The sequence below is a fragment of the Gracilibacillus sp. Marseille-QA3620 genome (assembly GCF_054950035.1).
On sequence record NZ_CM143102.1, the window covers coordinates 2,226,372 to 2,341,714 of the forward strand.

Annotated in this window: 102 protein-coding genes, 1 tRNA gene, 6 pseudogenes and 1 riboswitch (2 of these 110 cut by a window edge); of the genes and pseudogenes, 21 read left to right on the forward strand and 88 right to left on the reverse strand. The window is 42.6% G+C overall.

The window, feature by feature from the left end; genetic code table 11:
• The 15 genes from ACY8DX_RS11285 to ACY8DX_RS11355 all read right to left on the reverse strand — a co-directional run.
• A protein-coding gene (locus ACY8DX_RS11285; protein ID WP_462405154.1) for an aldehyde dehydrogenase family protein crosses the window boundary here: on the reverse strand, window positions 1–1,303 show its 5' portion. Its footprint begins 143 nt before the window's first position; the window shows 1,303 of its 1,446 coding nt (coding positions 1–1,303); it begins with the start codon at window positions 1,301–1,303; the stop codon falls past the left edge of the window.
• A 12-nt stretch (window positions 1,304–1,315) separates the two neighbouring features.
• A complete protein-coding gene (locus tag ACY8DX_RS11290) occupies window positions 1,316–2,599 on the reverse strand; it encodes an aspartate aminotransferase family protein (RefSeq protein ID WP_462405155.1) in 1,284 nt (427 codons plus the stop codon).
• A 1-nt stretch (window position 2,600) separates the two neighbouring features.
• Window positions 2,601–3,941 carry an aminotransferase family protein gene (locus ACY8DX_RS11295; protein WP_462405156.1) on the reverse strand — a complete coding sequence of 447 codons (1,341 nt, stop codon included), beginning with the start codon at window positions 3,939–3,941 and terminating at the stop codon, window positions 2,601–2,603.
• Window positions 3,942–4,183: 242 nt separating this feature from the next.
• Complete coding sequence (locus tag ACY8DX_RS11300) at window positions 4,184–5,584, reverse strand: sigma-54 interaction domain-containing protein (protein WP_462405157.1); 1,401 nt, start codon at window positions 5,582–5,584, stop codon at window positions 4,184–4,186.
• A gap of 192 nt (window positions 5,585–5,776) precedes the next feature.
• Window positions 5,777–6,739 (reverse strand): DUF561 domain-containing protein, encoded by a 963-nt coding sequence (locus ACY8DX_RS11305; protein WP_462405158.1) that lies wholly within the window; start codon window positions 6,737–6,739, stop codon window positions 5,777–5,779.
• A gap of 24 nt (window positions 6,740–6,763) precedes the next feature.
• Window positions 6,764–8,002: an L-lactate MFS transporter gene (locus ACY8DX_RS11310; protein WP_049670832.1), complete on the reverse strand. Its 1,239-nt coding sequence runs from the start codon at window positions 8,000–8,002 to the stop codon at window positions 6,764–6,766.
• Between the two features lie 92 nt (window positions 8,003–8,094).
• A complete protein-coding gene (locus tag ACY8DX_RS11315) occupies window positions 8,095–9,684 on the reverse strand; it encodes an acyl CoA:acetate/3-ketoacid CoA transferase (protein ID WP_462405159.1) in 1,590 nt (529 codons plus the stop codon).
• A gap of 669 nt (window positions 9,685–10,353) precedes the next feature.
• Window positions 10,354–11,175 (reverse strand): Cof-type HAD-IIB family hydrolase, encoded by an 822-nt coding sequence (locus ACY8DX_RS11320; protein ID WP_462405160.1) that lies wholly within the window; start codon window positions 11,173–11,175, stop codon window positions 10,354–10,356.
• Between the two features lie 232 nt (window positions 11,176–11,407).
• On the reverse strand, window positions 11,408–11,683 hold the full coding sequence (locus ACY8DX_RS11325; RefSeq protein ID WP_462405161.1) for a hypothetical protein: 276 nt from the start codon (window positions 11,681–11,683) through the stop codon (window positions 11,408–11,410).
• A gap of 198 nt (window positions 11,684–11,881) precedes the next feature.
• Window positions 11,882–12,163: a YokU family protein gene (locus tag ACY8DX_RS11330; protein ID WP_462405162.1), complete on the reverse strand. Its 282-nt coding sequence runs from the start codon at window positions 12,161–12,163 to the stop codon at window positions 11,882–11,884.
• A 2-nt stretch (window positions 12,164–12,165) separates the two neighbouring features.
• The gene (gene kamA / locus ACY8DX_RS11335) at window positions 12,166–13,572 is read right to left on the reverse strand and encodes a lysine 2,3-aminomutase (protein WP_462405163.1); all 1,407 of its coding nucleotides are present in this window, start codon (window positions 13,570–13,572) and stop codon (window positions 12,166–12,168) included.
• Window positions 13,573–13,821: 249 nt separating this feature from the next.
• A complete protein-coding gene (locus ACY8DX_RS11340) occupies window positions 13,822–14,466 on the reverse strand; it encodes an SDR family oxidoreductase (RefSeq protein ID WP_462405164.1) in 645 nt (214 codons plus the stop codon).
• 28 nt (window positions 14,467–14,494) lie between these two features.
• The gene (locus ACY8DX_RS11345; protein ID WP_462405165.1) at window positions 14,495–15,073 is read right to left on the reverse strand and encodes an RBBP9/YdeN family alpha/beta hydrolase; all 579 of its coding nucleotides are present in this window, start codon (window positions 15,071–15,073) and stop codon (window positions 14,495–14,497) included.
• 139 nt (window positions 15,074–15,212) lie between these two features.
• A complete protein-coding gene (locus tag ACY8DX_RS11350) occupies window positions 15,213–15,788 on the reverse strand; it encodes a nitroreductase family protein (protein WP_462405166.1) in 576 nt (191 codons plus the stop codon).
• 163 nt (window positions 15,789–15,951) lie between these two features.
• A complete protein-coding gene (locus ACY8DX_RS11355; RefSeq protein ID WP_462405167.1) occupies window positions 15,952–16,905 on the reverse strand; it encodes a peptidylprolyl isomerase in 954 nt (317 codons plus the stop codon).
• 220 nt (window positions 16,906–17,125) lie between these two features.
• Here ACY8DX_RS11355 and ACY8DX_RS11360 point away from each other — a divergent pair, with 220 nt between their 5' ends.
• Entirely contained in the window at window positions 17,126–17,581 is a 456-nt protein-coding gene (locus tag ACY8DX_RS11360; protein WP_462405168.1) for an OsmC family protein, read from the forward strand.
• A gap of 116 nt (window positions 17,582–17,697) precedes the next feature.
• On the opposite strand, the gene ACY8DX_RS11365 is transcribed toward ACY8DX_RS11360, so the two are convergent.
• Entirely contained in the window at window positions 17,698–18,852 is a 1,155-nt protein-coding gene (locus ACY8DX_RS11365) for a cyclically-permuted mutarotase family protein (protein ID WP_462405169.1), read from the reverse strand.
• A gap of 910 nt (window positions 18,853–19,762) precedes the next feature.
• On the opposite strand from ACY8DX_RS11365, the gene ACY8DX_RS11370 reads away from it, so the two are divergent.
• Window positions 19,763–19,921, forward strand: a complete 159-nt coding sequence (locus tag ACY8DX_RS11370; protein WP_439802741.1) for a hypothetical protein — start codon at window positions 19,763–19,765, stop codon at window positions 19,919–19,921.
• A gap of 63 nt (window positions 19,922–19,984) precedes the next feature.
• Here the strand turns inward: ACY8DX_RS11370 and ACY8DX_RS11375 are convergent, their stop codons facing one another.
• The 3 genes from ACY8DX_RS11375 to ACY8DX_RS11385 form a co-directional block, all read right to left on the reverse strand.
• Complete coding sequence (locus ACY8DX_RS11375; RefSeq protein ID WP_462405170.1) at window positions 19,985–21,232, reverse strand: glutamate-5-semialdehyde dehydrogenase; 1,248 nt, start codon at window positions 21,230–21,232, stop codon at window positions 19,985–19,987.
• Window positions 21,225–22,349, reverse strand: coding sequence for a glutamate 5-kinase (gene proB, locus ACY8DX_RS11380; RefSeq protein WP_462405171.1), 1,125 nt, complete (start codon window positions 22,347–22,349; stop codon window positions 21,225–21,227). Before proB ends, ACY8DX_RS11375 begins: the two co-directional genes overlap by 8 nt.
• Window positions 22,350–22,559: 210 nt before the next feature.
• Entirely contained in the window at window positions 22,560–22,748 is a 189-nt protein-coding gene (locus ACY8DX_RS11385) for a hypothetical protein (RefSeq protein ID WP_462405172.1), read from the reverse strand.
• A gap of 261 nt (window positions 22,749–23,009) precedes the next feature.
• On the opposite strand from ACY8DX_RS11385, the pseudogene ACY8DX_RS11390 reads away from it, so the two are divergent.
• Together ACY8DX_RS11390 and ACY8DX_RS11395 are read left to right on the forward strand one after the other, a co-directional pair.
• A pseudogene (locus ACY8DX_RS11390) lies at window positions 23,010–23,207 on the forward strand (transposase); the annotation flags it as partial.
• Between the two features lie 421 nt (window positions 23,208–23,628).
• Complete coding sequence (locus ACY8DX_RS11395) at window positions 23,629–23,892, forward strand: excalibur calcium-binding domain-containing protein (RefSeq protein WP_439802866.1); 264 nt, start codon at window positions 23,629–23,631, stop codon at window positions 23,890–23,892.
• A gap of 101 nt (window positions 23,893–23,993) precedes the next feature.
• Here the strand turns inward: ACY8DX_RS11395 and ACY8DX_RS11400 are convergent, their stop codons facing one another.
• From ACY8DX_RS11400 to ACY8DX_RS11435, 8 genes are all read right to left on the reverse strand, one after another.
• The gene (locus tag ACY8DX_RS11400) at window positions 23,994–25,529 is read right to left on the reverse strand and encodes a flotillin lipid rafts scaffold protein FloT (RefSeq protein ID WP_049670818.1); all 1,536 of its coding nucleotides are present in this window, start codon (window positions 25,527–25,529) and stop codon (window positions 23,994–23,996) included.
• Between the two features lie 10 nt (window positions 25,530–25,539).
• The gene (locus ACY8DX_RS11405; protein ID WP_462405173.1) at window positions 25,540–26,061 is read right to left on the reverse strand and encodes an NfeD family protein; all 522 of its coding nucleotides are present in this window, start codon (window positions 26,059–26,061) and stop codon (window positions 25,540–25,542) included.
• 46 nt (window positions 26,062–26,107) lie between these two features.
• Window positions 26,108–26,773 (reverse strand): PspA/IM30 family protein, encoded by a 666-nt coding sequence (locus ACY8DX_RS11410; RefSeq protein WP_462405174.1) that lies wholly within the window; start codon window positions 26,771–26,773, stop codon window positions 26,108–26,110.
• Between the two features lie 159 nt (window positions 26,774–26,932).
• On the reverse strand, window positions 26,933–27,223 hold the full coding sequence (locus ACY8DX_RS11415; RefSeq protein WP_462405175.1) for a hypothetical protein: 291 nt from the start codon (window positions 27,221–27,223) through the stop codon (window positions 26,933–26,935).
• A gap of 84 nt (window positions 27,224–27,307) precedes the next feature.
• Window positions 27,308–30,736, reverse strand: a complete 3,429-nt coding sequence (locus tag ACY8DX_RS11420) for a S8 family serine peptidase (RefSeq protein ID WP_462405176.1) — start codon at window positions 30,734–30,736, stop codon at window positions 27,308–27,310.
• Window positions 30,737–30,893: 157 nt separating this feature from the next.
• Window positions 30,894–33,047: an ATP-dependent Clp protease ATP-binding subunit gene (locus ACY8DX_RS11425; protein WP_462405177.1), complete on the reverse strand. Its 2,154-nt coding sequence runs from the start codon at window positions 33,045–33,047 to the stop codon at window positions 30,894–30,896.
• Between the two features lie 238 nt (window positions 33,048–33,285).
• Window positions 33,286–35,949, reverse strand: a complete 2,664-nt coding sequence (gene ppdK / locus ACY8DX_RS11430) for a pyruvate, phosphate dikinase (RefSeq protein ID WP_462405178.1) — start codon at window positions 35,947–35,949, stop codon at window positions 33,286–33,288.
• Window positions 35,949–36,767 carry a pyruvate, water dikinase regulatory protein gene (locus ACY8DX_RS11435; RefSeq protein ID WP_049670811.1) on the reverse strand — a complete coding sequence of 273 codons (819 nt, stop codon included), beginning with the start codon at window positions 36,765–36,767 and terminating at the stop codon, window positions 35,949–35,951. The genes ppdK and ACY8DX_RS11435 overlap by 1 nt, the downstream gene beginning before the upstream one ends.
• Window positions 36,768–37,028: 261 nt before the next feature.
• On the opposite strand from ACY8DX_RS11435, the gene ACY8DX_RS11440 reads away from it, so the two are divergent.
• Window positions 37,029–38,336, forward strand: a complete 1,308-nt coding sequence (locus tag ACY8DX_RS11440; protein ID WP_462406931.1) for an alkaline phosphatase family protein — start codon at window positions 37,029–37,031, stop codon at window positions 38,334–38,336.
• Window positions 38,337–38,349: 13 nt separating this feature from the next.
• A complete protein-coding gene (locus ACY8DX_RS11445) occupies window positions 38,350–39,639 on the forward strand; it encodes an MFS transporter (RefSeq protein ID WP_462405179.1) in 1,290 nt (429 codons plus the stop codon).
• A gap of 237 nt (window positions 39,640–39,876) precedes the next feature.
• Here ACY8DX_RS11445 and ACY8DX_RS11450 read toward each other — a convergent pair whose 3' ends face one another.
• Window positions 39,877–40,635, reverse strand: coding sequence for an exodeoxyribonuclease III (locus tag ACY8DX_RS11450; protein ID WP_462405180.1), 759 nt, complete (start codon window positions 40,633–40,635; stop codon window positions 39,877–39,879).
• A gap of 122 nt (window positions 40,636–40,757) precedes the next feature.
• Between ACY8DX_RS11450 and ACY8DX_RS11455 the strand changes: the two genes are divergently transcribed.
• Entirely contained in the window at window positions 40,758–41,027 is a 270-nt protein-coding gene (locus ACY8DX_RS11455; protein WP_462405181.1) for a small, acid-soluble spore protein, alpha/beta type, read from the forward strand.
• Here the strand turns inward: ACY8DX_RS11455 and ACY8DX_RS11460 are convergent.
• Window positions 41,022–41,306: a PTS lactose/cellobiose transporter subunit IIA gene (locus ACY8DX_RS11460; RefSeq protein WP_049670806.1), complete on the reverse strand. Its 285-nt coding sequence runs from the start codon at window positions 41,304–41,306 to the stop codon at window positions 41,022–41,024. The two genes, ACY8DX_RS11455 and ACY8DX_RS11460, sit on opposite strands and share 6 nt — an antisense overlap.
• Window positions 41,307–41,374: 68 nt before the next feature.
• Window positions 41,375–41,845, reverse strand: a complete 471-nt coding sequence (locus ACY8DX_RS11465; protein WP_049670805.1) for an acyl-CoA thioesterase — start codon at window positions 41,843–41,845, stop codon at window positions 41,375–41,377.
• Window positions 41,846–41,962: 117 nt separating this feature from the next.
• Between ACY8DX_RS11465 and ACY8DX_RS11470 the strand changes: the two genes are divergently transcribed.
• On the forward strand, window positions 41,963–42,451 hold the full coding sequence (locus ACY8DX_RS11470; protein ID WP_462405182.1) for an NUDIX hydrolase: 489 nt from the start codon (window positions 41,963–41,965) through the stop codon (window positions 42,449–42,451).
• 47 nt (window positions 42,452–42,498) lie between these two features.
• Here the strand turns inward: ACY8DX_RS11470 and ACY8DX_RS11475 are convergent, their stop codons facing one another.
• The 5 genes from ACY8DX_RS11475 to ACY8DX_RS11495 form a co-directional block, all read right to left on the reverse strand.
• Window positions 42,499–43,209, reverse strand: a complete 711-nt coding sequence (locus tag ACY8DX_RS11475; RefSeq protein ID WP_049670803.1) for a gamma-glutamyl-gamma-aminobutyrate hydrolase family protein — start codon at window positions 43,207–43,209, stop codon at window positions 42,499–42,501.
• A 125-nt stretch (window positions 43,210–43,334) separates the two neighbouring features.
• On the reverse strand, window positions 43,335–44,201 hold the full coding sequence (locus ACY8DX_RS11480; RefSeq protein ID WP_049670802.1) for a YitT family protein: 867 nt from the start codon (window positions 44,199–44,201) through the stop codon (window positions 43,335–43,337).
• Between the two features lie 40 nt (window positions 44,202–44,241).
• Entirely contained in the window at window positions 44,242–44,703 is a 462-nt protein-coding gene (locus ACY8DX_RS11485) for a MarR family winged helix-turn-helix transcriptional regulator (RefSeq protein ID WP_049670801.1), read from the reverse strand.
• A gap of 126 nt (window positions 44,704–44,829) precedes the next feature.
• Entirely contained in the window at window positions 44,830–45,927 is a 1,098-nt protein-coding gene (locus tag ACY8DX_RS11490) for a branched-chain amino acid aminotransferase (protein ID WP_049670800.1), read from the reverse strand.
• A 156-nt stretch (window positions 45,928–46,083) separates the two neighbouring features.
• Complete coding sequence (locus ACY8DX_RS11495; protein WP_049670799.1) at window positions 46,084–46,686, reverse strand: DUF6438 domain-containing protein; 603 nt, start codon at window positions 46,684–46,686, stop codon at window positions 46,084–46,086.
• A 312-nt stretch (window positions 46,687–46,998) separates the two neighbouring features.
• Between ACY8DX_RS11495 and ACY8DX_RS11500 the strand changes: the two genes are divergently transcribed.
• Window positions 46,999–47,151: a YpzG family protein gene (locus ACY8DX_RS11500; RefSeq protein WP_082197098.1), complete on the forward strand. Its 153-nt coding sequence runs from the start codon at window positions 46,999–47,001 to the stop codon at window positions 47,149–47,151.
• 53 nt (window positions 47,152–47,204) lie between these two features.
• Here ACY8DX_RS11500 and nrdG read toward each other — a convergent pair whose 3' ends face one another.
• The 3 genes from nrdG to ACY8DX_RS11515 all read right to left on the reverse strand — a co-directional run bounded on the left by nrdG (window position 47,205) and on the right by ACY8DX_RS11515 (window position 52,205).
• Window positions 47,205–47,660 (reverse strand): anaerobic ribonucleoside-triphosphate reductase activating protein, encoded by a 456-nt coding sequence (gene nrdG, locus ACY8DX_RS11505; protein ID WP_049672873.1) that lies wholly within the window; start codon window positions 47,658–47,660, stop codon window positions 47,205–47,207.
• Window positions 47,660–49,546: an anaerobic ribonucleoside triphosphate reductase gene (locus ACY8DX_RS11510; RefSeq protein ID WP_439802859.1), complete on the reverse strand. Its 1,887-nt coding sequence runs from the start codon at window positions 49,544–49,546 to the stop codon at window positions 47,660–47,662. Before ACY8DX_RS11510 ends, nrdG begins: the two co-directional genes overlap by 1 nt.
• Window positions 49,547–49,674: 128 nt before the next feature.
• Window positions 49,675–49,855, reverse strand: a riboswitch (cobalamin riboswitch).
• Window positions 49,856–49,946: 91 nt separating this feature from the next.
• Window positions 49,947–52,205 (reverse strand): DEAD/DEAH box helicase, encoded by a 2,259-nt coding sequence (locus ACY8DX_RS11515; RefSeq protein WP_439802860.1) that lies wholly within the window; start codon window positions 52,203–52,205, stop codon window positions 49,947–49,949.
• Between the two features lie 227 nt (window positions 52,206–52,432).
• Here ACY8DX_RS11515 and ACY8DX_RS11520 point away from each other — a divergent pair, with 227 nt between their 5' ends.
• From ACY8DX_RS11520 to ACY8DX_RS11535, 4 genes are read left to right on the forward strand one after another with little or no spacing between them, the layout of a single operon-like run.
• A complete protein-coding gene (locus ACY8DX_RS11520) occupies window positions 52,433–52,756 on the forward strand; it encodes a PadR family transcriptional regulator (RefSeq protein WP_049670797.1) in 324 nt (107 codons plus the stop codon).
• 5 nt (window positions 52,757–52,761) lie between these two features.
• On the forward strand, window positions 52,762–53,523 hold the full coding sequence (locus ACY8DX_RS11525; RefSeq protein ID WP_462405183.1) for an HAAS domain-containing protein: 762 nt from the start codon (window positions 52,762–52,764) through the stop codon (window positions 53,521–53,523).
• A 47-nt stretch (window positions 53,524–53,570) separates the two neighbouring features.
• Window positions 53,571–53,711, forward strand: a complete 141-nt coding sequence (locus ACY8DX_RS11530) for a DUF5412 family protein (RefSeq protein ID WP_439802867.1) — start codon at window positions 53,571–53,573, stop codon at window positions 53,709–53,711.
• A gap of 17 nt (window positions 53,712–53,728) precedes the next feature.
• Window positions 53,729–53,821 (forward strand): hypothetical protein, encoded by a 93-nt coding sequence (locus tag ACY8DX_RS11535; protein ID WP_462406932.1) that lies wholly within the window; start codon window positions 53,729–53,731, stop codon window positions 53,819–53,821.
• A gap of 408 nt (window positions 53,822–54,229) precedes the next feature.
• On the opposite strand, the gene ACY8DX_RS11540 is transcribed toward ACY8DX_RS11535, so the two are convergent.
• The 4 genes from ACY8DX_RS11540 to ACY8DX_RS11555 all read right to left on the reverse strand — a co-directional run bounded on the left by ACY8DX_RS11540 (window position 54,230) and on the right by ACY8DX_RS11555 (window position 59,173).
• Window positions 54,230–54,679 (reverse strand): YueI family protein, encoded by a 450-nt coding sequence (locus tag ACY8DX_RS11540; protein ID WP_049670795.1) that lies wholly within the window; start codon window positions 54,677–54,679, stop codon window positions 54,230–54,232.
• A 263-nt stretch (window positions 54,680–54,942) separates the two neighbouring features.
• Window positions 54,943–55,869 (reverse strand): manganese-dependent inorganic pyrophosphatase, encoded by a 927-nt coding sequence (locus tag ACY8DX_RS11545; protein WP_049670794.1) that lies wholly within the window; start codon window positions 55,867–55,869, stop codon window positions 54,943–54,945.
• Window positions 55,870–55,972: 103 nt separating this feature from the next.
• Window positions 55,973–58,135 carry a DNA topoisomerase III gene (locus ACY8DX_RS11550; protein WP_049670793.1) on the reverse strand — a complete coding sequence of 721 codons (2,163 nt, stop codon included), beginning with the start codon at window positions 58,133–58,135 and terminating at the stop codon, window positions 55,973–55,975.
• 141 nt (window positions 58,136–58,276) lie between these two features.
• A complete protein-coding gene (locus ACY8DX_RS11555; RefSeq protein WP_049670792.1) occupies window positions 58,277–59,173 on the reverse strand; it encodes a LysR family transcriptional regulator in 897 nt (298 codons plus the stop codon).
• A gap of 243 nt (window positions 59,174–59,416) precedes the next feature.
• On the opposite strand from ACY8DX_RS11555, the pseudogene ACY8DX_RS11560 reads away from it, so the two are divergent.
• The 3 genes and pseudogenes from ACY8DX_RS11560 to ACY8DX_RS11570 all read left to right on the forward strand — a co-directional run.
• Window positions 59,417–59,602: pseudogene (locus ACY8DX_RS11560) on the forward strand (KGG domain-containing protein); the annotation flags it as partial.
• A gap of 61 nt (window positions 59,603–59,663) precedes the next feature.
• Window positions 59,664–60,033 (forward strand): annotated as a pseudogene (gsiB, locus tag ACY8DX_RS11565) (glucose starvation-inducible protein GsiB).
• 175 nt (window positions 60,034–60,208) lie between these two features.
• A complete protein-coding gene (locus tag ACY8DX_RS11570) occupies window positions 60,209–61,057 on the forward strand; it encodes a ComEC/Rec2 family competence protein (RefSeq protein WP_049670789.1) in 849 nt (282 codons plus the stop codon).
• A gap of 60 nt (window positions 61,058–61,117) precedes the next feature.
• On the opposite strand, the gene ACY8DX_RS11575 is transcribed toward ACY8DX_RS11570, so the two are convergent.
• The 6 genes from ACY8DX_RS11575 to ACY8DX_RS11600 all read right to left on the reverse strand — a co-directional run bounded on the left by ACY8DX_RS11575 (window position 61,118) and on the right by ACY8DX_RS11600 (window position 65,733).
• Window positions 61,118–61,384, reverse strand: coding sequence for a hypothetical protein (locus ACY8DX_RS11575; protein WP_049670787.1), 267 nt, complete (start codon window positions 61,382–61,384; stop codon window positions 61,118–61,120).
• A gap of 164 nt (window positions 61,385–61,548) precedes the next feature.
• Window positions 61,549–61,622: transfer RNA gene (locus tag ACY8DX_RS11580), tRNA-Arg, on the reverse strand.
• Window positions 61,623–61,841: 219 nt separating this feature from the next.
• A complete protein-coding gene (locus ACY8DX_RS11585; protein ID WP_462405184.1) occupies window positions 61,842–63,458 on the reverse strand; it encodes a long-chain fatty acid--CoA ligase in 1,617 nt (538 codons plus the stop codon).
• A gap of 83 nt (window positions 63,459–63,541) precedes the next feature.
• The gene (locus ACY8DX_RS11590) at window positions 63,542–64,687 is read right to left on the reverse strand and encodes an acyl-CoA dehydrogenase family protein (protein WP_462405185.1); all 1,146 of its coding nucleotides are present in this window, start codon (window positions 64,685–64,687) and stop codon (window positions 63,542–63,544) included.
• A 300-nt stretch (window positions 64,688–64,987) separates the two neighbouring features.
• Entirely contained in the window at window positions 64,988–65,278 is a 291-nt protein-coding gene (locus ACY8DX_RS11595) for a YxcD family protein (RefSeq protein WP_049670784.1), read from the reverse strand.
• Complete coding sequence (locus ACY8DX_RS11600; protein WP_197089921.1) at window positions 65,266–65,733, reverse strand: hypothetical protein; 468 nt, start codon at window positions 65,731–65,733, stop codon at window positions 65,266–65,268. Before ACY8DX_RS11600 ends, ACY8DX_RS11595 begins: the two co-directional genes overlap by 13 nt.
• A gap of 146 nt (window positions 65,734–65,879) precedes the next feature.
• Between ACY8DX_RS11600 and ACY8DX_RS11605 the strand changes: the two genes are divergently transcribed.
• Window positions 65,880–66,704: a phosphatase PAP2 family protein gene (locus ACY8DX_RS11605; RefSeq protein WP_462405186.1), complete on the forward strand. Its 825-nt coding sequence runs from the start codon at window positions 65,880–65,882 to the stop codon at window positions 66,702–66,704.
• Window positions 66,705–66,709: 5 nt separating this feature from the next.
• Here ACY8DX_RS11605 and ACY8DX_RS11610 read toward each other — a convergent pair whose 3' ends face one another.
• Entirely contained in the window at window positions 66,710–66,844 is a 135-nt protein-coding gene (locus ACY8DX_RS11610) for a hypothetical protein (RefSeq protein ID WP_462405187.1), read from the reverse strand.
• A gap of 27 nt (window positions 66,845–66,871) precedes the next feature.
• Here ACY8DX_RS11610 and ACY8DX_RS11615 point away from each other — a divergent pair.
• Window positions 66,872–67,480, forward strand: a pseudogene (locus ACY8DX_RS11615) (MFS transporter); the annotation flags it as partial.
• A 59-nt stretch (window positions 67,481–67,539) separates the two neighbouring features.
• On the opposite strand, the gene ACY8DX_RS11620 reads toward ACY8DX_RS11615, so the two are convergent.
• Window positions 67,540–68,325, reverse strand: coding sequence for an SDR family oxidoreductase (locus ACY8DX_RS11620; protein ID WP_462405188.1), 786 nt, complete (start codon window positions 68,323–68,325; stop codon window positions 67,540–67,542).
• 149 nt (window positions 68,326–68,474) lie between these two features.
• Between ACY8DX_RS11620 and ACY8DX_RS11625 the strand changes: the two genes are divergently transcribed.
• A complete protein-coding gene (locus ACY8DX_RS11625; protein WP_462405189.1) occupies window positions 68,475–69,395 on the forward strand; it encodes an NAD(P)/FAD-dependent oxidoreductase in 921 nt (306 codons plus the stop codon).
• On the opposite strand, the pseudogene ACY8DX_RS11630 reads toward ACY8DX_RS11625, so the two are convergent.
• The 28 genes and pseudogenes from ACY8DX_RS11630 to ACY8DX_RS11765 all read right to left on the reverse strand — a co-directional run bounded on the left by ACY8DX_RS11630 (window position 69,381) and on the right by ACY8DX_RS11765 (window position 102,507).
• A pseudogene (locus tag ACY8DX_RS11630) lies at window positions 69,381–71,031 on the reverse strand (IS1182 family transposase). The gene ACY8DX_RS11625 and the pseudogene ACY8DX_RS11630 sit on opposite strands and share 15 nt — an antisense overlap.
• Before the next feature lie 475 nt (window positions 71,032–71,506).
• Window positions 71,507–72,547 (reverse strand): aldose epimerase family protein, encoded by a 1,041-nt coding sequence (locus ACY8DX_RS11635; protein WP_462405190.1) that lies wholly within the window; start codon window positions 72,545–72,547, stop codon window positions 71,507–71,509.
• A 150-nt stretch (window positions 72,548–72,697) separates the two neighbouring features.
• Window positions 72,698–73,681: an aldo/keto reductase gene (locus tag ACY8DX_RS11640; RefSeq protein ID WP_462405191.1), complete on the reverse strand. Its 984-nt coding sequence runs from the start codon at window positions 73,679–73,681 to the stop codon at window positions 72,698–72,700.
• A 23-nt stretch (window positions 73,682–73,704) separates the two neighbouring features.
• Window positions 73,705–74,877 (reverse strand): multiple monosaccharide ABC transporter permease, encoded by a 1,173-nt coding sequence (mmsB, locus tag ACY8DX_RS11645; RefSeq protein ID WP_049670778.1) that lies wholly within the window; start codon window positions 74,875–74,877, stop codon window positions 73,705–73,707.
• Entirely contained in the window at window positions 74,874–76,412 is a 1,539-nt protein-coding gene (gene mmsA / locus ACY8DX_RS11650) for a multiple monosaccharide ABC transporter ATP-binding protein (protein ID WP_439802737.1), read from the reverse strand. The genes mmsB and mmsA overlap by 4 nt, the downstream gene beginning before the upstream one ends.
• Window positions 76,413–76,490: 78 nt before the next feature.
• Window positions 76,491–77,573, reverse strand: coding sequence for a multiple monosaccharide ABC transporter substrate-binding protein (gene chvE / locus ACY8DX_RS11655; RefSeq protein WP_462405192.1), 1,083 nt, complete (start codon window positions 77,571–77,573; stop codon window positions 76,491–76,493).
• Window positions 77,574–77,770: 197 nt separating this feature from the next.
• Entirely contained in the window at window positions 77,771–78,847 is a 1,077-nt protein-coding gene (locus tag ACY8DX_RS11660) for a GntR family transcriptional regulator (RefSeq protein WP_462405193.1), read from the reverse strand.
• Between the two features lie 471 nt (window positions 78,848–79,318).
• On the reverse strand, window positions 79,319–79,771 hold the full coding sequence (locus tag ACY8DX_RS11665; protein ID WP_462405194.1) for a DUF3997 domain-containing protein: 453 nt from the start codon (window positions 79,769–79,771) through the stop codon (window positions 79,319–79,321).
• Between the two features lie 128 nt (window positions 79,772–79,899).
• Window positions 79,900–80,328: a GNAT family N-acetyltransferase gene (locus tag ACY8DX_RS11670; RefSeq protein WP_462405195.1), complete on the reverse strand. Its 429-nt coding sequence runs from the start codon at window positions 80,326–80,328 to the stop codon at window positions 79,900–79,902.
• 103 nt (window positions 80,329–80,431) lie between these two features.
• The gene (locus ACY8DX_RS11675) at window positions 80,432–80,629 is read right to left on the reverse strand and encodes a DUF4177 domain-containing protein (RefSeq protein ID WP_049670772.1); all 198 of its coding nucleotides are present in this window, start codon (window positions 80,627–80,629) and stop codon (window positions 80,432–80,434) included.
• A 61-nt stretch (window positions 80,630–80,690) separates the two neighbouring features.
• Window positions 80,691–80,963 carry a DUF4181 domain-containing protein gene (locus tag ACY8DX_RS11680; RefSeq protein WP_462406933.1) on the reverse strand — a complete coding sequence of 91 codons (273 nt, stop codon included), beginning with the start codon at window positions 80,961–80,963 and terminating at the stop codon, window positions 80,691–80,693.
• 888 nt (window positions 80,964–81,851) lie between these two features.
• Window positions 81,852–82,868, reverse strand: coding sequence for a serine hydrolase domain-containing protein (locus ACY8DX_RS11685; protein ID WP_049670770.1), 1,017 nt, complete (start codon window positions 82,866–82,868; stop codon window positions 81,852–81,854).
• A 168-nt stretch (window positions 82,869–83,036) separates the two neighbouring features.
• Complete coding sequence (locus ACY8DX_RS11690; RefSeq protein ID WP_049670769.1) at window positions 83,037–83,498, reverse strand: GNAT family N-acetyltransferase; 462 nt, start codon at window positions 83,496–83,498, stop codon at window positions 83,037–83,039.
• 97 nt (window positions 83,499–83,595) lie between these two features.
• The gene (locus tag ACY8DX_RS11695) at window positions 83,596–85,377 is read right to left on the reverse strand and encodes an ABC transporter ATP-binding protein (RefSeq protein ID WP_462405196.1); all 1,782 of its coding nucleotides are present in this window, start codon (window positions 85,375–85,377) and stop codon (window positions 83,596–83,598) included.
• A complete protein-coding gene (locus tag ACY8DX_RS11700; RefSeq protein WP_462405197.1) occupies window positions 85,374–87,113 on the reverse strand; it encodes an ABC transporter ATP-binding protein in 1,740 nt (579 codons plus the stop codon). Before ACY8DX_RS11700 ends, ACY8DX_RS11695 begins: the two co-directional genes overlap by 4 nt.
• A gap of 271 nt (window positions 87,114–87,384) precedes the next feature.
• Window positions 87,385–87,762, reverse strand: a pseudogene (locus tag ACY8DX_RS11705) (VOC family protein).
• An 80-nt stretch (window positions 87,763–87,842) separates the two neighbouring features.
• Window positions 87,843–88,115, reverse strand: coding sequence for a hypothetical protein (locus ACY8DX_RS11710; protein ID WP_049670766.1), 273 nt, complete (start codon window positions 88,113–88,115; stop codon window positions 87,843–87,845).
• Between the two features lie 109 nt (window positions 88,116–88,224).
• Complete coding sequence (locus tag ACY8DX_RS11715) at window positions 88,225–88,995, reverse strand: enoyl-CoA hydratase/isomerase family protein (RefSeq protein WP_049670765.1); 771 nt, start codon at window positions 88,993–88,995, stop codon at window positions 88,225–88,227.
• A 12-nt stretch (window positions 88,996–89,007) separates the two neighbouring features.
• The gene (locus tag ACY8DX_RS11720; protein WP_049670764.1) at window positions 89,008–89,778 is read right to left on the reverse strand and encodes a 3-hydroxyacyl-CoA dehydrogenase; all 771 of its coding nucleotides are present in this window, start codon (window positions 89,776–89,778) and stop codon (window positions 89,008–89,010) included.
• A 28-nt stretch (window positions 89,779–89,806) separates the two neighbouring features.
• The gene (locus ACY8DX_RS11725) at window positions 89,807–90,958 is read right to left on the reverse strand and encodes a thiolase family protein (protein ID WP_049670763.1); all 1,152 of its coding nucleotides are present in this window, start codon (window positions 90,956–90,958) and stop codon (window positions 89,807–89,809) included.
• Window positions 90,959–90,971: 13 nt separating this feature from the next.
• On the reverse strand, window positions 90,972–92,108 hold the full coding sequence (locus ACY8DX_RS11730) for an acyl-CoA dehydrogenase family protein (protein WP_049670762.1): 1,137 nt from the start codon (window positions 92,106–92,108) through the stop codon (window positions 90,972–90,974).
• Window positions 92,109–92,304: 196 nt separating this feature from the next.
• On the reverse strand, window positions 92,305–93,288 hold the full coding sequence (locus ACY8DX_RS11735) for an NAD(P)H-dependent flavin oxidoreductase (RefSeq protein WP_462405198.1): 984 nt from the start codon (window positions 93,286–93,288) through the stop codon (window positions 92,305–92,307).
• Window positions 93,285–95,381, reverse strand: coding sequence for a sigma-54-dependent Fis family transcriptional regulator (locus ACY8DX_RS11740; protein ID WP_049670760.1), 2,097 nt, complete (start codon window positions 95,379–95,381; stop codon window positions 93,285–93,287). The genes ACY8DX_RS11735 and ACY8DX_RS11740 overlap by 4 nt, the downstream gene beginning before the upstream one ends.
• A 157-nt stretch (window positions 95,382–95,538) precedes the next feature.
• Window positions 95,539–97,059, reverse strand: a complete 1,521-nt coding sequence (locus ACY8DX_RS11745) for a class I adenylate-forming enzyme family protein (protein WP_049670759.1) — start codon at window positions 97,057–97,059, stop codon at window positions 95,539–95,541.
• 21 nt (window positions 97,060–97,080) lie between these two features.
• The gene (locus tag ACY8DX_RS11750) at window positions 97,081–98,283 is read right to left on the reverse strand and encodes an iron-containing alcohol dehydrogenase (protein WP_462405199.1); all 1,203 of its coding nucleotides are present in this window, start codon (window positions 98,281–98,283) and stop codon (window positions 97,081–97,083) included.
• Window positions 98,284–98,309: 26 nt separating this feature from the next.
• On the reverse strand, window positions 98,310–99,827 hold the full coding sequence (locus tag ACY8DX_RS11755; protein WP_462405200.1) for an aldehyde dehydrogenase family protein: 1,518 nt from the start codon (window positions 99,825–99,827) through the stop codon (window positions 98,310–98,312).
• Window positions 99,828–99,839: 12 nt separating this feature from the next.
• Complete coding sequence (locus tag ACY8DX_RS11760) at window positions 99,840–100,736, reverse strand: R2-like ligand-binding oxidase (RefSeq protein ID WP_462405201.1); 897 nt, start codon at window positions 100,734–100,736, stop codon at window positions 99,840–99,842.
• A 217-nt stretch (window positions 100,737–100,953) separates the two neighbouring features.
• Window positions 100,954–102,507 (reverse strand): acyl-CoA synthetase, encoded by a 1,554-nt coding sequence (locus ACY8DX_RS11765; protein WP_462405202.1) that lies wholly within the window; start codon window positions 102,505–102,507, stop codon window positions 100,954–100,956.
• Window positions 102,508–102,943: 436 nt separating this feature from the next.
• Between ACY8DX_RS11765 and ACY8DX_RS11770 the strand changes: the two genes are divergently transcribed.
• Entirely contained in the window at window positions 102,944–103,744 is an 801-nt protein-coding gene (locus ACY8DX_RS11770) for a putative ABC transporter permease (RefSeq protein WP_462405203.1), read from the forward strand.
• A gap of 122 nt (window positions 103,745–103,866) precedes the next feature.
• Here ACY8DX_RS11770 and ACY8DX_RS11775 read toward each other — a convergent pair whose 3' ends face one another.
• The 9 genes from ACY8DX_RS11775 to ACY8DX_RS11815 form a co-directional block, all read right to left on the reverse strand.
• Window positions 103,867–105,297 carry a glycoside hydrolase family 1 protein gene (locus ACY8DX_RS11775; protein WP_462405204.1) on the reverse strand — a complete coding sequence of 477 codons (1,431 nt, stop codon included), beginning with the start codon at window positions 105,295–105,297 and terminating at the stop codon, window positions 103,867–103,869.
• 37 nt (window positions 105,298–105,334) lie between these two features.
• Window positions 105,335–106,309, reverse strand: coding sequence for an ROK family protein (locus ACY8DX_RS11780; protein ID WP_462405205.1), 975 nt, complete (start codon window positions 106,307–106,309; stop codon window positions 105,335–105,337).
• Window positions 106,310–106,358: 49 nt separating this feature from the next.
• On the reverse strand, window positions 106,359–107,363 hold the full coding sequence (locus tag ACY8DX_RS11785) for a LacI family DNA-binding transcriptional regulator (RefSeq protein ID WP_049670747.1): 1,005 nt from the start codon (window positions 107,361–107,363) through the stop codon (window positions 106,359–106,361).
• 83 nt (window positions 107,364–107,446) lie between these two features.
• Complete coding sequence (locus ACY8DX_RS11790; protein WP_049670746.1) at window positions 107,447–108,289, reverse strand: carbohydrate ABC transporter permease; 843 nt, start codon at window positions 108,287–108,289, stop codon at window positions 107,447–107,449.
• Window positions 108,286–109,245: a carbohydrate ABC transporter permease gene (locus tag ACY8DX_RS11795; RefSeq protein WP_049670745.1), complete on the reverse strand. Its 960-nt coding sequence runs from the start codon at window positions 109,243–109,245 to the stop codon at window positions 108,286–108,288. The genes ACY8DX_RS11790 and ACY8DX_RS11795 overlap by 4 nt, the downstream gene beginning before the upstream one ends.
• Before the next feature lie 86 nt (window positions 109,246–109,331).
• Complete coding sequence (locus ACY8DX_RS11800) at window positions 109,332–110,624, reverse strand: ABC transporter substrate-binding protein (RefSeq protein ID WP_082197091.1); 1,293 nt, start codon at window positions 110,622–110,624, stop codon at window positions 109,332–109,334.
• Window positions 110,625–111,097: 473 nt separating this feature from the next.
• Window positions 111,098–111,880 (reverse strand): acetoin reductase, encoded by a 783-nt coding sequence (locus ACY8DX_RS11805; protein WP_049670744.1) that lies wholly within the window; start codon window positions 111,878–111,880, stop codon window positions 111,098–111,100.
• A gap of 264 nt (window positions 111,881–112,144) precedes the next feature.
• Entirely contained in the window at window positions 112,145–112,819 is a 675-nt protein-coding gene (locus ACY8DX_RS11810) for a TerC family protein (protein ID WP_049670743.1), read from the reverse strand.
• A gap of 467 nt (window positions 112,820–113,286) precedes the next feature.
• Complete coding sequence (locus tag ACY8DX_RS11815) at window positions 113,287–113,943, reverse strand: hypothetical protein (protein WP_462405206.1); 657 nt, start codon at window positions 113,941–113,943, stop codon at window positions 113,287–113,289.
• A 334-nt stretch (window positions 113,944–114,277) separates the two neighbouring features.
• Between ACY8DX_RS11815 and ACY8DX_RS11820 the strand changes: the two genes are divergently transcribed.
• The gene (locus tag ACY8DX_RS11820) at window positions 114,278–114,514 is read left to right on the forward strand and encodes a hypothetical protein (protein WP_049670741.1); all 237 of its coding nucleotides are present in this window, start codon (window positions 114,278–114,280) and stop codon (window positions 114,512–114,514) included.
• A 480-nt stretch (window positions 114,515–114,994) separates the two neighbouring features.
• Here ACY8DX_RS11820 and ACY8DX_RS11825 read toward each other — a convergent pair whose 3' ends face one another.
• Window positions 114,995–115,343, reverse strand: partial view of a tRNA dihydrouridine synthase gene (locus tag ACY8DX_RS11825; RefSeq protein WP_462405207.1) — the end only. Its footprint extends 617 nt past the window's final position; the window shows 349 of its 966 coding nt (coding positions 618–966); its start codon lies off the right edge, out of view — the gene reads right to left on this strand; its stop codon occupies window positions 114,995–114,997.

The following is a 115,343-nucleotide window of genomic DNA, read 5'->3' on the forward strand; positions in this document are numbered from 1 at the left end:
AAACTAAGCCGCTTTCAATTTCCCTAGCCCCGCGCTTTGCATAAGAAAGGCTTTCCGTAAATAAGGAGGTCGATAACCCGTAAACGGTTTGATTATTGATTTGGATCGCATCCTCGTAATCTTTCGCCTCAATGACCGCCAATACCGGGCCAAATATCTCTTCATTCGCAATTCTATGTTCTGGCAATACGCCGCTCAAGATTGTAGGTTCATAGAAATACCCATTATGATTTGGAATTTGTCTGCCACCGCATTCGAGTCTCGCCCCATCTGCTAATGCTTCTTCAACAAACGAATGAACGATATCCAACTGTTGCTCATTCACTAATGGTCCAATATCAATCTCTGATTTCATCCCGTCCCCAATTTTCAGGCTTTTCGTTTTTTGGACAATTAAATCTAACAGGGAAGCCTTAACATCTTTTTCAACAATGACTCGGCTTGTTGCCGTGCATTTCTGTCCTGTTGTCGAGAACGCAGCTCGCACAATACAGGCAGCTGCTTTCTCTAAGTCCGCATCCTTAAGGACAATGGCGGCATTTTTTCCGCCAAGCTCGAGCGAGATCTTTTTCATATGTTTAGCTGCCTCGACCGCCAGCTCCTGGCCGACTTCGGTTGACCCAGTGAAAGAGACGGCAGCCACTTGAGGATGACTGGCCAAATGTCTGCCAACCTTTCCTCCAGAACCGGTAATCAAATTGACAACCCCATCTGGAAAGCCTGCCTGATGGAATATTTCCATCAAAACGCCAGCTGAGAGAGCAGTTTCAGAGGCAGGCTTCCATACAACCGTATTGCCGCTTATGAGTGCGGCACAAATCTTATAGGATGCCAATGCAACAGGGAAATTCCATGGTGTAATACAAGCCACCACGCCAAGAGGCTCCCTTACCATCGTAATATCACAATTTGGCATGCCGGAAGGGACGGTTTGGCCGAATAGACGCCTGCCCTCTGCGGCCATATATTTGCATGTCTCGATCACGACATTGACCTCACCTAAGGTTTCTGCCAGAACCTTCCCCATTTCCTTCGTCATCATCTTCGCCAGCTCTTCTTTTCTGCCTGCACAAATCTCTGCTGCTTTATAAAGATAGGCAGCCCTTACAGGTGCAGGTGTTCGCTTCCACTCATGATAAGCTAGATAGGCAGACTCTGCTGCTTGATGAACCTGGTCACCCTCTGCCATCGTATAATATCCAACTACCTCTTTATTGGCAGGATTAATGCTTTCTGAAAGCTGTTGACCAAACTTACTCTCCCAACGTCCGTTCATATACAGCTTTTGAATGATTGCACTCACTTTCTCACCCCTTCAAACGAGCTCTCCAATGGCACTTTCAAGAATTGATAAGCCTTCATCCATATCCTCTTTATTAATATTCAGCGGGAGCATTAAGCGAATCGTCTGGCCATGTACCCCGCAATTCATGATCAACAAATGCCTTTCCAAACACTTCTCTTTGATAGCCGGTACAATCCTTGATGCTATCGATGGCTGGAACTCAATGCCAATCATCATTCCCACACCCCTAATTTCCTTAATATCCCTGTACTTTTGCAGATTTGCCTTCAGGCGGCTGACGATTTTCTTCCCGAGCCTTTCACTTCGTTCAACAAGATTCTCCGTTTCAATCACATCAATGCTGGCAAGGGCTGCGGCACAAGAAACCGGGTTGCCGCCAAATGTAGAGCCATGTGCGCCTGTCGGCCATTTCTCATGAAGCTCGCGGCTTGCCACTATAGCTCCGAGCGGCATCCCGCCTGATAAGGCTTTCGCAAGGACAAGAATATCAGGAATAACACCCGAATGCTCAGCCGCAAACATTTTCCCTGTCCGGCCAAAGCCTGTTTGCACCTCATCGAAAATGAGAAGGATGCCGTGCTGGTCAGCAATCCTTCGCAAGCCCTGTAAGAATGAATTAGGTGCAGGATAATAACCGCCCTCACCCATGACTGGTTCAATCAGGATTGCGGCTACCCGTTCTGGTGAAATCCGCAATTCGAATAAGGATTGGAGCTGAGCAAGACTATAGCTTGCCATGTCTTTTGGCGGATTCTCCTTAATAAGCCCTGGATATGGATAGGTGACATGATAAACCTCACCAAGCAACGGTTCATAAGAGGTGCGGTATTTACTGCTCGAGCCAGTGACAGAAGTAGCACCAAGTGTCCGTCCGTGGAAGGAGCCGTCAAAGGCGATAATCCCCGGCCTTCCAGTCACTGCCCGCGCCATTTTCAAAGCACCGTCAATCGCTTCACCGCCGGAATTAGAGAAAAAGACCGTATCCAGATTGCCCGGTGTAATTTGAGCAATTTTTTCGGATAATTTGACAACGGATTCATAATATCCATAGTTCAAACCAAAATGAATTAAGTTTTCCGCCTGATGCTGAATGGCTTTCACCATGCTGTCATGGGCATGACCTAATCCATTGGATGCAACCCCTGATACAAAATCGATATACTCACTTCCATCTGCCGTCCAGAACCGCACTCCCTTTGCCCGTTTGATGACCAAATCAGTCACACGTGTACTAACGGGGGATATATGCTTCCTCGCAAGGCCTCTTAAATATTCCGTTTCCGCATGCTTCATATCATGTGCCCTCCTTCATGGAATCCATTAATGCTTGCAGCGCACTGTCCAGCAAGCCAACCAATTCATCGATTTCATCCCTGTTAATGATTAACGGCGGGGCAATAATCATATGATCTCCTGCATGCCCATTAACCGTCCCGCTCCCCGGATAGAAAACAGCTCCAAGCTCCATAGCCTTTTCGTTCAATTTCTCAGCGATTCGCTCATCCGGCATAAAGGGAGTTCCATCTTGCCGAGATGCAAGCTCCAGGCCAAAGAAGAGACCTCTGCCTCTTATGTCATAAACAATAGGATACTTTTTCTTTAAGTTTAAAAGGCCAGACATTAAATGGTTTTCCTGTTCATTTACATTTGCCAGGATATCATCTTTTTCATACTTCTCGAGTGCTGCAACACCCGCTGCGACCGTGACGGGATGACCGCTATAGGTGTACCCGTGCACAAATTTCCCATGACCGTTTTGGATGATTCCCTCCACTATTTTGTCATGCACAATCATACCCCCTAGAGGAGAATATCCTCCTGACACCCCTTTTCCAAAAGTGATAATATCCGGTATAACCCCATAATGCTCAATGGCAAAATGAGCCCCTGTTCTACCGAATCCCGTCATGACCTCATCAATGATCAAAAGCAGATCATACCGGTCACAAAGCGCTCGAACCTGTTCAAAGTAAGAGCTTGGCGGAGGAATAGCCCCTGCCTGGCTTCCTGTGATTGGTTCAGCAATAATAGCAGAAATTTGGCTCGGTCCAATTTCGAGTACGAGCCTTTCCAGCTCATGAACACATGACCAATCCTTATTACTCTTACATTCACTTTCTATTCTATTAAAAGGGCAATGAAGGCAATGTGGCGCCGATACATGCTGAAAAGGCAGCAAATATCCATTATACGGCTGCCTCCGCTTAATATCACCGCCTGCTGATAAAGAACCAATCGTATTCCCGTGATAGGATTGCCACCTGCCAATTACCACCTGCTTTTCCGGCTCCCCTCTGTCACGGAAATATTGCCGGGCAAGCTTAATGGCACTTTCATTCGCCTCTGAGCCCCCGCAGGTAAAGTACACCTTATTCAGCGGCGCTGGTGCCAGCTTAGCGACTCTTTCTGCCAGCTTATGTAAAACCTCTGTCTCAAAGCGCATTGTATGAACAAAGGCTGCTTTCTCTGCCTGCAAAGCCATTGCCTCTGCAATTCCCTTATCTCCATGGCCTAAATTGGCCGCAACCGCACCAGAACACCCATCCAAATACCGCTTTCCATCATCAGCATACAGATACACACCCTTGCCATGCGTAATGATTGGATACACTTTCGTTAGATCCCTGTGAAACACATAATCCTCCAACCGAAGCACCCCCATCTCCCCATTCTAAGTATATGCCGGAAACAGAGCTGAAAGACCGAACTTCAGGTAGATTTCAGATTGATGGTTCTCAGGTGATATCCATCCTTTGCCCACCCTTTCCCCCTGTTGCCTGGGCATTGGGTGGGTACAGCAAACCCATTATCGTTAAAAATTATCGATAACAAAAAAACCAAATCAATGATGATTTGGCGGTTAAACAGTTCGTTTATTTATTTTTCATATTCAGCCGATGCGGCTGTTTCTTTGATTGTTTCAAGGGTTTCTTCCATCTTCTTGAGTTTTCGATAGATGACAGAGCGGTGGATACCAAGCTTGTTTGCTGCTGTGGTCGCATTTCCATTGCATGAGGCGAGCACTTGTTCAATATAGCGGCCCTCAGAGATAGCGGTAAAGTCCTTTAAGCTGCCAAATTGCGTGAAATTATTTTGAATAAAATAATCAAAAGCAAACCAATCTCCCACTTCTTCGTCCTTTGAGTGGGCAATGACGGACGGGACGGTGAGAATCAGTCTTTCCATGTAATTTTTCAGCTCGCGGACATTGCCCGGCCATGAATGGGTTAATAGTTCATGAAATTCCTCCGCGCTGAGGATATATTCTTTATTGTATTTCTGATTGTACTCAGTGAGGAACTTGGATATCAAGCCAGCAAGATCTGGTTTCCGGTTACGGAGGGGCGGGATATGAATGGGAATCACATTAATCCGGTAATATAAATCCTCTCGAAACTTCTTGTTTTGCACAAGTGTCCATAGATCTTGATTGGTTGCTGCGATAATTCGTCCATTGACTGGGATTGGAGCTGTTCCCCCTACTCTCCTTAATTCATTCGTTTCGAGAACATGCAAAAGCTTGGATTGCATATCAAGCGGCATTTCAGAGATTTCGTCTAAAAATAAGACTCCATCATTGGCCAATTCGATTAACCCTTGCTTCTCTTTGACACCATTTCCATAGGCATCCTGCTCATAACCGAATAATTCGTATTCGAACATGGACTTTGGTATGGCGGCACAATTAATTTTGATGAACGGTCCATTGGCCCGATCACTTTTCTGATGAATATATCTGGCAATGACTTCTTTACCTGTACCGGATTCTCCGCAAATGAGCACCTTGCTGTCATAGGAGGCAATTTGCAGGCAGACTCGGAGGATCTGTTTCATTGCCAAGCTTTCAGCCACAATATCCTCAGATTGATAGGCTGTCTCTTGGTCAATTAATATGGGGCGTTCTTCCATTACAGAAATCTTGCCTTGCTCATCTTGTGTCCCTTTATCATATTTAGCTGATTTTGTTACAATCAACTGTACCTCTCCATCATTGCCAATGATGGGTGTAGCTGTCGAGAGGACATTAAAACCTCGATTGGTCAAGATGCGTCGGCTGATTGGTTCTTTTCGAGCTATCGCATCCAAGGTAATGGAATGATCATAATAGCCTGCTGTAACTAGATCTTTCACATTACTTTTCAAAAGATCATCAAGGGACATACCGATTGTCAGGGCTGTAAATTCATTTGAAATCAATATATTTCCTTCTCCGTCTGTTACAAACAAAGTGGAAGGAAAGTCTATCTTCTCATTGAAGCTTTTCGTTAATTTATCCATAGGCCATTATCCTTTGCATGCATCATTACTATCACAAGTATAAGTAGAAATCATGGTTACGACTATTGGAAATAAATGCTTATCCATTTAACGCGTTGATGCACATGAATTTTTTCTTCTATAATATATTTAGTAAAATGGAGAAAGGGATAAGCCGAAGATGACAAATCCCTTTTCCTTCTATTCAATTCATTATGCCAAAACGGCTTCTTTTTCTTCTACAAGCGTTACTTGTCCCATCTTTTGAAGGACTTCTTGTGCTTCTGTAAACATTTCAGTGATCATTTCTTCGACTGTTGTTAACTCATTGCACATGCCGCAGATTTGACCTGCCATAACAGATCCATTGTCTGTATCTCCCTCAAGGACAGCCTTACGCAAAGAGCCTAAAGAAAGCTTTTCTAATTCATCACGGGAAGCATTTTGCTGCTCGAGCTTCAAGAATTCCATGATCATGCTGTTTTTAATGCTTCGTACAGGGCCGCCAAGGCTGCGTCCAGTTACCATTGTGCATTGATCGTCTGCATCAAGAACAGCTTGTTTGAAGTTTTCATGTACAGGGCATTCAATTGTCGTCAAGAAGCGAGTACCAACTTGCACGCCTTGTGCACCTAGGGCAAAGGCTGCTGCAATACCGCGTCCATCTGCAATACCACCTGCTGCAATAACTGGAATAGAAACGGCGCTCACAACTTGAGGAAGTAAGGCCATTGTTGTTGTCTCACCCACATGACCGCCTGCTTCTGTTCCTTCTGCAACGATTGCATCAACTCCAAGAGCTTCCATTTTCTTCGCGATTTTCACAGATGGAACAACAGGGATGACTTTAATTCCATTCGCTTTGAATGTTTCCATGTACGGAGCAGGTGTACCCGCACCAGTTGTAACGATTTTTACGCCTTCTTCTACAATGACATCCACTAATTCCGGAATATTGTGCATCATCAGCATAAGGTTTACGGCGAATGGTTTATCCGTAATTTCTTTCGTTTTGCGAATTTCTTCACGAAGGCGGTCAGCTGTGAATCCGCCAGAACCGATGATGCCTATTCCTCCTGCATTAGAGACAGCACCTACAAGCGGAGCTAGCGCGATTTGTGCCATTGCTCCTTGGAAAATAGGATATTTGATACCTAGTAATTTTGTAATGGTCATTTTTATTTCCTCCTATAATATTAATTAAGCTGCTTCTGTTGTTTTTGCCATGTCAGCGGCATGTTTTTTCTCAAGAGATTGATAGACGAATGTCAAAGCAAGACCGACAAGCGAGATAGCTAAAGCGATATAGAAAGCCTTCGTGAACATGCCATCATTGGCAGCCGCTACACTTGCTGCAATACGCGGTCCGAAGAAGGCTGCACCGGAGTAGCCGATAAAGGTAACTCCATAGTTAACACCATAGTATTTCATACCGAATTTCTCACCAACAATGGACGGGAAGATTCCCATCGTTCCGCCAAAGCAAAGACCGATTCCAACAATGGCTGTTACAAATCCTAATACAGATGTAGAAAGGGCAATCGTTAACATCATTGCCGAAATGACGAGATAGATCATCATCAAGCATTTAACGCGGCCGATGCGGTCAGATACCGCTCCCCAGAATACACGGCCAACACAGTTGGAGAAGCTGTAAAGACTAACATAAAGAGCTGCTGTTGCTGCAGATAAACCAAACATCGTTTGTCCGATAACAGATGCATTGGACGTAACCATCATTCCGGATAATGCGCCAATCAAGAATAGAGAAGCAATAACATAGAAGATTGGTTTCTTGATCATTTCTGTCCAAGGGATATTCACGCCGCCTTTTTTTGCCGCAGCAGGCGGAATCCAGCCTTCTGGAATATAGCCGACTGGTGCAGCCTTAAACACTACGCTCGCTCCAAGGATGATGACCAAGAAGGCAGCGCCAAGAATCATGAACGCAGCTTGTACACCATAGCTTGCAATAAGAGAGTTGGCAATTGGTGAGATAAAGATTGTACCGCCGCCATATCCAGCTGTTACAATGCCGGCAGCAAGTCCACGCTTATCAGGGAATAACTTCGCTGTGTTTCCAATGGTTGAAGAATACACAATTCCTTGCCCCATTCCGGCAATTAAGCCGTATGTAATGTAAAGCATCCATGGAGCAGTAGCAAAACCTGAGAGAATGAATCCAAGACCAAATAAAGATCCACCAATAATGATGGCTATTTTCGCCATTCCTTTGTCATTTAATTTCCCGCCAAGGATCATCGGGATTGGAGAGATAGCGGCATTGATTGTGAAAGCCATCATAATGTCGCCCATAGTGGCATCAAACACTGCCGTCAAAGGCAAGGCAAAAATACTGAATGCATACACAGCTCCCACACATAAGTTAATGAGAGTCGATGCCCATAAAATCGACCAACGATTTAAAGATGTGTTCATTTTCTGTAATTCCTTCCTTATTCACTTATTTATCTGCTGGCAATGCTCTTCCTTACCTCCATTGCCAGCCATTTTTCTCTTCTTGTCTAACCTTAAGCCAAAACGCCTTCTGGCTTGGTCCCGTTAGCTGAAACGATGTCTTTCAATTTGCCCCATTGTTCCTCAAACATGCCTGGGTCCATTTCCTTCAAGTCTTCCGCAATGGCAGGAGTGAATTCCATTTGATCCAGGATATGTGTTTTGAGATCAACACCAGGTGCAATTTCTGTCAGGGTAAGTTTACCGTCAATCAATTCGAATACGGCACGTTCTGTTACATAGATGACAGGCTGCTTAATTTCAGATGCATATTTACCGCTGAAGGTGATTTGCTGTACTTGCTTAATGAATTTCTTTGCTTTACCTTCCTGGATGATATGCAATTTACCGTCTGATACTTTTACCTCTAAACCGCCTGCTGTAAAGGTGCCGGCAAAGACGAGCTTTTTCGCTGCTTGGGAAATATTAATGAATCCGCCGCAACCGGCTACTCTTGTACCAAATTTACTTACGTTTACATTACCGAATTGATCCGTTTGAGCTAATCCAAGAACTGATAAGTCGATTCCACCGCCGTCATAGAAATCAAATTGAGCATGGTGATCGACAATCGCTTCACTGTTATAGGCATGACCGAAATCCTTCAAACCTGCCGGAACACCACCAATGGAGCCTGCTTCTGTCGTGAGAATTAATTGGTCGCTTACCCCTTCCTCCGCAGACACAGTGGACACATTAACAGGAATACCTACACCAAGATTAAGAATGGTATTTGGCACAAGTTCAGCAGCTGAACGACGTGCGATAACCTTTCTCTCATCAAGTGGAAGGGCAGGCACACTTTCCAATGGCACTTTAATATGGCCTGAGAAAGCTGGGTTATACTGAGTGTTTTCTGTTTGGAAGTGATTTTCCGGTTTAGCCACGACAATGTGGTCAACAAGGATTCCAGGTACGGCAATATCCTTAGGGTTTAATGTTCCTGCTTTTGCCACAGACTCAACTTGTGCAATGACAATGCCTCCGGAGTTACGGGCTGCTTGAGCAATTGGGAGCACCTCCATATGAAGACCTTCCTTCTCAAGCGTAAGGTTGCCGTTTTCATCTGCGACTGTCCCTCTGATCAATGCAACATTGATTGGGAATGATTTATAGAACAACCACTCTTCACCGTCAAGCTCTACCACTTTAACGATATCCTCTTTCGTAGATGGGGACATTTTGGCTCCCTCAACACGCGGGTCTACAAATGTACCCATGCCGACCTTTGTAATTACACCTGGTCGTTTTGCTGCAATTTCTCGGTATAGTTGAGTGATAACTCCTTGAGGAAGGTTATAAGCCTCACATTTATCCTCTTCAATTAATTTCGCCATTCCTGGAGAAGCAATTGCGATTCCCCCGATCCAGCGTTTAATGAGACCCTCATGACCAAGATGGCTCATCCCTTTGTCACGGCGGTTACCGACTGCACTCGCATGCATGACTGTTAAATTTTGAGGATGTCCTGTGTTAAGAAAACGTTCCTCAATTGAAATGCCCATTTCCTCTGCCCAGCAGGATAACCCAAAACCACTTGCAGCAACCGTGTCCCCATCTTTAATGAGCTCGGCTGCGCTTGCCGCTGAAATCACCTTCGACATACAAACACTCCTTTATGTAGTAAAAATATTATTGTGAATTTATTCACATATTAGCCCAAAAAAATATTCAGCCTTTTCCATTAATCTATAAAGAACCTCAATTTGATAAGGTTTCTGTGATTAAGCAGATAATTTAACTTGGTTAATTCCTTGTGAATCATTTCACAATAGAATCGTAAAACATGTTTTTCTGTTCGTCAAACCATGTTTCGCACACTCAGAAAACATCTATTCTGTGTAGATAATTGACGACAGCTTTCGTGGAATATGAAATTGAGGTCACAGAATCGATTCAATCCTGCTGCATTTGTCGTTCTAATGCAACAAACCTCAAAACCCGTACCCTAATCCTTATTTTTCATTAGTGACTACCCACCTCTATTCAGAAATATCATATTTATTAAAAATACCAGTGAAATAAAGGCTTATAATCAATAGAATATAGCCAAAAAAAATATTCATTTTTTTTATTTATAGGCTTATACTGTGCTTTTCGCAAATTTACTACAGCAGTTTCTCTATGAATCCAATCGTTTTTTTCATGTCCCATCTATCAATATTTTTATTTATTCACACAATCATGATCATGTACATAAACAAAAGGATGATTCCTCCATAAGAGAAATCATCCTATCATTCTTGTATGCGATTAATATGAGTGAGAATCGATTAAACCAAAACAGATGTAGTAAAGATAAACTCCTCAACCACCTTAGCGATTCCATCATTCATGTTCGTATCCGTTACATAATCGGCTATGGCTTTAATATCGTCATTTGCATTGCCCATCGCTACGCCAAGGCCAGCGAATTCAATCATTTCCTGGTCATTATAGCTGTCTCCAATCGCAATCACTTCCTCGCGTTTAATTCCGCACGCGTCAATCAATTGCTTTAAGCTTGTCCCTTTCGTTACGCCAAGCTCAGTGAATTCCAAGAAGTATGGTTTGGAGCGCATGATGCTGAATTGTCCATTCAATTCCTCTTGGAGCATCGTTTCTACAAGCTTTAGCTTTTCCGGTTCATAGACCATTAAGGCTTTCACAACCGGCTCGCTTACGGCTTCTTTGAAGCTATCTACAACCTTTATCGGCAGCCCTGTTAATTCAGATTCAATGCTGGTGAACTCGTTATCATCCTCTGTGACGATTTCATCACCTACATACGTATGAATATGAACGCCCTCTCTGCGGCTAAGATCATAGAGGCCGTGCACCTCTTCATGCGGGAGTGTACTGCTGAAGATTTCTTCACGTGTCTTACAATTGATAATTTTTCCTCCGTTAAAGGAGAGGATATAGCTTCCGTATTCAGCTAACGAGAGCTCTTCAGCGATATGCTGCATGCCAAATGTCGGACGTCCTGAAGCGAGAACGACCTTCACTCCCCTCTCCTGGGCATCCATCAATGCTTGCTTCGTACGAGGTGAGATGGTTTGGTCATCTCGAAGTAACGTATCATCTAAATCTAACACAATCATTTTGTAAGTCATGCTGTCATCCCTTTCTTATAGCACAATATCATTATGGTACTATAAATCACGTCAAAAGGGATGAATAAAAATCATTTTTCTCTAAAACAAGCTTTTATACAGGCAATATAACAATATTTGGCGGTGTTATCTTTTTAAATTGAACATGAAAAACATCGATTTACTTAATATCAAGATACAAAGGATGAAGAAAACCTCAAAATAAAAGGTCTCCTCAAGCGATAAAATCAAACTAACATATGGCAGTTTCCCCTTTTGTTATCTCACCATTTTGGTCATTAACATAGTCGGTTCCATTCTCGCAGTTTTCTTCATTTTCCCATTTAACCATATACTCATTGCCTTGGTGACTAATTGATTTAATTTTTGCATTACCAATGTGACTAGTGTGTGCTTTTAACACGATTGATTGTGCTTCCTTCTCGGAAATTTTCGGTTCAGAGAAGTAGTTACAGCCACTCACTACCAAAATCAACAAACTAGAAAATGCTAAAACGATTTGTTTCATAAATTTCTACCTCCATATTCATTTTGACGGTAGTACTATTGTTGAAGCTAAAAACAATGCTTTTATACTCCCATTTTAGCAAATTATTACAACATTATTTCTAAAAGCAACAATCTTTTAGAAAACAGCTAAAGCAAAAAAAGCTTCAAACCTCTTCTTAAGAGGTTTGAAGCTTGATTTAAAGGGTGAATATATTCCTCAACCAAAATCAAAATAATTTCGCTTTAACAATCTTGGTTTATTCATCAGCTCGTTGTAGGTCAGGCTTTTCTCAAGCTTATCCGTATCAATCAAAAAAAGCTGATCCTCAATTTCCTTCACCTGTTCATCTGTTTGATAAATCATGCCGCATTTTGCGCAACTTATGGAGGGAACCTCCGTTATTTGGACAGTATTGGTTCCATCAGGCAGCTCCCAATAAACCGTGTCTGTTATTAGGCTTGCTCCAGCTTCTTCACACCATAGGCAGATTTGGCTCATCCTTATTCCCCGCCTTCATTCGTTGCTAGACCGGGCTTTTGCTGCGCTTTATATTTTTTCTCCTTTAACTCATCCCGCTTTTCACGTCTGTCCTTCAAGGAAGCATGATCAGGTGCCTGTTCATAGGTTTCCCTTTTTTCATAACGCGGGAGGTTCTTTGGTACGAGATTAAACTGCTTATCATGCAATAAGCCTAGGACGCCATCGCCGCGGTCTTCCTCATACGTACCGTAGATTTCCTGAAAATACCCATCTGCTGTTCCCGCCGTATAAGATTCTGGCTCTGGATAGGTAGTAATGACTCCCTCATAATTCCTGAGAACCGTCTTATCTGGTGATTGAGAAAGGATATAATTCGGCTGGAGTGATATTTTTCCGCCGCCGCCAGGTGCATCCACGACGAATGTTGGAATAGCATATCCGCTCGTATGTCCTCTCAATCCTTCAATAATCTCAAGTCCCTTGCTGATTGGTGCCCTGAAATGGGAAATGCCTTCAGATAAATCACATTGATAAATATAATACGGCCTTACTCTTATTTTGACGAGATCATGCATGAGCTTGCGCATAATTGGGACACTATCATTGATGCCTGCAAGGATAACCGCCTGGTTGCCGACCGGCACTCCTGAATTCACGAGCATTTCACAGGCCTTCTTTGATTCCTCCGTAATTTCGATCGATGTATTAAAATGGGTATTCAGCCAAACCGGATGATACTTTTTCAGGATATTGCATAGATTCTCCGTAATCCGTTGTGGAAACACAACAGGAGCACGGGTACCGATTCGTATAATCTCGACATGCGGTATGGCTCGTAAATTCTTCAAAATATATTCAAGGATACTATCATTGATTAATAATCCATCTCCACCGGAAATAAGCACATCCCTCACAGCCGGGGTTTCGCGGATATAGCCTATCGCTTGGTCTAACTGCTTCTTTGGTACGCCCATTCCAATTTGGCCGGAGAATCTCCTTCTCGTGCAATATCGGCAATACATGGAACATTGATTCGTCACCAAAAATAAAACCCTGTCCGGGTAGCGGTGCGTCAAACCAGGCACGGGCGAATCCTCATCCTCGTGAAGCGGGTCCTCCAGGTCATACGGCGTTTTATATAATTCCTTTCCAATCGGGACTGATTGCATGCGCACTGGACATCGTTCATTATCCGGATTCATTAATGATGCATAATAAGGAGTTATATTCAGGGGAATCGTCTTCGTCGAGATGCGGACTCCCTCTTCTTCCTCAGGTGTGAGATTAATGACCTTCTTTAAATCCTCCAAGGTCTTGATCGTATGGGTCAGCTGCCAGATCCAGTCATTCCATTGCTCCTCTGTAACATCCTTCCAGAGCTCAATATCCTTCCAGTGCCGCGTTGGTTTGTACAAATCATATTTCATACACGATACCTCCCCATATTTGCAGGACAAATATTTTCTCTCTTTTTTACTATCTATATGAGAGCAGTTGGGCAAATGTGTATATGACTCACAAGAAAGATGGAAAAGCTTTCTTTAGACCTACTTTTACATGGCCTTGAAAAAGACGGCGAAGGCAGAATGAATAAGGTTATTCCTTCCATATTTCAATTAAGAATTTAAAACTCAAATCAAAAAAGGCTGCCCATAAAGGTCAGCCTCCCCAGAGGATTAAAGATTTTTCACGGCTTCATCAATTTTTGTATCACCAGAAATCAGATTAAACGCTTTTCTGTATGTCGATTCAGCTGTCAGGGACGCAACTACCGTACGAGCCACATCCTCTCTAGGAATTTTGCCATATTCGAAATCCGTTCCCGCCCACACATTTCCTGTTCCAGGTTCATTTATGAGCGCGCCCGGACGGATGATTGTATAATTTAATTTGCTTTGTTCGAGTGCTTTGTCAGCGTAATACTTGGCAACATAATAAGACTTGATTTCCTCGCTCCAATTCTCTCGCTTATCAGCACCAATTGCGCTTATCAGTACGAAACGCTCCACACCAGCCTGTTCAGATGCTTCCATCATTTTGATGGCACCGTCTAAATCAATCAGCAAGGTTTTATCAGCGCCTGTACTGCCTCCTGAGCCGGCAGTAAAGATGACGCCCTCCACTCCTTGAAGGACTTTAGCTAGTTCATCCACACTATCCTCAAGATTAGCCAGCACAGCATCGATTCCTTCTTTCTCGAGACTTTCCTTCTGCTCATTCTTCCTGACCATTGCCACAGGAGAATGTTCCTCAGATTCCTGTATAAGTTTAACCACTTTTTGGCCAATTTGTCCGTTCGCACCAACTACTAATACTTTCACATGCTCAGCTCCTGTTCACGTGTAATAATCAGCCTTCTCGCATGAGTTTCGCCTCATTCTCTTTCAGACAATAATCGAGAATCCAAGGCCATGGGCCATAGCCTGAATCTACATTGATATGTCCCATATTCAGCACAATTTTCTGCGGAATGCCCATTTGGCTGAAATATCGGCTCTCCTCGACTGAACAATACGGATCATTCGTCGATTGAATGTGCAATGTATCGGCAAAAGGCTGATCTTTCTCTATACCCTTAAAGTCCAGAGGGAAAAACGCTTGGATACATTCATGCTTATAATAAGGGGATGGCGGTGCCACGAGCACCACACGGTTCACGATCCCAGGGAGTATTTGTTTTCGATAATGCAGCCAAAGAATACAGCCAAGGCTGTGAGCGATGACCGTTAACCTCTCATCTGTTCCGATCCTTCGGAAGGTTCTATCCAACTCATCAAGCCAATCCGATAATTTCGGATGGTCATAATCCGGCAGGGTCGGATAATAGACCGTCTTCCCTTCTTTCACCAGTTCATGGCTGAGCCAGGATTGCCAATGTTCCGGCCCGCTTCCGCCAAGTCCGTGTAAAATTAAGTAGCTTTCAGTCATATCATGACCCTCCTTTTTATTTCATACTAAGTTTATCAGATTAATATATTTTATGTCTATTCATATTCCCTATTTTGTTCAAATAAAAAACCCTATCCATGTCTAAAAGACAGTGAATAGGGTTTCCTTTATTGATGGTTCATCCTTCGCTGTGCCATTCTGTTACTTCATCGACGGTCTTTCTTTTCGCAGGAGCTGGAGTCATGTCCGGATAGCCGATATAAAGAAATCCAGTAACGGCTCCTTTTTCACTGAGTCCGAAAGCCTCACACATTGTTCGTGTATAAAGCGGCTTGCCCGTCCGCCAAACTGCCCCAAGTCCTAAAGCATGGGCAGCAAGCAGCATATTCTGAACAGCCGCATGACCAGCGGCAAATTCTTCTTCCCTAATGACCTTATCGTTTTCAACCGGCTCAACTGCCGTGACGATAATCACAGGTGCCCGGTATGGCTGCTTGCTGATTTTCTCAAGCCTTGCTTGATTTTCCTCCGTATGAGGATCATCCATACTAGCTTGAAGAGAGGCCGTTAACGCATCACGCAGCTTGTTCCGTCCATCTCCCTCAAGAACGACAAATCGCCACGGTTCTGTTCTATGATGACATGGCGCCCATGTTCCGGCTTCAATAACCTGCTCAATTAATTCCTTTGGAACAGGATCCCCTTTAACCTTGCCGATACTTCTCCTTGTCTTAATTGCTTCGAATAATTCCATCCTTCTCTCTCCCATCAATTACTTCCCTTTTTTGAAAAGCACCAATACAAATATATACATTTAAAAGCGAATTATCAAAAACTTCAGCCTATTTTTATTCATCCATACAAAAAAGCCGGATAAGCGGCCCTGTTGATTAGCCTCCGCTATCCAGCTTTCATTTTTAGATGTTTTTTTGAATATCATATTCTGTTTTTAGTTCTTCAACCCATGAGCTGTATTCCGAAGAAATTTTCGCAGCTAAAGCAGCTTCTTTTGCATCTTCTTTAGACTCTTCATAGGTGGATTCTTTTGCTTCTTTATAATCAGTAGCTGTGATGATGTGGTAGCCATAGTCTGTTTTGACGATATCACTAATTTCGCCAACTTTAAGGGCAAATGCCGCCTTTTCAAACTCTTCTACCATTTCACCTGATTTAATGAAGCCGAGTTCACCGCCATTTTTAGCAGTGGATTCGTCAGTAGAATATTCTTTCGCTAAATCAGCGAAATCTTCCCCAGCTTCCAGCTTATCAAGTACTTTTTGCGCTGTTTCTTTGTCTTCAACTAGGATATGACTTACTTCAATAGATTCTGCTGTATCATAGTCATCTTTGTTTTCTTCATAATAGGCTTTTACTTCATCATCTGTGATCTCAATATCTTTTGCCATTAATTTTTCAATTTTGATATTCGTTTCAATATCCTCTTTCAAATCAGCCAATGTTAGTCCGCTTGCTTCTAAGGCGGACTTCAATCCTTCTTCACCGCCATAGTTTTCTTCATATACGGCCACTTCATCGTTGATTTCACTGTTTTTCACTTTAATATCTCGTTTATCTGCTTCTTTATCAATAACCACTTTCGTGACTAGATTGTCTACCGCAGCGGAACCGTATACGTTTACTAAAGAATCGTATAACTCTTCCTTTGTAATTCGTTCGCCATCAACCGATGCTACCGTTTGTGATTTCACATACGCATAAGCACCACCGGCTATAGCTGCAACAAGAACAACGGATGTTGTAATACCCGCAATCATTTTCTTGCTCATTTTCTTTTTCTTCTTCGGTGCTTTTTCCTCTACAACAAGCTCTTCTTGTTGTTCGTTCTGATCCTTGTTTTGCTCGTTCGACATGTTTGATAACTCCTATCACAATGTGTTTTCTATGGTGTTACTATAATCATATAATGTGTCAGCTATATGTCAAATGGTAAATATAATTTGAAAAATATTTTCGACTTATTTATATTGTGTAGAAATAGACAGGATTATTCCACTAACGGGCAATATCCTCCTCTCTGAATACCAAGATAAGGTAAAATAAACATAGTCGTTATTATTAGGAGGAATTAGTTTGGCTGAACACCATTTTCATTTAAAAGCTCATTGGCCTGGTCTGCGAAATGATTCAGGTACAATCGAGGCAGGAAACTTAAAAACCAACATCTCCATCCCAGCTGAAATGGATGGTCCCGGCATAGGGACAAACCCAGACGAAATGCTGCTAGGCGCCGCATCAACCTGCTACATTATCACCCTAGCAGCGATGCTGGAACGCAGCAAGATTGAGAAAGAAGATTTGACGATGGAATCTGTCGGTGTTGTCGATGTCACCAATGGCATATTTACCTATAAGAAAATTATTCATCGTCCGACCATCACCTTAAAGGCCTCTTCCTCTGAGAATGAAATTGATCTCACCAGAAGACTAGCTGAGAAAGCAGAGAAATCCTGCATGATCAGCAGGGCAATTATGGGAAATGTGGAACTGCAACTCGAGGTGACCATCAAGAAAGCCGCCTCTATCTAAAAGACGGCTTTTTTGTTTGCTTCTGCATCATTTTACTGCACAAATAAAGTGGCTGGAATAAAAGACTTCCAGCCAATCAATCAGGACAATAAGACTCCCATTTTCTTTTTAAAAAGTTACTTATAAGCTATGGTTCCCGAATAAATGGCATTCGTCCTTACTCCCGGTTTTATTTCACCATTTATCGAATAAATCATGTTCCCCATTAAAACTAACCCTTCACCACAAGGTGCATCAAAGGGAACCTTACCTACTGATCTCCATGTGTTCTTTTTTGCATTATAGATTAATATATCTTTATTCCAATTAAATTCATACGGATCGGCTGTAAAATAGGCCTCTCTAAACGCTTGTAATTCTTCTCCCTGTAAAGTAGTTAAATTTTTCGTTGCGTCATCATATACTTCTTTATTAAATCCTCCTATTACCACCATTTCATCATTGTTTAATTTCACTGAATTGGCGCCTAATAAAGAAAGTTGTTTATCCCCTACCGTTACAGAAGAAACTTTTGACCATGAATTCGTTTTAATATTATATTTATATCCATCTGTATAGGCAACAGACCCGCCACCGCTAAATACATAGAGATCTCCATTTAATAATTGGGCTACACTTTGATTTCTTACACTTTCACCTGGCATCGGTGCTAATTCTTTCGTCTTAGATGTTTTGACATCATATTCATATAATTTATTACTCCCTGTCCCATTCTGTTTACCAAGTCCAATATATAATTTTCCGTTTTTCTCCACCGCGATCCCGTCGCTTATCGTAAAGGGTAAATCTCCTATTTTTTTCACTTTTAATTTTTTATTTTTATCTATAGTAAATAACGCAATATCATTCGCACGTTCTTGATCCGGACTTCCCCCAATATAGTAGACTCCTTCATTAGTTGTTATGGACGAACCATATCCTATCTCATAATCAAGATTCGTATGTTGAACCATCGTTAGTTTGTCTTTTTCTTTTTTAAGTACATATATATCGGAATAATGCTGCTTCACACCTCCATTTAATACCGACTCATAAGGAAAATTGGCTCCGCCTCCAGTAATGACATAATCCTTATAAGAGCCCGATAACATCCCTGCAGTCCCTATATTTTTTTCAAATCCTGTTTGGGCCTCTAATTCTCCTGCATGCTCCCATGCTATTTTTTTCACGGATTTTGCCTTTCCAAATGCGCTCGATTCGTCTATCTTCATTTCGTTTAGACCAATCAGCATAAGCATCATGGCCATCATTGCTACTAAAAATTTTTTCATAACAGACTCTCCTCTCAAATATAAAATATTTCCATTACTTGCCTGACTTCACGGTATAAAATATTATTATCTAGCTTTATGGGCCTTTCCCCTCGAAGTCATAACCCTCGTTCTCAAAAAAATCAAAATCAAACACTCGTTTGAAATCGCTATCACTCTCTGGCCAGGAGATAATTAATCATGGCTATGCCATTAGCTTCTGTTACTTACTAGTGGTTGTTTCAGAATGCAAACTTTTGAACTGTTAGGGACTTTTTATCTCCGCTTCGTTCGTATTCTTTCTTATCATGGTTCGTAAAATTTTTTATGCAAGGAACTTAAGTGATGTTATGACTGATATGGGGGGATGGAATCATTTATTGCCATATGATTTGATATGTGGGTTTTTTGAGGTTCATAACGTTTGCTGGTCTATCATTATTATACGAGCAAAGTCTGTCATTACCGGATTATGAGGATGGTGAGATTGAGATTGGCTACCCTTTATGATTTTCATGTTTTCTAGCTAGCTACTAAAGGGCTTGAGTCTTATACAAGAGGATGATCATGATAAAGGTTATTACATAAGTACATTCGTTTTAATTGAGAATTATTTTTTTGCGTAAAATAGTGCAGGGCTGCTATTTATATTTCAATTGAATATTCACTCCTCTCTATAATCATTAATCGCTCTTACAAGTAAAAATATACCAACTAAACAAGACTTTGTAAATAATCTTCTTCATTATTTTAAATTTCGAAAAAAAATTCCATCTTTAAAGCGCCGAACTTCCTAGTGATAAAATCATAATCCCTTTTTTACCTAAACAGGTTCCCCGCTTCCATCCAGCAAAACAACTCAAGTCTATAGGATACTCAGAGAGTTTATTGAAATAATACTAATGTTAAGCCAAAAATGAAGGAGGAACTTATGCAACAGAATAAACAAGTAAACAAGAATACTGGCTCTATCACGGAACCTGGCTTTTCAGGAACTGATCCACAAAAGGTTAAACAACAAATCAAAAAGGATGTAGCAGCAGGAGTGGGGGCAATGACTTCTCGAGAGGCAGGAGCCATGCGTGATTAGAAGCCATTTTTCATCTCAAAAGAAGAAGAGCCGATTCCCTATAGAACCGGCTCTCTCCTCTTCTTACACTCGGATTTGACCTTCTCCGTATAGATAAAATTTGCTTGAGGTTAAAGCCTTCAATCCCATCGGTCCACGTGCATGCAGCTTCTGTGTGCTGATGCCGATCTCAGCCCCGTAGCCAAATTCAAATCCATCCGTAAACCTGGTTGAGGCATTATGGTAGACGGCTGCTGCGTCGACTAAATTCATGAAAATCTCAGCATTTTGTTTATCTTCGCTAATGATAGCTTCTGAATGCTTCGTTCCATACCGATTGATGTGATTTATGGCTTCCTTCACATCTGAAACCGTCTTAATACTTATCTCAAGGCCAAGGTATTCTGTCTCCCAGTCTTCTTCACCAGCTTGTTTTGCGGGATGAAATGCCTGACACACTTTTTCATCTCCATAGATGGTGACTCCATGCTCGTGAAGCTCTTTTAGCAATGCCTCACCGTGGATTGAGAACCATTCCTTCTCAATCAAAATGGATTCAATCGCATTACACACACTCGGCCTTTGCGTCTTGGCATTGATGGCAATACGAGAGGCCATCTCAAATGAGGCTGTGCGGTCAATGAATAGATGACAATTACCCGCCCCTGTTTCCAGTACAGGCACGGTTGATTCCCTTACAACCGTTTCAATTAATTTTTTACCCCCGCGCGGAATAAGAACATCGAGGTATTCATTCATGGTGAACAGCTCTTTCGCTGTCTCCCGGCTTGTGTCCTCTATTAACTGAATGCTAAGAGGCGTGATGGCTGATTGGGATAATGCCTTGTGAATGACCTTGACAAGTGCTTGGTTGGAATACTGTGCGGATGAGCTTCCGCGAAGCACAACGGCGTTCCCTGTCTTCAAGGCGAGTGTTGCCGCATCAACGGTTACATTCGGTCTGGCTTCATAAATCATTCCGATGACACCGATTGGAACAGCCTTCTTTTGAATGAAAAGCCCATTTTCTTTTTTGATTGTTTCTAGAACCTCACCGATTGGGTCCTTCATTTCAATCAACAGCTGTATGGCAGCGGACATATCTTCAATCCGTTTTTCATTCAGCATAATCCGGTCCAGTACCGACTCTGTTAACCCAACCTCTTTTCCTGCCTGCAGATCCCGGATATTTTCTTGAATCAAATAGTCCTTTTCAGACAATAGCTTATCAGCAATCAGTCGTAAGGCTTCATTTTTTTCTTTGGTCGTAGCATTCAGCAATGCAAAGCTTGCTTCTTTGGCGATTTTCCCCTTCTCCCTTACCTCACTCATTGATTATCTTCCTCTCTTTCGGTATTGTCACCCATTGATCGCGATGGATGATTTCCATGCTCATATTCGTTCCGCAAGCAAGCTCTGTGCTGTGTTTCCCCATCATTCTTTCTAGAATGTAGGAAGGGTATAGCACTTCCCCTTTCCCAAGGAGCCCTGAATTCCCATGAACCTCTACGACATCCCCTTTTTCAAAAGTGCCTGCTATATGGTGAATACCTGCAGGAAGCAAACTGCTTCCCTTTTTCAATAAGGCCAGCTCTGCTCCCTCATCAACATAAATTCTTCCTGTCACGGCTGAGTGGAAAGCAATCCATTGTTTCGTATTCTTCAACGGACTTAAAGAATCCTTTCCGACATAGGTGCCGTCTCCGCGTCCCGCAATGATATCAAGCAATTTATTCTCACCCTGCCCTGAACCAATGAACACTTGAACCCCAAGGGAATTCGCGGTCTTTGCCGCCAACAGCTTAGAAAGCATGCCGCCGGTGCCTATCTTCGTCCCTGAACCCTCCGCAAAGGATAAGAATGAATCGGTGACCTCATGAATGAAGTCCAACCGCTTCGCATCCTTGTTCTTTCCAGGATTAGAATCATATACTCCGTTTATATCCGTTAAGATGATTAACTGTTCTGCATGAATCAGACCGCTGACAAGAGCAGAGAGCATATCATTATCCCCAAATGTCAGCTCCGCAACCGATACAGTATCATTTTCGTTAATGATGGGAATGATCCCCCTGCTCAATAATTCCTCCATTGTGGAATAGGCATTTTTATAGCGTTCCTTCATGGAAAAATCGTTTCTTGTCAGAAGGATCTGGGCAGGCGTGAGGTTAAATTTCCCGAGCTTCTGCATATAGTTCTGGATCAACAGGCTTTGCCCGACAGCCGCTGCTGCCTGCTTTCCTTTCAGCGTCACCGGCCTGCCAGGATAACCGAGTGCACGGAAGCCTGCTGCTACCGCTCCTGAGGATACCAAAACGACCTCATGACCCATCCTGCGCAAGGCGACAATCGCCATAATATGATCCATGAATTTTTGTTCATCTATTTCACCTTTTGTATTGGTGAGTGAGCTGCTGCCAATCTTCAATACAATCCGTTTTTTTGACATATGAATAACTCCTTTTTTGGCTGAATAGAAAAAAGCCCTCTTCTATCCAATCTATTTGAAAGGACGAAAAGGGCTTCATTTCCGTGGTACCACCTAACTTGAATGCTGTCACCAGCATTCCGCTCATTTATGTTAACGCTCTAAAAGCGCCCTGGATTAAAGGGACTCGGGAGGCAGGTTCACCCCGTCAGACCAAGCATGCAGGATCTTTCAGCCTGTGAATCCCGCTCTCTTTTCAATCGAATGATCTTCCGTCAAGGTTACTAATCCTCCGTTAACGTTCGGATAATATTTCTTCTTATTATGGAAAGTTGTGTTGGAAATGTCAACAGGTTTGAAGGAATTTTTATGGGAGATTGACCATGTATAAAAATCATTATGTACAGGTAATTTTTTCATACTCTCGCACACTATATGGACATTAAAGCTATTTTCGGCAGAAAGGACTCAGCGAACCGTGGGGGAGCTGCTTTCGCCAGCTCGCCTTCGGCAAGAGCTGTCATCAGCCTGCCTCCTTCTCCCCAGGAGTCTCGCCAATTCTGCCGAAAATAGGAGAGAGAAAACTGATATATCCTCATTTTGTATTATAGGGTTGCCGATTCTTATCCAAGGTGATGATGACATGTTAACCATATACCTCTAAAAACCGAACAATTAGAAATGATTACATTAGATAAACTCGTACCCGAGAACCATTTAGTTCGGAAAGTCGAAGCCGCCATTGATTTCTCCTTCGTTTACTCATTATTCGAGGATGCTTATTCGGCTGAACGAGATCGCCCCAGTATTGATCCTGTTGTCCTCAATAAAATGACCTTCATCCAATACATGTTCGGTATTTGTTCTATGCGTAAAACGAAACCAATCTGGTCTCTCGCTAGTTTCTTAGATTTAGCTTTCATGAACAGGTGCAAAATTTCTCTACCCTCGATAAAAATTATGAACCCATTTCAAAAAGATGAATCTTATTAAAGAGATTATCTTTCAGAACCTGAAACAATACCTTTTCAAGGGTATTAATCAATCATGCAAGTGAATATGAATTTCCTAAGTAGTTCATAAAGATTAGTGTATTACCAAATTTTATCAAGTGTGGTAATATTAAATCAGGACAAAAGATTCATAAAAAGAGGAGGGGGGAGATATTCCAACCATTGTCGTCGTCTTCTAGCATTATAGATTGGTTAAGCTTCTGACTCTATTAAACTACATCACTGATAGATTGATATGCATATAAGTAAATAACCTTTTCATTTTATTATAGAAAGGAATATGAATGATGAAAAAATTCTCTGCAATCTTATTATCCTCTACCATTATTTTAGGTTTTTCATTTAGTACAGTAGAAGTCGCTGAAGCAAAGGCTAAAACATATAAAAACTGTACAGAATTAAATAAAGTTTATAAGGGCGGCGTGGCCAAGTCTTCAAAAGTAAAAAATAAGGGTGGAAAAACAAAATATAAGCCGAAAGTTTCAGCAGAATTATATAAAGCAAATAAAAGTAAGGACCGTGATAAAGACGGCATAGCCTGTGAACGTTAAAAAGAAGGTAGCTGCTTTTCCCTAAGTTAAGGGTGGCAGCCACCTTCTTTTTTCGTAAATGTATTTTTATCATTTAAACATGCAGCTTACTATTTCGCAGGTTAATCTAACCCTTTCACTTCAGGCAAATCTCCCTTTAACAGCTCCTCTTCCAAATTAACTCTAGGGGCTGCTACCGCATTCTTGCCAGCAAAGCTTTCCAGTAATTCCTTTACATCAATACCAGAGGAGGCTTTCAAAGATTCTTGGAGGGTAGCCATTAAATTCGTGGCATAGCCAGTGACCTTGTTAGCACCGCTTGTTGCTCCGCTGCCGCTGCCTGTGTCCACAATGGTAATCTTGTCAATACTGCTGAGCGGTTTTGCCACTTCCTTCGCATATTCAGGAAGCATTTTCAAAATCATGTCCATAACGGCTGCCTGACCGAATTGTTCAAAGGCCTCGGCAATTTTCTGTTTCGCTTCCGCCTCGGCAACCCCTTTAAGTCGGATAATTTCAGCTTCACTGACACCTTGTGCTCTTTGGGCTTCGGCCTTCGCCAATCCATCCAAACGAATGCGTTCAGCGTCTGCTTTCGCCATCGCCTCAATCCGGTATTGATTTGCGTCCGCTTCAGTCAGCTGCTTCGTTTTTTCTGCGGAGGCTGCCTGCTCAACAGCATAACGGTCCGCATCCGCTTTCTTCTTCACTTCGGAATCATATTGCTTTTCACGACGCAGGATTTCCTTTTCCTCTAGCTCAATCTGCTTTTGGCGTTCAACGATTTTGATTTGCATTTGCTGCTCTGTAACCTCTTGCTTGGAGCGAGCTGTCTCTAGATCATACGCCTGATCGGCTTTTGCCTTCGCGCTGTCCTGCTCGCGGCGGAACTCCGCAATCTTCAACTGATTGACCTTTTCTGCTTCCGCAATTTCTGTTGCTCTTTCTAGTTCGGCCTTTGTTGCTTCCTTCGCCGCTTCCGCTCGTTTAATCCGTGTTTCTTTGTCCGCTTCAGCTGTGGCAATATCTGCATCTCTCTTTACTTGCGCGATACGCGGTTTACCAAGTGATTCTAAGTAGCCATTCTTATCCCGTACATCCTTAATCGTAAAGGAAACAATCACAAGTCCCATTTTCGCCAAGTCTTGTGAGGCGACACGCTGAACCTCCTGAGAAAATTTCTCTCGGTTCTTGTAAATCTCCTCTACTGTCATTGAACCAAGGATGGAGCGCAGATGCCCTTCAAGTACTTCCCTTGCCTCGAGCTCCCTGTCTTCTTTTGTCTTGCCGAGGAATTGCTCAGCCGCTGTGGCAATCTCTGAGATGGTATTGCCGATTTTGATAATCGAGACACCATCAGCCATAACCGGCACGCCTTGTTCGGTATATACTTCCGGAGTGGAAACCTCAAGCTTGCTTGATAATAGGCTGAGCGGCTCAGATTGCTGGAATACAGGCAGCACGAATGTTCCGCCGCCGCGTACAATCTTGATTCGGTTCCCTGACTCATCAATATGTACATTTTTACTGCCGAGGAAGCTGCCTGTAACAATCAGCGCTTCATCGGGCCCTGCCGTCTTATATTTTGTAACGAAAACGCCAAGAAAACTTAAAAGTAATACAGCAATAATTCCTATACCGATATAGATTAATGTCATATTCAATCCCCTATCCTAAATTAGAATTTTCATAAGGGCTCACATATAAAACCCCATTTTGTATATCAATGATCAGCACCTCAGCATCAGCTGGAATGGGTTCCTTCTCAAAGCTTACAGCCGGCTTCGAAAAGGATCCGCTATTACTCGTGATGAGCACTTCTCCGAATCCATCCTCTGGAACGGAGATGATAACTTTCCCAAGCCTTCCCTTCAAATCCTCCTCCGTGATTACCAAGGATTCTTGTGCAGTCGAGACTGGAACTAGAATAAACACATGAATAAACGCAACAATCATAAATGAGATAATGGCAGAAAAAATTGTGGCAAGAAGAGGTGACATAGAAGTAAAGGCAATAAACAAGTAACCGATGCCACAAAATATGGAAAAGAATGCGAGAACCAGAACAGGATTCAAAAATGGAGGTAATAAAAGTCCATCAAATAAATCATTAAAAAGGACTAATATGAATGTCAAAGCCGTACTGATGATAACGCCATATAAGAAAAAATCCTGCAAAGTGTTAACCATGGACTACACCTCTCTATTTCCCGTAAAATCCTTTTAATGAAAAATCTTAATTCAGCGTATCGCGCAAAGCCTTCATTTCTGCTTCTATCAACCTGTCAGATTCCATTTTTTTAAATTCACGGTCAATATCAGCTTGGGTATTTCTCAGTTCCTCACTTACCTCCGCAAGAGCCTCATATTCTAGAACCTTTTCTTCCATTCGCAAGAAGCCTTCCTTTGAAGAGGACTTTGTGTCAGTCTGTAGTGAGCGATTGATCGCTGTTTGCGCTTTTGCAGCTAGTGCCCTAGTTTTCAAGGAATCTCGCTTAATCAGCAGTTCACGGTAATCAGCCGACATTTCCCGAAGCTTTTCTTGAAGCAATTGGACATTTTGGGTTGCTTGGTTTTGGAGATTCTGCATGGAAGCAAGCTCTGCCCCAAGGTCAAGCTTATGCTGAATAGCCTGCTTTGCAAGCTCTTCTTTCCCCTCCTTCAGTGCTTCTAATGCTTGGGTATTTCGCTTCTCAATCAATGTCTTAAGATCCTCAACCTTTCTCTTAGCCAATTTCTCTTCAGCCATGACTTTAGCGGTTGTCCGTTCCGCCTCATCAATCTCTGCCTTCATTTCCCTTAAATATTGGTCGGCCATTTTGATTGGATCTTCAGCCTTCTCAATCAAAGCATACAGCTCTGAATTAACAATCGTCTTCATTCGCTTAAAAAATTCAAACATCTCATCATCCTCCCTCTTTATCATCTTACCTTATTTTACGGATGAATTTTTAAAAAGTTTCAAATTTTAGAAATTAATCCCACATCGAAAGGCCCACTCATAAGAATGAGAAATAGATAAACTCGTTTCCTGTGAAAATAGGCATATCAATACGTTCATTTACTTCTTCATGCCTATCCTTTCCTTCTTTACCAATTCGAGAATCAGAAAGTTCACCCACGTAATAATGGGGATAGAAAAAATAAGCTCCAACAGATTTGTTTGACCGATACCAAACAATCTCGCTTCATCATTATAAATAAATAAAATCCACGTTATAGCTGTTAATAATACTGTATTTACTCCTAATGCAATCAATAATGCCCTCCATTTTTTATGGTTTCTCTTCAGCATTAAAACAGACACATATACAGAAACGACAAGAGAAAAGATGATGATGAATATATTCATATCTCACTGCCCTTACAATATTTTTCAAAATAAAGAGCTAAACCTCATAGAGATTTAGCCCCTTATTACTCACTGCGATATCCCCTACTTTGTTTTCTTCACCTTTAAGGTGTATGGAGTGATAGAGGCAGCTCCATAGGCATCTGTGACTTTAATATAATAGGTGCCTTTTTTCAGTTTGACTGGCAGGGTTTCCGTATCATTTTGGCCATAGCGATCAGAGCCCGCTACCTTTTTGCCCTTTTGATAGACTTCAATCTTACCATCAAGCTCCTTGCCACCCTCTAAAAGAATCTGGCCTTCGAAATTCTTGGTGAAATTAATCTTATACCAATCCTCATCCGCCTTCTTCTGATTATAAATATTGATTCGTCCTGATTTTTCCCATCTGCCGGAGGATGTGTTTTTCATGCTTATTGGCTTGGATGGAACATTCTTTTTAATCACCGAACCTGCATCCTCATCCTTATGATTTAACAGCTTCATCTCAAATGTATATTGGATTAAGCTAAACGGCACGTAGTAGTAGTCAGCTGCAATATGGATGAAATACGTCTTGTTCTTATCAAGGTATTGAGACCCCATTCCATATGGAATGATATTCGGGGATTCCTGTTCTTTATAGTCCAGTTTTTTATTTTTATTTTTATCTTCGTAAATCAAAATATAGGCATCGACAGGACTTTTAATTTGTTTTGGGAGTCCCTTTGTTTTTGGACTTGATTGGTCAAGCGTCATCGTATAAGCACCTGATGTTTTCGGCTGGTAATAGAAGAATTCTTCATCAAAGTTTTTGCCGAAATCGCCTTGGAATTTCATAGCCGGCAGCTTCTTGATTTTAGAAATGTCATTATTATTCTCATATTTATCGGAAGGAGCCGCCAGGAACTTGGATGTAAAGGAGTACGGCTTTTCGCTGTATCGTCCGTTCCAATCATCCATTGTGAGATTTATATAATACTTCTCACCTTTCTCTAGTGATAAATACATCTTGTTGGAGAGATTACTAGATAGGAAATCAATGTTATATCCAATCATATCAAGATATCTCAGCTTCTTACCTGTATCTTGATCCTGATATTTACGGATTTGATAGGCCTGTGCCAAATGATTAGCCTTGCCAAAATCAAAGGCATAGACCCCTGTCTTTGTTGCAGTGAAACGATACCAATCAGTATCACCCCTGGATTGGAGATAGCCTGATTGCTTGTTTGTCAGTTTATATGGCTTTGCCATCTCATCAAGCACATCAATGATTAGACTATCATCAGGAGAAGTCTCATATTCTTCCTCCGAAATGAACTCAAAGATATTCGTGATGCCATCTTCATCAGCCGGCATAGAAATCTTTGTCAACTTAAACTCATATGGATCCGCATTTTGCGGAACAGTGCCTTGAATTAAAGAAGAAGATCCTTCATACTCCTCAGAATCTGAGAACAAAATGAAAGAGAAATCAAATGCCATTGATTCATAACGATTGGATACCTGGATTGTGTAGGTTGTATTCGGGTCTGCTTCCAGTACATCTGATTCGCTTTCGCCAATGCCTCCGTTATTGATTTCTAGAATGAGCTCGCTCCCATCCTCCCCATCAAACTCGCCTTCCTCTTCATCCATTTCCGTTCCGTTTTCTGTCCCTGCTCCGTCCGCGTATTCCTCTTCTTCCTCTTTATAATCTGCGAACACTTGAATACTGACATCGCTTCCTGGCTGAGCAGCCAGCTCGAGCTTAATCATCTCAGGCTTATTCCCCGTTGTGAATTGGTAGAAATCATCATCTCCGTTTTTGCCGAGGAGATACATACCTTTATTTTTGGTGCTGTATGGTAAGCTGCCAATTGCGATAGGTGTGTCTATTGTTGATTCATCCGCTTTAGGGGTTGTTTTCTTAACGGATAATTCATACTCAGACAGCTTGCTGCCTTTTACATCATAGTTTCCCGAGATATCCTTGACCCCAATAGCCAGTGTCCCGTCATACGGAGCAGTGAAATAATAGCCTTCTGTCTTTCCTTCCTTTACATCGTTAATTAGCTTTACCTTTTGTTTTTTGCCATCCTTTGAATAAACATTGACATACAGCTGGGAATCAAACACCTTTGATTCCTTTAGATTAATTTGATAGGTTTCCCCTTTTTTTACGGTTTTCTTGACCCAATGCTGATCTAATGGCTTTGTAAAGACCCGTTTGGACGTGTATTTTGCTCCGCTGAAGGTTTTGGCCTTCTTCAGGATAGTGTCTTTATTCCATGCCTCAACAGAAAGGGAAGGAATATCTTTTTTCTTAAACTTCAATGCGGCTACTGGGTTGACCATGCCATACCCATACTTGGCATCGAATCCTTTTGCCCCAAGATCTGTGGCAGTCTTCTTCAGAATATATTCGACTTGTGCAGCGTTTAGGCTTGGATATTTTGATAACAAGAGTGAGACTGTTCCTGTCACCATTGGAGTTGCCATAGATGTTCCGCTCAATGCTTCAAAGGTTGATTTCTTCTCGAGTGAGTAAGTCGGAGCATAAATATTATCCCCAGGTGCAACTAAATCAGTCGAAACTCCATAAGAGGAGTATGCGGTTAACGTTTTATTCTTATCGACAGCACCAACACTAATAACTCCTGCATAGGATGCCGGATATTGAGGATAATCCCCACCTTCATTCCCTGCTGCCGCTACCATGACTATTCCAGCCTTCCGAGCTTTTTCTACAGCGGCCTCCATGATTGGCGAGCTATAATAAGAACCAAGACTCATATTGATAACCTTGACTTTCTTTTTGATCGCTTGGAGGATTCCTTCAGCAACCGTATAATCCGTCGTAAAGAAATCACGGTTAAAGACATCAATGGAAATAAGATCGGACTGTGGATTAATGCCATATCCCCCAACCCCGTTATTCTTCTCCCCTGCAATAATCCCTGCAACATGTGTCCCATGGTTATCAGCCATCGGCGCATTAATTGGATTGATGGCATTATAGCTTGATTTAATCTTGTTCTTTAATTCAGGATGGTTTTTATCTATCCCAGTATCAATGACAGCAACAGATACTTTATTCTTACCGGCTAATTTCTGAGCAGCCGGCAGGTTTAATAATTTGTTGAAGTACTGCTTGCTCACTTTAGGGTCTGTCTTGACCGAAGATAGTTTGAATTTCACTCCTGGACTGACAGACTGCACATTCCCAGCCTTGCTTAGTTTGGCAAGAGCTTCACGTGCCACACTTGTTTTTTTGAATTTAATGACACTGTAGCCAAGCGCGCTATAATCCTTTTTAAAAGAGACATCCTTTGCCCGGTATAAGTGACTGATCTTTCCCGAGTATTTAACAATGAGTGTGTCCTCCTGCAAATACTCCTCATGTTTTTGCCCCGTTTTCTTCTGCGGCAATTCTAAATTTCCTTGGACTGACCGGTCAAGTGATGATTTCCCAAAACCTGCCGCATAAGTCCCCCCTGCAGCTGACAACGTTAACATGCCAGCTGCCATAACGGCGATTAGCTTCTTCATTGTTTCTCCCTTCCTCTTTCTGTATTTCTTACCTATTACAAATTCGTGACAACATTACCAAATCCTTTCATTTGTTTCATTTTTATTTCGACAAATATCTACATCCCAATACATAAAAAAACCTTGCCATAGAATGGCAAGGGGTTAATCCTTTTTATTAAGCTTTCATGATTTTGATTGTATCATCCTCAAGTACCGCCTTGAAGGCTTTAACCTCAGGGTGGTCAAAGATAGAATCTGCAATGGCATCTTCCAATTTTTCTTGGATTACTCTGCGCAATGGACGGGCACCGAATGCTGGATTATATCCTAATTCAGCCAATTTGGCTTTTACTTCATCTGTCACTTCAAGTGTTAATCCTTCCTCTTTGAGCATTCCCTCAAGCTCATCAAGCATAAGATCGACGATTTGAAGTAAGTCTTCTTTACTTAAGGACTCGAACTGAATGATATTGTCGAGCCTGTTTAAGAACTCAGGTTTAAAGTATTGGCTAAGCTGCTGCAGAATGTTGACTTCCTCCTGTACGGAATCTGCTTCAAATCCTACCTTATTCACTTTATCCATCACGCCGGCATTGCTGGTCATGATGATTACAGTATCTTTAAAGTTAACCGTATGTCCTTGACTGTCTGTTAAACGGCCATCCTCAAGGATTTGCAGGAACATATGCATTACATCTGGATGAGCTTTTTCAATTTCATCTAAAAGGATGATGCTATATGGTTTACGACGTACCTTTTCCGTTAATTGACCGGCTTCTTCGTGTCCGACATAGCCTGGAGGAGAACCAATCAATTTAGACACGCTGTGTTTTTCCATATATTCACTCATATCGAGACGAATCATTGAATCTTTTGTTCCGAAGAGTTCCTCTGCCAACGCTTTGGAAAGCTCAGTTTTCCCTACGCCAGTTGGTCCTACGAATAAGAAGGAGCCGATTGGTCTGTTCTTTGCTTTCAAGCCTGCACGGCTGCGGCGAACGGCTTTTGCCACTTTCTCGACGGCTTCTTTTTGACCAATAACCTTCTTTTTAAGCTCGGCTTCAAGATTGTTCATGCGCTTGGCTTCATCCTCTTGAAGCTTGCCGACTGGGATACCGGTCTTCTCCTCGATAATACTTTGGATATGATCGACGGTAACGACGGGTTTTTCTTCAGTCCCATCTTGGAGCATTTTTTCTAATTTTTCTTCTTCATCACGAAGTTTAGCTGCTTGTTCATAAGCTTCATTTCGAAGTGCTTCTTCTTTTTCTTTGTGAATTTCAGCCAAACGTTTTTGAGCGGTTTCTTCCTCGACACCCTCGATAGTCAAGTTCAATCTTGAGCCTGCTTCATCCATCAAATCAATGGCCTTATCTGGAAGGAAACGGTCCTGGATATAACGATGGGAAAGCTCTACCGCTGCCACGAGGGCATCGTTCTTGTATTCCACATGATGATAGGATTCATACCGTTCCTTTAATCCTTTGAGAATGCGAAGCGCTTCATCGGTAGTAGGCTCATCAACCTGCACTGGCTGGAAACGACGCTCTAATGCTCCGTCTTTCTCGATTTGACGATACTCATTCAATGTTGTCGCACCGACAAGCTGCATTTCACCGCGGGCCAATGCCGGTTTCAGGATATTTCCTGCATCCATGGATCCTTCGGCTGACCCAGCTCCGACAAGCTGGTGAATTTCATCAATGAATAAGATGATGTTCTTTCGTGCTTGAAGCTCGGAAATCAGCTGTTTCATTCTCTCTTCAAATTGTCCGCGGATTCCTGTGTTGGAGACGAGTGAGGCAACATCCAATAAATAAACTTCCTTCGTTTTCAATTTTGCCGGCACATGACCCTCTGCAATCTTCAGTGCCAATCCTTCGGCAATGGCTGTTTTACCTACACCAGGCTCACCAATTAGTACTGGGTTATTTTTCGTACGTCTATTTAAGATCTCAATGACACGCTTTACTTCTTTATCACGGCCAATGACTGGGTCAATGAGACCTGCTTTAGCATTCTGTGTCAGATTACGGCCATATTGGTCAAGCAATCCCCCTCCTCTGCCGCCTTGAACGGTTTGAGGCGGTTCTTGTGCTCGCTGTTCCTGACCAGGCATTTGAAAGCCGCCTTGATTGAAATCATTTGAAAATGGGTTGAAGGAAAATGGATTCATTGCATTCATATTTAATCCATTCATCTTTGTTCCTAGCTTTTGTCGTTCTTCTTTATAGCAAGAAGAGCACAAATGGTGATTTTCCTGATGACCATTAATACGGAGCTGCATTTGAACAGTTGCTTGATTTTTTTGGCATTTTTCACATAACATATGTGACTCCTCCTCCATTACGTTTCATTTTATTCATTTCGTCTTTTGGTTTAGTGAAAGGTCTAAGTTTGTCTGATTAATACCGAGTTTGACTTTGACTATATTTGACCTTTGACTTCATTATACTCTGACCTTCTTTGACTTTCAAGTATTTTGTCTTGTTTTTCTTCTTCTAACATTCATCTGAAAAAAAACCCTGCAAGGAATGTACCTTGCAGGGCTTTTCATGCTCATGCCATTAATTCGTTACAGCTTCTTTTGATTGTTGATTTCGGATAGTCGCCTGTGCCGCTGCCAGTCTCGCAAGCGGTACACGGTATGGTGAGCAGCTCACATAATCAAGCCCTGTCCTATAGCAGAAATCAATGGAAAGCTTCTCTCCTCCGTGTTCACCGCAAATACCGGTTTTCAGCTCCGGTTTTGCCTTTCTTCCTAATTGGATACCTAGTTCTACCAATTTGCCAACCCCGTTTTGATCAAGAACCGCAAATGGGTTATCAGGCAATACCTTTTCTTCTATATAAGTCTGCAGGAATTTCCCCTCGGCATCGTCACGGCTGTAGCCAAAGGTCGTCTGTGTTAAATCATTTGTACCGAATGAGAAGAAATCTGCTTCCTCCGCAATTTCATCCGCTGTTAAAGCTGCACGCGGAATCTCAATCATGGTTCCAACCGTATAAGTGAATGTAAGACCTGTTTCCTTTTCAACCTCCTGGGCCGTATCAATGACAAGCTGTCTCATTTGTCTAAGCTCATTCACATGTCCGACAAGCGGAATCATGATTTCTGGTTGTACAGGGAGTCCCTTCTTCATGATGGAAGCAACGGCATAGAATATGGCTTTTGCTTGCATACCATAGATTTCAGGATGAATCATTCCTAAACGGCAGCCCCTATGACCAAGCATTGGATTAAACTCATCCAATTGGCGGACTTTCTTTAATAATGCTTCTTTCTCTGCTAATTCTGAGCTGTCAGGTTCTAAGATTTGCAGCTTTGTCACATCGACCAGCAATTCTTCCTTGTCTGGCAGGAACTCATGCAGAGGAGGATCAAGCAGACGAATCGTCACCGGATTTCCCTCCATTGCCTCGAATATCCCTTCAAAATCCTCCTGTTGCATCGGAAGGAGATGGCTCAGAGCTTCCTCCCGTTCAGGCAAAGTTTCTGCCAAGATCATGCTTTGAACAAAAGGAACCCTTTTTGCATCCATGAACATATGCTCCGTCCGGCAAAGACCGATTCCGCCTGCTCCGAACTCAAGTGCCTTTCTTGCATCTTCTGGATTATCAGCATTGGCTCTGACACCAAGGTCTCTCAATTCATCAGCCCATTTTAATAAGGTCTTAAATTCCTCGGAGAGTTCAGGCTCAATCATTGGAATTTCACCAAGCATGATTTCCCCAGTTGAACCGTCTATCGTAATTATCTCTCTATGTTTAACGACTACTTCGCCAACCTTGAACTGCTTCTCTTTCAAATCAATCTTCAATGCATCACAGCCGCAAATGCAGGCTTTTCCCATCCCACGGGCAACAACAGCTGCATGGCTCGTCATCCCGCCCCTGCTAGTAACAATCGCCTGGGATGCGACTATTCCGTGAATATCATCTGGTGTTGTTTCCGGACGGACGAGAATGACCTTCACTCCCTCTGAAGCCAACAGTTCTGCTTCATCTGCATCAAAGACAACCTGACCAGTAGCCGCACCAGGAGAAGCTGGAAGACCTTTAGCCAGCTGCTTTCGCACGTGGGTATCATCTATGCGGCGGTGAAGCAGCTGATCAAGCTGTTCGGGATCGACACGCAAAAGAGCGGTCTCTTTATCGATGATTCCTTCTTGTTCCATTTCAACCGCGATGCGGATGGCTGCTTGTGCAGTCCGCTTCCCATTTCTTGTCTGCAAAATGAATAAGTTCCCGCGTTCAACCGTAAATTCAATATCCTGCATGTCCAAATAATGACTCTCCAGCTTCTTACATGTATCAGTGAATTGCTGGAACACTGCCGGCATATCCTTTTCCAACGCCTGAATGGGTTCAGGTGTCCGTATTCCTGCCACGACATCCTCGCCTTGGGCATTGATTAAATATTCTCCATATAAGATATGCTCACCTGTAGAAGGGTTTCGTGTGAAGGCAACACCTGTGCCGGAATCTTCGCCCATGTTTCCAAAAACCATACTTTGAATATTAACAGCAGTCCCCAAATGATCAGGAATCTTGTTTAAACGTCTATACACTTTCGCCCGCTGATTATTCCAAGAATCGAATACAGCATTAACAGCCAGGAATAATTGCTGTTCGGGATCTTCCGGGAAGGCCTGCTTCGTATGCTTTTGCACGATTTTTTTGTAGCCTTCAATGATTCCCATCCAATCCTCTGCTGTCATTTCAGGATCATGCTTATAGCCTTTCTCTTCTCGTGTTTCCTCCAAATATTGTTCAAAATAAAAAGTATCAACGCCTAAAACAACATCAGAGAACATTTGAATGAAGCGGCGGTATGAATCATAAGCAAAGCGGGGATTATTCGTCAGCTTGGCCATCCCGACGACCGTTTCCGCATTCATGCCCAAATTCAAAATAGTGTCCATCATTCCCGGCATGGAAAAAACAGCCCCAGAACGAACGGATACAAGGAGCGGGTTCGCTGGATCGCCTAATTTCTTGCCTGTCATGCTCTCTAATTCAGAGAGAGCCTTTAAGATTTGTGTCTTAACCTCAGAAGAAATCGTTTTATCATTTTCATAATAGGAGTTACAAGCCTCCGTGCTGATGGTGAACCCGAACGGTACGGGTAATCCAATGTTCGTCATTTCTGCCAGGTTGGCACCCTTGCCTCCAAGCAATTCCTTCATAGTGCTGTTTCCTTCATTGAATAGATAGACGAATTTGGTCATTATTTGTAACTCCTTTCACTTTTTAAAATATCAAGTATGACACTGGCTGTTTCTTCAACAGCTTTATTAGACACATTAATAACAGGGCAGCCGACCCTTTTCATTATTTTCTCGGCATAATCCAGCTCCTCTAGAATTCTCTCATAGCTCGCATAACTGGCCTGAGAGGTAAGCCCTAAAGATTTAAGCCGCTCTTTCCGAATGGCATTGAGCTTGTCCGGCGTGATAATAAGCCCGAAGCATTTACTCTTTTTGATCTTAAATAGTTCCTCCGGCGGAGTTACCTCAGGTACAAGCGGAACATTGGCTACCTTGTATCTTTTATGGGCTAGATACATGGAAAGAGGTGTCTTTGAGGTTCTTGATACACCAATTAATACAATATCGGCATTCAATACACCTCTCGGGTCTCTTCCATCATCATATTTAACGGCAAATTCAACCGCTTCAACCTTGCGGAAGTAGTCATCATCAAGCTGTCTCATCAAGCCTGAGCGATGGGTTGCCTCCTTATGAAATTTCTCTTCAAAAGCATTCATTAATGGGTATAGCAAATCAACTGCCCGGATATTCTCCAAGGCTGCCCGGCGGTCCAGATATTCCTTTAAGGACGGGATAACAATCGTATAAGCAATTATTGATTTCTGCTGTCTTGCCATGTTAATGATCTCATCAATATCCTCTTCGCTTTGAACGAATGAGTTTCTTCTGATATCCACATGACCCCCATTGAATTGCGTTGAAACCGCCTTTACCACAAATTCTGCTGTTTCTCCAACGGAATCAGAGACAACATAAACGACTTCTCTTTTCTCCAAATTTATGTTCATCTCCTTTCTAGCTTAATAACATATTCTATGTATGAAGCTTGTCAATTTAAAGGGATAAACGCACAAATAAACGTCTCTCCCTCATAATTGTGCCATACTATTTGAATTTAGTATATAACATTCGCACTTTAGTTGCCTAATATTTTGCGCAAGATTAATTATTTGTAAAAATCAAACTTTTGTCAGACAACTCTTTCCAGCCATAGTAAAATAGAAATACAGGAATTTTATGACAATGGAGAGATTATGATGAACCGAAAAACAAACCGATTGCTTGTTCTATCCTTTGATTGTTTGTCAGCTCTGGATTATCCCTATTTATGCCATCTTCCTCATTTCAAGGACATACTGGACAGGGGATCTATCGCTCCAAAGGTACAAACCATCTATCCTTCTTTAACTTATCCGTGCCATACAACCATTGTGACAGGCAGATATCCAAAGAATCATGAAATTATCAATAATACGCTCATTCAGCCCGGTCGCCATTCTCCTGATTGGAATTGGTACCGTAAGAAAGTGAGCGGCACGACCCTTTACGATGAAGCGCGAAAGGCAAACATGAAAACAGCTGCGCTGCTTTGGCCAGTAACAGGCCGGGCCGGTATCGATTATAATTTACCTGAGATATTTCCAAATCGTTGGTGGCAAAACCAGCTGCTTGTCTCTTTGTTCAGCGGAACTCCCGCCTATCAATGGGAGCTGAATAAACGGTTTGGTCAGATACGAAATGGACTGAATCAGCCTGAGCTGGATGATTTCGTACTCGCTTCAGCCGTCCATACAATTGAAACATACGAGCCTGCCTTGATGATGGTTCACTTCACTGATTTAGACTCTATGCGGCATTATCATGGCTTTTCCTCAGCGGAAGCAATAGATGCGATTAAACGACTCGATATCAAGCTAGGCAAGATAATGGATGCCTTAAAGCGGAAGAGTCTTTTTGAGGAAACAACCATTATTGTCCTTGGCGATCATAGCGCACTAGATGAAAACAAAGCGATTCATATGAATGTACTTCTGAGGGAAAATGGCTGGCTTTACGTGAATAAACGCGGCCAGATTACAAAGTGGAAGGTATACGGCAAATCATGTGACGGCTCAGCATATATTTATATGAATGACAAGAATGACAAAGCCTTATATGACCACGTTAAAGCCTTTCTTTATTCATTGCAGCAAAATCCGGCAAATGGGATTGAAGAAGTGCTAACCGGAAAGGAGGCGGAGGCAATGGGTGCTGACCCTAATTGTGCCTTTATGCTGGAGGCAAGTCGCGGCTTCTATTTTCTCGATGATGCCACCGGAGATTTCCTCAATCCGATTCATCAGCATGATCAGCAAAAGAAGCATACATTGGCTACCCATGGCTATTCGCCAAAAAAGGATCACTACCATACTATTTTTATGGCAGCAGGAAAAGGAATCAAGCAAGGTGTTACAGTTTCTTCCATGAATTTAGTTGACATCGGTCCTACCCTTGCCGCCTTACTTGGCTTAACTCTTGGCAAAACCGACGGACATGTCATACAAGCGCTTTTAACCAATGATTAAGGGAGTGAATCTGATGAAGAAATTAACGAAGCGGGAGAAAAGCTGGGCGATGTATGACTGGGCCAATTCCGCCTATTCGATTGTTGTCGTGACAGCTATCTTTCCGCTCTATTTTAAAGCCTCTGCATCAGAGGCTGGTCTGGCCGCCTCCTCTTCAACTGCTTATTGGGGATATGCCAATTCCATTGCCACTCTCCTTGTCTCTATTCTCGCTCCATTGCTTGGAACCATCGCTGATTTCAAAGGCTTCAAGAAACGCTTTTTTACATTCTTCTTTCTATTAGGTATTCTCTTTACGATGCTTCTGGCATTCGTACCATTTGACCAGTGGATTTTCTTATTGATTTGCTTTGTCTTAACGGCCATTGGCTTTGCTGGAGCCAACATCTTTTATGATGCCTTTTTAGTGGATGTTACGTCAGAGGAGCGGATGAGCCGAACATCTGCATATGGGTATGCAACCGGCTATATCGGGAGTACGATTCCTTTTATTATTGGTATTGGACTCATTATGTCTGCGCAAATGGAGTTGATTCCTCTTTCGTTGACCGTTGCCATGCAGGCAGCTTTCTTCATAACTGCCTTGTGGTGGGGATTGTTTACGATACCTTTTCTTAAAAACATCGAGCAGGTCTATTATATTGACCCAGTGCCAAGCCCTGTCCGAACGAGTTTCAAACGCCTGTACTTGACGTTTAAAAATATTCAATCATATAAAAGCTTGTTTTTATTTCTGCTTGCCTATTTCTTCTACATAGACGGAGTCCATACCATCTTAACGATGTCCACAGCCTATGGATCAGATATGGGGTTAAGCTCAACCACCCTTCTGATTGTCCTGTTTGTCACCCAGGTTGTGGCCGCGCCTTTTTCAATTCTTTATGGCTGGCTGGCAGGAAAATACAATGAGAAAATAATGATTTTATTCGGCATTATCATCTATACATTCATCTGCATCTATGCCTTCTTTATGGACTCAGCCTTGGATTTCTGGATCTTAGCCTTACTTGTCGGCACATCACAGGGTGGCATACAGGCGCTTAGCCGCTCCTATTTTGCCAAACTAGTACCGAAGGAATCCTCCAATGAGTTTTTTGGCTTCTACAATATTTTCGGGAAGTTTGCCGCTATTACTGGTCCATTCCTAATGGGTGTGACGACACAATTGACCGGTCAAACGAATATGGGTGTATTCAGTCTCATTATCCTCTTTGTCATTGGGGCTGCCATTCTTATTAAAGTGCCTGCCCATCAGCCGAAAACACCAGCGGTACCTGAGGCGGACGTTCCTCCCGGGCATTAGATAACATGGAATAACAGCAGCCGCTTTCCTCTGAAAGCGGCTTTAGACTGTGGACAAAATCAGATTAGGATTGGGTCTACAGAACAAGCATAGAATAATGTCGATGACTATTGGAGACTAAAAAATGTTATGCAAGCGATGCAAAATTGCTGTCATGAACTGAGTGTTCTCCTGCAAATGAAAACCCAGCCAATCAATAAAAAAAGCCATTTCAGTAAAATGAAATGGCTCAAGCTTTTATGATAAATCTATCTCCAAAGAAATAGGGCAATGGTCGCTTCCCATGATATCAGAATGAATTCTTGCTTCTGTAATCTTGTCAGCAATGGAGCTTTGCACGATGAAGTAGTCAATTCTCCATCCAATATTGCGTTCACGAACACGGCTCATGTATGACCACCACGTATAATGGTCCGTCAACTCTGGATACAGATGGCGGAAAGAATCCACAAAGCCTGCCTCAAGCAGCTCCGTCATCTTTTGTCTTTCTTCATCCGTAAATCCTGAATTTCCACGATTGGATTTCGCATTCTTCAAATCAATTTCCGAATGTGCGACGTTTAAATCACCCGTTAGGATAACCGGCTTCTTCTCACCTAATCCCAGTAAATACTCCTTCAAGAGCTTCTCCCAGGTAAGGCGGTAGCCAAGTCTTGCTAAGTCACGCTGTGAATTTGGCACATAGACATTCACCAGGTAATAGTCTTTAAATTCGACCGTAATGGCTCTGCCCTCTACATCATATTCATCCCTTCCAATGCCGTACGAGACAGATATTGGCTCTTCCTTTGTGAAGACAGCCGTACCGGAATACCCTTTCTTCACGGCATAATTCCAATATTGATGATACCCTTCAAGCTCAAGGGCAATCTGTCCCTCCTGCAACTTTGTTTCCTGAACACAGAATACGTCTGCATCAAGGGTTTCGAAAACATCTAAAAATCCTTTCCCCACACACGCTCTTAAACCATTCACGTTCCATGATACTAATTTCATCTATCTCTTAATCCCCCTATAATTTCTCTCTTCTGTTCATAACACGACATGATTCATTATACCAGACAAGACTAATTTAGCGCTTTCTGGATACCTTAGTCATTAAAAGGAGGGATGAATAAATGGGAAGAAAAACGAAAATCATGGTCCCTGAATCAAGAGAGGCACTTGACCGGCTAAAAGCAAAAATTGCCCATACAGATGATCCTAATCAAGCAAAATATGAAGTGGCAAAAGAAAAAAACATCCCGCTGTCACATGGCTACAACGGGAAGATTACGGCTGAAAATGCTGGCAGGATTGGAGGCGCCTTAGGAGGCGGAATGGTGAAGGAATTAACGAGAATGGCAATGGAGCAGTTGAAATCTAATTCGGCGCATCCTAAATCATAGGCTTCTCACATATTCCCGTACCATATTATTCATGTTCATAGCAAGCAGCAAATAATTTTCAGCAAGAACCTTTTCACGGTATCCCTTTCCATCTGTATCCTTGATGATGGATAATTGGATGGCTCGTCCACAATTATACGAGTCATCCGCCTCCTTCAATTTCTTATGGGCAAGCTCTATTTCACCTGCATTGGCTGCGGCAAATGCTTCTATGGCTGTACTGCTGCAGTCTTCCCCGCATAAGTACAAGGCTTTGATCAATTTTTCTTCTCCTTGCATAGCGAATCCCCCTCATCATTCATTACTAACATGTATGATGAAAGAGCCCATATTAGAAGCAAACCTGTCTATTTTAATTGATTTTTCCGTTCAAAATACCGTTCTTCGGCACGTTTATACAATTTGATTTCCTGATCTGTTTCTGGAATGACAGCTGGTACAGGTGATGGTCTCCCATCTTCATCGACTGCAATCATCGTTAAATAGGCTTCTGAGGTGAGTCTGCGCTCTCCTGTCATCAAATTCTCTCCTTCCACCCTCACATAAACGACCATTGATGTTTTATGAGCCCATGTGACAAAAGCCTCAAGATTAATGGCTTCTCCTGACTTAATGGGAGCATGAAAATCAAGCGAATCTCCTGATGCCGTTACAACGGGCTTCCGGCAATGTCTCATCGCCGCAATACCGGCTATTTTATCGACATAAGCCATTACCTTACCACCAAACACGGTCCCATAATGATTCGTGTCAGCAGGCAGGATCAAATCAGTTAAATACGTTAAAGAATCTTTCACTTTCTTAGCTTCATTATGCATAAAGTTCTAGTCTCCTGTTTGATAATATCTTCCTCTTTAATTTACTATATTTTCATGGAGACTTCCATTTAGTTCAATCCGATCATTACGTATATTTGTAAACGAAGGGGATATTTCATGTACAAACAAGTAGTATGTTTCTTGAGAAGGAAGGACGAAATCTTGATGCTGAACAGGGATTATGCACCTGTGCAAGGGCTTTGGAACGGGGTTGCAGGGAAAAGGAGGGAAAACGAACTACCACTTGATTGTGCGATTAGAGAAGTTGAAGAGGAAACAGGAATTGTTTTATCAGCAAATGAAATTGCATTTAAGGGTATCGTCACATGGAATTCAGACAAGGAGGTTCATGGAGGGCTATATGTTTATTTAGCAGAAATGCCGAATGACTTTACCTATGAAACGCCGAGAAAGACATCAGAAGGGATTCTCGATTGGAAAAAGATCTCTTGGCTGTTAAACTCTGATAACTTAGGGACGGGAGAAATGATTCCTCACTATTTACCTAATCTGCTAGATCATTCAAAGCCGCTAAAGCATATCTGTACGATTCGTCAAAGAAAATTAACAGACTATGAATATACATGCCTTGATGAGCACGAATAGGCCGAGAGTACATAGTACTCTCCCGGCTTTGTCGTGCAAATCTATTATTATTTACACATGGACACGAAATATTTCAGTAATCTCTCCATACTGAAATCATGCTCACTCAGTTCCTCTGGATGGAATTGAGTGCCGATAATCGGCTCAGCTTTTCCTTCAAATGCCTCAATTAAGCCATCCTCCGCTTTAGCTGCGCATCGCAACCCACCGCCAAGTTCTTTCACTCCTTGGTGATGGAAGCTGTTTACCTCTGCTTTATCTTTTTTCAAAATATCATAGAAACGGGTATCCTTTTCGACGGTTACTTCATGGACGGTCACAGGCCGTTCAACATCTGTTAAGTGATCGAGATTACGAATTGGATCCTCTTCATCAAGATGCTGGTGTAAGGTGCCGCCCAAAGCCACATTGATTAAATGGGATCCTCGGCAAATGCCAAAGAGAGGCTTTTTATGCTTCCTTGCCTCCTTAATGATGGCAAAGTCTGACTCATCGAGCCGCTCATCTGTCACGCCAAGATCTTCACTCGGCTCCTCCCCGTAAAACTTCGGATGAATATCGATACCGCCCGTCAATAAGACACCATCGACCATGGAAATCCAGGTCTTGGCCAGTTCCTCATTCCCTAGTGGAAAGATAATTGGGATTCCTCCGGCCTTTTTCACAGCCTCTGAATACTGTAAATAAATGATGGTGCTTTCAATTCCTTCTATTTCATATAAATTACTGGTTAATCCGATTATAGGTTTATCTTTCATCAATATTACCTCCTAATAATCGGATATTCCCCCTTTTTTGGTGAAATAATCTTCCTATGAAAAAAGATTCATAAAAAGGCATCTGCCTTCCTATGAATCTTTTTCAGACTATATAGTCATATACATTAATGAATATTCTTCTTCTCGAAATTGCCGCCCATCACATCCGTTACATTTTCAATAGCAATAAAGGCATTTTCATCAATATCATTAACAATATCCTTCAGTTTCGTTAACTCTAATCTTGTCAGTACACAGTAAATCATTTGAGTATCCTCATGCAAATATCCGCCTTTTGCATAAATAAAGGTCGTGGACCTGCCAAGACGATCCTGAATGGCCTGAGATATCTCTTCAAATTCCTTCGAGATAATGGTAACGGAACGAGATTCGTTCAAGCCCTCCACAACAATATCCATTAACTTTGCGGCTATATAATAGGTAAACATAGAATACATGGCAGAATCCCAGCCATACACAAATCCCGCAATTAGGAAGATAAAGAAGTTAATAAACATAATGATCTGTCCGACTGGCAGACGCAATTTCTTTGAGACAAGAATGGCAACAATCTCGGTTCCATCCAGTGATCCCCCGGCACGGATAACAATCCCGACGCCAAGACCTAATATTAAGCCCCCAAATAGAACAGCGAGGATTTTCTCATCTGTAAAAGGTTCCGCATGGTGGAAAAGAGCCGTACTCACAGAAAGCACGAGGATTCCATATGCGGTAGAAAAGGCAAATGTTTTTCCGATTTGCTTATACCCTAAAAATAAGAACGGCAGGTTAATCACAAAGATGAAAATACCAAGCTGAACCTTCGTCAATTCAGAGAGGATAATGGATATACCGGTTATCCCGCCATCAACGACGCTATTTGGAACGAGGAAATATTCAAGCGATACCGCCATAAGAACGGCACCGAATGTTATGAACAGGAATCTTAATAACAGCCTCCACAGTGGAGCCCTTTTGTGTTTTTTGGACAAGGTTCTCCCTCTTTTCTAAATAATATAAATAGATTTCTTTCTACTTCTTTTCAGCGGTTTGATAAACCGCTAACTTTCTCAGCACTCTGTAAATAACCCTTAGTTCATCATCATCAAGCAAGCTGGCATATTTCAGCAGGACCTCTTTCGAATGAATTTTGCCCTTTTTCAAGACTTCCTCACCTTCATCAGTTAATCTCACCAATACTGAACGGCGATCCTTCTCATCTTGAACTCTCGAAACAAGATCATTCTGTACAAGCCTCTCAAGCATCACTGTAATGGCACTTGATTTCACATCCAATTCTTCGGCTAAATTCTTCACATTAGTCACTTTTTCCTTTTGAATCTTACTTAGGAGGTGAAATTGCGAGCCTGTAATCCCCAGCTCCCTTAATTCATTCAGCTCAGATATCAAACCTTTTATAACCGGTATAAGCCATTCTTCCATTTGATTCAGGATAACCTCTTGATTATTCAAGCCATTGACCCTCGCATTCATGAAATTTTTCCCAAAGGATAAATATATTTTATCATATAATAATCAATAATGTTAATAATTAAACTATTTAATGAATTGGCGAAAAGACAGGGAAGAAAAGCTAAGCTTTCTTCCCTAGTGTACTTATTAGATTGCGTGTGACTTAGAAGCCGCCCCAATTTCAATCACCCAGTTGAATGGGTCTTCAACTTTACCAGTTTGAATGCCAGTCAAAGTATCATACAGCTTTTGAGAAACTTCTCCTATCCGGCCTCCGTTAATCTCAAGCAGCTCGCCTTCCCATAACAGTTCGCCAATCGGAGAAACGACCGCAGCTGTGCCTGTTCCAAAGGCTTCCTCCAGCAAGCCGTCATGATGGGCCTGAATCAGCTCTTCCATGGAAACTTTTTTCTCTATGACAGGCATGCCCCAATGCTTCAAAAGCTGGATAATAGAATTACGCGTCACCCCGTCAAGAATGCTGCCATTTAATTCAGGAGTCACTATCTCGCCATTGATCTTGAAGAATACATTCATACTGCCGACTTCCTCAATGTATTTCTTCTCTATCCCATCAAGCCAAAGAACTTGAGAGCAGCCAAGCTCTTCAGCGACTTCCTGCGCCTTCAACGAGGCAGAATAGTTGCCGCCTGTCTTCGCCATACCTGTTCCGCCTTTAACGGAGCGGACATATTCCTTTTCAACGCCGATTCGCACTGGATTTATGCCGTCCTTATAATAAGCACCAACCGGAGAAAGAATAATCATGAAGCGGTAATGCTTTGATGGGGATACCCCTAAATAAGTCTCTGTTGATATAATAAAAGGACGTATGTACAGGGATGTGCCTTCAGCATCTGGAACCCAATCCCTGTCAACCTCAATCAATGTCTGAAGCGCTTCAAGCATAAAGGACTCATCAATAGATGGGATACACAGACGATCATTTGATTTATTCATCCGCTCAAAATTCTTCTCCGGTCTGAACAAAAGAATTCGTCCATTCTTTGTCCGATATGCTTTCAACCCTTCAAAGACAGTTTGGCCATAATGAAAGGTCATGCAGGAAGGATCAAGCGTGATGGGTTGATATGGGATGATGCGCGGATCATGCCAGCCACCTAGTTCTTCATCATAATCCATAATAAACATGTGATCCGTGAAGATTCTTCCGAACCCTAGTGCCTCTGGATTAGGTTTTTGTTTTTTTGTTCTTGCATGAATGATTGAGATTTGCGTATCCATATGATGTCTCCTTCAAATTGTCAGAATAGTTAATAAAAATAATTGTACTCCTGAATTCCCTGCTCCGCAAGCCCTAAAGACATGAAAAAGGTCTTTTTTATAAAAAAGGATGAATTTCTCTTTTGGAAATTCATCCTTCTTTCAAAATTAGTATGCTTAATCATCTTTTTGCATAACGATATATGGGTGCAAATGATGGGTAGAATCACGTCCGAGTTTTTCTATTTCCCAATTTTTGCATTGAACATAAGTAGCGTCAATCAGCTTGAAGGCTTCTTCCTGGCTTGGAGAGGATAATACATATTCCACATTCTCCATGTGCTTGTTCTTGAAATGATACAAATATAATGGCTGCTTGATTAGGGTCTTTAATCCAGCAATTCTCTCAAGATCCCGCTCAAAGCGTTCAAGCTTTTTTAAGGTATGCTTTTTATTTTCTATCATACCATCCACATCACCCAAATCATGAACAACCGTTTTTGTCTCCCCGTGCTTAAAGACAACACGTGTAACACATGTAGGACTATCAGGGATAATTTCCCTCGATGAGTGATAAGTAAAATTCTTATAATCAAATGATAGTAATAAATCCTCTAATTTCTTCAAGCGCGGGCTGCTGATCGTAAATTTATGTTCTCCTAAAAAAGATACATTCTTCTCACCGTTCCAAAATACTCTGCCGTCTGATTGAATGGTTGATTGATATATCGGGGAGTTTCCTATACATGAAGTACGGGAAATGGAAATCTCTTTAAACAACTTAATTGCAGCCTCCTTGAAAGAATCATGCCAATAATTCGTTATAAATAAAATTTCTGTTCAAAATAATATCTTTGTAACAACAATAAAATAATTGTAACATTTTTCCTTCGTTTTATCATAAGGCAATCTCTCTATTAATTAAAGCACTTTATTCCCTATTCTCACCATAAAAATCCCTCTTTTTCCCAAAACAGTACCTTTGTATGATTCCCATGCATGAACAATGACATATAGAGACATACTAAAAAAGGCTGCTCCCTCATACGGGGTGTGAGCCAAGAACGTATCCAACTGACGAGGTGATTAGACTTGAGTTACAGAAACGAATTAGATTCGCACTCTTCCCTTTTTCACCATAACTGGACAAGAAGGAAGCGCTCAAAGTCACAGGTCAACGGACATACGATGATGTCTCAGACCAATATCATTTTGAGAAGTAACGCAAAGGCTCACCGCTGGTAAAGGATGCTTTCAAAACGAAAAAGACACCCAAAACGGGTGTCTTTTTCGCTTCATCAGACAGACTGCAAATGAATGATTCGCTGATTAGAGCTTCCTCTAAACAGCAGCTTCGGATCCCTTTTCTCCAGTTCAAACCTGCCGTCAACCAATACGTCACAATATTTAAGAACATTCTGGCAGGCAGGATTGGGATGGGTGAGGAGTTCGTCATGTGTATAGCCGCTGTATATCCAAATGTTCTTGCCCGACTCCTTCAGCCTCATGACCAGATATTGAAGTTCATCGGCCTGCATAAAAGGCTCTCCCCCTGAGAATGTAACATCTGTCAGAGGATTGGACATAACCTCCTCATAGATATCATCAATGGTCATGTCTCGACCATTCTCCCGATTCCAGCTTGAGGGATTATGACATCCCTTACAGAAATGAAGGCAGCCCGCAAAAAACACAACTGTTCTCAAGCCTTCCCCATCCACAATGCTGTCATGGATGATATTCATCACCTTCATCATCCGTGCTTCACTCTGTTTCTTTCTTCTGCACGTTTAGCCGGGTTCCATTTACTCATATCCCCTACCAAGTAACCGGTGATTCTTCTAATCCGTTCAATATCCTCTTCGTTCTCATTGCCGCAATGAGGGCAAGTATCCTGAATATACCCTTTATAATTGCATTTTAAGCAACGGTCAACTGGATGGTTAATAGAACCATAACCGATTTTGTAATGAGCCATCGCACGAATAATTTGGTCGAGTGCCTTCAAATTATTCTTAGGGTCCCCGTCAATTTCCACATAGGTGATATGTCCGCCATTACAGTAAGCATGGAATGGCGCTTCCTTACGGATCTTATCGAGTGACTTGATTGGAAAATGGACTGGAATATGGAATGAATTTGTGTAATATTCACGGTCTGTAATATCTTTTATACTGCCGAATTCAAGACGGTCTTTCTTCACGAATTTTCCGCTAAGTCCCTCTGCTGGCGTTGCAATTAAGGAATAATTCAAATCATAGGTCTCTGCTGCCTTATCCGCCTTCTCCCTCATGAAGCGGATAATATCAAGGGCAAGCTCGTAGGATTCTTCACTTTCACCATGATGGAAACCAGTCAAGGCTTTCACACATTCTGCAAGCCCGATGAATCCGAACGCGAGTGAACCTTGTTTCAGGATTTCCTTAAGCTGATCATCCTCGTTTAATTCTTCTGCTCCTTTCCAAACTCCTTGTGTATACAGGAATGGGAAGTGACGCACTTGTTTCGCAGCTTGGTATAGATAACGCTCATAAAGCTGAACTATGGCAAGATCGCACATGTCATCTAGTCGACGATAGAAATCCTCTAGCGTATTGGACAGGAGCGCCAGCTTAACTAAGTTAATGGATGTGAAGGAAAGATTGCCACGCCCAATACTGTTCTCAACACCATGTCTATTGCCCATCACCCTTGTACGGCATCCCATATAGGCTACCTCTGATTCATGTGTGCCATCATAATATTGCTTATTAAACGGGCTGTCAATGAAGCTGAAATTCGGGAATAAACGTTCAGCAGTCGTTTCCAGGGCCAATAAGTAAAGGTCATAGTTAGGGTCATTCTCATTGAAGTTAACCCCTTCCTTCACTTTAAAGATTTGAATTGGGAAGATTGGTGTTTCCCCATTGCCAAGCCCGGCTTTTGTTGCCAGCAAAAGATTTTTAATAAGCATCCGCCCTTCTTTCGTTGTATCTGTTCCATAGTTCACAGACACAAACGGCACCTGTCCGCCCCCGCGTGAATGCATGGAATTGCAATTATGTACGAAGGCTTCACAAGCTTGATATACGGTATTCTCCGTTTCCTCCCAAGCGATTTGCTCTATCGTTTCTTTGCTCCAATCACTTGGATAGGCTTCTAAGCGCTTTACATGCTTCTCATAGGTTTTACGGACAAATGGAGCAAGATCAGCATCAAACATCGGGAATGACTGACCGCCATGCTGCATATTTTGGTTTGCTTGCAATATGATAGAGGCCAGCGCCATTGCACTTGATATATCCTTAGGCGGACGCATGCTTCCATGACCGGTGTCAAATCCCTTCGTAAGCATTTGTCCAAGAGGAATTTGACAGCAGGTTGTTGTCCCCGTCGGCATAAAATCCAAATCATGCGGATAAAGCAAATTAGCTTCAATTGCCTTTTTTACTTCCTCAGATAATAGGTTTTCTCTCGCAAAAAAGCGTGCAGACTCACTGGCGAATTTCCCCATCTGCCCCATTGGAGTAGACGCATTCATATTTGCATTCTCATTGACTAATTCAGGATTCGTCAAATGAACAATTTCATTAAATGAGCTCAATAATTCCTCAACAGACTGAGTTTCCGCCAACGTTTTTTCTATACACACCTTACTCATATCAATACGCCTCCCAAATAAAAAATCCCATCACCTCTATCTTCAGGCAATGGGATTGGATTTGCATAAAAATGAATATACTCTTCATTTGCTGCTACTATCCACCTTCATTGCTCCCGATAAAGGCAAAACGATTGCTCGATAAGGCAGGTCTCCTGACTCATGCTTCCCTTTACTCTAAGCCCTTCCCATGAAGTCTCTTCACAGTGGATTACTTATTTCATCAGCATTCACAGTTGCGGGTACAGTTCCGGATTTTAACCGAATTCCCTATTAAGCCATAAATGGCGCCTTAACTGCACTTAATCAATATCTTGTATTTGTGTTTTTATTCACAAACTATATCTTGTATATAAGATTATATAACTATCTAAAGAAAATAGCAAAGGACATATTTTTCCTAACCACGTGGTAATTGTTGCAGGATATAGTTGATGGTTTCCTCCGAGTCGAGTCTGACCGCTACATAAGGCGGATCAACATTTCTATTCGCTTCAATCGGGATGCCCAGCCATAAGAAACGGCGATCAATACAGATCATGCTGAATGGAGGTCCCTCCTGTATATGAAGATCCGGGTCTAAATAAGGATGCTCCTCTTTTGAATAGAGAGCTAATTTCGCACGAGCTGGTCTTGTGGTCAGTGCTTGTGCAAGCTCCTTCGATAAAATACAGCGATTAGGAAGCGATAGAATAATTTGACTCTGAGCCTCTTTTACATCATTCAGCACATCATCTAGTTTGCGGGCATACATCCATTTAAGCTTTGGATGAGGATGCTTGATCCATTTTCCAATTTGGTCCATCCCGACCGTCTTATTGTGCTGAAGCTGGAAATCAATGAATTGATGCAAGGTTTTATATCTCGGAATCGTATTCTTCAAGAAATTCACATCACTGACATGAATAAGCTTGCCTTTTGTCCTTGTGATTGCCACATTCAATAGACGCTCACTCTCTTTACCCGTTAAGAGCATACCAGCTCTTCTCTCTGGATACGAGTCGACCGTATCAAAGATCATCAGTTCCCTCTCGCTCCCCTGGAAACGATGCACAGTTGCGGCCATAAACGCACCTGCCCCATACTGCTCCGGATAAAAGTCTTGAAGAAGCTTCTCCATCAAGATGGCTTGAGCCCTGTATGGTGTCACATACCCGATTGATTTGCTTCCGCCCTGGTAGGCTTCATGAAGCAGCTGCAGAGAAAGCAGGGCATGCATGATATTCATCCTTGACCCTGAGGTGCCCCCGCTAAAACAATGCTCACCAGTAAAGCTCGCATCTAACAGAATGGAAGCCGCTTGTTCGAACGGCGCCCGGGCCACAATCTCTTCCCGGCTCTTCTGCACGCTTGGATGATCTCCGACAAGGGAATTATATAAATATTGATTCGTAAAAGCAGATATATCCGGATGCATCCTTCTTTGTTCCTTCAAGAGGAATAGATGTGGATGCAATACGCCGCCGCTCGCAATATCAGCGACACCAGCACGGTGGAATATATCCTCCCGCAGCCATGTATCAACAAGCTGCCCCCTTGATGCTGCAATCGGCGGCAGCTGTTTGAAATCTCCGCAAACAATCGCTCTTTTTGCCATACTTACGGCAAAGGCAATCTGCGGGATAAACGCCATGCTCGCCTCATCTACAATGACAAGGTCATATTCCTGCTCAAATATGACAGGATCATTGGCCGCCTTTGCAAGCGTTGTTCCGATAATGGAAGCCTCCTTGACGAGCTTCATCTCCTGCTTACGAATTCTGTCAAGAATACGCCCAAGCTTCTGTTCAAGCTCTAGAAGCTGTTGTGAGTCCCTGACACTGAACGATTGGGAGAGATCCTTCTTCAAGAGACGCTTCTCCTCGGTAATCCGATCTTTATCAGACAGCAAACCTGCATCCTGGTCAGCAAGCAATTGTGACGGCAGAATGTCTCCATGCATCAATAACCCGTCACCTGCCTGGTTTCCGTAGCGCAATAGATCGCCAGTACGAAACTTATCCGCCTTCTTAATGAAGGCAGCCATCTCCCCAAGCAGTACATCTACTGCTTGGTTACTGTGCGAAAGCACCAATACTCTCTTATCCTTAAAATATTTATTTGCAGCTGTTCTTGCCAGCGTATATGTCTTCCCTGTTCCCGGCGGTCCCCAGACAAAGGTTACCGGATTGTATTTCGAACGCTGAAACAGCTCCTGCACAGCCGTTTTGCTATCAGTGCGCGTCCTCTTATCCGGAAAATCGGGATTCATCAGCCTCTTGACTCGGCTGCGCTTCCGTTTACTCTTCTTAATATCATCTAACCGTTCAATCAATTGCTCTAAAAGCTCCCATGGATCATGGGAAATAAAGGCCTCATCAATTAGATCCCCAATGGATTGATCCAAAGAAACTAATAGAGTATTTCCCTCAGCCGACAGCACACGAGCATCGTATTTGCTCCCATCCCGCTCGAGCCGGGCAACTGTGCCAATGGGAATCTTCAGTGGTGACATCGTCTCAAAATAATACGTATATGTGTCGCCTGATTGAATCTGATTCCCATTCATAAGTACATATTTATGGCTGCCATATTTTTTTAAATGGCCTATCTCCTGTGACAGGGCTTCCTGCCATTGGGTAATATATTCTTTCGTTGAAATAGAAGTTGAAGTAATCACTAGTCCTATCCTCTTATCCGCATCAATTTTGTTCTCAATTCGATTACTATACCATACAAATATATGTTCTGGGAACAAGGCAAAATTGGGCAGTTCAATCGTTAAAAATAAGTAAAAAAATACCTTGCTTTACAAGATATACAATCCTATACTTATCTTATACCTTGTAATACAAGATAAATAATCCTGCTACCTGTTTAAAAGGATTAGAATCGGAGTGATAACAAATGTCCCAGACGCAAATGATGAAAGGGATATTGGATGGCTGCCTCCTTGCCATGATAAAGGAGAAGGAATGCTATGGTTATGAGATTGCAGAGCAATTAAGCCGCTACGGCTTTGACAGCATTAGTGAAGGAACCATTTACCCCCTCTTGCTGAGAATGCAAAGGGAAGGATTGATCACTTCGGTACGCAAGGAGTCAATTGCTGGACCGAAGCGGAAATATTATTCCTTAACGAGCGTGGGTGAAATAGCGTTAGAGGAGTTTCTATCAAGATGGGCACAGCTGGAAAAAAGCGTGAATGCTATTATCAGAAAGGATAGGTAATCAATATGGAAGAAAAGCTCTCCATGAAAAGCACTAAATTTCTCGAGGATTTAAAAATCTATCTGTTTTCAAGCGGAAAAAAGAATGAAGAGATTGATGACATCATCCGTGACCTAGCTGATCATTTATATGAAGCCGAATCAAACGGCAAATCCATTGAACAAATTATTGGTTCATCACCTAAGGAGTATATGCAGAGCCTTTCGGCGGAAATGAAAACGGATTATAAGGATTGGATGAAATTCATACCATTGGTTATTATCGGAGGAATGTCCTACCTCGTATTTAAAGACCTGATAAATGGCCCATTAAGCTATGGACTTCTGACAATCATCGGCACCATGATTTGCATTCTGCTTTTCTTTGCAGGTGTGATGGCAGCCCTCCGCTATACGGCCAGCCGCCAGCTATCAAAGTGGAAGGAATTTTTGGTGATTTTATTTCCATGTACGTTAAATTTCTTATTCATCGGCGGGGTTTTACTCATTGATTTACTTTATCCATCTCCTGTCATTCACTTCGGAACTATTGGGAGTATCCTGATTGGCCTGCTATTCCTCGGGTTTATTATCTTCTTCTCAGTCTGGGCAAAGACCTTTATTCTTCCAGTCACCCTTCTTGCCTTATATCTGCCGGAGCTTGCCCTGTCCCAAACATCATTAGATGAAATAACTCAAATCGTCATCAGTATGACCGCAACCTACAGCATCATTGGGGTCTATTTGCTTATAATATTGAAACGGGAGAAAGGAAAAGCAAGTGTTTGATCGATGACATCTTGTGATGAATGTAGTGATGATACCTGTTATCTCCTATCGGGACCAATACCGTCAGAGCTTATTTAGTAAATGGCGGGGCCACATCCTCCTATGCGATACGGGGTGGGTTAATCACCCACAAGAAGGATGATCAAACCGCAACAATTGAACTAAAAGCGCTGAGAATGAATGGGTAGATAATGAGACGATCATCATTAATGGACACATGCTGAAGGTGCCAAACGCCACCTTTGAATATCGGCATCAAAAAAATGCTGACCAGTCAGGCTTGTTATTTAGGAGCTGACTGGTTAGCTTTTTTACATAGGGGCTAACAAACAAGTGCAAGTTTGCATATAAGAGATTGTTTCTCATAGAGCGGCTGCTATTTGCCCTTTCGCCTGTTTTTTCGCCCATAGCCCTCCACAAGCGCCCTTACTCTCACTTTCTCGCCCATAGCTCTACTTTTTCGCCCTTAAAGCATTGAGTTTCGCCCATAAACTCTGTTTAATCGCCCTTAAAGTCAATATCAAGGATTATATACGTAAAAAAGAATAAAGGGATTATCTACAGAAAGAGTTAATTTCGAAAAAACCAACGTTTTTCAGGCTGAATATTTGCAAAAACAATAAAGAATTCAAGGAAACGATACTCTCAGGTCTTTGATAAAAAATGAAAAAAGACCTCCAGCAAAAACTGGGGGTCCCGCTCACATCTAGTCCTTCTTAAACAAATTCTTAAAGAATGAAAAACCTCCAACAGATTCTTCTTTCTCTTTCTGAGTATCTGGCTTTTTCTCCTCAGGGAGACTGATGTCTTCCTTGTTGATGGCATGACCATAAGCGAGCACAGCGCCGTGTGGTGAGTTATAATCCTTGTTCATGACAATTTTGAATTGTACCTTAGCTGATTCAGCCAGTTTGACGTATTTCGATAAGTATGTGTAACTAATATGACCATTCAAATAAAGCACGGCCTCTGTATGACTTCTCAGTATTTCCTCAAATGCCGGCGGAATCTTGTTTTCGAAGACTATTTTCTGCCCTAAGGCGACGACAACCCGCTCACGTAGGGATCCTAGAAATTCCTTACGCTCCTCAGGCTTTATTTCCTTTGCCCCATGGATTCCTTCTTGAAGGTAATCATCCACTGTTTTTTTCGACATCCGGTTCGCCTCCTTCATTCTTGCTTATCATATGTATCATCGGTTCTTTTAGGTTCCATATTATGTAGGGTGGGATGAAAGTCATTTTTTATTCATTATATAAGAAAAGACACCTGCCTATAGCAAGTGTCTTCTTTCGAAAATTGAGGCGAGGTCACAGCACTCCACATTGTGCTCGCCATTTAAGGCATGTGCTCGTCTTACACAATTCAGCTCATCGCGAAGATAACTATAACATAAATATTATTGTAAAGCAATAGTTATTAGGATAAAGCTTCAGTTAGTGCAGGTACAACTTGTTTCTTACGGGAAACGACACCTTTTAATATAGCTGTTTTATTCGTTAATGTAACACCAAAGGCTTGTTCAACAGCTGCAGATTTGCTGCCTACAGCAAGGGCTGCAGAATCATTCGTTAAGATGTTTGTAACGACAAGCAAGAATAAATCCAAGCCTTTTTCATCGATAACGGCTTGCATGGCAGCTTCAAGTTCAGCCTGCTTTGTCATTACTTCATCTGTGTCAACTGCGTTTACTTGCGCGATTTCAACTTTAGAAGTGCCCATGCTGAATTCTTTTGCATCTAGGGAGATCAATTCTTCAATTGTTTTCTTGCTTAAGTCTGCACCAGCTTTAAGCATGTCTAGTCCATACGCTTCTGCATCCACGCCGGCAATCTCAGCCAATTCCTTGGCTGCTTGTACATCTTGCTCTGTGCATGTTGGAGATTTGAACAATAAGGAATCAGAGATAATGGCAGATAACATAAGACCCGCGATTTCTTTCTTGATTTCTACCCCGTTCTCTTTGTAAAGCTTATTCAGGATTGTCGCTGTACAGCCAACCGGCTCAGCACGATAGTAAAGTGGATCAGCCGTTTCAAAGTTAGCGATACGGTGGTGGTCGATAACTTCAAGCACACGTACCTGTTCGATATCATCCGCACTTTGCTGGCGTTCGTTATGGTCAACAAGGATTACCTCGCTAGCTTCAGCAGCAACCTTCTCGACTAAACGAGGAGCTTCAATCTTAAATGTGTCAAGGGCAAATTGAGTTTCCCCGTTCACAGCGCCAAGTCTTACCGGCTCAGCGTTCATTCCTAAAGCTTTCTTTAATTCCGCATAAGCGATAGCGGAACAGATTGTATCTGTATCAGGATTTTTATGTCCAAAGATTAATACTTTTTCCATCAACATTCATACTCCTTTATTCATTGTTATATGTAATCCTTTGCCTTAAGCAAAGAATTGAAACGTAAACCACTTATCATTATAACTGAATTAGACAATTTTTTTAAGATTTCCCGACATTTTCAGTCGAAAATAAGAAATTAATTTTGCCATCCTTCCATTCAAGCGTGGCATCAAATGTATTTTCTCCCTTGCTAAAGCCTTTAATAAGGTTTGTCCTTCCTTCTTTCAGAAGCTTCTGCATATTGGCTTGACTGATTTTCTTACCAAGAATCGTCTTCGAAAAGGTGAATTTGCATTCCTTCTCCCGATAATTGGAGCAGCCATAGAATTGCCCTTTATCAACGACATCCCCTTGGCATAATGGGCATTGGCCCATTTTCTTCGGTTTCGGAAATTTTGAGCCTTTCCGCTGGATGCTCTCAACATTGTAATCAGAGAAATCCCATGTTTCGAAGCCCTTAATGGCATCTTCAATGATTTTCGCAGTCAACTTCTTCGTCTGTTCCATAAATTGGGCAGCCGAGGCCTTTCCTTCTCCGATTTCCGCCAAGCGCTGCTCCCATTTAGCTGTCATTTCAGGGCTTGCAAGAATTTCCTCGCCTATTGCCTTGATCAGCACCTTACCCTTATCGGTTGCAAAAACCTGATTCTTCTTGACGTCAATATATTTACGGTCCTTCAAGCTTGTGATGATTCCGGCTCTTGTTGCTTCTGTCCCAAGTCCCTCTGATTTCATAAGAACCTTCTCGAGCTCCTCATTGTCCAAATGTTTACCGGCTGTTTTCATTAGGGTAATCAGCTGTCCTTCTGTATAGCGTTTCGGCGGCTGTGTCTTTCCTTCCTTCACCTTAACTTTCTTGACGATTCCCGTGTCATCCTTCTTCACATTCGGAAGGATGGTATCTTCATCCTTATCATCTAAGAAAACGACTTGGCGCCAGCCTTCGCGTATTTGCTGTTTCCCTTTCGAAATGAATTCAGCGCGGCCATCCACTAGTGTGGTGATGGTCGTATAATCAAATACAGCTGATTCATAATGTGCGGCAATTAAACGGCGAACAATCAGATCATAAATATTCCTCTCCTCACCAGATAGGCGGCTTGGGTTCGTGACCTGCTCCGTCGGAATGATGGCATAGTGGTCTGAAACCTTCTTTTCATTCACGAACCGTTTATTATGAATGATGGACGGATTTGGCACAGGCATAAGACTCTTATAGTCTTCAAATTGCCCAAGCTTCTCCAAAATATCCGGAAACAGCTCTGCCTCACCTTCTGTCACATAGTTCGAATCACTACGCGGGTAGGAGACGATTCCTTTTTGATAGAGCTTTTGCAGAATATCAAGCGTCTTCTTTGGCGAATACTTAAAGGCTTTATTGGCTGTTGCCTGCAAAGAGGAAAGATTGAATAATAAAGGCGGTTGAAATTCCTTCCGTTCCGTTTTCATATCCTTAATAACGGCTTCTTTCGATTGGCAAAAGGCAGCAATCTTCTCGGCCATTTCCTTCTGGTCGAGCCTTGATTCTCCGTCCTTTTCCCATTTCCCTTCATATTTATGGCCATCCATCTCAAAGGTAGCTATTATCTCCCAGAAGGGCTTTGATACAAAGGATTCAATCTCCTGCTCCCTTTTAACAATCAGTGCAAGTGTCGGTGTCTGTACACGACCGGCTGAGAAAACATCATTCATCCCTTTTTGCTTCAGCAACAGGGAATACGCACGAGACGCATTCATGCCGACAAGCCAGTCTGCACAAGCCCTCGTATAGGCCTCATGAAATAAATAGATGGTCTCTTGTCCGTCCTTCAGCGACTTAAAGCCGTCTACGATAGACTTTTTCGTCAAGGATGAAATCCATAGCCGCTTCATCGGTTTCTTTACACCGCTTAAGGAAATGATGTTACGAACGATCAGTTCCCCCTCGCGCCCGGCATCACCCGCATGGATGATGGTTGAAACCTCAGGACGTTTTAATAATTGTTTCACAATATTAAATTGCTTATATTTTGATTTTGTCACTTGGTAGGTAAATCGTTCGGGTATGATTGGCAATGAGCCCATGGACCATTTCTTCCATTCCGGCTTATATGTCTCCGGTGCCGATAATTCAGTCAAATGGCCAATCGCCCATGTACAAAACGCCCCGTTTGGAAAGACTTCATTAGGCGAGATCTCCACATACCCATCATGCCGCTTAAAGGTAAATGGCGATGCTAATGTCAATCCTTGATCCGGTTTCTCCGCGATGATTAATTCCATAACCAGACTCCTTCTTGAAGCGTAATCTCTTAAGTCTCTATTATAAAACAAGAAAAGACTTTTGAGACAATGAATAGACAAAATCATTGGATTTGCAAGCTTTCATACCCCATATTAGCTCCAATAATGTCAAAAACTCCCCTAATCGAAGGAGAGTTTTTCTTCAGTTGACATAATAATATTATAGTTTTCATTCAACCATAGACTAATCGTAGCACTCATCTTCTCCGCTGCCGGAGACATGGCTGAAAACAATAAACTGACAAGATGCACCGGCAGCTGGATCAGCTCGTGGGGAATCAGCATGATGTTTACTTCCTCCGGCAGATTATGCAAGCACATCCTTGGAAGGATACTGATTCCAAGTCCGTTTCGAACAAGCTCAATAATCGCTCTTTCATCAGACAGCTCAAGGAGGACGGTTGGTTTAAAGGCTTTTTGCTTCAGGATCATTTCCCGATAGCTTGTCGGCATGATAAACGGACTTTCCTTCATTAAGCGGAACAAGTCGTCCCCCTGCTTTTCTTCATGCATAAGCAGATAGAACGGCTCATGAGTGAGCAGCAGCCGGTCAATCCTCCCTCTTTCCTTTAAAGAATAAGTAAACCCAATATCCACTTCTCCATTTTCAACCCAGTCGACAATTTCCTGGCTTGTCCCTTCACGGATATTCACCTGGATGGACGGAAATTGCTCATGAAATCTTTTCATAATGCCAGGAAGCCATTCAGAAGTAAGAGGTGTGACAGTCCCAATCGTCAAAGTCCCCAATTCCAGTCCCCTTATTTCAGCTAATTCCTGATTCATCTTTTCTTCTAGATATAGAATTTTCTCGATATATTGTAAAATCCGCTGCCCGCTATCAGTCAACTGAATCCCTGAGCGGCTTCTAGCCAACAGCTTCACCTTATATTCCTTTTCCAGGCTCGTGACCGAATGACTTACGGCTGATTGGGAGATTCCTAGACGCTCTCCTGCCAGCGAAAAGCTCCCTGTATCTACTACTTCTCGAAAAATGGCATACTTTTGAATCGACATATTAATCTCTCGTTTCTATCAAGGTATTCATTCTCTCAATCCTCATTATACCATATCTATCCAATCAGTCATTTCTACCCAAACGCTTTTAAAAGCCTGATTTCTACTATATAAACATTAAGAAATCAAATCATTCTTTACAGAAAAGTTAAAATAAGGAAATGTAGTTTCCTCTTTGGAAATAGAGGTATATCTAGTACTGTAACATCAAAACTTCGAAATGATTGAAAGGAGAAATGGACAATGGCAGATAACAAAATGTCCCGAGAAGAAGCCGGACGCAAAGGCGGAGAAACAACCGCCAAAAAACATGATAAGGAATTCTACCAAGAGATTGGGAAAAAGGGCGGAGAAGCCACTTCTGACAATCATGATAAGGAATTCTACCGCGAAATAGGCAAAAAAGGCGGAGAAGCACGCAATAACGACTAATCTTTAAACAAGCTAACTACTATTAAACGATAAAATCAATTGAAAAGGAGCGATTAACATGGCAGACGATAAAATGAGCAGAGAAGAAGCTGGACGTAAAGGTGGAGAAGCCACTTCAAAAAAACATGACAAGGAATTCTATCAAGAAATCGGTCAAAAAGGCGGAGAAGCTACTTCTGACAACCATGACAAAGAATTCTACCAAGAAATCGGCCAAAAAGGCGGAGAAGCTACTTCCGACAACCATGACAAAGAATTCTACCAAGAAATCGGTCAAAAAGGCGGAGAAGCTACTTCCGACAATCATGATAAAGAATTCTATCAAGAGATTGGAAAAAAAAGGCGGAGAAGCTACTTCTGACAATCATGATAAGGAATTCTACCGTGAAATCGGAAAAAAAGGCGGAGAAGCACGCGATAACGATTAATTCGGATATCCCTTCAACTCCTATCCTCTATGGATAGGAGTTTTTTATTTCTATATACACTTTTCTTGCGAATACTCTGTAAATAATAACTATTACTTATACAATTACACTTGTATTTTTTTATAATAGAATCTAATATATAATAGTAAATTTACACATATAAGGAGTTATGGTAATGCGTTCAAAAATATTAAAGTCTTTCTTGGCCCTTATCCTTTTGATCAGCTTCATTCCATTTTCAGCACCGGTTGAAGCGGCATCAAACCTAAAGGTTCACTACATTAATGTTGGTCAAGGTGATTCCACTTTGATTCAAACGCCTAACGGCAAGAATTATCTAATTGACGGCGGGAAAAAAGGACAAGGAAAAGTGGTCACAGCCTATTTGAAGAAGCAAGGTGTCAAAAAGCTTGATGCAGTCATTGCAACCCATCCTGATGCCGACCATATCGGCGGCTTGATTACCGTTATCAAATCATTTAAGGTCAGTGCAGTCTACGCACCTAAAGTTTCACACACCTCTCAAACCTACAAAGAATTCTTAACTGCTGTGAAGGGCAAAAAACTGTCCATCAAAACAGCAAAACAAGGTGTCAAAATCGCAACGGGAACAAGTGCTGTCACATTGACTTTCCTTGCCCCAGTGAAAACTTACAGTAAAACAGACTTAAACAATTGGAGTGCTGTCCTCCTGTTAAAACATAACCAGAAGAAATTCTTGTTCATGGGGGATGCCGAAACAAAAGCAGAGAATGACATGATCAGCAAAAAACTCCTCTCAAAAGTCGATGTATTGAAGGTCGGCCACCATGGAGCGAAAAATACAACAAGCACGAACTTCCTTAAGAAGGTTAGTCCAAAATATGCTGTGATCAGTGTCGGCAAAAACGGTTATGGCCATCCAACAAGCGATGTCTTAAACCGATTGAAAGCACGTAAAATCACCGTTTATCGTACAGATAAAAGCAAAAATATCATCTTCACCTCAACAGGTAAAAAACTTACGGTCAAAACAGTGAAATAATAAAACAAGAGTCCCTCATTTGCAGGGACTCTTTTATTATAAAAACCTGTTACTTATCTATCATGATTCTTCTATTCGGCTGGGAATATTCGTGGCACCTTGGTGGTTTTCATAAAATGTATCCCACTCTCGGCCTTCGAGCCGATAATACCAATCCATTCGATCAAAATAGACTAACAAGCTTTGGTCGATAATGGTTTGGAGATTTTCATATTGAGAAGGGAGTTCAACATCTAGCCGTTTGCACAACAAATCTTGCATTTTTTTAATTGAAGCAATTAATTCCTCATCAATCTCAAGTTCCACCATTTTCTTCTTGCTGTCCATATAATCACACCCTTCTACTTGGTATTATACTAAATCCCTTTTTCTCCATTAAAGAAGCTTCAGAGAAACACCACCATTTTCCAAGCTGATAGAATACAATAAAAAACGCCGATACTCCCATATCCATCGCTATGGATATCGTTCGATCAGCGTTTCTGCATTTACGTCCCAGAGAGGATTCGAACCTCCGACCTACAGTTTAGGAAACTGTTGCTCTATCCTGCTGAGCTACTGGGACAGTTATGTATGACACTTAATTATTATAAAAGGATTGGCGAAATTGGTCAAGTCAAGATTTTTCCATGTGTGCTGCATTTGATAGAGCCCTCTAATAAACCCCTGTTATGCGACTGTTCGCCAACTTACTTAAATCAGAAGGACTCTCTTGCTATAATAGCCTTCAGTATATAAAGAAGCTGCCACAATCATGACAGCCTCCTCCCTTTACCTCTATTGCTTATCTCATCTGCAGCTGCTCCTGCACGATATCCCTCAGCTTCAGCTTTAAGAACTTTCCGACTGAGGTCTTCGGAATCTCATCTAAGAACAAGATTTCATCTGGAAGCCACCATTTTGCAAATTGAGGAGCGATGAATTCTTTGATTTCTTCGGCTGTGACTTTGCCTTTATATTCAGGCTTTAATACGACACATCCGATGGGCCGTTCCTGCCATTGGACATGCGGCACAGCTACAACACTTGCTTCAAAGACTGCTTCATGCGCCATGAGCGCATTCTCCAAGTCAACGGAGGATATCCATTCTCCACCGCTTTTAATGAGATCCTTCGTGCGGTCAACCAATTTGACATTCCCTTCTTCATCAATGGTCGCGATATCCCCTGTCAGCAGCCATCCATCCTTGAAAGCATCATTTGTCCGTTCGTCTTTATAATAAGAATCTGTAATCCAATTTCCCCTTAGCATTAATTCGCCCATATCACGGCCATTCCATTCCACTTCTCCCTCTGAGCCGACGATTTTCATTTCCAGCCCAGGTACAATTAATCCTTGCTTAGCGCGAATGTCGAGAATTTCGTCTTCAGAGAGATCGGTTTGATAGCTTTTTAGATTGGACAACAGAACGAGCGGCGTAGTTTCCGTCATTCCATATAGATGCCTGAAAGGAATCTTATACGTATATTCATAGGTTTGGATTAAGGATCTTGGAGCGGCCGACCCTCCACATAGGATGGTGACTAATGAGCTTGTATCATATTTGCCTGTTTCAAGCTCTTGTAATAGTCCAAGCCAGATTGTCGGCACACCAGCTGTTTTGGTTACTCGGTATTCGTCGATGAATTCAGCAATTAGTGTTGAGTTAAATTGCGGCCCTGGAAGCACTTGTGTCGCGCCAAACCAAGTAGCTGCAAAAGGAAGACCCCAGGCATTGACATGAAACATAGGAACAACAGGCATAATGACATCCCTCTCGGAGACGCCCACTGTATCAGCAAGCCCGAGGGCAAAGCTATGGAGGACAAGACCTCTATGGCTGTATTCCACTCCTTTTGGATTTCCTGTCGTGGCAGATGTATAGCACATCCCTGCCGTTTCGTTTTCATCGATGTCTTTGGCGAAAGGCGTTTTTGGATTGCCCGTTTTCAATAACTCTTCATATGAATATAGCGGTGAAAAGCTGACCTCTGGCAAGGATTGCTCATCTGTCATCATGATAAAGGCTTTGACAGACGTCAGTTCATGCGCTATCTCTGATACGACTGGCAATAGATCCTCATCAAAGAGCAGCACATCATCCTCGGCATGATTGATAATATAGGAAATATGCTCCTTTGAGAGACGGATATTAATTGTATGGTTGATGGCGCCTATCCCTGGAGCCGCAAAATACGCTTCCAAATGCCGATGATGATTCCATGCAAGCGTTCCAACTCTCCCGCCCCTTTGGACGCCCAAATCAATCAATGCTCCGGCCAGTCTTCTTGTTCTCTCGCCAATTTCCTTATAGGTTAATCGTTGAACCCTCGAATGCGTTCGTGAGATGACTTCTTTCTTAGGGAAAAATTGTTCAGCCCTCTCCAGTAAAGATTGGACAGTCAATGGTACGTTCATCATAATCAGTTACCCCTTTATCAAAGTTTTTTTTGCGGTGCAAAAGTTTCTAAAGGTGACTGTTCATCTGTGCAAAAGAGTCTTCTTTATAGCCCTAAATTTTTCGCAATAATGGTTTTCATAATTTCATTGGTACCGGCATAGATGCTTGCGACGGGTGTATCACGGAATCGTCTGGCAATCTTGTATTCCTCCATATAGCCGTAGCCTCCGAATAACTGCATGCACTCAGCCGAGATGCGCTTGGCCATGTCTGTCAATTTCCATTTGGCCATTGATACCTTTGTAACGACATCCTCACCTGCCATATGACTGGCAATCAGCTGGTCGAGGAAGGTACGTCCCATTTCAATCTCGGTAGCCATTTCAGCCAGCTTGAATTTCGTGTTCTGAAAGTCACCGATTGCTTTTCCGAACGCTCGTCTGGATTTGACATAATCCATGGTCATGGCAAACATATCTTCTGCTGCCACTTGGGCTGCGATTGCCACGACAAGGCGCTCCTGCTGAAGCTTATCCATCATGTACAGGAAGCCGCTCCCCTCTTGGCCAAGCAGATTTTCCTTTGGCACGATACAATCCTCAAATATCAATTCCGCCGTGTCCTGACAGTGAAGCCCCACCTTGTTCAGCTTTCGGCCTCTTGAGAAGCCAGGCATGCCGCGTTCAATGACAAGCAGGCTGATTCCTTTATGCTTTGGCGTCGCATGCACATCCGTTTTACAAGCAATGATAATTAAATCTGCTTGGATGCCATTTGTGATGAAGGTTTTTTGTCCATTGACCAAATAATGGTCCCCGCGGTCCTCGGCCGTCGTGGCAATGGAGGCGAGATCGGAGCCGGCGCCTGGCTCTGTCATCGCAATCGCGCTAATCGATTCCCCGCTGGCACATTTTGGCAGCCAATGCTTCTTCTGTTCGTGTGTTCCATAGGCCGTTATGTATGGTACGACAATATCGTTATGCAGTGAGATTCCAACTGTACCTGAACCAACCCTTTCCAGCTCTTCATTGATAATGACCGAAATCCCCCAGTCCACGCCAAGTCCGCCATATTCCTCCGGCAGGTCTGGACATAGATAACCAGATTGACCAAGCTTATCCCAGAAAGTACGCGGGATGATTCGGTCCTCCTCCCACTTCTCATAGAAAGGATACGCTTCTTTTTCAAGGAATTTTCGGAAAGCCTTGCGGAAGATCACATGCTCCTCCTGTATGTACGGATGTTTCATCTGTCACACTCCCCTAAGTATGTAAACGCTTTATTTTTATAGTATACGTATATATTAATCTTTTAGGGTGATAAAGTTCAAGAATATTCTGTAAAAAATTAGCATAAACTTCTATTTAATGTAAGTGTTTATTTCCTTCGATTGTGATCCTTGAACGTCTTAAGAAGCGCACCTATAGCAACGAGGATAATTACTCCAATAACAGTCAGGACATTCATGACAAATTCCACTTCTTCCGCAACCTTTCATTCATTTTTCCAAAGAAAAAAGAGGCAGATTTCCATGCCTCTTTATCCTCATTTATCGCACGTTGGCGATGATTCCTTCATCGTCATCCAACTCAAGTTCAATGGCTGCCGCAAAGGGATCCATATTTAACTGATGTTCAATGTAAAAGCGCAGTGCTTCAATGATATTAGCCGTAATCAAGATTTGTGAGCGCCCATTAACATGTGATTCAGCGGAAAACCCATAATCATCATCATACATTAATTCGATTTCCACATTCTCGGGACTGACCTGCCTCTTAGCAGCCATATATAAGCAAAGGGAATTAATGATCTCTTGTTCCGATAGCTTTAGCGGTCCCATGGCCCATTAACCTCTTTTCGCGGACGGTTATGATTATTATTGTTATTGCGAGAGAAGAATATTCTCTTGATCAAGCCGATAATTAAGATAATCACCAATACATTGACCAATAAGCCTAACACCGAGCCCATCATGCCCATATTCGCCAGCAAGCTTCCGAAGAGCAAACCTGCAACTCCGCCTAGCAGCATGCTTTTTGCAAAGCTTCCTTTGTTGAAGGAATTTGTTTTTGTTGTTTTTGCATTGCTTGTTGTAGATTTCTTCTGGTTAAAAATGCTAGAATTATTTGTATTTGAACCTGAATTTGAGTTGAAGGATTTTTTACCTGAGCGGTAAGATTTTGCACTGACCTCGTGTGAAGTGTTAACGAATGTGCTCTCCGCAATCGGAGCAAACACAAATGTCAGCAGCATAAAGGATGCTAATATTTTTGTTGCTAAACTCTTTTTACGCAAAATAATTCCCCCTGTAATGGTTTGAAATAGGTGATTCTTTTCCTGTTACTATACTATGTACGATTGATTCCTGCAAAGGTTTCAATAAAATAGCAAATTTGTATTCTATTTTTTCATCCAATAATTCCTAAGAGGAGGCTGCTCCTATGTATACATCCATGGAGACCATTGCCCTTACAATCACTCTCTTGACGATTATGATCGTCTATTTTGTTAACCAGAAAAATCCTTTTCGTGTTTTCTCCATTCTTCTCCATCGAAAGCAGGTGGTTTGGCATCTTGGCCTCCTTGCTTTGATTCTGTTCATCAATAAGCTTGAACTGCGGTATGAAAGTACATTCACCAATCAGCCGGATTACGCCGCCCTGTTTTATACCTATGAAGCTTCCATTCTAGCAAACATTCAGGATGCCCTGCGCCATCCTCTTTTAACAGAGATAACGACCTTTTTCTATATCATTATGTTCGTCACCTTGATTGCCGTCTCTCTTGTTTCCTACCTCCTCAAGGAGGATTTGAAATTGTTTTATACATTTATTTATGCGATTGGGCTGAATTATATCATTGCCATCCCCTTTTATTTATTTTTCCCTGTAAATGAAGCATGGTATATTCATCCGCAAATTGACTTTTTAATTCCTTCCGTCTATACGGAATTCGAATCGCAATATCGTAATATTTCCGGACTGAATAATTGTTTTCCAAGCCTGCATAACTCTATTTCGCTGACATTATTGCTCCTCAGTTCGCGCTCATCAAGCAGAGTCTTTAAGTCGCTGTTTTATGTCAGCGTGCCAATCATCATGTTTTCGACGATCTATCTCGGTATTCACTGGCTGAGTGATATGGCAGCAGGCATCGCGCTTGCCGTGACTGCGGTGTGGGCTGCTTCCCTTATAACAGAAAGGTATACTCTGCTAGAGGCTAGGAAGATAGCCCTTTTGAATAGTGTCCAGTCCCCTCTTGAATAAGTATGCTATCTTTTATGAAGCAGGCGGGTTTGGGCAGCAATCTGATGAGAACCATACTCCTGCCCTTCAGCCAGCCACCATCGGATGATGCCCATCATAGAGGCAGCATAAATATGGCTTGATACTTGGTTAGGGCGCATGCTTTTCTGTTTCCGCGCCCTCCTTGGATGTATGCGGACATGATTTTACTGCCCATCTACCTGCAGACAGGACGAGGCTTTACTGCATTTGAAAGAGGACTGCTCCTTCTTCCTGGGGCTGTCATCAATGCCTTCCTTTCTCCGGTGACGGGCAAGCTCTATGACCGTTTTGGAGCCAAACCACTCTTTATTACTGGCCTTTTATTCGTACTGCCAGCGATGTGGGCCGTGACCGATTTGGCCTCTACTCCATCATTTTTATTCTTGACGATACGGACAATCATCCTTCGCATCGGCTTAAGCTTTATTACGATGCCGCTCAATACAGCTGGATTGAATGCCCTGCCGAAGGAGCTGACCAACCATGGCTCGGCTGTTAATAATACTGTCCGCCAAATAGCCGGTGCCATCGGAACAGCTGTCGTCATGACGATATTCACTGCCCAGGCAGCCGTCCATACCATAAAGCTAAGCCCAAGTGAACTACAGGCATCTCCAACCCTGCCATCCATGTTTGGAGCAAGTGATGCCTATTATTTCATGATGATTATTGCTCTCATTGCCCTCGTACTTACACTGTTTTTACCGCAAAAAAAGAAAGCCGTTCAAACAGCTGCTGAAACAAGAAACATGTAAAAGAACAAGAGGAGATAAGACCGCAAAATCAGTCTCATCTCCTCTTGTTTTTATATTCGTTAGATTCCTTTCGCCTTACCTCCATCAATTAAGTAAACTTGCCCAGTCACATAAGAGTTAACGGATGAGAGCAGGAACACTGCATAATTGGCGAATTCCTCCGGTTTCCCATACCGCCCAAGCGGAATTTGGTTTTCAGCATGTTGTTTCACCTCATCAACGGTGATGCCTTTCTTATCTGCCGTCACTTGATCGAGGTAATCGATTCGATCAGTGGCAATCACCCCTGGTGCAATCGTATTAATAAGGATATCTCGTTCAGCAAATTCAGCTGCAAGCGTCTTCGTTAAGCCGACGATTCCTAAACGGAAGGTGTTTGAAAGAAGCAGCCCTTGAATTGGCTCTTTTACTGAAATCGAGGCCATATTCAGGATTCTTCCACCGTTCTTCATATGGGGAAGAACGGCACGAATCATACGTATGTAACTGAGCAGGTTCAATTCAAATCCCTTCTGCCAATCTTCATCAGATAAATCCATAAATCCTCCGGCTGGCGGACCTCCAGCATTATTAAGAAGAATATCAATTGTTCCAAGCTTGTCAGCAGTATCTTTGACGAGCCTGTCAATGTCATCCGCTTGGGTAATATCCGCTTCATGCCAGTAGTAGTTTCCGGCTGGATTTACCTTTTTCAGCTCCTCCACAACGGTCTTCAATTTATCAGCGCTCCGGCTTGTCACCATGACATTAGCCCCTTCTTCAGCCAGCTTGATGGCGATAGCTTTTCCCAGCCCTTGACTTGAAGCCACAACCAATGCATTCTTTCCTTTTAACCCTAGCTCCATTCTTTCTCCCTCCATTCGTATTCCTACTCCTATCATGGCATCTCAACGATTTAATTGTCAAAATATTAATTTTATGGGTATAGAAGGAGTATGGACCATTAACAGTATCCATACTAAAGCAATGGAATCATGGGGAGGAATGACAACGTATGAGAACGAATGAATGGGATTGCATCATCATCGGCGGCGGTATCGCAGGATTGCAGGCCGCAATCCAAATGGGAAGAAGCCAGCATACATGCCTAGTGATTGATTCAAAGGAGGAAGGCCGTTCTTCCCTTTGCAAAGACTATCGTAATATACTCGGCTGGCCTGACGGAATCAGCGGAGAGGATTTGCGGGCACTTGGCCGAGAGCATGCCCAAAATACAGGGATTGAATTTCTAAAGGACCATGTTACAACATTAAAGGATGTGAATGGCCGCTTCCATGTCAAGACGACAGAGCATGAATTCACCGCCCGCACTTTGCTGCTTGCTACAGGGATAACAGACCGAATTCCTCCTATTCCTAATCTGAAGGAATGCTTAGGAATGACCATCTATATTTGCACTGATTGTGATGGGTATGAGGTCATTGATACACCGACCCTTGTTATGGGCTCTGGTGAAGCTGGGGCAAATTTTGCTCTCTCTCTTCTCTATTGGACAAATCAGATTACGTATATTAATCACGAAAAGAACGATATCCCAGAGGACTTGCTAATGAGGCTCAAGGAAAGCGGGATTTATTATATAGAGGAGAAAATTGAAGCCGTAAAGAAAGAGGGTGATTCCGACTTCAAGGGAGTGTTCCTTGCCAATGGTGAGCTAATCGAAGGGGAGCGTGCCTTTGTTTCCTTCGGCGGCAATGATGTTCACACAGCTTTAGCGGATCAGCTTGGGATTGACGTAATGAACAACCGGCATATACATGTGAATCCGAGGACAAAGGAAACAAGCATTAAAAATGTTTGGGCAGCAGGAGATATCGTTGCTCATTCTGAGCAGGCAACTATCGCAATGGGAGAGGCCACTCAGGCTGCCATCTGGATTCATAAGCGTTTAATGAAGCTGTTAAAAGAAGAATAAGAAAAAGGGGCTGTCCCATAAGTCCCTAATAAACGAAACAGGTGGAGAAAACTGAATGGTTTTCTCCACCTGTTTTTGGTTGTGTGTAAGATTTTCCTGAAAGTAGCCCGGCTACTTTCAGAAAGTTATGGGCCATCGCCACGATTCCGAATTCCGTTTGGACCTTCGGGAGACTCCGGAGCGAAAAGCGCCGGAACGACCGATTGCCCTTGATATGACCGAACACACTTTCGACCTCTACTTTACGACGGCCATAAATTTGTGCGTTCGGTTCAGACCAAAGGCTTGTCTTTGCTTTTGCTTTCAGTTCTTCATAGACGGGATTGTAGTGAACTTGGCGGTTGCCTTCCGCCTTCGTGCATTGTGCCTTTAGCGGGCAACCCGTACAATCCTCGCATTCATAGATTTTCAGGTCACGCGTGAATCCATTCTTATCCGTCCGGGTGGAATAACGTTTGAAGAGCACCCTTCGATTGTTCGGGCAGATGTATTCGTCCTTGTGTTCATCATACTCCCAGTTTCGCACATTCCGGATGTCGTTTTTGTACGATCGTGTTTGCTCGGTCAGGTAGGTATTGTACGGAATTAACGCCTCGAATGGCTCTTCAAGGGTATACAGGTAGTTTTCCTCGCTTCCATATCCGGCATCCGCGATGACCTTCTTTGGCAACGGAATCGAGGAGTTCTTCAACGCTTCAAGGTGAGGCTTGAAACACCGGGTATCGGTTGGTCTTTGATGGATAGTGTAGAACAGGATGAATTGGTTTTCCGTCGCCATCTGGACATTGTAGCCAGGCTTGAGCTGGCCGTTCTTCATGTGATCCTCTTTCATGCGCATAAAGGTCGCATCCGTGTCTGTCTTGGAGTAACTGTTCCGGTCCCCAAACAAGGCATTTTGGTCTCGATACTTCTTCAAGCGAGGACGCAAGTCTTCCCGAACATCCTTCAAGAGCTTCTTGATGGGACGGAGGGCTCTTCTTTTCTCTTTTCGTGCTTGGCTGTTGTCTTCCCGTTCCAATTCCTCCATTTCACACGCGACCTTCTCCGCCAGTGTTTCTTCCAGAAGGTCAAGCTTTTCCTCAGGGGTTGGCTCCTCGGATCTTTCTTCATGGGTCAATTCTCTATTTTCCTCCAGGGTGATGGCTTGGATGTGCTGATAGGTTTCATCGATTTTTTCCTGGAGCTTGGCCTCGAACTTCGTTGTCGCCTTCTTCCAGACAAATGAATACTTGTTCGCGTTGGCTTCAATCTTGGTCCCATCAAGGAAGTAGGTATCCATTGAAATGAGCTTACGCTCCATCAACTGGTGAATCATGCTTTCAAACAGGGATGGAAGCAGTTTCCCCATCTGTTGGGTACGGAAGCGATTGACGGTTCGATAATCCGGTTTCTGTAGGGCAGCGAGCCACATGGCAGGGAGGTTTTCTTCCACCATACGCGCAATGTTTCGGCAGGAATAGACTTTCTGGGAGTACGCGTACAAGACCACTTTGGTCATCATTTTCGGGTGATAGGAGCTGCGGCCGCCTCCTTGATAGTGTTGGAGAAAGAGGGAATCATCCAATTCTTCGATCATCTCGTCAATGACGCGGGAGACGTGGTTTTCTGGAATCAAGTCTTGGATATCAAAAATCATGGTGGCTTGACGATTGTCATAAGGGATGAAACTTGGTTTGAGATTCTTATTCGATGAATGGGGAGTTTCTTCTTGAAGAGAGAGTGGAAGTTCAACTTGTTCAGTGGTATAATCAGTGTACATAAAAACCGCCCTTTCGATATGGTGTTTGTTGGTAACTTCATTTTATCGAAAAAGGCGGTTTTTTTGTATTCTTTTGCCATTTATTTTCAGAAAATGTCTAGTTAAGCGGAAGCTAGAATTGTTCGGACCGTTGATTGGAGTGGAAGGTGGCTGACTCCTGCGGGATTAGCGGACAGGGGAGACCCCGCAGACGCTGAAAGCGTTGAGGAGGCTCCCCGACCGCCCCGCGGAAAGTAGCCACCTGGAACGGAAATCAACCTCTACGTTTAACGGGGCCTGAAAAATGCGAAAGAAGGGGCTGCCCCTGAAAGTCAATCCTCATTGACTTATGGGACAGCCCCCTTTCTAAAAATCAGCTGAACGTGTAGCGTGTGACTGCTTTATACGTATCATCCTTCTTCAACACAACAGATGGGAAATGAGGCTTGTTAATCGCATCCGGGTATCCTTGCGTTTCAAGGCAAATGGCCATATGATTATGCGGTTTGACCCCTCTAATGGAATATTCACCATCATATTGATTACAGGTATAAATGACAACAGCAGGCTGGTCGGTTTCCACTACAAGCTTGCGTCCGCTTACTGGGTCTTCGAGCACAATCTCTTCCTCAAAATGGCTATCCAGACAGAACGGATGGTCATAACCCCCGCCTGCGATATCATTTTGTTTATAGCCGGATGCCACCCCTTGGGAAACCTCAGCTTCTTCCGTGAAATCAAATGAGGTCCCCTCAACAGGCACAATCTGCCCAGTAGGAATAAGATCCTCTCCAAGTTCCAAAAATGAGCTGCTTTTCAGCTTTAGCTTGTGATTTAGAATGTCTTTCGTTAAGTCCCCGCTCAAATTGAAATAAGAATGATTCGTTAGATTGATGATGGTATCTTGATCAGAATAGGCCTTATAAGAGATTTCTAGACTGCCGTCTTCATCTAGCAAATATGTTGTTGTTACATGAAGATTACCTGGGAAGCCCTCCTCCCCGTCATGGCTTATATATGTAAATTCAACCCCTGCTGCTGTTCCCTTCTCAACCAATTCATAATTCCATACAACTTTATCGAATCCTTTTAAACCGCCATGCAGACTGTTGCTGGATTGATTCTTCGCCAATTGATAGGTTTCCCCATCAAGCGTAAAGCGTCCCCCTGCTATTCTTCCAGCTATTCTTCCAACAATGGCACCGAAATATGGGGAGTGCTTGACATAATCCTCAAGGGTATCAAAGCCAAGAACAATATTACCCATGTTTCCATTTCGATCGGGGACGATCAAATCCGTAATAATGCATCCATAATTGATGCACTTCATCGTCGTTCCTTTATCAGTAGTAAAGGAAAACTGAATAACCTCTTGATCATCCATTCTGCCAAAGCTCGTTTCTCTGATTTCCATAGCATCCCTCTCCTTTTCACAGATTTCTGCAATGTTTATGTATACTAATATACTATCAAAAAACTCTGTAAAGCGCTTTATTTTCCAGAAAGTATATTCAGGACATAGAAATAACAAAGCCTTGTTAGGCTTTGTTATTTATCTCATCATTTAATATGGTCCTCTAATATAATCCTTTACGGATCCTTCATAGAAATTTTGCAGCCTCTTGAGCTCGTCCTCATTAAATGATTTCGTCTCGAGCGCTGACAGGTTCTGCTCCACCTGTCTCACATTCTTAAAGCCTGGAATGGCACATGTAACGGCTTCTTGGTCTAGAATCCAGCGAAGGGCTGCAGAGGCCATCGATTCCCTGCCATCAGCAATCCAAGAGAGCTGCTCCGAAAGCTCTACACCCTTTTGAAATTCAAGTCCGGCAAACGTTTCACCGACATTGAATTGCTCTCCATTTGCATTAAACTGACGGTGATCCTCTTTAGCAAAATGTGTATCCGCTGTGAATTTACCTGTCAACAGACCGCTTGCCAGCGGTACACGAGCAAGGATTCCGACACCTTGTTCCTTCGCTTTTGGGAACAATTCCTCCAGCGGCTTTTGTCTGAACAAATTGAAAATCACCTGCAAGGCAGCGACATTCGGATTCGTCAGGCAGAATAACCCTTCCTCAACCGTTTCAACACTGACTCCGTAATGACGGATTTTTCCTTCCGCCTGAAGCTTATCCAACACCTCAAAAACATTTGTGTGTTTAAGGATTTCAAGCGGCGGACAATGAATTTGATAGAGGTCGATTCTCTCCCGCCCTAACCGCTTCAAGCTCGCTTCACAATATTGGCGAACGGAATCTTCAGAATAGGTTAATGGATCATGAATATCCCCGGCCCGGCAGAATTTAGTCGCAATATAGATTTCATCCTCTTTTCCCTTTGTCGCCTTACACAAGAGCTCCTCGCTTCGACCAGCTCCATACACATCCGCTGTATCGAAGAAATTCACTCCCAGCTCCATCGCACGGGCAAGGGCAGATAAGGCATCCTCATCATTCGACCGCCCCCAGTCTCCGCCTATCCCCCATGTGCCAAAGCTGATTTCGCTTACCTTCATTTCACTTTTACCAAGCTGTCGATAATTCATGAATGCACTCCTCCCTCAAGGAATTAATCTAGCTTAGATGTTTTGTTCTTGTTATAGACATCAAAGCCTACTGCAAGCAATAATACAATACCCTTAATGGTTTGCTGATAATCCGTACCTAAACCAATTAAGGACATCCCATTATTCAAAACACCCATAACAAGTCCGCCGACAACTGCTCCAATAATGGTTCCAATCCCCCCATAGGCAGATGCACCGCCAATGAACACAGCCGCAATGGCATCAAGCTCAAATGAGTTCCCCGCTCCAGGTGTTGCCGCGTTCAAGCGGGCTGCAAAGATCAAGCCGGATAATGCCGCGAGCACACCCATGTTGACGAAAACCCAAAACGTCAGCTTTTGAGTCTTGATACCTGACAGTTTCGCTGCCTTCTCATTACCGCCGACCGCATACAAATGACGTCCAGATACGGTACGATTCGTAAAGAAGGAGTAAGCTACAATCAAGACGACTAAGATGACAAGAATATTCGGAATCCCTTCATAGGAAGCAAGGAAATAAGAGAATACATTTAGAACAGCTACAATGAAGACCAATTTCAAAGCAAAGAGCCATGTTGGCAGTACCTCAAAATGATAGGATTTCTGCTGATTCCGTTTTCGAACCTCTGTCCAAATCAACACGAGGGAAACAATGACTCCTACAATTAAGGTCAAAAGATCAAGTGAGGCGGTTTTGCTTAATTCAGGCAGGAAGCCTGTACTGATTTTCCGGAATTCTTCCGGGAATGGCGCAATGGATTGCCCGCCCAATACCCAAAGTGTAAGCCCGCGGAAGACAAGCATCCCGGCAAGCGTAACGATAAAGGCAGGGACTTTCAAATATGCGACCCAGAATCCTTGCCATGCACCAATTAAAGCGCCTATCAATAAGCATAAGACAATCGAAAGCCATACCGGCAAATTCATCTCTACCATGAAAATGGCTGACATCGCACCGGTAAACGCAACGACCGAACCTACTGAAAGATCAATATGTCCGAGTAAAATAACAAGAAGCATCCCAATGGCAAGCACGAGTATGTAACTGTTTTGCAGGATAAGATTCGTTATGTTAATCGGTTTCAATAAAACGCCATCCGTTAGTATTTGAAATAAGATAACAATAAAGACTAAAGCGAGTATCATGCCATATTGGCGAACATTATTTTTCATTAAGCTGCCAAGTGTTTTCATCCTTGTTCCACCCCTGTTCTGGTCATGTATTTCATAATATTCTCCTGTGACGCGTCCTTGCGTTCAAATTCAGCGGTAAAAGCCCCTTCACGCATAACGTAGATTCGGTCGCTTATACCGAGCAGCTCAGGAAGCTCTGAGGAGATGACCAATATTCCCTTTCCTTGGTCTGCAAGCTCATTAATAATGGAATAAATCTCATATTTCGCCCCGACATCAATCCCGCGCGTTGGCTCATCAAGTATGAGAATATCAGGCTCTGTAAAAATCCACTTGCTGAGAACCACCTTCTGCTGATTCCCTCCGCTCAGGTTCATCGCCTTTTGGGTAATGCTTGGTGTTTTGATATTCATCTTCTTACGGAAGCTCTCTGCCTCAATGACCTCCTGTCCATCATCAATAATGGACTTCTTTGCCACCCTGTGTAAGTTAGCGAGCGTTATATTGGTTTTGATGTCTTCTTCAAGCACAAGGCCGAACGATTTCCGGTCCTCTGTGACATAAGCAATCCCGGCATCAATAGCCTGGGTGATGTTTTTTAAGGTTAATTCCTTGCCATCCTTGAAAAGCTGCCCGCTCATCTTCGTCCCATATGCCTTACCGAAGATGCTCATCGCAAGCTCTGTCCGCCCAGCTCCCATCAAACCGGCTATTCCGACGATTTCTCCCTTGCGAATATGGAAGCTTACATCATCAACGACATTCCTGGCCGTATTCGTTACATCCTGAACAGTCCAATTCTTCACTTCAAAAATAGTCTCGCCGATGGAAGGGGTGTGCTCCGGGTAAAGATTAGTCAGGTCCCTACCGACCATTCCTTTGATGATACGTTCCTCTTTCACTTGGTCCTTTTTCATGTCCAATGTTTCAATTGTCTTTCCATCCCTTAAAATCGTGATGGAATCAGCCACTTTCGCAATCTCATTCAATTTATGCGAGATGATGATCATCGTCATGCCTTGCTTTTTAAATTCCAGCATGAGATTCAGCAGGTTTTCACTATCATCTTCATTCAATGCGGCGGTAGGCTCATCCAAAATGAGAAGCTTCACTTCCTTTGAGATAGCCTTGGCAATTTCAATCAGCTGCTGCTTTCCTACCCCAAGTTGATTCACCATCGTATCCGGCGACTCTTTTAATCCAACAATCTTCAGCAAATCAATTGTCTTTGCATACGTTTCGTTGAAATTAATGATACCCCGTTTACTTTGTTCATTCCCAAGGAAGATATTTTCTGAAATTGACAGATAGGGGATTAAAGCGAGCTCCTGGTGAATGATGACGATCCCCTTACTCTCACTGTTTTTGATGGTTTTAAACTCACATACCTCATCTTCAAAATAAATATCTCCTGAATAGCTTCCATGAGGATAAACACCGCTCAATACTTTCATTAAAGTTGATTTACCTGCACCATTTTCTCCGCAAAGTGCATGTATTTCTCCTTTTTTAATCTTCAGATTGACATCGTCAAGGGCCTTGACGCCAGGAAACGTTTTTGTGATATTTCGCATTTCCAAAATAATAGATGACAAGAAACTCACCCCAATTAGTAGGATAGATGTTACTTGTAAATGAACGTACAAGTAACATCCATCCAGAATTTTACTCGCTTATTTCACTTCATCTTCACTATAGTAACCGCTGTCCACAATGACTTCTTTATAGTTCTCTTTGTCCACGGAAACCGGGTCAATTAAGTACGTAGGAACAACTTTATTGCCATTATCATAGGATTCTGTATCATTCACTTCAGCTTCCTTATCACTTAATACTGCATCTGCCATTTCAACGGCTTTAATAGCTAGTTCCCTCGTATCCTTGAACACAGTCTGTGTTTGTTCACCTGCAATGATTGATTTTACTGAGGCAAGCTCTGCATCCTGACCTGTGATGACCGGCATTGGTTTAGAATCTGTTCCATAGCCCACACCCTTCAAGGAAGAGATGATTCCGATACTGATGCCATCATATGGAGACAAAACAGCGTCAACTAATTCACTGGAATATTTAGAGCTTAAGATATTGTCCATACGGGATTGAGCCGTTGCACCATCCCAGCGAAGAGTGGAGATTTGGTTCATTTTTGTCTGTCCGCTTTGGACCACTAATTTTCCTTCATCAATATACGGCTTTAAGATGCTCATCGCGCCGTCATAGAAGAAGTAAGCATTATTATCATCCGGTGAACCGCCGAATAATTCGATGTTGAACGGACCTTTCTCGCCATCTTCAAGACCTAATTTCTTCGTAATGTATGAGGCTTGCAGGACACCGACTTCAAAGTTATCAAATGTAACATAATAGCTGACATTATCGGTACCTTTAATCAAACGGTCATAGGAAATAACTTTTATATCCTGATCAGCTGCCTTTTGAAGCACCTCTGTCAAGGATTCCCCGTCTATTGGAGCAACAACGAGAACGTCAACGCCTTTTGTAATCATGTTTTCGATTTGAGCGACCTGGTCCTCAACGACATCTTCTCCGTATTGAAGATCAGTCTTATAGCCCTTTTCCTTGAATTCCTTCACCATGTTTTCCCCATCAAGAACCCAGCGTTCGGAGGATTTTGTCGGCATAGAGATTCCGACATATCCCTTACCGCCATCTCCTGATGAGGTGGAATCGCTTCCACAAGCCGCCAGAGCAAATACCAATGTGAGCAGCAAGAATGCAGTGATCATCTTTTTCATGAAATTAACCTCTCCTTTATCATCATTGCAGGATTCAAACGTTGTATTCTGAAAACTTACATCTTTCTAATATTTGAATCCGCTTACAAAATCTATCATACTACTTGTTAGTACAAGTTTCTACTAAAATTTAACTTAAACTAACAAATTTTTATAATAAAAATAAAAAAACCCACATATTTGCAGGTTTTTGGAATTTATATTTTTTTTGTTGACTGTCTGACAATGAGGACCGGTTCATACACATAGGATGGATTCGCGTTATCCTTTTGCTCAACCAATTGGAGGATTGTCTTTGCCGCCTGTACACCCATCTCGTACTGAGGATGTTTAATCGTTGTTAGCTTGACCTCAGAGGCCACGGCAAGATAGGAATCATCGAAACCGACAATGGAGAGGTCATTCGGCACAGAAAGACCCGCCTCCCTTATTACATCCAGTGCCGCCAAAGCAACTTCATCATTATAGAAGCATATGCCACTCGGCCGGTTCTCTCTCGCAAGAATATTCGCAAACTCCCCCTCAAGGACCTGCTCTCTTTCTGAAGTCGTATATGTAAGAAGCATATCCGAATCAATAGGAATCTTGTATTCTCGATGAGCACGGATGAAGCCCTTCATTCGCATAACACCTTGCATATCATCTGTTTTAAATAAACCGGCAATATTCGTATGCCCCTCTTTAATCAAATGCTCCGCCTGTAAATAACCTCCCAGCTCATCGTCAACGGTCAAGCTGTATGGATTAAGTTCACTATATGCCGCATTGATCATCAAATAAGGAATCCCTTTCATTTCAAGGTCAAGATAATATTTCAGATTAGGATTTGGATGATTGCTCTTCGTCGGCTCAACAATCAGTCCGGTCAAGTCCCTCTCCATCACATTCTCAAGACATTGCCGTTCTTTCTCAAAATCATTATTCGTACTATACAATAATAAGGTATAGCCCTTACTGCTCAAATAAGATTCTACCCCGTTTATAATAGACGGGAAAATATAGTTGGAAATATAGGTCGTGATCAGGGCAATTGCCTTATCAGCTCCGGAGGAAGATTGTGATATGGAGCGGTCAGCACAATAGGTGCCAGACCCCTGTTCCGTATAAAGCCAGCCCTCATTGACCAAATCATTAATGGCTTTTCGGACGGTGTGGCGGCTGACCTCAAATCGAATGGTCAGCTCTGACTCAGAGGGGATTTTTTGATTAGGCACGTATTTCTCTTCTAAAATAGCTTGTTTAATTTTCTCTTTAACTTGCTCGTATTTTTTCATCCAAAGTTACACCCTCCTGTCTATCTCTCCCTTTAATATAGCATAGTTGTTAGTACATGTTGTCAAATTATATCAATAAAAAGGAAAATTCGGACGTATTTTATCATAGTATTGGCGATATTCCTAATGATTCTATATTATCTTGTCATATCTCTTTGTAGCATTCACTAGTCGAATATAAAGTGATGAAGCCATTAAGGAGTAGGTCTATTGTTTTTAAATGTCAGGCTCTGATAATCTTAATCCTATTGATTTACGTTGCAGGTGATTGTGCCTCTAGGTGCGAGCGGGAACCCTCCTTGAGTGCTTTGGTGCATGCCAGTCCACTAATCTAAGCCAGAATTCAAACGGCTGAAAGGTTGACGAGCGGCATTCTATATAGCAACATTCATTTTTACAGAGCCACATGATAAAAAGCCACATCCATTTGGAAGCAGCCTGCTCGTATTTTTCATGGTAAGTTCCTTCTGTTCAAAAAGCAAAATCCTTATTCAAATCCTCTACCTCTGTCAAAATAAACTCCTTAGATATTTGTAATTTTTCTTTTGTCTTCGTTAATTCTAATTCATCTATAGGTCCTGTAACATTCCCATTCTCAAGTTGGATAATCCAATAATGGTCATTCTGTTCGTCTGGTATTTCATCACCGTTCTGGCTTTTAGGATTATGAATCAAAGGGACTTGTTTAGCGATAATAAAGTTATCATCCCACCCTACCTCCGTAACCTTAGCGGGTATTATCGGGGAATCCCAATTGCCCTGACTAATTTTAGCAGCAATCGTTACTTGATGCCCTGAGGTTCTAATAACGGAATAGTTACTTGGCAAATCAATTTCATAATCAGATGCTCCCGGACATCCAGTTAGGAATAGGCTGCTTATCATGACTGTAAATAATAAAATTCTGAATCTTATTCTAGACATATATCCTCCAATACCATACATATTATACCAAATATCCTTGTAGAGAGAATCTAACAGATATCTGCATAACAAAAAATAAACTACAGTCATTAATCATTAATCAGGGTAGACTGACCTCGTTCGATATCCTATAGACTTTTAACAAATCCAATGCTTTTCTCTGAATATCCCCTGTTTCGATAAAATGTGTGTGCATGATATCTCTCTTTTCGGTTCCCGCTGTTTAGCCCAATCCCAGAAGCCCCGATCTTCCTCGCCCAGCACTCCGCCTCTTCCAATAGTTTATTCCCTACTCCTTTATTGCGATAATTTGAATCAACTACTAGTGCTGCAATACGAACATAGAAGCCTTCTCTTTCATAATAATATCCTTTAAAAAGGCCGATCATCCCTACAACTTTGTCTTCATAGGAGGCTAATAAAGTATGATAATAAGGATTTTGTTTGATTTGGCTAAACCTCTTTTTCATATTTTCAGTTGTAGTAGGATAACCTAATTGCCCCATAAGTGCAGCCAATTCCTTACTATCATTCTCTGTTGCTTCTCTAATGTCCATTTCGTATACCTCCAAATCATAAATAAAAGACCATTCAGCCGCCTCTGCAGCAGTAAAAAAGCGATTGCTCCTATTTTGCAATGGCACGGTTTATTTATATCAATTATGGATGTTTTGGCCTTTCGAAAATCAATTCATAATAAGTGCCCGCTGAAACAACAGAAGTGAAGAAATCTGGAGGGAAAATCTGAACAAATCGCCAGCCTTCTGCTGCATGGCTTTTAATGACTTCTCGATAGTCTTCCTCAGGCTTTCCTGATAATCTTTTAAATTCAATCTTTACAAACTTGTATTCGTACATTATTTTCCCCTTGTTCTTTTGAAATACTTTTATAGATCAAACTTCTTATAGCCGTCCATATTCATTTAAAAATAGTTGTAAACGTCAAGGATAGAATAGAACAAATGATCATTGAACTCAGAAGTGTTGAAAGATATTGTTTTGAGCCCCTCAGATACTTCCACTCCAATATAGCTTGGTAACCCATTAGCGTAAATAAAAATAGGATAAAATGCCATTCAATCGAAACTATTTCCCTACTAAAAATGTACACCAAGTATATACAGGCTATTATCCCTCTTCCCCATTGATCAACTTTCTTCCCATTGGTTTTGGCGATGTTTTTTCTCTTCACACCTAACAATTTATCAATTGTTTTTTCTATTAATAAAGTGACAAAAAATAGGATAATTAGAATTACCAACAGCCGCAATATATATCCACTCCATCTATGAAAGAAATAACCGTCTCCATATCATTCCTTAAGAAATCATCTCGAAAACCATTCACCTTTCTGAATGAATAACTTAAAGAACCGTATGTAAAATTTCATCAATCCATTCTTTTGGTGTTTATGCTTTAATCCCGCACATGCTATACCAACACCTTGTTTAAAAGTGATGTTAATCAAGATTATCCATTTAGAACTTGTCATTTGCTTTTATTTGCCTGCTTAGATATTAGACCTTGTTAACTCAATAACACATCCGTTGCAGATTTTCGCCTTAATGGTATAAGGTCGAACTCACTTATTTTCTTTGAATAAGGACGAAACCTATTCCTACAGGATCAACCAAGTAGGCAAGGTAGAAGTCATCAAACTCCATCTTTCTCGTACAATCATCGCACCACTGTTTTTAGCGTTAGCTATGGCCTCATCCATTGAATCAACTTCAGTTTGAATTCACATCCCGTGCGGATAATCATTTGGTCCCTTTGCGATTCCACCGTTAATCCCATGATTTTCGGCTCCTCCCTTTGTAATAACAGCCCAATAATCTCAGTGTGGCTCGCCAACTTCCCAACCGAATACTTTAGAAAAGAATTCTGCTGCTTTTTTTCAGGTTCCTGACTATTTAGTTCGAGTTTTCCCTTCAGAATAACCTTCTTCCAGTTTCATTTAATTGAATCATTCGTTTCTAATTCTACGTTTCATAGAGAATGCCTTGCAAAAGCAGAATTGTTATGCAGTTTAACGGCAATCTGGCAGCCTTCATTTAATTACGTACATGGCATCTGATTATTACCTTACCATGTTTTCTTCAATCGCTTTCAATATGGCATAGGCTCCCTTTGACCGATTTGAGCATACCACGGTTTTAATGGAACTTCTCGGATAGAACGATGAATGAAAACTAACTCCAGGATCGTAACCCATAATGTGATATTTAAAAATTCCATCATCATTTTTGTCAATCCACACACCATAACCATAGAATTGATCATCTCTTGTTTTAATATAGGGCGTAAATAACTGGCGAGTGAATTCTTCACTTAGTAATTGATCATTCATAAGGGCATCCCATAGTTTCGCCATGTCATTGACCGTTACATAAGCACCGCCATCAGCACCGCCTTTTACAGGCAAGGAGTAGATATTCGTTTTCCAGTTTCCATCCGGATAGTCAATATAGCCTAACGCTGTTTTTGATGGCAAAGCATCAAATTCAAAATAACCAGAGTCAGTCATTCCACATTTTATGAAAATATTTTCTATCATGTAATCAGCAAAATTCACTTGGGTAGTCTGTTCAATAATTAATCCAAGCAGGATGTAACCTGCATTATTATAATGAAATCTTTCACCTGGCATTGATTTCATAGGCTGATTTTGAAATAAAGGCAAAAAGTCTTTCAACGTTCTGATGTGATACATTGGATTCTTAATCCATAACTCCTCAAAATCATCCATGACTTCCTCGTCAAAGTAATCTGGGATTCCCGCTGTGTGTGTTAATAATTGATGAATGGTAATATCCTTATCAAATTCAGGGAAGGAAATAGGGAGACAATCTCTTAATCTTGTATCAAATGATAAGAACCCCTGCTCTACAAGTTGACACACTCCTATTGCCGTAAATAATTTGCAGCCTGAAGCTATTCCGAATCGTGTATCCGAACCATTCATTATTTGTTCCGAACGATTAGCATAACCACGACTTACTTTTAACGTATTTTTACCATCTTGCACCAGAATAGTTCCAGAAAAATTATGTTTATCCATAACATCAGTAAGGTAATCTTCAATAGTTACTTTCATTTCTACTCTCCTCTGCTTCTTGATGCTGTACAAAATTCGACAATTGGGACATAAATTCCTCCTGAATCACTGCCCTGGCCTAAACATGTTTGATGAAATTGCCCATTTATCTTTATCTTTGGGTTACTATTCTGAACCAACCACTTCCGGCAAGTTCACAGGTTAGCCTTATAAAAACAACTCCATCTCTAATTGCTTATCCGAAAATCCCATTTTCTTATAAAGCTGATAGCCCTCATCGGAAGGATGCAGCCATATTCTTCCCACACCTAATCTATGACAATCTGAAATACATTTTTCTAGCAAGGAACGAGCTATTCCACGACCTCTGTATTCTGGTAGAGTATACATATTCATGATGTATGCTTCTAATCCGCCAATATTCTTACCATGAGGAGGTCTTTCAAACAAGACTAAACCACTGATGCCTACAATTGTCCCCTTTACCTCGGCAACCCAAGCTGTATAGTCTTCATTAGCTAACTTCTCCTTAAAGTAAGCTTCGTTTGCCCTAAATACCTGTGACTTATTTTCTTCATTAACATCTCCTACAGCTGAGAGTAGTTCTATTCTTAATTTAGTCATGGTATACACATCTTTTAATATTGCTTTTCTTATAGTCCAGTCCATTTAGCATCCCTTTCTATTGCTCTATGAAAGCGTTAATAGCATCTTGATAAAAAGGCTGTCATGGAGACAGCCTTCCATTTCCTACTGATTTCATCTGTTATTTACCAATGAGTATAGTGGAACCCATATCCGCTTCCCGCTTAAACATACGGGAGTAAATTCCGTTCTCCTTGTTTACCAATTCGTGATGGGTGCCGGATTCCTTAATCCTTCCTTCATCCATGACAATAATTCGATCTGCGGACAACACGGTTGAGAGTCGGTGGGAAATGATGATGACGGTCTGCCGCTTCTTCCTTTCTCGTATCGCTTCATTAATCTTCAATTCCGTAATTGGATCCAGCGCCGAGCTCGCTTCGTCAAGAATAAGCAGCTTAGCTTCTCTCACCAATGCCCTAGCAAGTGATAGACGCTGTTTCTGTCCTCCAGAAAGGCTGGTTCCCCGCTCTCCAACAGAGGAATCGAGCCCATCCGGAAGACCTTGATAATACTCCCATAAGCCGCTGTCCCTTAAAGCGGCCAGCAGTTCCTGATCGCTTGCCTTTGTATTCCCGATTCTCAAATTGTCCCGAAGAGTGCCATTGCGCAGCTGGACATCCTGGGAAACAAATGCAATCTGGCTTCGCAGCCAGCCGATGTCAAATGTCTCAATAGGCTGACCGTCTATGAGGATTAGACCGTCCTTCGGCTCATATAAACGAAGCAGCAGGTCTGTTATCGTTGATTTACCGGCACCGCTCGGACCTGTCAGCGCAACGGCATCCCCGCCTTCAATATGAAAGGAAACGCCACGGAGGACCGGCTCTTCTTTCTCAGGATAGGCGAAAGTAACATCATGAAACGTGATACTTCCCTTCATTTCAGCAGGGACTAGACCAGCCTTTGTTTCCGCTTCTGATTTTGGGTTTGCCAGAAGGATATCCGAGCGATCTAAGGCAGGTCCTGTGCGCCTGATGGAGAGCCACATCCTGAGCATCTTCTGCATTTCATTAGCGGCAATTGTCACTAGGCCTCCCGCTGTCAGCATTTGACCAGTGGTCAGCTCACTATTCCAGATTAAGAGGATACTGATAAAATACACACCAGCCAAGGCGATTCCGTTATACCCGCCAATGACGACAATCGATTGCATCCGTGCCTTCAACTCACGCACGGAATGCTTCACAAAGGCTTGCCTGATGCCGACGATGCTCTCAACCTCACTGTCCGATACGCCGAGCACTCTAGAAAGATGGATACCTGTCACGGATTCGCGCATCCGTTCCAAATATTTTGACGCCTCGTCCCGCGCCTGTTTAGAAGCGAGACGCGTTCTTTTCCCAACATAATTCGATGCCATATAAAAGATAATACCAAGCACCACGCTCGCCATCATTAAGTATGGATGAATAAATAAAAGAACAATATTATAAATAACAACGCCCTGGACCGCTGCCATCAATGTAGATCCTTCCCATGCGAGGAAATTATGCAGGGTATCCGGATCATCAGACGTCCTGGCCAGCAATTCTCCGGATTTTGCATTTTGGAAAAAGGAGAATGGCAAATATTGAACATGTGTAAAAAGCCTAATCTTCTGCCTGTTCGTCACAGATTTCGCAATATAATGGCAAAAGTATTCGTCAATAACCATCATCACCAAATCAAATACGGCCACAAAGACCAACAGCCACATCAATCCCCAAAGGAGATTCGTTGATTGTCCAGGTAGAATATCGTCGACAAGCCAGCTCAGCGCAAAAGTTGGGATGACAGAGGCGCAAACCTGGGCAATAGCAATAACAATCGAATCACCGAGCACCCATTTCCAAAAAGGCTTCAAGAAGGCAAGAACACGTCTGCCATCTTTGCTTTTTCCTTCTAATTGTACCGTGCTCATCCTACTCTCCCCTTTTCAAGTTCTTTATATTGTGACATGTACAGCTCATAATAACGGCCTTTCAGTGACAGCAATTGCTCATGTGTCCCTCGTTCAGCAATAACACCCCGCTCCAAGAATAGAATCTCATGCGCGTCCCTCACCGTAATCAGCCTATGAGCAATCGTAATCGTCGTTCTTCCTGGAATGAGGCGTTCGAGTGCTTCCTGCACCCTTTCTTCGGTTTCGCCGTCCAGGGAAGAGGTCGCTTCGTCAAAGATCAACAGTTCTGGATGGCGCAAGATGGCTCTCGCCAGCGCTACCCTTTGGCGCTGTCCTCCTGATAATTTAAGTCCGCGTTCCCCAATAAGGGTTTCATAGCCATTCGGGAGTGTGTTAATAAACTCAGTCAATCCGGCCGCATCTGCCGCATGCCTAAATTCTGTCTCTGTCGCATCCTTTTTGCCGTACAATAGGTTCTCCTTCAATGTTCCATTCAAAAGGAAGGTCTCCTGACTCACGACTCCGACCTGCCTTCTAAATGAGTTGCGGTCATAATCAGAAAGCCGTTTTCCATCAATTAAGACCTCTCCTTGATCTGGTTCATACAACCCAAGCAAGAGCTGGACAATCGTACTTTTTCCGCCGCCGCTGGAACCGACGATGCCGATATGCTTGCCAGGCTCAATGATGAAGCTAATATCATTCAGCACAGTCAAATTCGTACCGGGGTATTGGAAGGTTACATGCTTCATTTCAAGCTTTCCTTCAATCCCGCCTATCTCCGGAAGGCCTGCCTCATGTTCCTCAGGCAAATCAAAATATTCGTATAAACGCTGCAAAGCCGGAATGGCCTGCTGAATCGTCAATGCATTCTCAGCAAGCGACCGGACTGGCTGAAACATCGTTGGAATAAACCCTAAGCAAGCTACAAGTACACCGACCGTGATATCTCCTCGCCATACGGCAAATCCGCCAATCAGCATAACGACACCGGGTGTAGCGATATTAAAAAGGTTCCCCAGGCGCCAATTTACCTTGCTGATGAGGGCTGCCTTAATGGAAAAGGCCATCCACTTCCCAAGCTTCGTCCGCTGTGTATCAATTTCCTTTTCCTGCAGCTGAAAGGTACGGACAAGCTTTGAGGACTCGATGCTCTCCTGCATATGGTGGTACATATCTGCACTCATATCACGCTGTACAGCGCTCATCTTTCTGACCGTTGTTCCTAGCTTGAATGAAGGATATAAATAAATGATAAAGACACCAACCATAACAATCGCTGTCGGCCAGAATAAAAAGATGACCGTCGCAAAAGCTGCGACCGCACTGATAATCTGCTGTAAAAATCGCGGAACAACCGTATTATTCAAGTTTTGAATCGATTCCACATCATGTGTAAGCCGGTATAGCATATCTCCACGCGGCGTGTGCTGGAAGAATGACATCGGAGCCTTATGTAATTTCTTAAACGCCCGAAGCTGCATATCTGTGATGACATCCAAGCCAACCTTAATTTGTATATACTCCTGCAGGCTTTCAAACACCACTTTGCCTATGTAGGCAATCACGAATCCCCCAATGATCCATGGCAATAATTGAACAGCCTCGTTTTGGAGCACATCATCGACAAGCTTCCCTGTCAATATTGGGGGCAGAATCGTGAAAGCTCCCCCAATGAGGGCAAATACGACTGCCATCACGACACTAAACCAATAGGGCTTAAAATGCCCAAGTATTTCCCTTGCTAACTTCATTGCCAATCCCCTCCAATATTTAATAATTCTAGAACATTTGCTCGTAAAATACACGAACTTTTTCAAATATTCCAAAATAAATTGGAGAAATAGATGCTTACCTCATTCATCACTCACAATCTATTTTCTTATAACAGCATAGTCCGCTTCTCTCCTGTATCTTTGCGCAGGCTGGCTTTAAAAGAAAACGCCTAGATAATCCTGTGCATAAAAAAGCTGCCTAGAATTGGCAGCCGTATGCATCACTCTATATCTATATTTGGTCTAGTACCTATTTTTCCATTACGGCAAAATAGTTTTCTTCATAATCTGCAAAGTTAAATACTCTACCGGAAGGCATTTGGACAATCTCTCCGACAGTCACTTTTTTCTTTATTAAGTCATTATGTAATTGCTCGAGATTATCTGTGAAAAACATTAAAGAAGGGGTACCGAGATTCAGGCCAGGAGACATTTTTGAAACAAAGTCCTGATTATGCAGAATGAGGCTTGTTTCAGCCCCCATTTTTGGTGCAATTTCAATCCACCTAAATCCTTAGGTTTTATTCTCCTCAGCTACTACAGTGAAGCCCAATTGGTTTGTCCAGAATTCCACTGCCTCATCTTGGTTATCAACATACAGCATGATTTGACCAACTTGACTAATCACATTCTTTTCCCTCCCATATTAGGATGATTTTTGTTTACAGCCTAGATTCTCTATTACGCAAGAATTCTCCTGCCAATCATTTAGCTTCTTTTACCCATCTTTTCGTTGCCCCGTTTAAAATTCCCTGTCGCTTTAGCCAATAATAACTGAACTTCTGTTCCGTTATCTTCTACTTCTTTTATTCTCGCTATAAGACGTTCAGCCTCATGATCCTTCATCATTTTAATTTGTTTACCTTTGTAATAGATGAAGATCGTTCCATTTTTCGTTGTTTGATAAGTAAATGGTTCCTCATTTAACCTGTTACGTTTGTCTATTCCCCCCACCTGCACCGCCTCCTGAATGATTATCATTTACCCATTGTATTCAGCGATTCTCCTTTACTTGCACCGGTCCAAGAACAGAAATCTCCTCTAAAAACGAAAAGGACGGCCATATTAAACCCGTCCTTCATTTATTCATCTATCGATGTGTAAAGACCGGACGGCGCTTCTCAATAAACGCTTGAATTCCTTCCTTCACATCCTCCGTCTCAAACACCTCCTGGAATAGCTTTGCCTCCAGGGCCAGTCCCTCCTGTAATGGCTTTTCATGACCTTCATTGACAGCTTGTTTAATTCGTTTCAATGCTTGTAAGGAATGACGGCTAATCTTGGCTGCAAGCCTCTTAGCATCCTCGATTCCATTTTCTGCAATTTGGTTCACGATGCCTAAATGGAGTGCTTCCTCTGCCGTGAGGGAATTTCCAGTAAACATCAATTCCTTTGCTTTTGCTTCCCCAATCAAGCGAGGCAGGCGCTGTGTGCCCCCTCCGCCTGGGAACAATCCCAGCTTCACTTCAGGGAGCCCCAGCTGTACCTCTTTTGAGGAAATACGGATATCACAGGTAAGTGCGAGCTCAAGTCCGCCTCCTAGTGTATGTCCGTTTAAATAGGCTATCGTTGGTTTCGGGAAAGCGTGAATAACATGGAAGACTTCCTTCTTCTTGCTAGGTTTATCAAGTTTTTCTCCATTAATCATCTGAGGGAACTCTTTTATATCCGCCCCAGCCATGAAGGCCTTTTCTCCTTTACCGGTTACGATTACGGAGACAACATCATCCGCTTGCTCCAATTCAGCAAAGGCCTCGCATAATTCCTCCGCAACCTGATGACTTAGTACATTCATAGGTGGATTATCAATAGTTACAATCGCGATATTATCAGATTTCTCAACCTCAATCACCGTATACATTCTTTATCCCCCTTATTTCGGCTGCATGCGGATGGCGCCATCCAAGCGGATTGTCTCACCATTGAGCATCGGATTTTCTATAATGCTTTTTGCAAGCATGGCGTATTCCTCTGGGTAACCAAGTCGAGACGGGAATGGAACCATTGCTCCAAGTGCTTTTCTCGCTTGTTCGGGAAGCCCGCCGAATAATGGTGTATCAATCAAGCCTGGCGCAACCGTCATGACCCTTACCCCGCTGCGTGCCAAGTCACGGGCAAGCGGCAACGTCATACCAACAATACCGCCTTTAGAGGCGCTATAGGCTGCCTGTCCTATTTGACCTTCAAAGGCTGCGACAGATGCCGTATTGATAATGACCCCGCGCTCGCCCTCTGCATTCGGTTCATTCTTAATCATCTGTTCAGCAGCCAGGCGAAGAACATTGAATGTACCAATCAAATTCACCTCAATCACCTTCTTGAAGCGGCCTAAATCGTGGACCTTATCCTTTGAGACTACCTTTTCTCCTACTCCTATCCCCGCACAATTAATAACCGTATTCAGGGAGCCAAATTGCTTGATGCCATCAGAAATTGCCTGGGAGACTTCCTCTTCACTCGTCACGTCAGCCCTTTTAAATAATACCTGTGAATGACCAAGCTTTTCTGAAAGAGCATGGCCCTTTTCTTCATTCTGATCGATAATAACAGCCTTACCGCCATTTTCAACAATCAATTTAACTGTCGCTTCCCCTAATCCAGATGCCCCGCCGGTCACAATGGCGATCACTTCATTCATTTTCATCCTTCCAACCTCCCCATTTATGATGCTATTACGTCAAACGTTCGATAATCGTTGCATTTGCCATTCCAGCACCTTCACAAATAGCCTGCAGACCATATTTCCCTTCTGTTCTTTCCAGCTCATGCATAAGTGTGATCATTACGCGGGCACCGCTTGCGCCGAGTGGATGCCCAAGCGCTATTGCCCCTCCATTGACATTAAGCTTTTCTGGATTAGCACCAATATCATCAAGCCACGCAAGAGGAACAGGAGCGAAAGCCTCATTCACTTCATATAAATCTATGTCTTCGATGGTTAAGCCCGCTTTCTCCAATACCATTCTTGTTGCCTCAATCGGACCGGTCAGCATAAGGGTTGGATCAGAGCCGACAACTGTTCGTGCTACTAGCTTAAAGCGCGGCTTCAATCCAAGCTCAAGTGCTTTCTCCTTAGACATGACCAAGACAACAGCTGCCCCGTCACTCATTTGACTCGCATTCCCCGCATGAATGATTCCATCCTCCTTGAAGGCTGCCGGAAGTGTGCCAAGCTTTTCGAGGGAGGTTCCTCTGCGCGGCCCTTCATCTTGGGTGACGAGCGTCTTCGTTCCATCCTCTTCAATGACCTCAATCGGCATAATTTCACGATCAAAACGGCCCTCATTCTGAGCATTGATGGCACGCTGATGACTCATTAAAGAGAATTCATCCAATTGCTGACGGTCATAGCCCCATTTCTCTGCAATTCTTTCCGCTGAAAGACCTTGATTGATTAGTTCATACCGGCTTGAGAGCTCTTTGCTCGGCCTGGATTCCTTCCTTGTCGATCCCATTGGAACCCTTGTCATACTCTCCACTCCACCAGCGATGACGATATCCATGTCACCTGAAAGGATAGCCTGTGCTGCAAAATGGATGGCCTGCTGACTTGAGCCGCATTGCCTGTCAATGGTTGTTCCAGGCACCTTGACAGGGAAATCAGCCATCAAAGCAGCTGAGCGAGCGATATTAATTCCCTGCTCCTCCACCTGCGAAACACAGCCAATAATCACATCCTCTACGAGTTCGGCCAATATACCGGAACGCTTTACGACTTCCTTCAAGGCATAGGACAATAAGTCATCCGGCCGAATGTCCTTAAATACACCTTTTCTCTTTCCAACTGGTGTTCGTACCGCTTCAACGATTACTGCTTCTCTCATCTGTCATTCTCCTTTATAATCCGATTTTCTTTGCGATAATCTGTTTCATGATTTCATTCGTTCCGGCATAGATGGATGTGACCGCAATATCACGGTAGCGCCTGCCAATGGCATATTCCTCCATGAATCCGTATCCACCATGAAGCTGCATGCAGTTTGCGACAAGCCGCTTGGCCATGTCTGTCACCCACCATTTAGCCATGCTGACTTCTGTAACAACATCCTCCCCGTCCATATGACGGACAATCAAATCATCAATGAACGATCTGCCAATAGCGACCTCTGTTGCCATTTCTGCAATCTTGAACTGTGTATTTTGAAGCTTGCTGAGCGGCCGGCCAAAGGCCTCCCGCTGTTTCACATATTCAATCGTGATGCGCAATGACTCTTCTGCTGCCGCCATCGCCTGAATGGCACACATCAGCCGCTCTTGCTGAAGCTTCTCCATCAAATAGTAAAATCCCTTATTCTCTTCCCCTAATAGATTGCCAGCCGGAACTCTCGCATCCTCAAATATAAGTTCAGTCGTATCCCCAGCCGGCTGCCCGATTTTTTCTAATCTTTTGCCTCGGATAAAGCCCGGCGTCCCTTCCTCGACAACAATCAAGCTGATTCCTTTGTGACCGGCGCCTGGGTCTGTTTTACAGGCCACAATGACAATGCCTGCTTTCAGTCCATTCGAGATAAAAGTCTTCTCTCCGTTGATGATATAATGGTCCCCGTCACGCACTGCCCTCGTCTGCAGATTCCCTAGGTCTGACCCTGTTCCGGGTTCAGTCATTGCGATCGCCGTGGAGCATTCACCGGTGATGCATTTTGGGATCCACCTTTGCCGTTGTTCCTCTGTTCCATAGTCATACAAATAAGGAACGATGATGTCATTATGTAATACACATCCGCCTAACCCGCTTTCCACCCGTTCAAACTCCTCTGCCAAAATGACCGAATAAGCGAAGTCAGCATTAAATCCGCCGTATTTCTCATCAGCCCAAGGAACGAGAAATCCCTGCTCCCCCATCTTCTTGAAGAAATCATCCGGCATTTTCTTCTGCTTTGTCCATTCCCGGTAATAAGGGATGACCTCTTTGTCCATGAACCTACGGACAGAATCACGAAAGATATGATGTTCTTCCTTTAAATAACCGGTCATAATGAATCGGCTCCTTTTCTATCGATTGGATAAATGTATACACTAAAGAATGATGCAAGTTTTGTGCCAATCAATAAGCTTGGATTAGAGGAGGAGGAGAGATTATAGTGTCCGGAATTAGGACAGCCTATATTTGACAGTGTATAAATGAGTAAAGAAAGAGCGGAAATCGTTGATTGCCGCCCTCTCTCGTACTTTATTTAATCAGAATGGCTGATTGTTCATGCATTTTTGCGATTGCCTGAGCATACTCTTCACGCAGGATCTCCACCAATTCCGCTATTGGCTTAACCTCCTTAATGGAGCCAACCCCTTGACCAGCAGACCAAATATCCTTCCAAGCTTTTGATGTTTCGTTTTCTGAATGGACAACCTTAATCTCTCCTGTTTTTTCTAGATGGTTCGGGTCAAATCCGGCACGCTCAATGCTTGGTATTAAATAATTGGCGCGCACTCCGCTGATGGCATCCGTGTAGATGATGTCATGGGCGGTTGATTGAATGAGCATTTCCTTATAGGATTCCACAGCATTTGCTTCCTCTGTCGCAATAAAACGCGTTCCCATATAGGCAAAATCTGCTCCAAGCATTTGTGCAGCGGCAATTTCTTGTCCATTCGAAATTGTACCTGACAGAATGATAACTCCATCAAAGATTTGTCTAATTTCCGCCACAAACGCAAAAGGATTTAACGTGCCACCATGTCCTCCCGCTCCATTACAGACAAGAATCAGCCCATCAACCCCTGCCTCAATTGCCTTCTTAGCATGCTTAATGCTGATGACATCAGAGAATACAGCCCCGCCGTATTCGTGGACGACCTCGACCTCCTTTACCGGTTTGCCAAGAGAGGTGATAACAAGCGGCACCTTATATTTCTTAATGGAAGCCAGGTCCTCTTCATAGCGCTGGTTTGTATGATGGACGACTAGATTTACTCCCCACGGAGCAAGCTTGCGGTCATTCCGGGATTTGTTTTCCTCTTCAGCTGTACGGGTAATCTGCTCAAACCATTGCTCGAGCTCGGCATTTGTGCGAGCATTCAATGTTGGGAATGTGCCAATCACACCAGCTCTCATGCTAGCCAGCACCATCTCCGTCTTCGAAACGATAAACATTGGCGACACAATCACCGGTAATGTTAAATCCTGATTCAATTTCTTTAATACTTCTGCTTTCATCCTTCATCCTTCCTTTCACTGTTTCCACTTCTTTGTTCCTTGAATGCCGGTACATTATATATCTTCAATTTGTCATACAAAACAGATCGGCTGATTCCAAGAAGAATGCATGCCTTGCTCTTATTCCCGCCTGACATTTGAAGGGCTTTTTGAATAGCAAATTGCTCGGCCTTCTCAAGTAAGGGCTGCGGGGTCATTTCCTCCTCTTCCTGCAAAAAGACATCATAACCAGCATTCTTCAAGACATAATCCGGCAAATCCTCCAGACGTACCTTTCCGTTTTCCGCAAAAATCATGGCTCTCTCCCATACATTGCGGAGCTCACGAATATTGCCAGGCCAATCATAATCCATGATGGCTTGCTCAAAGAGCGGCTCCCAACCTGTAATACTCGTACCATTCTGACGGTTCAATTCTCGGATAAAGGATTCACTCAAAAGCAGAATATCCTTTTTTCTTTTCCTAAGAGGAGGTATTTCAAAGGAGATGACATTCAGCCGATAGAATAAATCCTCCCTGAACGTCCCGTCTGCGACCATTCTCTCCAATGGCCGATTCGTTGCTGCGATAATTCTGACATCCACTTTTATTCGTTCCGTACCGCCTACACGATAAAACTCCCGCTCCTGCAGCACACGCAGCAGCTTTGCCTGAATAGGAAGTGACATATCACCGATTTCATCGAGAAAAAGCGTCCCCCCGTGGGCTAAATCAAATTTCCCGATTTTCCCCTTTTGCTTAGCTCCTGTAAAAGCCCCGTCCTCATAGCCAAAAAACTCCGATTCTAAGAGATGCTCTGGAATAGCTGCACAGTTCACGGTAATAAAGGGGCCTCTACTATTCGTACTAGAGCTGTGAATCGCGTGGGCGAATAATTCTTTCCCAGTCCCGCTCTCCCCGTATAGGAGAATCGTCGTCTTGCTCTTAGCCGCCTTCGTTCCGCTTCGGATGAGCTTATCCATTTGTTTATCCTTGGAGAGAATTTCATTAAAGGTAAATCGCGATTTCTCGATTCCCTCCTGCTTATGAATCACCTTCCGGTTGTCCTCTGCACTCTTGAATGCCTCGCGAACCTCATGAAGCTGCCGGTAGACAATCTTGCCGATTGCCCCGATAATTCGTTCTCCTTGATAGACCGGAATCCGGTGAACTAGGTAATTGATGCCTTTAATCTCCATGAAATCGCTTACTTCAGCAACCCCTGTTTTCATTACCTGTTCCAGACTGAGATGTGGGAGCACTTTAGTAATCTTATCCTTCTCTTTCATTTCCTTATCTAATTCAAATAACTCCAGTAAGGAGGGACTGATAAAGGTAATCTCCTCTTGCTCATTAATCATGACTAAACCGTCATAGGCATTATGAATGACGGATTGCAGCAGGGTCTTCCACTTCTTCTGAGATTCCAGCTCAGCCGTCAGTTTCTCCAGTTCAGAGACATTTTGAAACAAGGCAATATAGCCTTCCTTCTGATTGTCTATACTGTATTTCGACAATCGTACAATGAAATGCTGCTGATGAAATACCATTGGAAAATGAGCTTCACGTTCGTCTGCATACCTGCTGACAGCAGGAACAAATGCCTCCATATCCTCTCCCGTTATCTCAGCCAATGGCATCCCAATCATCTCTGCGCATTTTTCATTGGCAAAAATAATCGTCCCATCTTCATTTGTCATAATAGCCCCGAGATTCGAGGTATCCATTACTTTTTCGAGCTGTTTTTTCAGTATTTGTGTTTCCTTCACATAATTCATAACGGCATTGGTCTTCGTAAAAAGGCCGACCGGCTTCCCGCTTTTATTAATGATGATCCCAGTTCCAACCCTGCTCTTGGCAATCATTGTCTCCAGCAATTCTGAATTGACATCTTCGAGAACGGTCCCAACAGCCTTCTTTATGTAGTCGCTGATTGGCGTATCCTTAGGTACATCTGAAAGAATCATTTGATACATCGAGCTTCTCGTAAAAACGCCAATTAATTTCCCGGATTGATTCGTCACAGGAACAGTGTTCCATTTCTGATTGTGCATAATTTCGATGGCATCCCTTAATGTATTCGTCGGTGATAGACAATGCTCCAATGGACTCATTATGTCTTTTACCGATTTAATCTCCCATCTCCCCTTTCTCGTTGCTTACCTTATTAGGTTCAACAGTTGTCCCGTGAACTCCTTTTTTCTTGTCGGGGAAAATAGAAAAAGGGCGGATTCCTCTCCATAAGCTTGGAAAAGAATCTGCCCATATCCATCAAGATTGAATAATTTTTTTGTCTCGTTCCTTTAGTACAGTCTTCAAAATCTTCCCGGTTCCTGATTTTGGAATCTCATCGATAAAGCAAACATAATCAGGCACCTTATACTCAGCGAGTTTACTTGCACAATATGCTTTCACTTCATCCTCCGTTAATTCAGGAGATTTCTTGTTAATATACGCGACGGTTTTCTCTCCAAAAACTTCATCAGGACGGCCGATAACCGAGCACTCAAGAATTCCTGGATGCTCATATAGGACTTCCTCCAGTTCACGCGGGTAGATATTGAAACCGCCTCGGATAATCATATCTTTTTTACGGTCGACAATGAAATGGTACCCTTCCTCATCATAATAGGCTAGGTCTCCTGTATACAGCCAGCCATCCTTAATCGTGTTCTCTGTTTCTTCCGGCTTCTTATAATAGCCTTTCATCATGTTAGGACCTCGGAAAATGACTTCCCCAACCTGATGAGGAGCCGTTTCCTTCCCTTCCGGATCGACAATCTTCAAATCTACGCCCGGAAGAGGCATTCCGACCGATTTCAATTTTTTCGGCAAATCACGCGGTGTTGTCATCAGCATAACCGTACTTTCTGTAAGCCCATACCCTTCTCCAATATCGACACCAAGGGATTGGTTTGCTTTATGAAGGATCTCTGACGGCAGACTGGCTCCACCGCAGCCGGCAATGCGTAAATGCGAGAAATCATACTTACTTATTTTGGGGTTACTTAAGAAGAGGGCATACATGGTCGGAACACCGAGAAAAACGGTTATCTTTTCTTTCGCTATCTTATCGAGCGTATCCATTGGATGGAACTTCTCCTCTAGATAAATCGCGGCTCCATGGGCAATCGGCGAGAGAAAGCCCTGAAGTTTGGCATAAGCATGGAAGAGCGGCAAAACACATAATACTCGGTCTTTAGTGGAGAGTTGATTTGTGACAGCTGCGGTGATGGACATCCAGTTCAGGTTGCCATGAGTAATCATAGCCCCCTTTGGACTGCCGGTCGTACCTGATGTGTAGATGATTTGTGCAATAGCATCTGCCGGCATAGATATCGACTGTGAAATGGGGGACTGTACACCAAGTGTATGCCAATCTTTAAACGGAAGGTTTTCTTCTTCTCCGTAATAAAAGATTTCACGTACATGCTGGAAATCACTCTTTGCACTCTCGATGACCGGACGGGTCATTTCCTCCATGATTAACAACTCGGATTCGGAGTCGTTGATGATATAGGCTGTTTCTTTTTCCTTGAAGGTCGGATTGATTGGAACAACTGTACCGCCATTTGCCAGGATGGCAAAATAAGAAATGATATATTCAGGACGATTCGTCATCATGAGCGCAACCTTTGTCCCATGTCCAACCCCGTATTCCTTAAGACCGGCTGCAAAGGAATAGACGGTGTCCGCTAATTCCTGATATGTCATCAATGAACCTCTGAAATGAAGAACAGGCCGGTTCGGAAGCCTTGATGCCGTACTTTCAAGCAATTCAACTATATTCATCTTAATCCCTCCTTAACCAAATCAAACCCTTACCTTCGTGCCAAGAACTTCCTTGCACACCGCCATAATGACCTCTTCCGGAATGCGGAAGGCCTGGCCGGACGGGTCATTTTGCACAGCCTTGACAATTTCTTTCACATCAGCTTCATCAATCTCATATTCAGCAAAATCATCCGGCAAGTTGACCGACCTGCGGAGGGAGATGATTTCATTGATACACTGCTCGAGGCATTGCTCATCTGTTTCAGGAATCTCCTTGATTCCGAATACGTGAGCAAACTCTTTCACCTTTGGCAAATAAAGCGGAGCTAAATGCTTCATGACAGATGGCATTAAGACCGCATTTGCCAAGCCATGGGGAATGCCATATTTGGCACCTAAAGCATGGGCCATATTATGAATCGGCAGCGTCGAGAACGCTAAAGCAAAGCTTGTAATGGCCATAGCACTCGCTTGGAGCATATTCGCTCTCGCCTCACGATTCTGTCCATCCGATACAGCCGTATGCAAATTATCGCGTATCATTTTTGCAGAATGAAGGGCAAAGGCATCTGCCATCGCATTCGATTTATTTGAGAAGTATCCCTCAATCGCATGTGTCAAAGCATCCATACCGGTAAATGCGGTGATTTTTGGCGGAAGGCCAATCGTCAATTCCGGGTCTAGAATGGCAATATCCGAATTGATGAACGGATTCAGGAGATTACATTTAACACCAAGCATTTCATTAAAGACGACTGAAATACCTGAAATTTCTGCCCCAGTCCCTGCTGTAGTTGCTATGGATATGTGAGGAATTCCCATATGGACTGCCTCCGGCCAAACCTCCAGCACATTCCCTGCCAAGGCTTCCTCGATTTTTTTCACATTTTTGTGAAGACACCATTTAATGGCCTTTGCCGTATCAAGAACTGAACCGCCGCCAATGGCAATCAGTGAATCACCGTTACATTCCTTGAAATATTTTAGGCCATTATTAATATTTGAGGACTTGGCATCCTGCGTGACATCGTCAAAAACGCCAGCCAGCTGGATACCTGGGGCCATTTCAAAAAGCCGCTCAATCTTTTTGGTCAAGCCTGCCTGCGTCAAGCCTTTGTCTGAATACAGTACCGGTCGTCTGCCGCCTAGCGCATGAATGAGGTCCGGGACGAGTATATGGGTTCCTGCACCGCTGCGTATATTAGAACGATGCGTAAATTCATAATACGAGGTCTTTTTCATCGTATCTCTCCATTCCTAAAAATTATTTAAAAAATCAAACCAAGCGCCGGGCGCTGCTTATTCTCTGTCGTCAGTGAGGTTATGATGCTTTTTAGCTCTGTATATTCATTAAAGGCCTGAATGCCGAGCTCACGCCCAAGCCCGCTTTCTTTATAACCGCCAAACGGAGCATCGTTTCGGAATACATGCCATTCATTGATCCAAACGGTTCCTGCCTCAAGCTTAGAGGCAATTTCATTAGCGGTTGTTACATCTCTGGACCAAACCCCCGCAGACAAGCCGTAATTCGTATCATTGGCGATAGCGACTGCCTCATCCACATCCTTATATTTCATGACACATAGGACAGGTCCGAATATTTCCTCCCGGGCAATCTTCATATCATTGGTTACATCCGCAAAGATGGTCGGTTCAATATAATAGCCCCCAGATAACCCCTTAACCTCTGCTCGCTTGCCTCCGCAGACAAGACGGGCTCCATCTTCCCTTCCTGATTCAATATAGTCGAGTATCTTATTCATCTGCTTTTCTGAAATCACCGGCCCCATCCCTGTGCCAGGGTCAAGCGGATGACCAAGCTTAATCTTCTGGGTCATCGCGGCCAATTGCTCGATTACCGGCTCATAGACAGATTCATGGACCAAAACACGTGTACTAGCCTCACATACCTGGCCAGCATGGAAGAATACCCCAAGGAGCACACCTGGAATCGTCACCTCGAAATCAGCATCCGGCAGGATAATCGCAGCTGCCTTTCCTCCCAGCTCCAATGTCACCTTCTTAACAGAAGAGGCAGACTGCTCCATGATTTTCTTCCCGATTTCGGTCGACCCCGTAAAGGCGACTTTTCGGACATCAGGATGTCTGACCAGGGCTTCGCCGACCTCGGAACCTAGCCCTGTTACCACATTGAATACACCTTTAGGCAAGCCGGCCTCAATCGCCAGTTCCGCCAATTTCAACGTACCGAGCGGTGTATCAGATGCCGGCTTCACGATGATGGAATTTCCCATCGCAATTGCCGGGGCTATCTTCCACATGGCCAGCACTAACGGAAAGTTAAATGGCGTAATTGCCGCCACGACCCCAAGCGGCTCACGAACGAGCTGCGTACGGTTCGGCCCAAATGTTTCCATGACAGGCAAATACTCTGTCATTTCATATTTCAAGGACATATTTGCCGTCTGCTGCAAACAGAGGATCAGCTGCATAATATCAGCTCCGCCAATTTTCCGAACCGTCGCTCCCGTGCTGATGCCTTCCAAATAGATGAGCTCATGGGCATGTTCCTTGATTTTCCCGGCGAAGCGGAGCATGATTTGTGTCCGTTCCTTTTGAGATTTCTTCGACCAAACACCAGACTCAAACGTTTCCTTCGCATTCTGGACAGCAGCATTTACGTCCTCAGGTGTTGCCTTCGAAGCCTTTGCCACGATCTCCCCATCCGCAGGATTAATTACATCAAATGTGGCTCCTCCGCTCCCTGGTGTCCATTCCCCATTAATGAATTGGGCAAATTCCTGTACCTTTGTCTCTGTGCTCATCCTATCTCCTCCTTATTCGAAAATGACTTCGGTTTCTTGGATTTCATCAAGTGTTTTCCCCTTCGCCCGTGATAAAACCTCAATACGCGCTGTCAATTGCTTCAAGGCATATTCCATGGATTTGCCTTGTTCAAACCCCAGACTTGTCACTTTCTTTCCTTCTGCATTCACAGAGAGGACTGAGTCATCTCTTGCTGTCAGGGCAGCGGCGATCGGCAATAGTTCCTGAAGCCGCTCCTGCACACGGTCAAACAGTTCAGGTTTATCGTGAATAAGACGCTGAATCAAGAATGTTCCAAACCCAATATGCCTGCCCTCATCCCGCTTTATATTCCGGATTCCTTCCATTAGTCCAGGCATTAGATTAATCTTGGATAATCCTTCATAAAAGAACCAGTACCCCGTCTCTGCCAACACTCCCTCAGCAAAAATATTGTAAGTAACAGCCGCATCCACCATTGCCTCTGGTGATTGGTCTTCCAGCAATCGGCCCATTGCCTCCGGCAGAATCTCATCAAACAACTGACGGTATGCAGGCCGAAGAAGAGGACTTAAATCATCCGTCACACCAATTGCCTCTAGAAACAGACTAAAAAATTCGGCATGCTTTGCTTCCTCAAACAAAAAGGTTGTTAAATAGGACTCTTCTTCAAACCAGCCTTTTTTGGAGACTGCCATAATCATCGGAAGAATGTCTTCTGTCACTGCCTCCTCTCCTCCGATAAAGAGGGCAATTGTATCAAGCACCTCCTGCTGCTGCTTTGGGTTTAATTTCTTCCAATCCTCTTTATCCTGAGAGAAATCAATATCAAGCGGGTTCCAAACTCCATGTCTCTTCGCCTTTTGATACAATTTGTACGGCAAAGAATCCTTATTAATTGCTTGTTTCGCTGTTACATATTCACGCATGTATACCCCTCCTGGATTATCTTTTATACGGCAAGAGATGAGCTAGATGTCCCCCTCCCTTCGTTAAAGCGCTTACAATATTCCGGATTGTCAATCTCTCATCATAGGTAAATAGTGCAAGTTCCATGCCAGTCTTATATGAACGGACTTACTAAGTTTTTAGTCGAATCATGAAAGATAATCGTACACAGCGGATTATTTATTGTCCGGTAATCAATCATGATTTCATGGTTTCATCCGCCTGCCTCAAGGCTTTCTTCAGTATTTTCCCAGCTGCATTCCTAGGTAAGGCATCTATGAATTCAACTACTTTTGGCTTCTTATAGGAGGCTAAATGATTTTGGCAGAAGTGGACGACCTCCCCTTCTGAGAGTTCAGCTCCTGATTTCTTTACAATCACAGCTTTTACGCTTTCTCCCCATTTATGATCTGGAATCCCGATGACGGCACATTCTTGTATGGCAGAATGCTTCATCAATACTTGTTCAATTTCAGCAGGATAAATATTTTCTCCTCCGCTGATAATCATGTCCTTCTTACGATCAACCACATAGATGAATCCCTCATCGTCCATCCGTACGAGGTCGCCGCTATGGAACCAACCTCCCCTGAAAGCCTCTTCGGTTGCTTCAGGGTTCTTATAATATTCCTTCATAAGCGTAGGGCCCCGATAAACAATTTCTCCTATTTCACCGAGCGGAACATCATTCATCTGCTCATCGACTACACGGACCTCTACATTCACGACCGGTTTTCCTACAGACATGTTCTTGCGAATGGAGTCCTCAGGATTAAGGCAGGTTGTAACAGGACTCATCTCTGTTTGGCCAAAGGGATCACGAAATTCTCCGTTCGGAAAATAGCGGGCAACCTTCTCTTTTAAGGCAACCGAGCATGGAGCACTTCCTGCAGAGCATCTTGTCATCGACGTCAGATCATAGTTGCCGATATGTTCATGAGTAACGAGCATTTGCCACATGGTCGGTGCGAGGAATAGAAAAGTAATCCGTTCTTCTTCAATGGTTTTCATTACTTGTTCAGGATTAAATTGCTGATGGATGACAGTCGTTCCCTGGATGGGATATAAAAGTGTAGAAATGGCGGCGATGTGAAATAATGGGGCAACGATTAATTGTTTGAAGTCGGCACTCAACCCAGCCGTCATGACTTGATTCATACCATTGATTGATAGATTATGATGGGTAAGGACGGCACCCTTAGGCAAGCCTGTCGTACCTGATGTATACATGATGAGAGCACCATCATCCCCATTCAAACACTCATATGGTACAAAATTTGCTTCTTCATCATAGAGAGATTCATAATTCTCAAATTCCATTCCTTCATCTCCATCAATGACCACGATTTCTTGAACAAGCGGGCACTGATTCCTAATGGGCTCAAATAAAGGAAGAAGCTTTTGCTCAATAAATAAAATCTTGCAATCTGAATTTGTGATAATATAATGAAGCTCATCACTGTTCAGTCTAAAGTTTATCGGTACACCAACAGCCCCTGCTAATGAAACGCCATAAAAGATCTCGATAAATGGCAGACCATTAAACAGCATAAACCCCGCCTTATCGTCATAATCAATTCCCTTCCCCTGAAGCCAGCCGGCCAAATGTACAGCACGCTTTTCTATTTGCCGATAGGTCAGCCGTTTCTCTCCACATATGTATGCCTCCTTATCCGGTGTCCGATGGGCAGACCTTCTTAAATGCTCCCCGATCAGCATGGAACGAGATACAGATAAACTGGATGTTGTCATCTAAATAACACCTCCTTGAAAGATTCACGCAGCATAGGCTGCATATAAATAAAGATGCAATATTCATGCCATAGCTGACTATGTCCATAATTGAATCAGAAAAAATGATAGGACTATGTCTGACAGGACTCTTTGTAGATGACATCAACCATTAAAGAAAAAGACTGTACGTTTTTACATACAAGTCCATTCAGAGCAGTGTGTATAAATCAAACAGGCAAGCTTTTAATGAGATAAAGCAATAAGCCATTTTTATGATAAAAAGGACAAAAAGAGGCTGTCTTAGTCATAAAGCCACTAAAAAATGAATTTTTATTGCTTCGTAAATAAAGGAAACATTTTCATAAAGATTCCGCACATCTACATCCTGTACTATCATTATATCAAGATATAAAAAATCTTCTAAACATTCCATTTTCAAAGGAAGGATGAGTCTATGTTTTTTAACATTATGACCTATTTTTTACTATATAGTTTCTTGGGCTGGATATGTGAGGTATTGTATTGTTCTTTATCGGAGAAACACTTTGTTAATAGAGGATTTTTATCCGGTCCAGTCTGTCCGATATATGGCTGTGGAGCAATAGCTGTTCTATTTTTCTTAGAACCCTTTCATACAAATGTATGGCTCACATTTCTTTTCGGAGCAATAGCGGCCAGTTTAATAGAATATATCACCAGCTATCTGCTTGAACGGATATTCAAGCTGCGATTATGGGATTATTCTACGTATGCCTTTAACCTGAATGGCCGCATCTGTCTGAAAAACTCCACCTTATTTGGGTTATTGTCGGTCGCATTGATTTTTATCATTCATCCAGCCATGCAACAGGCCATTCGTTCACTGCCAGAATACACACTTCAAACCGTCGTTTGGTTATTGTTCACGGTATTGATGGTTGATTTCATCACGACCATTATCTCTTTTGTGGATTTACGGAAAAAAGTCCAAGAGGTATATCAATTACTGGAGGATATTAAAGGAGAGTTTGAGAAGAATAAATATTTGATAGACGAAGAGTTTAACCAAAGGAAAGAGGAAATCTCTATTGAACTAGCAAACCGGATAAAACAGATGGAGGCGCGGATCAGCTTACTTCTAAACACAACAAACTCTCAGCATAAAAGAATTTTGCAGGCATTTCCTAAACTTCAGTCACGTTCGTATAAACAACTAAAGTTCAGCAAGGTCAAGGATGAATTAAAGAAAATTTCACTTGAACGATTGAAGAAATGATTACATAAAAGGTTCCTCCTCGTTTTTAAACTTAGGAGGAACCTACATATATGGAAGTCCGTTAACTTAAAACAATCATCCATGGTAACGTATTAGGCAGTCATACAATAATTCTCCGCTCCCTAGATTCCATTCGATTCAATCACTTTTTTGTACCAATAGAAGCTGTCCTTTTTGATGCGCCGCAGGTCATGAGTGCCTTCTTCATGCTGATTGACATAAACGAACCCATAGCGTTTTTGGAAACCGTTCAGCCAGCTTAGCAGATCCGTGAAAGACCAAACACAATAGCCAAGCATGTCTACTCCGTCTGAAATGGCATCCTGAATGGCTTCAATATGAGCTTTCAGGTATTCAACTCGATAATCATCATGAATCGTGTCGTTTTCCTCTACCTGATCGAATTCACCGAGACCATTCTCACTAATCAAAATCGGCAGGTCATATCGATTCGTGATTCGGCGAAGGGCCACCCTTAATCCTTGCGGGTCAATATTCCAATCCCAGTTCGTGCGCTCTAGGTTCGGATTCTTCGTCGTTTTGAACAAGCCGGGGATACCTGAATCCGTTGATGTCCCTTTAATGCCGGTCGTATTCATTTCACCGGTGCCTACTCCTTCTTCCAGCGTGTTCACTTCAAAGGTCGTGCTTTGGTAATAGTTTAATCCCATGAAATCTGGCTTGCCTTCTCTTAAGAGTGCAAAGTCGCCTTCTTCCACTTCAGGCGCAAGGCCTTCCTCAGCCAGGTAGTTCCACGATGCCCGCGGATATTTCCCCCACGTATAAATATCCATCCACCAATGGCTGTTTAAATCCTCCGCATTTTCAGCTGCCAGTATATCCTGCGGCCTAGATGATGCCGGATAGGCTGGAGAGTAAGCGAAGCTAGGACCAATCTGGCCATCTGGTACATACTGTCTGAATGCCTTGATGGCACTGGCATTGGCAAGGTTTGCGTGATGATTCACCTGATAAAACAGCTTCGTGTCTTTTAGACCAGGCGGATGGGATCCTTCATTATAGCCATGGCTTGTAAAGATATTTTGTTCATTTAAACTGACCCAGTACTTCACACGATCGCCGAAGCGCTTGAAACATTCCACGCTATAATTCGTGAAATCCTCAATAATTCTGCGAGATTCCCAGCCGCCGTATTCGTCCTGAAGAGCCTGCGGCAGATCCCAATGATACAAAGTCAGAATAGGCTCAATTTGATAATGAAGCAATTCATTAATGAGGTCATCATAAAAGGCGATGCCCTGCTCATTCACCTCGCCTCGTCCATCTGGAAAAATACGCGGCCAGGAAACAGAAAATCGATAGGCCTTCAAGCCCATTTCTGCCATTAAACGAACATCTTCCTTATAGCGATGATAATGGTCGACAGCCACATCTCCTGTCGTTCCCTTAAATGTCTTACCAGGAATACGAACGAATTGATCCCAATTGCTGACGCCTTTTCCATCTATATTCCATGCACCTTCAACCTGATAGGCAGCAGAGGCTGCCCCCCATAAAAAGTCCGTCGGAAACGGTTTCTTTTTTGTATGCATAAATAAGTATTCTCCCTTCCTTTTGCTCCATTATCACTTACAAGATCTGCTCAACATCTTCCGAAATCAATGGAAAGTCCTTCTGACGCTGCAGAAAATGATGCAATGCTCCAATTAAATTAGAGTCATTGCCAAACTGACATCGTTCCACTTTAACCGTTAAGCCCTCTGACTTATATTTCATTTGCTGTAAGGTTTCATTGATTTTCTCGATAAAGCCCTCACGATGACTGATCGCCCCTCCAATCAAGATTTTCTCCGGGTCGAGGATGAACTGTAGATTATAGATGCCGACCGCGAGGCGACGCATAAATTTATCAATTTCGTCCTGTACATCCACGTCTCCCTTTTCAGCCATTTCAAAGATTATCTTGCCTGTCAGGGCTTCGGGTTCAAGATCCTTTCTCTTAGCAACCTGTTTAATCAATCCGCCTACCGCCGCTAAGGAACTATAGGTTTCGACTGGGTTGGAACCGAGATAGCCTTCCATTATCATATAGCCGAATTCCCCGGCAAAACCGTTCTTCCCATGTCGAATCTCCTTATTGAGAACGACTGCACCGCCTACGCCTGTGCCAATCACAAGGCAAAGAAAATCGTTCACATCCTTTGCTGCGCCAATCCAGCCTTCCGCCAATCCAGCACAATTTGCGTCATTTTCCAGTTCAACTGGCAAACCTGTCCTGCTTTGAAGAAGCTCTTTCATATTGGGACCATGAATATACGGAAGTGCGGTAATCCCCTCAATGATTCCGCTTTCGACATTCACGGCACCTGGCATACTAACAGCCAGCCCTGTTAGGGGGTAGGTTTCCTTGAACTTATCCACAATCCCCCCTATTGTATCGATAAATAAAGCAAGACTTGCTTTAGGAGTAGGAAGGGAGGATTTTTCAATGAAACCGCCCGTTTCATCCATAAGAGCATATTTAATGGCAGAGCCTCCAACATCTAGTACCGCATAGTAATTCATCATATAACCTCCACCAATCCAATTTTCTTTCTTTTTCATTGGAATCTCGTCTTTGTATCTAAGAAGCAGACAATCTAGCAAAATTTGCTTAACACGATTCTCTGATAATTATTTCTGAGTCTATAAAGACCGGTTTTAGTTGGGATCGGTCATTAATTAAATCATCAAGCATATAGGCGGATAACTTACCAAATTTCTCTTTATCCTGTTTCACTGTCGTTAGTTTAGGAGAACTATACCGACAGGCGGCAATATCATCACAGCCAATTAACCGGATATCTTGAGGGCAGGTTAATCCAGCCTCTTTAATCGCTTGCAATGCCCCAAGTGCCATCATATCCGACGTAGAGAAAACAGCCTCAGGCAGCTGGTTGCTTTGAAGAATTCGCTTCATCGCCACATAGCCGCTTTCCTCATGAAAATCACCATATTGTATCCAATCCTCGCAAATCTCCAATCCAAATTGATTCATCGCATCTAAGAAACCTTGCTTCCGAAATTTAGACACGGGTGAATCAAATTTACCGCCAATGAAACCGATTTTTTTGATGGCGTGCAGGTAGAGATATTCAACCACTTTTCTTGCCAGCCCCACATTATCTGTCATGATATAACTTGCCTTTGGCCCTTTTAGCTCAATATCGATTCCGATGCATGGCAGTCCCTCTAAGGCGAGATCATAGGTCGATTCCTCAACCTCTTCTCCTGCGATAATTAAGCACCCATCCACATTGAAATGACGGCATCTTGCTAAATAACTGCCATTATCTGTATGAAATTTTTCGTTCGAAAACATGATAATATCGTATCCAAGCAGCCCCATATTTTTCTTAAAGGAAGAGATAACTTCATTAAAATATGGGTGGGTCATATCTACATTAATCCTTCCTGCATAGATTAGCCCAATCAAATTTGACTTTTTTGTTGCGAGCGACCTTGCAGAGAAGTTAGGCTCAAAGCCGCTTTGATGAATAATATCCATCACTTTCTTTTTGGTTTTTTCACTAACTCCCTCATAATTATTGATCACCTTTGAAACAGTACCTTGTGACACATTGGCCATTTGTGCAATGTCTTTAATCGTTAAATTCATGGTAATCCCTTCTACGTTTGATTGATTTTGTTCTAGTCGCTGATTTTTATTTCTGTCATAAATAATCAATTGGATAGGATTTATTATTTCACAGAACCTTCTGTAATGCTCGAAATAAACAACTTATTAAACAATAAGAATACGACTAACAACGGAACAGTTGCCCAGAATACCCCTGACATAATCATCCCAAAGTCCACATCCCGCGTATTGCTTAATTGAGCTAATGCCACTTGAATGGTGTAATTCTCCGGATCTCTTAATACAGTAAACTGCCAGAGGAATTCTCCCCATACGGCGGTGAAAACAATAATCCCAAGTGTCGCAAATGCCGGCAGAATAATTGGAACGACAATACTGCGATAAATTCTAAAATTGGAGCATCCGTCCAATTTCGCCGCTTCAATCAGCTCATCAGGAACCGATTTACTGATATATTGCCTCATCAGAAATATGCCTAAAGGGTTTAAAAAGAACAGCACCATAACACCTGGTAATGTATCAAGCAATCCTGCTTTCGATATCAGGAAATATTGAGGAATTAACCCTAATTGCGGAGGGATAATCATTGTTAACAAAATGGCGACAAAGAAAATGTTTTTCCCTGGGAAGGTGAATTTCGCAAATGCATATCCAGCCAGTGAACTAATGAGCAGAACAACGATTGTGACAATGGCACAAATGACAAAGGAGTTCCACATAGACCCAAAGAAATCAATGGAATTCAATACCTTTTGGAAATTTTCGACGAGCATATTCCCTGGTGTTATAGTTGGAGGAATGGAGTTAAAGGCTGAACTCGGTCTCGTTGCCATAACAAACATCCAATAAAACGGAAATAAAGATAACAAGGAGGTAATACCCAATAAGAGATAGACAAAGAATCTTCCGCCTGAGAATTTCCTCCTCTTTTCTGTTCGTTTCATCGTTCACCCCTCCTTTTTCTTCCAATACCAGATGTTAAGTAAACATTGATTGCCGCAAACGCTGAGATGATGATCAATAAAATAATGGCTGTTGCAGAGGCCGTTCCAAAGGATTGTAATCTAAACGCATCACGATATAAGTACATCACAATTGTCATCGCTTCATCCCTGGTAAAAGCGCCTGTACCTAAGAAGACAGTTGGTTCAGAAAATAACTGGAGTGCTCCCACGGTAGATGTAAACACCGTCAAGATAATAAACGGCTTCAGCAAAGGAATGGTTATGTACCGGAGCTGCTGGAATTTGCTTGCACCATCAATGGTGGCCGCCTCATACAAATCATTGGAGATACTTTGAATCCCCGCAAGATAAATGATGGTGTTATAGCCGACCCATCGCCAAAATACCATAATGGAAATGGCAATTTTCGTACCCCATTCTGAACTTGCCCAGCTTACCGGATCAAGTCCGGCCAGTGATAATACATAATTGGCTAAGGAGGATTCGTGGTTGCTGAACAGCACACTGAAAATGAGGGCTACTGCCACCATTGAAGTAATGTAGGGCATAAATATGGTGACTCTGAAGAAGTTCTTAAATCGCAGAAACGCCATATTCAACAAGTAGGCAAAAAGGATACCGAATACAATTTGAGGAGCGGTCCCCATAATTCCCATAACAATCGTATTGTAAACCGATTTCCAGAATAGGGGATCGGTTAGGACAAGCTTGAAATTATCCAATCCTACAGAGACCATCGGACTAAGCCCATTCCATTTTTGAAAGGCTAAATAAAAACTAAATAAAACGGGATACAACCCAATAATGGCAAAGATAATAAAGAAAGGAGCAATGTATAGATAAGCAGAAAACATATCTTTTCTTGCTTCCGATCGATACCGCTTCTTTCTCTCCTTGACCCCATTTGTGACCGTATTTGCTTTTGGCAGATTCATTATCATACCCCTTTTCCCATAAAAGGCGGGAGTGGCGCTCTTTAGTCCGAGCCACGCCGAAATCCCACCTTTACTAAACTAGTGAACTACCGACTTAATAATGCCTTGGAGCGCTTAATTGCCTCTTTCCACTCTTTCTCAGGGTCCGTTCCATTGTTTTGAACGTTCTTTAAGGCATTTAATACTTCGGAATAGATTGGGAAGTATTTCTCCCCTTTGTAGACAGCCCCATTAATATCCTGAGCCGCTTCTGCAAATACTGGTGCGGTTGATTGTCCACCAAAGAATTCATCTTTGTTATTCTTGAAGTCATCCATTTCATAGACCGATTGGGCAGATGGGAAAAGACCCTTGTCTTGGAAGGATTTCAGCTGGTTTTCTGGTGAGACTAACCATGCTGTAAATTTATAAGCTTCCTCAGCATTTTTTGTTTCACTTGGTATGGAGATGAAAGAGCCTCCCCAGTTTGCGGCAAATTCTGATGGCAATGTCGCCACTCTCCATTTACCTGATGCCTCCTGGGCATTGCCTTCCATCCAGCCCTTTAACCATCCTGCGCCTAGTTCAGCAGCAAAATCCCCTTTATTCACGGCATTCGCCCACTCCGGCGACCACATTTCAAATTTGCCGACAATACCCATTTCATTTAGTTTCACCGCATAATCATAGGCATCTTTAACGGCATTGCCCTTCTCTTCAATCAACAACTCCCCTTTGGAATTAAGGAATGTTGTTTCAGCGCCATCCAAATAGGCCCTGAATGCCATTTCAATACTATCGATAAATACCTTTCCTGTTTTTTCTTTCACTTGAAGTCCTGCTTTTTCAAAAGCTTCAGGTGAATTGATTAAGGCAGATACCTTTTCTGGTTCAGTCGGCAAGCCTGCTTCTTCAAATAGATCGGCTCGATAATACAAGGCCTTTGGTCCAATATCAGTCGGCAAACCGATTAAGAAGTCACCACTATCGTTCTCCCCTGTTTTCCATTTCCAATCCAAGTATTGATCTTTAATATCCTTTGCGCCAAGATCATATAAGTTTTCAAAACGGTCCTGGGCTGCCTTAAACCGGTCTAGCTGGTCAATTTCAAGCATGGTAATGTCCGGTGCTCCGCTGCCGGCAGATAATGCTGTAAATAAGGCATCATGATGCTCAGCTGTCTCCGCTGACCTTACTTTAATCTTCACACCAGGATTTTCTTTTTCATATTCCTTCGCTAGTTCATCATAGTTCGTTGCACCAAATGTCCAAAAATCCAATGTCACATCGCCGTTTTTCCCATTTGCAGCAGAAGATTCATCATTGTCCTTACATGCCGCCAATGACAAAGCCAAAGCCGTTGTCAGACCAAGCGCAGCCAATTTTTTTAAACGTATCACTTGTGGTACCCCCTATTATCGTTTTATCAAGCGTTCACTCATTGAACCATCCCTGTAAAAGCATGTGAAGCCATCCTTATTCATGACTCCCTCCTTCTCCATTCAATTTTTGTAAAAGATGATAATAGCACCGCCTTTAAGGAAACCGGTTTCTATAATTCACTGTCTGTATGTAAAATAAGTACGGATGAAACCGCTTTCAATAGTGATTATAAATGTTAAATTATGAAAAAACAATAATTTTTTTGAATATTTTGCAATATTTTAGAAACCGCTTTCCATAAGGTGTTCCGCACAGAGCCAAATTCTAAAGAAGAATGGCAGATAAAACGGGTAATTGGACAAAAGTACGAGGAAGTTATTCTTTAAACAAAGCTTTCATTATCTGTCCCCTTCTGCATGGTTCATAAAAAAGAAACCTCTCGTTTTATAGGAACGAAGAGGTTTCTTGCTTATATAAAATCCTACACATATTAGCTATAAGTCATTCCACCATCAATGATGACAGATTGACCAGTCATATAATCTGAATCAGATGAGGCTAGGTAAGAGACAAAGGACGCTACATCCTCTGGTGTTTCAGATCTTCCGAGTGCAATGCCATCGACAAAGGCCTTGAAGGCTCCTCCTTTATCCACTTTCATGTACGGTGCCAATTTTTCATCAAGATAATCCCACATATCCGTGCCGACGATACCTGGGCAATACGCATTAACCGTAATACCATAAGGTGCGAATTCCTGGGCAGCTGATTGGGTCAATCCGCGAATGGCGAATTTCGTTGCTGAATAAGCGCTGAGCAAGCTTGCACCTTTATGTGCGGCAATACTTGCGGCATTAATGATTTTGCCACCGCCTTGTTTCTTCATCTGTTCGCCGGCTGCCTGCAGGCCGTAAACCGTTCCAAAGACATTGATGCTGAAGATTTTTTCAAGTTCTTCAGGCGTGATATCAAAGATCGGATTCACTTGGGCAATACCCGCATTGGATACATAAACATCCACACATCCAAAAGCTTTAACCGTCTGCTCAACAAGGGAAAAAACGTCTTCACGCTTACTGACATCCCCTTGAACTGCCATGGCCATATGGGTTCCGCTTGTTTGAAGAATTTCCTGCTCAACCTCTTTCGCTTTATCGATATTTACATCATTTACGACAACGGTGAACCCATCCTTCGCCAGACGGTGAGCAATTCCCCTTCCAATTCCAGATTCAGCTCCTGTTACAATCGCTACACGTTTTGTTTCAGACATTTCGTTCACTCCTTTTTTTAATTTAAAAATAAAACCAACCTCCGTTCGTTCGGTTCATTTATTGCTCGGCAATCCATCTAAAAAACCCCTTACGAATAAGGCTATTAGGCATAGGACCTCTCGTAGATATTACCGCCATAATTCCAGCAGCAGAAAATAGTGGCCATCATCGGAAATAAGCACTTACTGACAGATGAAAATGTACGCCTGATGACAAAGTAAATCTAAATTAAAAAAAAGAACCAAAATGGCTCCTTTTCATGTTCATCCTTCGTTTGGTGTATTAGGGATCGATCGCTTCGCTAGGAAGTATCCAATGCCGAGTGTCAGTATCGTCAAGATGACTTGAATAATCAGATGGGCATTTGCTGGAATGATGGCAGCCAATTTTTCTTCGCTGACAATCATCTCCCCCGCTGTCCATGCAAGGATTCCTGCCCCAATATAGACGATAATTGGGTATTTATTCATGGCATTCAAAATGAGTCTGCTTCCGAACACAATAATCGGAATGCTGACAATGACACCCAGCACAATGGCACCAAAATGACCGTCAGAGGCCCCTGCCAATGCCAACACATTATCTAAAGACATTACGGCATCAGCCAGAATAATGGTTTTAACAGCAGACCAGACAGTCTTTCCGCCCTCCTGATGTTGTTCGTTCTCCGGCAATAACAGCTTGATGGAAATCCAAAGAAGCATCAACCCGCCGATTAGCGTCAAGTAAGGAATGTCTAATAAAGCGACGACAATAGCAGCGAATAGAAGGCGCAGTACAATTGCCCCAAAGGTTCCCCAGAAAATCGCCTTGTTTTGCAGCTCTTTCGGCAGATTGCGAGCGGCCATAGCAATGACCACCGCATTATCGCCGCTCATGACAATATCAATGACGATGATCTTTACTAGGACAACCACCGACAGCCCGAATATTTCCATTTCATTCACCTCTTAAAAGTTAAGTCACAGGTTGTTTAGGAATTCATATAAACAGGGAATGACTTTATTTTTCAATAATTCTTTTCCAACCACATCTTCTTTAGTTTGGCTCGATTGCAAGAAAAAAACCTAAAATATAAAAACGGTATATATGAATGTGGAAATGAAAAAGACACCTGTTTACCAAGGTGCCTTTTGTAAAATATGATGGAGTTGATCATTTTAGGGAGAATCTGCTGTACCTCCCTTACTTAACGAAATATCCACTAATCACGAGCTTGCCAATGATCCGTGCAATAAAAATATTTGCTGCGTTTTACTAGCAGCACAAACTTTCATAACAAATTAGAAAAAGACCTATGTACGACAAAAGCCAAAAAAAGAACTGACTAATGCCGGTTCTCATCATTGCTGCAATCTATTCCTGTTGTTAAATTTCTTCTTGATAATGAATCCGCTGCTCTCTTTTATGATAGTCTCTGCAATCCACTTGAAGGATAATGCTTTTGGTAAAGAGAGAGCTCTTTTTCAATTTCTATCTCTAGCTGGTCATTATTTAAAACATCGATTTTTATTTCGGTTATTTTATTGGGATCTTTATGGATGATTTCTTTTTGAACTTTCTCAATGTGGTTCTTCCAGCTTTTTTTGTCCAACTTTTTAATCATCGTTAGTTCTTGCAAGGCAATTTGTTGTTGAATAATGAAGGCTTCTCTATGGCTGTTTTGATTATCTAATGTGCTTTGAAGTTTTTTCAGCCTTTGCTGATATTCAAGGATTTTTTGGTTGTGCATCTCGATTATTTCAGAAATGGTCCCCAAGTTTTGCTGTTCTTTCACTTTTTCCCTGATGAAATTCTTAGCGGCCTCGTCCCTGTCTGTCTTTACATACTGTATGATGATTTGATCTAAGCTATCTATCCTCATATATTTGCTCTTTTGTTTTTCTTTTAAGTATTGTCCTATTGCTTTATGTTTGTTTATAGCCGTTCCTACTGTTTGAATATCTCTTTCTAGCACCTTGATTGCGCCATCCAATTTGTCACGGTAATCCTGTAATTCCTCGATAAATATATCTATATCTGTCTTGAAAAACCGGGTAATCTTTTTGTATGTTCTTTTCATGCTACCTTCGCCCTTAGTTGTATTATGGATTATTTCCTTATCGCCTGTCTGTCATTTTCCTCATCACCTTAACCGTTCTTTCCTTGCTCCTCTCTAGCCTTTTCTTCCTAATATAACATTTTACACTTTTACTGTAAGTAAATTCTAATTCTAGTTTACCAATTCACTCTTATTTATCAACTAAACTGCATTGAAACGATCGTTTTAACGAGACCAAAAGACTATTAACTTCCTCCTAGAATTGAGAGAAATTACAAGGAGGAATAGGAAGATGGATATGCTATACTCGTTTATGCCCTTATGAGTAGTTAGTGTATGATTGGAGGAAAATAAAATGGGTTGTGGTTGTTCAAATCTGCGTGACGGCAAAGCCATCGCGGACTTAGTAAGAAGTAAAGGCAAGGATATGTATCCTCCTCAAGTCAAACATGAAATCACATGTGAATGCGGGGAAACTTTCACACTAGAGACAGTCATTATGAGCTGCCCTAAGTGTGAAATGACCTACGCTGTAACTCCCTGCAGTTCAGATGATCAAAATAATATCAAACCAGCAGGTATCGGGTATTAATAAAAGACTGACCAATAGCTCTATCAAGAAGGCTGCTGCGTCAGTCTTTTTTGTTTTGTGAGCCCATTTGGAGCTCTTCGCCCATCTATTGGATTATATCTCCCCAACAGTGGTAGATTCGCCCTTACAGTACAGTTTTCGCCCATACCAATTCTCATTCTCCTAAATTTTGACATTCACCCGTAACCTCTTAACTTCGCCGTTAAACATATAAATTTTCCCCTTAAAACACATTGTAAATCGCCAATAAATGTCATATTCTACTTAATTCTCCACTGTAATCAAGCTTCCATACCTCTTGCATGCGCTAAATGGAATGATTTCAAAGGTTTACACATACAAGCAGCAAATTTTATGTGCATTAAAAATGAGTTCCACAATGAGATACTTTTCCCACCAGATTAACGTTTGTCCTATTAGCAGGAAACCATATAAAAAAGGAGAGAAACAATAAGTTTCCCGCCTTTTAATCCTCACTCTTTATTGACTAGAAACGTCAAATCGATCGAGTAATGCTCGTGCTTCATCTGTCGAGTTGGTATTCATTAATTGGTTCCGCAATTCACTTGCCCCTCGGAACCCTTTCACATATATCTTAAAGAAGCGTGTCAGCGGCTTATATGGACGGGCTTCTTGCTTGGAGTATTGATCATGAAGGTCAAGGTGAAGCCTTAAGAGATCGAGCAACTCCTTACTGCTATGTTCTTTGGGCTCTTTTTCAAAGGCAAATGGATTCTTGAATATGCCGCGGCCAATCATGATTCCATCTATACCGTATTGTTTGGCTAGCTTCATGCCCATTTGCCGGTCAAGAATATCTCCATTGATG

What these genes read in the sequence shown, in the direction of transcription:
- ACY8DX_RS11290 (WP_462405155.1), bottom strand. Translation starts at nt 2,599, where the DNA reads ATGAAGCATGCGGAAACGGAATATTTAAGAGGCCTTGCGAGGAAGCAT.
- ACY8DX_RS11300 (WP_462405157.1), bottom strand. Translation starts at nt 5,584, where the DNA reads ATGGATAAATTAACGAAAAGCTTCAATGAGAAGATAGACTTTCCTTCC.
- ACY8DX_RS11305 (WP_462405158.1), bottom strand. Translation starts at nt 6,739, where the DNA reads ATGACCATTACAAAATTACTAGGTATCAAATATCCTATTTTCCAAGGA.
- ACY8DX_RS11310 (WP_049670832.1), bottom strand. Translation starts at nt 8,002, where the DNA reads ATGAACACATCTTTAAATCGTTGGTCGATTTTATGGGCATCGACTCTC.
- ACY8DX_RS11315 (WP_462405159.1), bottom strand. Translation starts at nt 9,684, where the DNA reads ATGTCGAAGGTGATTTCAGCGGCAAGCGCAGCCGAGCTCATTAAAGAT.
- ACY8DX_RS11320 (WP_462405160.1), bottom strand. Translation starts at nt 11,175, where the DNA reads ATGACTTACAAAATGATTGTGTTAGATTTAGATGATACGTTACTTCGA.
- ACY8DX_RS11325 (WP_462405161.1), bottom strand. Translation starts at nt 11,683, where the DNA reads ATGAAACAAATCGTTTTAGCATTTTCTAGTTTGTTGATTTTGGTAGTG.
- ACY8DX_RS11330 (WP_462405162.1), bottom strand. Translation starts at nt 12,163, where the DNA reads ATGAGCCAAATCTGCCTATGGTGTGAAGAAGCTGGAGCAAGCCTAATA.
- kamA (WP_462405163.1), bottom strand. Translation starts at nt 13,572, where the DNA reads ATGAAATATGATTTGTACAAACCAACGCGGCACTGGAAGGATATTGAG.
- ACY8DX_RS11345 (WP_462405165.1), bottom strand. Translation starts at nt 15,073, where the DNA reads ATGACTGAAAGCTACTTAATTTTACACGGACTTGGCGGAAGCGGGCCG.
- ACY8DX_RS11350 (WP_462405166.1), bottom strand. Translation starts at nt 15,788, where the DNA reads ATGGAATTATTCGAAGCAATTAAGACAAGGAGAAGTATCGGCAAGGTT.
- ACY8DX_RS11355 (WP_462405167.1), bottom strand. Translation starts at nt 16,905, where the DNA reads ATGTCGAACGAGCAAAACAAGGATCAGAACGAACAACAAGAAGAGCTT.
- ACY8DX_RS11365 (WP_462405169.1), bottom strand. Translation starts at nt 18,852, where the DNA reads ATGAAAAAATTTTTAGTAGCAATGATGGCCATGATGCTTATGCTGATT.
- ACY8DX_RS11370 (WP_439802741.1), top strand. Translation starts at nt 19,763, where the DNA reads ATGCAACAGAATAAACAAGTAAACAAGAATACTGGCTCTATCACGGAA.
- ACY8DX_RS11375 (WP_462405170.1), bottom strand. Translation starts at nt 21,232, where the DNA reads ATGAGTGAGGTAAGGGAGAAGGGGAAAATCGCCAAAGAAGCAAGCTTT.
- proB (WP_462405171.1), bottom strand. Translation starts at nt 22,349, where the DNA reads ATGTCAAAAAAACGGATTGTATTGAAGATTGGCAGCAGCTCACTCACC.
- ACY8DX_RS11385 (WP_462405172.1), bottom strand. Translation starts at nt 22,748, where the DNA reads ATGAAAAAATTACCTGTACATAATGATTTTTATACATGGTCAATCTCC.
- ACY8DX_RS11395 (WP_439802866.1), top strand. Translation starts at nt 23,629, where the DNA reads ATGAAAAAATTCTCTGCAATCTTATTATCCTCTACCATTATTTTAGGT.
- ACY8DX_RS11400 (WP_049670818.1), bottom strand. Translation starts at nt 25,529, where the DNA reads ATGACATTAATCTATATCGGTATAGGAATTATTGCTGTATTACTTTTA.
- ACY8DX_RS11405 (WP_462405173.1), bottom strand. Translation starts at nt 26,061, where the DNA reads ATGGTTAACACTTTGCAGGATTTTTTCTTATATGGCGTTATCATCAGT.
- ACY8DX_RS11410 (WP_462405174.1), bottom strand. Translation starts at nt 26,773, where the DNA reads ATGTTTGAATTTTTTAAGCGAATGAAGACGATTGTTAATTCAGAGCTG.
- ACY8DX_RS11415 (WP_462405175.1), bottom strand. Translation starts at nt 27,223, where the DNA reads ATGAATATATTCATCATCATCTTTTCTCTTGTCGTTTCTGTATATGTG.
- ACY8DX_RS11420 (WP_462405176.1), bottom strand. Translation starts at nt 30,736, where the DNA reads ATGAAGAAGCTAATCGCCGTTATGGCAGCTGGCATGTTAACGTTGTCA.
- ACY8DX_RS11425 (WP_462405177.1), bottom strand. Translation starts at nt 33,047, where the DNA reads ATGTTATGTGAAAAATGCCAAAAAAATCAAGCAACTGTTCAAATGCAG.
- ppdK (WP_462405178.1), bottom strand. Translation starts at nt 35,949, where the DNA reads ATGACCAAATTCGTCTATCTATTCAATGAAGGAAACAGCACTATGAAG.
- ACY8DX_RS11440 (WP_462406931.1), top strand. Translation starts at nt 37,029, where the DNA reads ATGAACCGAAAAACAAACCGATTGCTTGTTCTATCCTTTGATTGTTTG.
- ACY8DX_RS11445 (WP_462405179.1), top strand. Translation starts at nt 38,350, where the DNA reads ATGAAGAAATTAACGAAGCGGGAGAAAAGCTGGGCGATGTATGACTGG.
- ACY8DX_RS11450 (WP_462405180.1), bottom strand. Translation starts at nt 40,635, where the DNA reads ATGAAATTAGTATCATGGAACGTGAATGGTTTAAGAGCGTGTGTGGGG.
- ACY8DX_RS11455 (WP_462405181.1), top strand. Translation starts at nt 40,758, where the DNA reads ATGGGAAGAAAAACGAAAATCATGGTCCCTGAATCAAGAGAGGCACTT.
- ACY8DX_RS11460 (WP_049670806.1), bottom strand. Translation starts at nt 41,306, where the DNA reads ATGCAAGGAGAAGAAAAATTGATCAAAGCCTTGTACTTATGCGGGGAA.
- ACY8DX_RS11465 (WP_049670805.1), bottom strand. Translation starts at nt 41,845, where the DNA reads ATGCATAATGAAGCTAAGAAAGTGAAAGATTCTTTAACGTATTTAACT.
- ACY8DX_RS11470 (WP_462405182.1), top strand. Translation starts at nt 41,963, where the DNA reads ATGTACAAACAAGTAGTATGTTTCTTGAGAAGGAAGGACGAAATCTTG.
- ACY8DX_RS11475 (WP_049670803.1), bottom strand. Translation starts at nt 43,209, where the DNA reads ATGAAAGATAAACCTATAATCGGATTAACCAGTAATTTATATGAAATA.
- ACY8DX_RS11485 (WP_049670801.1), bottom strand. Translation starts at nt 44,703, where the DNA reads ATGAATGCGAGGGTCAATGGCTTGAATAATCAAGAGGTTATCCTGAAT.
- ACY8DX_RS11490 (WP_049670800.1), bottom strand. Translation starts at nt 45,927, where the DNA reads ATGGATACGCAAATCTCAATCATTCATGCAAGAACAAAAAAACAAAAA.
- nrdG (WP_049672873.1), bottom strand. Translation starts at nt 47,660, where the DNA reads ATGAAGGTGATGAATATCATCCATGACAGCATTGTGGATGGGGAAGGC.
- ACY8DX_RS11510 (WP_439802859.1), bottom strand. Translation starts at nt 49,546, where the DNA reads ATGAGTAAGGTGTGTATAGAAAAAACGTTGGCGGAAACTCAGTCTGTT.
- ACY8DX_RS11520 (WP_049670797.1), top strand. Translation starts at nt 52,433, where the DNA reads ATGTCCCAGACGCAAATGATGAAAGGGATATTGGATGGCTGCCTCCTT.
- ACY8DX_RS11525 (WP_462405183.1), top strand. Translation starts at nt 52,762, where the DNA reads ATGGAAGAAAAGCTCTCCATGAAAAGCACTAAATTTCTCGAGGATTTA.
- ACY8DX_RS11540 (WP_049670795.1), bottom strand. Translation starts at nt 54,679, where the DNA reads ATGTCGAAAAAAACAGTGGATGATTACCTTCAAGAAGGAATCCATGGG.
- ACY8DX_RS11545 (WP_049670794.1), bottom strand. Translation starts at nt 55,869, where the DNA reads ATGGAAAAAGTATTAATCTTTGGACATAAAAATCCTGATACAGATACA.
- ACY8DX_RS11550 (WP_049670793.1), bottom strand. Translation starts at nt 58,135, where the DNA reads ATGGAATTAATCATCGCGGAGAAACCGGATCAAGGATTGACATTAGCA.
- ACY8DX_RS11555 (WP_049670792.1), bottom strand. Translation starts at nt 59,173, where the DNA reads ATGTCGATTCAAAAGTATGCCATTTTTCGAGAAGTAGTAGATACAGGG.
- ACY8DX_RS11570 (WP_049670789.1), top strand. Translation starts at nt 60,209, where the DNA reads ATGCGTTCAAAAATATTAAAGTCTTTCTTGGCCCTTATCCTTTTGATC.
- ACY8DX_RS11575 (WP_049670787.1), bottom strand. Translation starts at nt 61,384, where the DNA reads ATGGACAGCAAGAAGAAAATGGTGGAACTTGAGATTGATGAGGAATTA.
- ACY8DX_RS11585 (WP_462405184.1), bottom strand. Translation starts at nt 63,458, where the DNA reads ATGATGAACGTACCATTGACTGTCCAATCTTTACTGGAGAGGGCTGAA.
- ACY8DX_RS11590 (WP_462405185.1), bottom strand. Translation starts at nt 64,687, where the DNA reads ATGAAACATCCGTACATACAGGAGGAGCATGTGATCTTCCGCAAGGCT.
- ACY8DX_RS11595 (WP_049670784.1), bottom strand. Translation starts at nt 65,278, where the DNA reads ATGGGACCGCTAAAGCTATCGGAACAAGAGATCATTAATTCCCTTTGC.
- ACY8DX_RS11605 (WP_462405186.1), top strand. Translation starts at nt 65,880, where the DNA reads ATGTATACATCCATGGAGACCATTGCCCTTACAATCACTCTCTTGACG.
- ACY8DX_RS11610 (WP_462405187.1), bottom strand. Translation starts at nt 66,844, where the DNA reads ATGCGCCCTAACCAAGTATCAAGCCATATTTATGCTGCCTCTATGATG.
- ACY8DX_RS11620 (WP_462405188.1), bottom strand. Translation starts at nt 68,325, where the DNA reads ATGGAGCTAGGGTTAAAAGGAAAGAATGCATTGGTTGTGGCTTCAAGT.
- ACY8DX_RS11625 (WP_462405189.1), top strand. Translation starts at nt 68,475, where the DNA reads ATGAGAACGAATGAATGGGATTGCATCATCATCGGCGGCGGTATCGCA.
- ACY8DX_RS11635 (WP_462405190.1), bottom strand. Translation starts at nt 72,547, where the DNA reads ATGGAAATCAGAGAAACGAGCTTTGGCAGAATGGATGATCAAGAGGTT.
- ACY8DX_RS11640 (WP_462405191.1), bottom strand. Translation starts at nt 73,681, where the DNA reads ATGAATTATCGACAGCTTGGTAAAAGTGAAATGAAGGTAAGCGAAATC.
- mmsB (WP_049670778.1), bottom strand. Translation starts at nt 74,877, where the DNA reads ATGAAAACACTTGGCAGCTTAATGAAAAATAATGTTCGCCAATATGGC.
- chvE (WP_462405192.1), bottom strand. Translation starts at nt 77,573, where the DNA reads ATGAAAAAGATGATCACTGCATTCTTGCTGCTCACATTGGTATTTGCT.
- ACY8DX_RS11660 (WP_462405193.1), bottom strand. Translation starts at nt 78,847, where the DNA reads ATGAAAAAATACGAGCAAGTTAAAGAGAAAATTAAACAAGCTATTTTA.
- ACY8DX_RS11665 (WP_462405194.1), bottom strand. Translation starts at nt 79,771, where the DNA reads ATGTCTAGAATAAGATTCAGAATTTTATTATTTACAGTCATGATAAGC.
- ACY8DX_RS11670 (WP_462405195.1), bottom strand. Translation starts at nt 80,328, where the DNA reads ATGGACATTAGAGAAGCAACAGAGAATGATAGTAAGGAATTGGCTGCA.
- ACY8DX_RS11675 (WP_049670772.1), bottom strand. Translation starts at nt 80,629, where the DNA reads ATGTACGAATACAAGTTTGTAAAGATTGAATTTAAAAGATTATCAGGA.
- ACY8DX_RS11685 (WP_049670770.1), bottom strand. Translation starts at nt 82,868, where the DNA reads ATGAAAGTAACTATTGAAGATTACCTTACTGATGTTATGGATAAACAT.
- ACY8DX_RS11690 (WP_049670769.1), bottom strand. Translation starts at nt 83,498, where the DNA reads ATGGACTGGACTATAAGAAAAGCAATATTAAAAGATGTGTATACCATG.
- ACY8DX_RS11695 (WP_462405196.1), bottom strand. Translation starts at nt 85,377, where the DNA reads ATGAGCACGGTACAATTAGAAGGAAAAAGCAAAGATGGCAGACGTGTT.
- ACY8DX_RS11700 (WP_462405197.1), bottom strand. Translation starts at nt 87,113, where the DNA reads ATGAAGTTAGCAAGGGAAATACTTGGGCATTTTAAGCCCTATTGGTTT.
- ACY8DX_RS11710 (WP_049670766.1), bottom strand. Translation starts at nt 88,115, where the DNA reads ATGATAATCATTCAGGAGGCGGTGCAGGTGGGGGGAATAGACAAACGT.
- ACY8DX_RS11715 (WP_049670765.1), bottom strand. Translation starts at nt 88,995, where the DNA reads ATGTATACGGTGATTGAGGTTGAGAAATCTGATAATATCGCGATTGTA.
- ACY8DX_RS11720 (WP_049670764.1), bottom strand. Translation starts at nt 89,778, where the DNA reads ATGAAAATGAATGAAGTGATCGCCATTGTGACCGGCGGGGCATCTGGA.
- ACY8DX_RS11725 (WP_049670763.1), bottom strand. Translation starts at nt 90,958, where the DNA reads ATGAGAGAAGCAGTAATCGTTGAAGCGGTACGAACACCAGTTGGAAAG.
- ACY8DX_RS11730 (WP_049670762.1), bottom strand. Translation starts at nt 92,108, where the DNA reads ATGACCGGTTATTTAAAGGAAGAACATCATATCTTTCGTGATTCTGTC.
- ACY8DX_RS11735 (WP_462405198.1), bottom strand. Translation starts at nt 93,288, where the DNA reads ATGAAAGCAGAAGTATTAAAGAAATTGAATCAGGATTTAACATTACCG.
- ACY8DX_RS11740 (WP_049670760.1), bottom strand. Translation starts at nt 95,381, where the DNA reads ATGAGTCCATTGGAGCATTGTCTATCACCGACGAATACATTAAGGGAT.
- ACY8DX_RS11745 (WP_049670759.1), bottom strand. Translation starts at nt 97,059, where the DNA reads ATGAATATAGTTGAATTGCTTGAAAGTACGGCATCAAGGCTTCCGAAC.
- ACY8DX_RS11750 (WP_462405199.1), bottom strand. Translation starts at nt 98,283, where the DNA reads ATGAAAAAGACCTCGTATTATGAATTTACGCATCGTTCTAATATACGC.
- ACY8DX_RS11755 (WP_462405200.1), bottom strand. Translation starts at nt 99,827, where the DNA reads ATGAGCACAGAGACAAAGGTACAGGAATTTGCCCAATTCATTAATGGG.
- ACY8DX_RS11760 (WP_462405201.1), bottom strand. Translation starts at nt 100,736, where the DNA reads ATGCGTGAATATGTAACAGCGAAACAAGCAATTAATAAGGATTCTTTG.
- ACY8DX_RS11765 (WP_462405202.1), bottom strand. Translation starts at nt 102,507, where the DNA reads ATGACAACATCCAGTTTATCTGTATCTCGTTCCATGCTGATCGGGGAG.
- ACY8DX_RS11770 (WP_462405203.1), top strand. Translation starts at nt 102,944, where the DNA reads ATGTTTTTTAACATTATGACCTATTTTTTACTATATAGTTTCTTGGGC.
- ACY8DX_RS11775 (WP_462405204.1), bottom strand. Translation starts at nt 105,297, where the DNA reads ATGCATACAAAAAAGAAACCGTTTCCGACGGACTTTTTATGGGGGGCA.
- ACY8DX_RS11780 (WP_462405205.1), bottom strand. Translation starts at nt 106,309, where the DNA reads ATGAAAAAGAAAGAAAATTGGATTGGTGGAGGTTATATGATGAATTAC.
- ACY8DX_RS11785 (WP_049670747.1), bottom strand. Translation starts at nt 107,363, where the DNA reads ATGAATTTAACGATTAAAGACATTGCACAAATGGCCAATGTGTCACAA.
- ACY8DX_RS11790 (WP_049670746.1), bottom strand. Translation starts at nt 108,289, where the DNA reads ATGAAACGAACAGAAAAGAGGAGGAAATTCTCAGGCGGAAGATTCTTT.
- ACY8DX_RS11795 (WP_049670745.1), bottom strand. Translation starts at nt 109,245, where the DNA reads ATGAATCTGCCAAAAGCAAATACGGTCACAAATGGGGTCAAGGAGAGA.
- ACY8DX_RS11805 (WP_049670744.1), bottom strand. Translation starts at nt 111,880, where the DNA reads ATGTCTGAAACAAAACGTGTAGCGATTGTAACAGGAGCTGAATCTGGA.
- ACY8DX_RS11810 (WP_049670743.1), bottom strand. Translation starts at nt 112,819, where the DNA reads ATGGAAATATTCGGGCTGTCGGTGGTTGTCCTAGTAAAGATCATCGTC.
- ACY8DX_RS11815 (WP_462405206.1), bottom strand. Translation starts at nt 113,943, where the DNA reads ATGAAAAGAACATACAAAAAGATTACCCGGTTTTTCAAGACAGATATA.
- ACY8DX_RS11820 (WP_049670741.1), top strand. Translation starts at nt 114,278, where the DNA reads ATGGGTTGTGGTTGTTCAAATCTGCGTGACGGCAAAGCCATCGCGGAC.